The 115,343-nt window shown below is 35.9% G+C and carries 110 protein-coding genes, 7 pseudogenes and 1 riboswitch (1 of these 118 only partly in view); of the genes and pseudogenes, 31 read left to right on the forward strand and 86 right to left on the reverse strand.

The features are described 5' to 3' along the window. The 8 genes from WAX74_RS10235 to WAX74_RS10270 form a co-directional block, all read right to left on the reverse strand. Positions 1-109, reverse strand: partial view of a cupin domain-containing protein gene (locus tag WAX74_RS10235; RefSeq protein WP_336497703.1) — the beginning only. Its footprint begins 458 nt before the window's first position; the window shows 109 of its 567 coding nt (coding positions 1-109); its start codon is at positions 107-109; the stop codon falls past the left edge of the window. Between the two features lie 496 nt (positions 110-605). Continuing rightward, complete coding sequence (locus tag WAX74_RS10240) at positions 606-1,565, reverse strand: ABC transporter permease (protein WP_336497567.1); 960 nt, start codon at positions 1,563-1,565, stop codon at positions 606-608. Continuing rightward, positions 1,566-2,717, reverse strand: a complete 1,152-nt coding sequence (locus WAX74_RS10245; RefSeq protein ID WP_336497568.1) for an ABC transporter permease — start codon at positions 2,715-2,717, stop codon at positions 1,566-1,568. It abuts the gene before it with no gap. After that, positions 2,710-4,242: an ABC transporter ATP-binding protein gene (locus tag WAX74_RS10250; RefSeq protein ID WP_336497569.1), complete on the reverse strand. Its 1,533-nt coding sequence runs from the start codon at positions 4,240-4,242 to the stop codon at positions 2,710-2,712. Before WAX74_RS10250 ends, WAX74_RS10245 begins: the two co-directional genes overlap by 8 nt. Before the next feature lie 117 nt (positions 4,243-4,359). Continuing rightward, positions 4,360-5,511 (reverse strand): BMP family lipoprotein, encoded by a 1,152-nt coding sequence (locus tag WAX74_RS10255; RefSeq protein ID WP_336497570.1) that lies wholly within the window; start codon positions 5,509-5,511, stop codon positions 4,360-4,362. A gap of 123 nt (positions 5,512-5,634) precedes the next feature. Further along, positions 5,635-5,736, reverse strand: a riboswitch (purine riboswitch). 397 nt (positions 5,737-6,133) lie between these two features. Next, a complete protein-coding gene (locus WAX74_RS10260; protein WP_336497571.1) occupies positions 6,134-7,405 on the reverse strand; it encodes a RidA family protein in 1,272 nt (423 codons plus the stop codon). A 1,249-nt stretch (positions 7,406-8,654) separates the two neighbouring features. Further along, entirely contained in the window at positions 8,655-9,620 is a 966-nt protein-coding gene (locus WAX74_RS10265; RefSeq protein ID WP_336497572.1) for an aromatic acid exporter family protein, read from the reverse strand. 152 nt (positions 9,621-9,772) lie between these two features. Continuing rightward, positions 9,773-10,342: an SF0329 family protein gene (locus WAX74_RS10270; protein WP_336497573.1), complete on the reverse strand. Its 570-nt coding sequence runs from the start codon at positions 10,340-10,342 to the stop codon at positions 9,773-9,775. A gap of 367 nt (positions 10,343-10,709) precedes the next feature. Here WAX74_RS10270 and WAX74_RS10275 point away from each other — a divergent pair, with 367 nt between their 5' ends. After that, on the forward strand, positions 10,710-10,937 hold the full coding sequence (locus tag WAX74_RS10275; protein WP_336497574.1) for a tyrosine-type recombinase/integrase: 228 nt from the start codon (positions 10,710-10,712) through the stop codon (positions 10,935-10,937). Positions 10,938-11,202: 265 nt separating this feature from the next. Continuing rightward, positions 11,203-12,072: an alpha/beta hydrolase gene (locus WAX74_RS10280; protein WP_336497575.1), complete on the forward strand. Its 870-nt coding sequence runs from the start codon at positions 11,203-11,205 to the stop codon at positions 12,070-12,072. Positions 12,073-12,182: 110 nt separating this feature from the next. Here the strand turns inward: WAX74_RS10280 and WAX74_RS10285 are convergent. After that, positions 12,183-13,188, reverse strand: a pseudogene (locus WAX74_RS10285) (IS1595 family transposase). 90 nt (positions 13,189-13,278) lie between these two features. Between WAX74_RS10285 and WAX74_RS10290 the strand changes: the two are divergent. The 5 genes and pseudogenes from WAX74_RS10290 to uvsE all read left to right on the forward strand — a co-directional run. After that, positions 13,279-13,656: pseudogene (locus tag WAX74_RS10290) on the forward strand (tyrosine-type recombinase/integrase); the annotation flags it as partial. 268 nt (positions 13,657-13,924) lie between these two features. Continuing rightward, positions 13,925-15,715 (forward strand): sigma 54-interacting transcriptional regulator, encoded by a 1,791-nt coding sequence (locus tag WAX74_RS10295; protein ID WP_336497577.1) that lies wholly within the window; start codon positions 13,925-13,927, stop codon positions 15,713-15,715. A 148-nt stretch (positions 15,716-15,863) separates the two neighbouring features. After that, a complete protein-coding gene (locus WAX74_RS10300) occupies positions 15,864-17,063 on the forward strand; it encodes an iron-containing alcohol dehydrogenase (protein WP_336497578.1) in 1,200 nt (399 codons plus the stop codon). A gap of 54 nt (positions 17,064-17,117) precedes the next feature. After that, a complete protein-coding gene (locus tag WAX74_RS10305; RefSeq protein WP_336497579.1) occupies positions 17,118-18,578 on the forward strand; it encodes a CoA-acylating methylmalonate-semialdehyde dehydrogenase in 1,461 nt (486 codons plus the stop codon). Positions 18,579-18,854: 276 nt separating this feature from the next. Further along, on the forward strand, positions 18,855-19,808 hold the full coding sequence (uvsE, locus tag WAX74_RS10310) for a UV DNA damage repair endonuclease UvsE (protein WP_336497580.1): 954 nt from the start codon (positions 18,855-18,857) through the stop codon (positions 19,806-19,808). Between the two features lie 169 nt (positions 19,809-19,977). Here the strand turns inward: uvsE and groL are convergent, their stop codons facing one another. Both groL and groES read right to left on the reverse strand, forming a co-directional pair. Further along, positions 19,978-21,609 carry a chaperonin GroEL gene (gene groL, locus WAX74_RS10315; protein WP_336497581.1) on the reverse strand — a complete coding sequence of 544 codons (1,632 nt, stop codon included), beginning with the start codon at positions 21,607-21,609 and terminating at the stop codon, positions 19,978-19,980. Between the two features lie 43 nt (positions 21,610-21,652). Further along, positions 21,653-21,937, reverse strand: coding sequence for a co-chaperone GroES (gene groES, locus WAX74_RS10320; protein WP_336497582.1), 285 nt, complete (start codon positions 21,935-21,937; stop codon positions 21,653-21,655). 187 nt (positions 21,938-22,124) lie between these two features. Between groES and WAX74_RS10325 the strand changes: the two genes are divergently transcribed. Continuing rightward, a complete protein-coding gene (locus WAX74_RS10325) occupies positions 22,125-22,838 on the forward strand; it encodes a CPBP family intramembrane glutamic endopeptidase (RefSeq protein WP_336497583.1) in 714 nt (237 codons plus the stop codon). A 271-nt stretch (positions 22,839-23,109) separates the two neighbouring features. Here WAX74_RS10325 and WAX74_RS10330 read toward each other — a convergent pair whose 3' ends face one another. After that, positions 23,110-23,751, reverse strand: a complete 642-nt coding sequence (locus WAX74_RS10330) for a redox-sensing transcriptional repressor Rex (RefSeq protein ID WP_336497584.1) — start codon at positions 23,749-23,751, stop codon at positions 23,110-23,112. A 109-nt stretch (positions 23,752-23,860) separates the two neighbouring features. Here WAX74_RS10330 and WAX74_RS10335 point away from each other — a divergent pair, with 109 nt between their 5' ends. Beyond that, positions 23,861-25,795 carry an ABC-F family ATP-binding cassette domain-containing protein gene (locus WAX74_RS10335; RefSeq protein ID WP_336497585.1) on the forward strand — a complete coding sequence of 645 codons (1,935 nt, stop codon included), beginning with the start codon at positions 23,861-23,863 and terminating at the stop codon, positions 25,793-25,795. A gap of 175 nt (positions 25,796-25,970) precedes the next feature. Here the strand turns inward: WAX74_RS10335 and WAX74_RS10340 are convergent, their stop codons facing one another. From WAX74_RS10340 to WAX74_RS10370, 7 genes are all read right to left on the reverse strand, one after another. Beyond that, the gene (locus WAX74_RS10340; protein WP_336497704.1) at positions 25,971-26,297 is read right to left on the reverse strand and encodes a YnfA family protein; all 327 of its coding nucleotides are present in this window, start codon (positions 26,295-26,297) and stop codon (positions 25,971-25,973) included. A gap of 537 nt (positions 26,298-26,834) precedes the next feature. Next, positions 26,835-27,854 carry a tRNA (adenosine(37)-N6)-threonylcarbamoyltransferase complex transferase subunit TsaD gene (gene tsaD / locus WAX74_RS10345; RefSeq protein ID WP_336497586.1) on the reverse strand — a complete coding sequence of 340 codons (1,020 nt, stop codon included), beginning with the start codon at positions 27,852-27,854 and terminating at the stop codon, positions 26,835-26,837. Beyond that, complete coding sequence (gene rimI / locus WAX74_RS10350) at positions 27,851-28,300, reverse strand: ribosomal protein S18-alanine N-acetyltransferase (RefSeq protein ID WP_336497587.1); 450 nt, start codon at positions 28,298-28,300, stop codon at positions 27,851-27,853. The genes tsaD and rimI overlap by 4 nt, the downstream gene beginning before the upstream one ends. Next, positions 28,290-28,976 (reverse strand): tRNA (adenosine(37)-N6)-threonylcarbamoyltransferase complex dimerization subunit type 1 TsaB, encoded by a 687-nt coding sequence (gene tsaB, locus WAX74_RS10355; RefSeq protein WP_336497588.1) that lies wholly within the window; start codon positions 28,974-28,976, stop codon positions 28,290-28,292. The genes rimI and tsaB overlap by 11 nt, the downstream gene beginning before the upstream one ends. Continuing rightward, complete coding sequence (tsaE, locus tag WAX74_RS10360) at positions 28,973-29,425, reverse strand: tRNA (adenosine(37)-N6)-threonylcarbamoyltransferase complex ATPase subunit type 1 TsaE (RefSeq protein WP_336497705.1); 453 nt, start codon at positions 29,423-29,425, stop codon at positions 28,973-28,975. The genes tsaB and tsaE overlap by 4 nt, the downstream gene beginning before the upstream one ends. Before the next feature lie 142 nt (positions 29,426-29,567). Next, positions 29,568-29,978 carry a YugN family protein gene (locus WAX74_RS10365; RefSeq protein WP_336497589.1) on the reverse strand — a complete coding sequence of 137 codons (411 nt, stop codon included), beginning with the start codon at positions 29,976-29,978 and terminating at the stop codon, positions 29,568-29,570. An 80-nt stretch (positions 29,979-30,058) separates the two neighbouring features. Then, positions 30,059-30,679 carry an SGNH/GDSL hydrolase family protein gene (locus tag WAX74_RS10370; RefSeq protein WP_336497590.1) on the reverse strand — a complete coding sequence of 207 codons (621 nt, stop codon included), beginning with the start codon at positions 30,677-30,679 and terminating at the stop codon, positions 30,059-30,061. A gap of 110 nt (positions 30,680-30,789) precedes the next feature. On the opposite strand from WAX74_RS10370, the gene WAX74_RS10375 reads away from it, so the two are divergent. Beyond that, positions 30,790-31,836, forward strand: coding sequence for an acyltransferase family protein (locus WAX74_RS10375; RefSeq protein ID WP_336497591.1), 1,047 nt, complete (start codon positions 30,790-30,792; stop codon positions 31,834-31,836). A gap of 353 nt (positions 31,837-32,189) precedes the next feature. On the opposite strand, the gene WAX74_RS10380 is transcribed toward WAX74_RS10375, so the two are convergent. The 6 genes from WAX74_RS10380 to WAX74_RS10410 form a co-directional block, all read right to left on the reverse strand. Continuing rightward, positions 32,190-32,594: a DUF4181 domain-containing protein gene (locus WAX74_RS10380; RefSeq protein WP_336497592.1), complete on the reverse strand. Its 405-nt coding sequence runs from the start codon at positions 32,592-32,594 to the stop codon at positions 32,190-32,192. An 831-nt stretch (positions 32,595-33,425) separates the two neighbouring features. After that, positions 33,426-34,328, reverse strand: coding sequence for a formyltetrahydrofolate deformylase (gene purU, locus WAX74_RS10385; protein ID WP_336497593.1), 903 nt, complete (start codon positions 34,326-34,328; stop codon positions 33,426-33,428). Positions 34,329-34,460: 132 nt separating this feature from the next. Further along, the gene (locus WAX74_RS20990) at positions 34,461-35,237 is read right to left on the reverse strand and encodes a 3D domain-containing protein (protein WP_413788949.1); all 777 of its coding nucleotides are present in this window, start codon (positions 35,235-35,237) and stop codon (positions 34,461-34,463) included. 239 nt (positions 35,238-35,476) lie between these two features. After that, entirely contained in the window at positions 35,477-36,592 is a 1,116-nt protein-coding gene (locus WAX74_RS10400) for a muconate cycloisomerase family protein (protein ID WP_336497594.1), read from the reverse strand. Positions 36,593-36,643: 51 nt separating this feature from the next. Beyond that, a complete protein-coding gene (locus WAX74_RS10405; protein ID WP_336497595.1) occupies positions 36,644-38,302 on the reverse strand; it encodes an SLC13 family permease in 1,659 nt (552 codons plus the stop codon). Between the two features lie 94 nt (positions 38,303-38,396). Further along, positions 38,397-39,164, reverse strand: a complete 768-nt coding sequence (locus WAX74_RS10410; RefSeq protein ID WP_336497596.1) for a dioxygenase family protein — start codon at positions 39,162-39,164, stop codon at positions 38,397-38,399. A 208-nt stretch (positions 39,165-39,372) separates the two neighbouring features. On the opposite strand from WAX74_RS10410, the gene WAX74_RS10415 reads away from it, so the two are divergent. Then, positions 39,373-40,179, forward strand: a complete 807-nt coding sequence (locus WAX74_RS10415; protein WP_336497597.1) for an IclR family transcriptional regulator domain-containing protein — start codon at positions 39,373-39,375, stop codon at positions 40,177-40,179. A 10-nt stretch (positions 40,180-40,189) separates the two neighbouring features. On the opposite strand, the gene WAX74_RS10420 is transcribed toward WAX74_RS10415, so the two are convergent. The 6 genes from WAX74_RS10420 to WAX74_RS10445 all read right to left on the reverse strand — a co-directional run bounded on the left by WAX74_RS10420 (position 40,190) and on the right by WAX74_RS10445 (position 47,226). Next, positions 40,190-40,819, reverse strand: coding sequence for a LysE family translocator (locus WAX74_RS10420; RefSeq protein WP_336497598.1), 630 nt, complete (start codon positions 40,817-40,819; stop codon positions 40,190-40,192). Between the two features lie 5 nt (positions 40,820-40,824). Continuing rightward, positions 40,825-41,265, reverse strand: coding sequence for an Lrp/AsnC family transcriptional regulator (locus WAX74_RS10425; protein WP_336497599.1), 441 nt, complete (start codon positions 41,263-41,265; stop codon positions 40,825-40,827). A 582-nt stretch (positions 41,266-41,847) separates the two neighbouring features. Continuing rightward, the gene (locus tag WAX74_RS10430) at positions 41,848-42,492 is read right to left on the reverse strand and encodes a 3D domain-containing protein (RefSeq protein WP_336497600.1); all 645 of its coding nucleotides are present in this window, start codon (positions 42,490-42,492) and stop codon (positions 41,848-41,850) included. A 435-nt stretch (positions 42,493-42,927) separates the two neighbouring features. Continuing rightward, positions 42,928-44,205: an imidazolonepropionase gene (hutI, locus tag WAX74_RS10435; RefSeq protein ID WP_336497601.1), complete on the reverse strand. Its 1,278-nt coding sequence runs from the start codon at positions 44,203-44,205 to the stop codon at positions 42,928-42,930. Positions 44,206-44,211: 6 nt separating this feature from the next. Then, a complete protein-coding gene (gene hutU / locus WAX74_RS10440; protein ID WP_336497602.1) occupies positions 44,212-45,882 on the reverse strand; it encodes a urocanate hydratase in 1,671 nt (556 codons plus the stop codon). 15 nt (positions 45,883-45,897) lie between these two features. Next, a complete protein-coding gene (locus tag WAX74_RS10445; RefSeq protein WP_336497603.1) occupies positions 45,898-47,226 on the reverse strand; it encodes a YjiH family protein in 1,329 nt (442 codons plus the stop codon). A 177-nt stretch (positions 47,227-47,403) separates the two neighbouring features. On the opposite strand from WAX74_RS10445, the gene WAX74_RS10450 reads away from it, so the two are divergent. After that, positions 47,404-48,876, forward strand: a complete 1,473-nt coding sequence (locus WAX74_RS10450) for a helix-turn-helix domain-containing protein (RefSeq protein ID WP_336497604.1) — start codon at positions 47,404-47,406, stop codon at positions 48,874-48,876. A 446-nt stretch (positions 48,877-49,322) separates the two neighbouring features. Here WAX74_RS10450 and WAX74_RS10455 read toward each other — a convergent pair whose 3' ends face one another. The 4 genes from WAX74_RS10455 to WAX74_RS10470 all read right to left on the reverse strand — a co-directional run bounded on the left by WAX74_RS10455 (position 49,323) and on the right by WAX74_RS10470 (position 51,789). Beyond that, positions 49,323-50,309 (reverse strand): alpha/beta fold hydrolase, encoded by a 987-nt coding sequence (locus tag WAX74_RS10455; RefSeq protein ID WP_336497605.1) that lies wholly within the window; start codon positions 50,307-50,309, stop codon positions 49,323-49,325. Positions 50,310-50,605: 296 nt separating this feature from the next. After that, a complete protein-coding gene (locus tag WAX74_RS10460) occupies positions 50,606-50,995 on the reverse strand; it encodes a carboxymuconolactone decarboxylase family protein (protein WP_336497606.1) in 390 nt (129 codons plus the stop codon). Positions 50,996-51,053: 58 nt separating this feature from the next. Next, positions 51,054-51,392, reverse strand: coding sequence for a DUF3147 family protein (locus WAX74_RS10465; protein ID WP_336497607.1), 339 nt, complete (start codon positions 51,390-51,392; stop codon positions 51,054-51,056). Continuing rightward, a complete protein-coding gene (locus WAX74_RS10470) occupies positions 51,376-51,789 on the reverse strand; it encodes a MarR family winged helix-turn-helix transcriptional regulator (protein WP_336497608.1) in 414 nt (137 codons plus the stop codon). The genes WAX74_RS10465 and WAX74_RS10470 overlap by 17 nt, the downstream gene beginning before the upstream one ends. A gap of 227 nt (positions 51,790-52,016) precedes the next feature. Between WAX74_RS10470 and WAX74_RS10475 the strand changes: the two genes are divergently transcribed. After that, positions 52,017-52,781, forward strand: a complete 765-nt coding sequence (locus tag WAX74_RS10475) for a DUF3891 family protein (protein ID WP_336497609.1) — start codon at positions 52,017-52,019, stop codon at positions 52,779-52,781. Between the two features lie 282 nt (positions 52,782-53,063). Here WAX74_RS10475 and WAX74_RS10480 read toward each other — a convergent pair whose 3' ends face one another. The 11 genes from WAX74_RS10480 to WAX74_RS10530 form a co-directional block, all read right to left on the reverse strand. Then, a complete protein-coding gene (locus WAX74_RS10480; RefSeq protein ID WP_336497610.1) occupies positions 53,064-53,987 on the reverse strand; it encodes an aminoglycoside phosphotransferase family protein in 924 nt (307 codons plus the stop codon). Positions 53,988-54,344: 357 nt separating this feature from the next. Further along, complete coding sequence (locus tag WAX74_RS10485) at positions 54,345-55,073, reverse strand: NAD(P)H-dependent oxidoreductase (protein WP_336497611.1); 729 nt, start codon at positions 55,071-55,073, stop codon at positions 54,345-54,347. A gap of 63 nt (positions 55,074-55,136) precedes the next feature. Further along, positions 55,137-56,414 carry a TRAP transporter large permease gene (locus WAX74_RS10490; RefSeq protein ID WP_336497612.1) on the reverse strand — a complete coding sequence of 426 codons (1,278 nt, stop codon included), beginning with the start codon at positions 56,412-56,414 and terminating at the stop codon, positions 55,137-55,139. After that, the gene (locus WAX74_RS10495) at positions 56,411-56,899 is read right to left on the reverse strand and encodes a TRAP transporter small permease (protein ID WP_336497613.1); all 489 of its coding nucleotides are present in this window, start codon (positions 56,897-56,899) and stop codon (positions 56,411-56,413) included. Before WAX74_RS10495 ends, WAX74_RS10490 begins: the two co-directional genes overlap by 4 nt. A 101-nt stretch (positions 56,900-57,000) precedes the next feature. Further along, positions 57,001-58,026 (reverse strand): TRAP transporter substrate-binding protein, encoded by a 1,026-nt coding sequence (locus tag WAX74_RS10500; RefSeq protein ID WP_336497614.1) that lies wholly within the window; start codon positions 58,024-58,026, stop codon positions 57,001-57,003. Continuing rightward, entirely contained in the window at positions 58,023-58,673 is a 651-nt protein-coding gene (locus tag WAX74_RS10505; RefSeq protein WP_336497615.1) for a GntR family transcriptional regulator, read from the reverse strand. The genes WAX74_RS10500 and WAX74_RS10505 overlap by 4 nt, the downstream gene beginning before the upstream one ends. An 11-nt stretch (positions 58,674-58,684) precedes the next feature. Further along, positions 58,685-59,569: a DUF6282 family protein gene (locus WAX74_RS10510; protein ID WP_336497616.1), complete on the reverse strand. Its 885-nt coding sequence runs from the start codon at positions 59,567-59,569 to the stop codon at positions 58,685-58,687. After that, on the reverse strand, positions 59,562-60,473 hold the full coding sequence (locus WAX74_RS10515; RefSeq protein WP_336497617.1) for a cupin domain-containing protein: 912 nt from the start codon (positions 60,471-60,473) through the stop codon (positions 59,562-59,564). Before WAX74_RS10515 ends, WAX74_RS10510 begins: the two co-directional genes overlap by 8 nt. A gap of 90 nt (positions 60,474-60,563) precedes the next feature. Next, the gene (locus tag WAX74_RS10520; protein ID WP_336497618.1) at positions 60,564-61,307 is read right to left on the reverse strand and encodes an HpcH/HpaI aldolase family protein; all 744 of its coding nucleotides are present in this window, start codon (positions 61,305-61,307) and stop codon (positions 60,564-60,566) included. A 511-nt stretch (positions 61,308-61,818) separates the two neighbouring features. Continuing rightward, entirely contained in the window at positions 61,819-62,004 is a 186-nt protein-coding gene (locus WAX74_RS10525; RefSeq protein ID WP_336497619.1) for a hypothetical protein, read from the reverse strand. A 55-nt stretch (positions 62,005-62,059) separates the two neighbouring features. Continuing rightward, on the reverse strand, positions 62,060-62,386 hold the full coding sequence (locus WAX74_RS10530; RefSeq protein WP_336497620.1) for a hypothetical protein: 327 nt from the start codon (positions 62,384-62,386) through the stop codon (positions 62,060-62,062). A 127-nt stretch (positions 62,387-62,513) separates the two neighbouring features. On the opposite strand from WAX74_RS10530, the gene WAX74_RS10535 reads away from it, so the two are divergent. Continuing rightward, complete coding sequence (locus WAX74_RS10535; protein WP_336497621.1) at positions 62,514-62,687, forward strand: hypothetical protein; 174 nt, start codon at positions 62,514-62,516, stop codon at positions 62,685-62,687. A 46-nt stretch (positions 62,688-62,733) separates the two neighbouring features. On the opposite strand, the gene WAX74_RS10540 is transcribed toward WAX74_RS10535, so the two are convergent. Then, positions 62,734-62,979, reverse strand: a complete 246-nt coding sequence (locus tag WAX74_RS10540; protein ID WP_336497622.1) for a hypothetical protein — start codon at positions 62,977-62,979, stop codon at positions 62,734-62,736. A gap of 150 nt (positions 62,980-63,129) precedes the next feature. Between WAX74_RS10540 and WAX74_RS10545 the strand changes: the two genes are divergently transcribed. Then, on the forward strand, positions 63,130-63,642 hold the full coding sequence (locus WAX74_RS10545; protein WP_336497623.1) for a cysteine hydrolase family protein: 513 nt from the start codon (positions 63,130-63,132) through the stop codon (positions 63,640-63,642). 522 nt (positions 63,643-64,164) lie between these two features. Here the strand turns inward: WAX74_RS10545 and WAX74_RS10550 are convergent. The 4 genes from WAX74_RS10550 to WAX74_RS10565 form a co-directional block, all read right to left on the reverse strand. Then, on the reverse strand, positions 64,165-65,427 hold the full coding sequence (locus WAX74_RS10550) for an McrC family protein (protein WP_336497624.1): 1,263 nt from the start codon (positions 65,425-65,427) through the stop codon (positions 64,165-64,167). A 12-nt stretch (positions 65,428-65,439) separates the two neighbouring features. Beyond that, entirely contained in the window at positions 65,440-67,845 is a 2,406-nt protein-coding gene (locus WAX74_RS10555) for an AAA family ATPase (protein WP_336497625.1), read from the reverse strand. A gap of 3 nt (positions 67,846-67,848) precedes the next feature. Further along, on the reverse strand, positions 67,849-68,016 hold the full coding sequence (locus WAX74_RS10560) for a hypothetical protein (RefSeq protein ID WP_336497626.1): 168 nt from the start codon (positions 68,014-68,016) through the stop codon (positions 67,849-67,851). A 451-nt stretch (positions 68,017-68,467) separates the two neighbouring features. Further along, positions 68,468-72,232 carry an AAA domain-containing protein gene (locus WAX74_RS10565; protein WP_336497627.1) on the reverse strand — a complete coding sequence of 1,255 codons (3,765 nt, stop codon included), beginning with the start codon at positions 72,230-72,232 and terminating at the stop codon, positions 68,468-68,470. Positions 72,233-72,570: 338 nt separating this feature from the next. Between WAX74_RS10565 and WAX74_RS10570 the strand changes: the two genes are divergently transcribed. The 3 genes from WAX74_RS10570 (at position 72,571) to WAX74_RS10580 (ending at position 73,971) form a co-directional block, all read left to right on the forward strand. Beyond that, positions 72,571-72,897, forward strand: a complete 327-nt coding sequence (locus WAX74_RS10570) for a nucleoside triphosphate pyrophosphohydrolase (RefSeq protein WP_336497628.1) — start codon at positions 72,571-72,573, stop codon at positions 72,895-72,897. Further along, positions 72,890-73,072, forward strand: a complete 183-nt coding sequence (locus WAX74_RS10575; protein ID WP_336497629.1) for a phospholipase D-like domain-containing protein — start codon at positions 72,890-72,892, stop codon at positions 73,070-73,072. Before WAX74_RS10570 ends, WAX74_RS10575 begins: the two co-directional genes overlap by 8 nt. Positions 73,073-73,200: 128 nt before the next feature. After that, on the forward strand, positions 73,201-73,971 hold the full coding sequence (locus tag WAX74_RS10580) for an NRDE family protein (protein ID WP_336497630.1): 771 nt from the start codon (positions 73,201-73,203) through the stop codon (positions 73,969-73,971). A gap of 27 nt (positions 73,972-73,998) precedes the next feature. Here the strand turns inward: WAX74_RS10580 and WAX74_RS10585 are convergent, their stop codons facing one another. From WAX74_RS10585 to WAX74_RS10615, 7 genes are all read right to left on the reverse strand, one after another. Continuing rightward, on the reverse strand, positions 73,999-74,424 hold the full coding sequence (locus WAX74_RS10585; protein ID WP_336497631.1) for a GatB/YqeY domain-containing protein: 426 nt from the start codon (positions 74,422-74,424) through the stop codon (positions 73,999-74,001). 379 nt (positions 74,425-74,803) lie between these two features. Continuing rightward, positions 74,804-76,060, reverse strand: a complete 1,257-nt coding sequence (locus tag WAX74_RS10590) for a pyridoxal-phosphate-dependent aminotransferase family protein (protein ID WP_336497632.1) — start codon at positions 76,058-76,060, stop codon at positions 74,804-74,806. Between the two features lie 582 nt (positions 76,061-76,642). Then, on the reverse strand, positions 76,643-77,677 hold the full coding sequence (locus WAX74_RS10595; RefSeq protein WP_336497633.1) for a Gfo/Idh/MocA family protein: 1,035 nt from the start codon (positions 77,675-77,677) through the stop codon (positions 76,643-76,645). Between the two features lie 10 nt (positions 77,678-77,687). After that, a complete protein-coding gene (locus tag WAX74_RS10600; RefSeq protein ID WP_053591744.1) occupies positions 77,688-78,662 on the reverse strand; it encodes an ABC transporter permease in 975 nt (324 codons plus the stop codon). After that, positions 78,655-80,169: a sugar ABC transporter ATP-binding protein gene (locus tag WAX74_RS10605; protein ID WP_336497634.1), complete on the reverse strand. Its 1,515-nt coding sequence runs from the start codon at positions 80,167-80,169 to the stop codon at positions 78,655-78,657. The genes WAX74_RS10600 and WAX74_RS10605 overlap by 8 nt, the downstream gene beginning before the upstream one ends. A 78-nt stretch (positions 80,170-80,247) precedes the next feature. After that, a complete protein-coding gene (locus WAX74_RS10610; protein WP_336497635.1) occupies positions 80,248-81,213 on the reverse strand; it encodes a substrate-binding domain-containing protein in 966 nt (321 codons plus the stop codon). Between the two features lie 123 nt (positions 81,214-81,336). After that, positions 81,337-82,320 carry a LacI family DNA-binding transcriptional regulator gene (locus WAX74_RS10615; RefSeq protein ID WP_336497636.1) on the reverse strand — a complete coding sequence of 328 codons (984 nt, stop codon included), beginning with the start codon at positions 82,318-82,320 and terminating at the stop codon, positions 81,337-81,339. 199 nt (positions 82,321-82,519) lie between these two features. On the opposite strand from WAX74_RS10615, the gene WAX74_RS10620 reads away from it, so the two are divergent. Then, entirely contained in the window at positions 82,520-83,488 is a 969-nt protein-coding gene (locus WAX74_RS10620; protein ID WP_336497637.1) for a sugar phosphate isomerase/epimerase family protein, read from the forward strand. A 53-nt stretch (positions 83,489-83,541) separates the two neighbouring features. Here WAX74_RS10620 and WAX74_RS21095 read toward each other — a convergent pair. Further along, a pseudogene (locus WAX74_RS21095) lies at positions 83,542-83,688 on the reverse strand (PAQR family membrane homeostasis protein TrhA); the annotation flags it as partial. A gap of 711 nt (positions 83,689-84,399) precedes the next feature. On the opposite strand from WAX74_RS21095, the gene WAX74_RS10625 reads away from it, so the two are divergent. The 3 genes from WAX74_RS10625 to WAX74_RS10635 are packed head-to-tail and all read left to right on the forward strand — an operon-like array spanning position 84,400 to position 87,082. Then, a complete protein-coding gene (locus WAX74_RS10625; protein WP_336497638.1) occupies positions 84,400-85,536 on the forward strand; it encodes a betaine/proline/choline family ABC transporter ATP-binding protein in 1,137 nt (378 codons plus the stop codon). Then, a complete protein-coding gene (locus WAX74_RS10630) occupies positions 85,529-86,182 on the forward strand; it encodes an ABC transporter permease (protein ID WP_336497639.1) in 654 nt (217 codons plus the stop codon). The genes WAX74_RS10625 and WAX74_RS10630 overlap by 8 nt, the downstream gene beginning before the upstream one ends. Before the next feature lie 9 nt (positions 86,183-86,191). Next, positions 86,192-87,082, forward strand: a complete 891-nt coding sequence (locus tag WAX74_RS10635) for a glycine betaine ABC transporter substrate-binding protein (protein WP_336497640.1) — start codon at positions 86,192-86,194, stop codon at positions 87,080-87,082. A 208-nt stretch (positions 87,083-87,290) separates the two neighbouring features. On the opposite strand, the gene trhA is transcribed toward WAX74_RS10635, so the two are convergent. From trhA to WAX74_RS10655, 4 genes are all read right to left on the reverse strand, one after another. Continuing rightward, complete coding sequence (trhA, locus tag WAX74_RS10640) at positions 87,291-87,929, reverse strand: PAQR family membrane homeostasis protein TrhA (protein ID WP_336497641.1); 639 nt, start codon at positions 87,927-87,929, stop codon at positions 87,291-87,293. A 261-nt stretch (positions 87,930-88,190) separates the two neighbouring features. Then, on the reverse strand, positions 88,191-88,391 hold the full coding sequence (locus tag WAX74_RS10645; RefSeq protein ID WP_142539751.1) for a cold-shock protein: 201 nt from the start codon (positions 88,389-88,391) through the stop codon (positions 88,191-88,193). A 178-nt stretch (positions 88,392-88,569) separates the two neighbouring features. Then, positions 88,570-89,085: a hypothetical protein gene (locus WAX74_RS10650; RefSeq protein ID WP_336497642.1), complete on the reverse strand. Its 516-nt coding sequence runs from the start codon at positions 89,083-89,085 to the stop codon at positions 88,570-88,572. Between the two features lie 235 nt (positions 89,086-89,320). Beyond that, positions 89,321-90,427, reverse strand: coding sequence for an HD-GYP domain-containing protein (locus WAX74_RS10655; protein WP_336497643.1), 1,107 nt, complete (start codon positions 90,425-90,427; stop codon positions 89,321-89,323). 251 nt (positions 90,428-90,678) lie between these two features. Between WAX74_RS10655 and WAX74_RS10660 the strand changes: the two genes are divergently transcribed. Then, on the forward strand, positions 90,679-91,095 hold the full coding sequence (locus WAX74_RS10660; RefSeq protein WP_336497644.1) for a helix-turn-helix domain-containing protein: 417 nt from the start codon (positions 90,679-90,681) through the stop codon (positions 91,093-91,095). A gap of 99 nt (positions 91,096-91,194) precedes the next feature. Here WAX74_RS10660 and WAX74_RS10665 read toward each other — a convergent pair whose 3' ends face one another. Together WAX74_RS10665 and WAX74_RS10670 are read right to left on the reverse strand one after the other, a co-directional pair. Beyond that, positions 91,195-91,416 (reverse strand): helix-turn-helix domain-containing protein, encoded by a 222-nt coding sequence (locus tag WAX74_RS10665; RefSeq protein ID WP_336497645.1) that lies wholly within the window; start codon positions 91,414-91,416, stop codon positions 91,195-91,197. Between the two features lie 10 nt (positions 91,417-91,426). Continuing rightward, positions 91,427-91,528: pseudogene (locus WAX74_RS10670) on the reverse strand (DUF2975 domain-containing protein); the annotation flags it as partial. Between the two features lie 224 nt (positions 91,529-91,752). On the opposite strand from WAX74_RS10670, the gene WAX74_RS10675 reads away from it, so the two are divergent. The 4 genes from WAX74_RS10675 (at position 91,753) to WAX74_RS10690 (ending at position 93,934) form a co-directional block, all read left to right on the forward strand. After that, on the forward strand, positions 91,753-92,133 hold the full coding sequence (locus WAX74_RS10675; RefSeq protein WP_336497646.1) for a YmaF family protein: 381 nt from the start codon (positions 91,753-91,755) through the stop codon (positions 92,131-92,133). A gap of 290 nt (positions 92,134-92,423) precedes the next feature. After that, complete coding sequence (locus WAX74_RS10680) at positions 92,424-92,693, forward strand: translation initiation factor 2 (RefSeq protein WP_336497647.1); 270 nt, start codon at positions 92,424-92,426, stop codon at positions 92,691-92,693. 319 nt (positions 92,694-93,012) lie between these two features. Continuing rightward, positions 93,013-93,468 (forward strand): DUF3888 domain-containing protein, encoded by a 456-nt coding sequence (locus WAX74_RS10685; protein ID WP_336497648.1) that lies wholly within the window; start codon positions 93,013-93,015, stop codon positions 93,466-93,468. A 277-nt stretch (positions 93,469-93,745) separates the two neighbouring features. Further along, entirely contained in the window at positions 93,746-93,934 is a 189-nt protein-coding gene (locus WAX74_RS10690; RefSeq protein WP_336497649.1) for a hypothetical protein, read from the forward strand. Between the two features lie 69 nt (positions 93,935-94,003). Here the strand turns inward: WAX74_RS10690 and WAX74_RS10695 are convergent, their stop codons facing one another. Beyond that, positions 94,004-95,293, reverse strand: coding sequence for a hypothetical protein (locus WAX74_RS10695; protein ID WP_336497650.1), 1,290 nt, complete (start codon positions 95,291-95,293; stop codon positions 94,004-94,006). Between the two features lie 749 nt (positions 95,294-96,042). Here WAX74_RS10695 and WAX74_RS10700 point away from each other — a divergent pair. Next, a complete protein-coding gene (locus tag WAX74_RS10700) occupies positions 96,043-96,819 on the forward strand; it encodes a hypothetical protein (RefSeq protein ID WP_336497651.1) in 777 nt (258 codons plus the stop codon). A 379-nt stretch (positions 96,820-97,198) separates the two neighbouring features. Here the strand turns inward: WAX74_RS10700 and WAX74_RS10705 are convergent, their stop codons facing one another. The 6 genes and pseudogenes from WAX74_RS10705 to WAX74_RS10730 all read right to left on the reverse strand — a co-directional run. After that, complete coding sequence (locus WAX74_RS10705; RefSeq protein WP_336497652.1) at positions 97,199-97,468, reverse strand: CPCC family cysteine-rich protein; 270 nt, start codon at positions 97,466-97,468, stop codon at positions 97,199-97,201. Between the two features lie 181 nt (positions 97,469-97,649). Next, a complete protein-coding gene (locus WAX74_RS10710) occupies positions 97,650-98,237 on the reverse strand; it encodes a histidine phosphatase family protein (protein WP_336497653.1) in 588 nt (195 codons plus the stop codon). 812 nt (positions 98,238-99,049) lie between these two features. After that, positions 99,050-99,619 carry a dienelactone hydrolase family protein gene (locus tag WAX74_RS10715; RefSeq protein WP_336497654.1) on the reverse strand — a complete coding sequence of 190 codons (570 nt, stop codon included), beginning with the start codon at positions 99,617-99,619 and terminating at the stop codon, positions 99,050-99,052. 617 nt (positions 99,620-100,236) lie between these two features. After that, positions 100,237-101,085 carry a zf-HC2 domain-containing protein gene (locus WAX74_RS10720; protein WP_336497655.1) on the reverse strand — a complete coding sequence of 283 codons (849 nt, stop codon included), beginning with the start codon at positions 101,083-101,085 and terminating at the stop codon, positions 100,237-100,239. Continuing rightward, the gene (locus WAX74_RS10725) at positions 101,075-101,557 is read right to left on the reverse strand and encodes an RNA polymerase sigma factor (RefSeq protein ID WP_336497656.1); all 483 of its coding nucleotides are present in this window, start codon (positions 101,555-101,557) and stop codon (positions 101,075-101,077) included. The genes WAX74_RS10720 and WAX74_RS10725 overlap by 11 nt, the downstream gene beginning before the upstream one ends. Positions 101,558-101,787: 230 nt before the next feature. Next, positions 101,788-102,150, reverse strand: a pseudogene (locus WAX74_RS10730) (DUF2441 domain-containing protein); the annotation flags it as partial. A gap of 10 nt (positions 102,151-102,160) precedes the next feature. Between WAX74_RS10730 and WAX74_RS10735 the strand changes: the two are divergent. Next, positions 102,161-102,283 (forward strand): annotated as a pseudogene (locus WAX74_RS10735) (DUF2441 domain-containing protein); the annotation flags it as partial. Between the two features lie 2 nt (positions 102,284-102,285). Here WAX74_RS10735 and WAX74_RS20995 read toward each other — a convergent pair. Continuing rightward, positions 102,286-102,382: pseudogene (locus WAX74_RS20995) on the reverse strand (DUF2441 domain-containing protein); the annotation flags it as partial. Between the two features lie 310 nt (positions 102,383-102,692). Here WAX74_RS20995 and hpaB point away from each other — a divergent pair. After that, positions 102,693-104,144, forward strand: coding sequence for a 4-hydroxyphenylacetate 3-monooxygenase, oxygenase component (hpaB, locus tag WAX74_RS10740; RefSeq protein WP_336497657.1), 1,452 nt, complete (start codon positions 102,693-102,695; stop codon positions 104,142-104,144). Positions 104,145-104,318: 174 nt separating this feature from the next. Here the strand turns inward: hpaB and WAX74_RS10745 are convergent, their stop codons facing one another. The 6 genes from WAX74_RS10745 to WAX74_RS10770 form a co-directional block, all read right to left on the reverse strand. Then, positions 104,319-104,717, reverse strand: coding sequence for an ABC transporter permease (locus WAX74_RS10745; RefSeq protein ID WP_336497658.1), 399 nt, complete (start codon positions 104,715-104,717; stop codon positions 104,319-104,321). A gap of 296 nt (positions 104,718-105,013) precedes the next feature. Then, positions 105,014-106,240 carry a transglycosylase SLT domain-containing protein gene (locus tag WAX74_RS10750; RefSeq protein WP_336497659.1) on the reverse strand — a complete coding sequence of 409 codons (1,227 nt, stop codon included), beginning with the start codon at positions 106,238-106,240 and terminating at the stop codon, positions 105,014-105,016. Positions 106,241-106,672: 432 nt separating this feature from the next. Beyond that, the gene (locus WAX74_RS10755) at positions 106,673-107,266 is read right to left on the reverse strand and encodes a YdeI/OmpD-associated family protein (RefSeq protein WP_336497707.1); all 594 of its coding nucleotides are present in this window, start codon (positions 107,264-107,266) and stop codon (positions 106,673-106,675) included. Between the two features lie 188 nt (positions 107,267-107,454). Next, positions 107,455-107,682, reverse strand: coding sequence for a hypothetical protein (locus WAX74_RS10760; protein ID WP_336497660.1), 228 nt, complete (start codon positions 107,680-107,682; stop codon positions 107,455-107,457). A gap of 96 nt (positions 107,683-107,778) precedes the next feature. Further along, positions 107,779-107,991 (reverse strand): DUF6366 family protein, encoded by a 213-nt coding sequence (locus tag WAX74_RS10765; RefSeq protein ID WP_336497661.1) that lies wholly within the window; start codon positions 107,989-107,991, stop codon positions 107,779-107,781. Between the two features lie 31 nt (positions 107,992-108,022). After that, complete coding sequence (locus tag WAX74_RS10770) at positions 108,023-108,250, reverse strand: hypothetical protein (protein ID WP_336497662.1); 228 nt, start codon at positions 108,248-108,250, stop codon at positions 108,023-108,025. A gap of 129 nt (positions 108,251-108,379) precedes the next feature. Between WAX74_RS10770 and WAX74_RS10775 the strand changes: the two genes are divergently transcribed. Beyond that, a complete protein-coding gene (locus tag WAX74_RS10775; protein ID WP_336497663.1) occupies positions 108,380-108,757 on the forward strand; it encodes an SET domain-containing protein in 378 nt (125 codons plus the stop codon). A gap of 199 nt (positions 108,758-108,956) precedes the next feature. On the opposite strand, the gene WAX74_RS10780 is transcribed toward WAX74_RS10775, so the two are convergent. The 7 genes from WAX74_RS10780 to WAX74_RS10810 all read right to left on the reverse strand — a co-directional run bounded on the left by WAX74_RS10780 (position 108,957) and on the right by WAX74_RS10810 (position 115,044). Beyond that, positions 108,957-109,628: an AlkZ-related protein gene (locus tag WAX74_RS10780; protein WP_336497664.1), complete on the reverse strand. Its 672-nt coding sequence runs from the start codon at positions 109,626-109,628 to the stop codon at positions 108,957-108,959. Between the two features lie 346 nt (positions 109,629-109,974). Then, positions 109,975-110,904, reverse strand: a complete 930-nt coding sequence (locus tag WAX74_RS10785) for a GNAT family N-acetyltransferase (protein ID WP_336497665.1) — start codon at positions 110,902-110,904, stop codon at positions 109,975-109,977. A 143-nt stretch (positions 110,905-111,047) separates the two neighbouring features. Next, positions 111,048-111,431, reverse strand: coding sequence for a VOC family protein (locus WAX74_RS10790; RefSeq protein ID WP_336497666.1), 384 nt, complete (start codon positions 111,429-111,431; stop codon positions 111,048-111,050). Between the two features lie 109 nt (positions 111,432-111,540). Then, positions 111,541-112,155, reverse strand: a complete 615-nt coding sequence (gene pcp / locus WAX74_RS10795; protein ID WP_336497667.1) for a pyroglutamyl-peptidase I — start codon at positions 112,153-112,155, stop codon at positions 111,541-111,543. Positions 112,156-112,360: 205 nt separating this feature from the next. Continuing rightward, positions 112,361-112,945, reverse strand: a complete 585-nt coding sequence (locus WAX74_RS10800; protein WP_336497668.1) for a TetR/AcrR family transcriptional regulator — start codon at positions 112,943-112,945, stop codon at positions 112,361-112,363. A gap of 159 nt (positions 112,946-113,104) precedes the next feature. Beyond that, a complete protein-coding gene (locus WAX74_RS10805; RefSeq protein ID WP_336497669.1) occupies positions 113,105-113,851 on the reverse strand; it encodes an SDR family NAD(P)-dependent oxidoreductase in 747 nt (248 codons plus the stop codon). A gap of 371 nt (positions 113,852-114,222) precedes the next feature. Continuing rightward, positions 114,223-115,044, reverse strand: coding sequence for an alpha/beta fold hydrolase (locus WAX74_RS10810; RefSeq protein ID WP_336497670.1), 822 nt, complete (start codon positions 115,042-115,044; stop codon positions 114,223-114,225). Positions 115,045-115,343: the final 299 nt, after the last annotated feature.

Genomic DNA, 115,343 nt, shown 5'->3' on the forward strand with positions numbered 1-115,343 from the left:
TTGTCCCATTAGGATACGTCCAGTAATTCGGATTATCAAGATAATTATACATAGCCGCATTACCATAATAAGGGTTTTGATATGGATCCCCATAAGGAGGATAATACATTTTCTTCATTCCCTTCACCGATTCATCGTATTATCATATGCAATTGTATTAGAAACGTCCTCAAACAAAATTCTTATTATGGAACTTAGATTTATGCTTTATACGAAAAAATAAAAAGCCGAATACAAAAAATTTCGGCTTTAATAAATTTTAATTTCGTTGTTGTTCGGACAATAGTTGGGTTCTTAATTGTTGAACAACCTCTTCCGAAGCTGTAGCAGCAGGTTTAAAGTGAAAGCCATTGACATTTCCAGTTTAACTGATCTATCATTTCGTTTTGGTTGGATTAAAAAGAAGGAAAAAAAGAGGCTTTTCAAAAGTTTATTCAACTTTTAAAAAGCCTTCATTTAAATAAATCAAAGGAAGCAAAATGATAGCATTACACTCAAAACAGTATATCAAGGGGTTGAGGGCTATCACACCATGCCGCCCGTGAAATAAATCAAGGTTTCTGGCAAACAGCATTGTAACACCTTTAATGGAAGTTTCACTTTATCTATCTCTTTCCTTTGTCATAAATTTCACCTAATGCTCTCGGAGCGCGATTTGATTTAGAGAAAAAGATTAATAACAATAATGTTAATACATACGGTAAAATCATGAATAAATCAGTGAAACTACTTGGTAATGCCATTGACTGCGCAATAAACACTCCCCCAGATTTCGCAAAACCAAATAAAAGACAAGCGGCTAAAGTAGGTAGAATCCTCCAATTACCAAAGATTAATGCAGCAATGGCTAAGAATCCATATCCCATATAAATATTTGAAGAAAAGTTAGCTGAAATGGAATAGGCAAAACACATACCAGCTAAACCTGATAATAAACCTGATATGAGAACCGCAGAAAACCTAACTTTCAATACATTTACACCTGCTGCATCAACCGAATGAGGATTTTCCCCACTCGCTCTTAGGCGCATACCGAATTTAGTTTTATATAAAAGATACCAAGCAAAAATGGCAATCACAATGATAATCACTTCGAACGGATATACATTCTTAAAGACCGCACCAATGAATGGTATATTGGCTAAACCTTCAATCGTAAACCGCTCCGATACACCTAATCGAAACTTGTCCGAAGCCGCTCCAAATACAAGTGCATTTATTTGTGTTGTTAAGAAAGTCGTTAGTGCTAACGCCAAAATATTAATCACAACGCCACTGATAACTTGATTTGCCTTAAACTTAATACATAGAACAGCATGAATAACGGAAAAACCCATCCCGCCAATCATCGCAAATATTAACGACACATAAAATAGATTTTGAACATCTGTGCCAAAAGCATTCGCGATTAAAACAGCTGACAGCGCTCCAACGAATGCCCCAAAACCTTGAAAGCCTTCAAGTGCTAAATTGGTGATACCACTCTTTTCACTATATATTCCGCCTATTGCCATGATAAAAAGAGGCAGAGCAAAGGATAATCCATCAATAATAATCGTGTCCATTTATGATTCACTGTCCTTTCGATCCACTTCTTTTTCCTTTAAGCGGCTGACTTTATGCTTCACATATGCACCACATGCACTAAACAATAGGATTAACCCGATGATCACAGAAGCAATTTCTTGTCTAATTCCAGCCTGCGAACTCATATACGTACTTCCCTGATCAATGATTGATACTAAAAATGATGAAAATATAATCCCGATCGGATGAGAGTTACCTAATAGTGCTACCGCAATGGAATCAAAACCGATACTTGTTAATACTTTTGGTTGTATGGAAGAAAAATAACCTAAATAATACGTAACACCTGCAAGACCAGCCAAACCTCCTGAAATAATCATGGCTAAGACTGTATTTCTTCCGACATTTATTCCTGTATATTTTGCTGCATTCCGATTGGAACCAACTGCTTTAATTTCAAAACCAACCACTGTTTTGTCCATGAGAAACTTGATTAAAATCGCGATAATGATGGCTAACATAAAGCCCAATGGAATATCCATTTTCAAATTTGCGATCTCGACATTTACTAACGTCAATCTTGCTGCTTCTGAAATATATTTGGATTGTCTTGAAATCGGATCAATATAATACATTTGAATAAAAAAGCTTATGACATATTGGGCAATATAATTTAACATGATCGTAGATACTACTTCATGAATGTTAAATCTATATTTTAACCACCCCACTAATCCACCCATCAAGCCTCCAGCAACAAGTCCGACCAACAACACAAGCGGCTTTGCAATTATGGCATCTAACCCACTGTAACCAACGATTATCGTCGCTAAAAAACCAGAGACGAGCATTTGACCGGAAACTCCAATATTAAATAGACCCGCTCTGAGAGCGACCGCAACCGCCAAGCTGGCAAATACAAGCGGTGTCATGGCGTTTAGCAAACTCAAAAAATCAGTCAGAATGCTCTTATAGCCAGCATAAGAAGACTTAGGCAAGATTCCTGCCCCTTGGAACAGGTTGTAAAACGCTTGAAATGGATTTTTGCCCAGTAAAAGTATGACAATAGCCGCAGCAATAAAACTGATTAGTATAGAGGCTACTGGAATTGTGATTGGTTGCCATTTCTCATTACGTATTGGCCAAAAAAGACGATAACTTAAACTTTTTTTCTTTTTATCCTTACTCATGCTTTGCCCCCATCATATATTCGCCGACTTCATTCGTCGTTAATGATTCACTGCTTGCAATTTTTTGAAGTTGGCCATTATATATAACTCCTATCGTATCCGCTACATTCATAATTTCGTCTAACTCCAATGAAATCAGTAAAATCGCTTTTCCTTGATCCCGTTGTTCAATGATCATTTTATGGATATTTTCAATCGCGCCAATATCTACTCCCCGTGTTGGCTGAACGAAAATCATGAGCGGTGATTGTAATTCGATTTCTCGAGCTATAATGGCTTTTTGCTGATTACCGCCACTCATCGAGCGAACTTGCGTCTTAATGCCTTGTCCACTTCGAATATCAAATTGATCAATCAACTGACTGCCAAATTGCTCAAATTCCTGTTTATTCAAGATTCCTTTACTAGAAAAGGGCTCCTTGTAGTACTGCTTTAATGCTAAATTCGTTGATAAATCAAAATCCAAAAATAGTCCAAAGCTATGTCGATCTTCAGGTATATAAGAGATTCCAGTTTCAGTTCTGTTTCTTATACTGTCATTCGTAATGTCCTTACCTTCGAGAGATATTTTTCCGCCACTAACCTTTGTTAATCCGGTAATGGCATCCGCTATTTCAACTTGACCATTATCTGCAACACCAGCAATCGCAAATATTTCGCCACTGTGTATCGTAAAGGAAACGTCTTTGACTACTTCAAATCCGTCCTCATTTTTCACGGTTAAATGTTCTACCTTCAATACTTCCTCTTTAAATTGCGCAGGTACTTTTTCTGATTTAAAACTCACTTCTCTACCAACCATTAATTGAGCCATAAGATTCACCGATGTTGTCTTTACATCCAACACATCCACTAACTTACCTTTGTTCAATACCGCACATCGATCGGCCACTTTCTTAATTTCTTCTAACTTATGTGTAATCAATATGATTGTTTTTCCACTGTTTCGCAGACCTTCGATAATACCGAGCAAGAAATCGATTTCTTGTGGCGTTAAGACTGCCGTTGGTTCATCAAAAATAAGGATTTCGGCTTCACGATAAAGCACCTTTAAAATTTCCACCCGTTGCTGCATGGAAACAGTTAGATCCGTTATTTTTTTCGTAGGATCCACTTCTAAGCCAAAGTTCTTAGAGAGTTCTTCAATTTTACGATTGGCATTTCGAATATCTACGTATGGAAAGACACCGGCAAATTTGCTGATGGGCTCAACTCCTAAAATAATATTCTCTGTAATCGTATAATCAGGGACTAACTTAAAATGCTGATGGACCATTCCGATGTTAAGGTTTGCTGCATGGTTAGGCGAACTAATTTGAACTTTCTCCCCCCGAATATAAATGTCTCCTTCATCCGGTTCGTACAATCCACTCAGCATACTCATCAATGTTGATTTGCCTGCACCATTTTCTCCAAGTAAAGCAAAAATTTCTCCTTTTTTAATGCCAATGGATACGTCATCATTCGCTACTATTCCAGGGAAACGTTTGGTTATATGTTTCATTTCTACGATATAATCAGACATCGTTGTTCTCCTTTATCACAATAATAGGAAAAATAATAGAAGTTCATCATTCCCTAATAGTTACTCTAATATTAGGGATATGATAAACTTCTAATTTTATTGTGTTTATAATTTACCTTATAATCCCGGAAACTTTTCTGGGGAATGTTCATTAAAATTAGATGCAGGTACGATTGTGCCATCTTTCACTAACTCATAAGCTTCATTCATTTTGTTTAGCGTATCCTCAGATAATTGATGACGACCTTCTTCTTTAATAAAACCAGTCGAATCTGTATCCGCATAAAGAACAACGTTTCCGCCTTTAAAGCTGCCATCCACAACAGAATTCAATGCCTTTTCAATGTTCATAGCCATGAATTTAACAGCAGATGTTAACACGATATTTTCAGAACCATTTGTACCGTCGTCATATTGGTCAACGTCCACACCAATCACTTTTACATCGTCCTTAGCTTCTTTTACTGCTGTGAATACACCATTACCAGTGCCACCTGCAGCGGGGAAGATGATATCTACACCTTGTTTGATTAGCGCATTTCCGATGACTTTACCAGTTGCTTCATCTGCAAAGGATCCTGCATAGTTACCACCAACATCAGCACCCGTTACATCTGTCCCTGCATAACCAGACAATTCAACAAGTTCAACATTTTTTCCAAAGACCTTGTTAGCATAGTTTACGCCTGATTCAAATCCAAATTGATAGTTTACGTTTGAAGGATAAGCAATCCCATTTACAACCGCTACTTTGTTTGTCTTTGTTTCAAGTGCCGCGGCCATTCCTGCAAAGAAACCACTTTCTTGTTCAGCGAAATTCATCGCATAGATATTATCAAAATCAGTTTGGCCATCTACAGGCGCGGGCTCAGAGTCATTTAAAATAAAGATTTTATCAGGATTTTCTACAGCGATGCTAGAAACTCCAGCAAATTGGAACCCAGGTGTTACAATTACATCATAATCTGCCACAATATCAGCAACTGCTTGTACAGCCGCAGCAGGATCACCAGTTTCTTCTTTAACAGCCTTTACTGTTGCTGTTGGATTTTTATCAATAAAGCTCAAAATACCGTTATAGTTATCTTCATTAAAGCTGCCATCATCAACGCCTGAAGGGCTTGTTACAATGGCAATTTTTAATCCTTCTTCACCTGTTCCAGACTTAGCTTCATTTTCATTAGCTGAGTCATTTCCGCAAGCTGCCAAAACAGCAGTCATTAAAGCAATAAATAATATCATTGCTATTTTCTTTGTACTTTTTTTCATTGAAATTATACTCCTCTGTTAATCATGTTGTTTGTGAAAAAAGAAAAAAGCACCGAGTTAAACCGGTGCTTGACTTTAGGTAGGTAAATAATGGAGTGGAAATAAAGTAAAAGTTTATTTCCAGATTTATATACACAACCTCGTAGTCAAGCTATTTATGGTAGCTTGGTAGAAACTTTCGGGCCATATCCCCAATATTATACGAGAATAATATTTAATTTTCACAAACTCATATTAACATCAGAAATTCTAACTGTCAATAAAACACGAACATTATTCAAAAAATTAACAAAAACATTCGTTAATTGAATGATTATTTATAATAAAAATAATATTATGAATAAATTCTCGAGGGAAATTGACTCATTTCTTATTATAGAAATACGCCTGATTGCTGAATATTAAAAATGCAAATGTGATGTAAAAATAACTTCACAGTAATTTTATTATAATAAAATAATAATAAAAACTAAGAGAAATCAAGATTCCCACCATAATCGGCTAAAATTTCGATGCTTTTTCATCTATTCTGTTAAAAAAGGAAGCTGTCTCAATTTTTATTTGAGACAGCCTCTTTTAGCATTAACGAGTAAATTTGATAGTTCCTGTATTTAAATGCCTGTTATGCTTTTGGAGGTGTTCCTTCAGCATTTGATACAACTACATCGATTTGAATTAAAGCATCTTCAGGTAATGCTGATACGCCAACTGTTCTTCGTGCAGGAACTCCGCCCGGGAAGAATGTTTTGTATACTTCGTCTACAGCATCCATATCCGCGATATTTTTAACGAAGATATTTACTTTAACTACATCGTCCATAACGTGGTCGATACTTTCTACAATTGCCTTAATATTTTTCAAGCACTGTTCAGCTTGCTCTTTTACACCACCTGCTACCAATTGGTCAGTTTTTGGATCCAAAGGTAATTGACCTGAAAGGTGATTGTAATGAGAGAATGCTACAGTTTGTGTAGATAAAGAACTCTTTGGTGCATTTTCAGTGTTGTTTGCCCAAATAACGATTCCATGTCTGTCTTCAACAGCTTGTGGAGGTGTACCATCTCCGTGTGACACCACTGCTTCCATTTGTACCAAAGCATCCATAGGTAAAGCTGAAGCTGCAACTATTGTCCGTGCAGGGACATAGGCTACGGCCCTAGCGATAGCGGAGTCTGGGAAAAATGTTGAATAAACTTCGTTTACCGCTTCAATATCCGAAAGGTCTTTAAGGAAGATAGTAATTTTAACAATATCGTCAAAAGGAACATCGATACTTTCTAAAATTGCCTTGATATTTTTCAAGCACTGTCCAGCCTGCTCTTGTACACCGCCAGCTACAAATCTACCCGTTTTTGGATCGATAGGCAATTGAGCTGAAAGATAATTGTAATGAGAGAAAGCCACGGTTTGTGTAGATAGAGGACTTGTAGGTGCATTTGCTGTGTTATTTGTAAGTTTGATGAGGTCGCCTGCTTGTGGTGCGTTTGGAATTGTACCTTCACCGTGTGATAGAAGTGCTTCAATTTGTACCATAGCATCCAGAGGCAAAGCTGCAACTGCAACTGTTGTCCGTGCAGGAACATAAGTTGGGAAGAATGTTTTATAAACTTCGTCTACAGCGTCAACATCTTTGATATCCTTAACGAATACCGTGATTCTAACAATATCGCTCATAACATGATCGATGCTGTCTACAATTGCCTTGATATTTTTAAAGCACTGTTCAGCTTGCTCTTTTATACCACCAGCTACCAATTGACCTGTTTTTGGATCGACAGGCAATTGAGCGGAAAGATTATTGTAATGAGAGAAAGCAACAGTTTGTGAATATAGACTGTTACCTTTTGGAGCATTTTCCGTATTTTTTGCTGATACTGCGTTATAGCCGCTCATGATGTATTCTCCTTTTAGATAAAAATTTATTAACTCAAGTATGTACCGAAAAAACTGGTCTAAACCATGGTTCCGTGATTGCAAAAAAAAATCGGATTCGCCATGAGAATCGTGTTAGTACAATACCGCAACAAGCGAAGTGAATGGCTGGCTGCGCTCAGTACCGATACGACCCTTTGCGATGCTGAAATCATCCGAATGAAGTCAGTGATATGGATTTGAAGACTATTTTGGCTCAACCGATGGCGTTATTCACTCAGTTGAAAAAAACAATTCTCACTAGACACAGACTCGTTTTTGAGCAAGTGTCAATTATAGCAGGCTATCTTCGTGTTGACTACATGTTTCTTGTGAATTGTTTTTTCGTTGAGTTTTTTTCTGGACAACAACATTTAAGGGCTGCATCAAAAAGATAGAATTTTTTCGACGCAGCCCTAAAGAAGCTTCCCAAAAGTTTGCACAACTAATGAGAAGCTTCAGGTTTAACCCTCTATGTTAGCATTTCACTTTCACCTTACATACAAACCCATACATATCAAGGGTTGAAGCGGCTTATTACATCAATCATGCCGCCCGTAAGGTGAAAGTGTGTAATTCCTTTAATAATGTGTGCAAAAAGTGCGGTAAATCAGGGTTTCTGCAAATCAGCAGTGTAACATCTTCAACAGGTTTTTACCGTCTTTCACTTGATTGCGTTAGCAAAATGTTAGCACCTAGTAATGCACACCACCTGTTTGGAGTGCTGACCGTAGACAAATAACATTGCGTGCGTGTATTCATCTACATTTTTTATGCACATAATTGTTTGAAGACCCCAACATTTATTGTAGAGCCTAAAAAAGCTGATTGTCTCTTATTCAGAAACAGCCAGTTACACTTTCACAACATTATGATGAAGCCATTGATTCTAAAAGCTCTTGAACGCTGTAACCTTTCGTATAAGGAGCAAACTCGCCGTATACTCTGATAACTGATTGCAAATCTGCCCCTCCCAATACACCTATCTGAAAATCAATTCCACGATTCAACTTTAGATTAATGTAAAATGGAAGTTTTTTATCCTCCTAAAATATAAATAATGTCGTTCAGAGGAATCTCTCAAACCCATTGCTCCTCATGCACCCCAAAACCAGAAAATATATTAAAAATCGAGAGGATATCGACAGATTGTTATACAATCGATATCCGCTGTTTATTTTATGGAATCGTGATGAATCATCTGAATATCCTCTCTCACAAGCTCCTTCCACTATCGACTTCTTTTGGCAAAAAGTTTTTTCTTTATGTTTAGGTAGTTTTTCATTTCATAAATCAAATAAAATAGATTCGCCCGTACTTCAAATTCTTCTCTTGTCTTTGGCAACTCCATCTTGCTGATCAAAGCATTTAATTCCTCTAACTCATTTAATGAAATGTCCGTTGTATCTCCCGAATGAACGTTCCGACTTAAATTCTCCAAGAACTCTGCAAACATTTCTTTCTGTTTGACGTCTAGGCTGGATGAAGAGAAAATAGCAACGATTTTCATCATATGTTTTAGGAGTTCCAGTTGATCCTCTCGCATTTCCAGATAATAATAATCTTTATTTTGTTTTCGCAACAGATGATTTTCTACATCTTGAATGGCAATGCTTTTGGATTGATTAATTAAATCTTCTACCTCAAGTATTTCTTTCCCATCCCAATTTCGCATATTATCCCTTAAATGGGCAGAGAGTTCAAAGAGAAGAATTTCAAACTTTTGTTCAATCTCCTTCTTAAAGTTTTCAATATCTCGCTTGAAATTTGGCATGAAACTATTGACGAGAAGAGCAATTCCCATACCGATTAAAATAATATAGAGCTCGTTCAGAAACATAGCCCAGTTAGCATCCTTTACCGTATAAACATGTAATACGACAACCATACTTGTGACAAAACCACCCTGGATGTGAGCTCTTACGAGGATTGGAACAAATAATAAAATAAATAAGGAAAAGACAATGGGATTATAACCTAATACTTCAAAGAACAAACCACCAAGAATCAAAGATAAAAGAGAGGCAAAGAATTTATCCTTAATTGTAATTAATGTCTTTTTCTTCGTTCTCTCGATACACATAATAACAATAATTGCTGCAAATGTTGCAAATTCCAAATCCAATAAACTCGCAATCCAAATTGCCAGCCCTGCTCCTACAGCAGTCTTTATCGTCCGATAGCCCATACCAATCATAGAAGCACCATCCTATTATTTTCTATGTAAATCCTTGCAGGTTACCTGGTTTACAAACATTCGTGTTAATTCATATATATATATATATATATATATATATATATGTACAATCATACACACCATAACCGGTTGGCATCTAATACTTTTATTTATCATAACGTACTAAGCCGAAGTTCATAAAAATACTGCACAATTGGATGCTTTAACTTCATCTTCTCACTCATGTTTAAAATTCGTTTTTTCCCAACCCGTCTGTCAACCAAAGCTAGAATATTCAATAGGATATCATTGCTCTCTATGCTTTCCTCTATAGAAGTGGATAAAAACTTATTAGCTACAACGATAAAATTTGATTTACTTAATGATGACTGCGCTGACAAAAGCTCCTTTGCATATTCTGATAATTTTCTACTCCTTGCAATTACTTGTAGACGATCCTCCGGAACTATCCCCTTGGTTTCTTTTCTTACCGCTTCAATTTCTTCATTATTGATAGGAATTTGGATATCTGAATCATTCTTAATTTCCAGCTCCGTCTGATACCATCTGATTAAGGTAGTTATATCACTCATATTAAGTACATTCTTTTTATCTACCGCAATATAACAAAGTCCTGCTTTATCAGGTAAATAACGGTAGCTGGTTGCAAGGTATTCAACTCTTCCATATAATGCAGGACAGAGAAAGCTCTCCAGATTTTGCTTCAATTTGCTCCAGGCCATGTAATTCTCCTTAATTTTTATTTTTTAAATATTTATTGAGACAGTCGTTCTAATATCTATAATACAATAACCAACATATCGATCATACTAAATACAAGATTTAAGAGTGACTTGTATTTTTTGATGTATCATTAATAGTGAGCTAGAAAAATTACCAGACTGATTATACAATAACTATAAGTAATATGGTCATTCGGCTTATGACAACAACATTATTTAAATATATCGAGCATATCCCATCAATAATAATCGTCCCTACCACAAAGAATGTCTATCTCCACGTGACAAAAGAAATGAAAAAAGAAGCTTTCCAAAAGTTTGCACGACTAATGAGAAGCCTCAAAAGGATAAGAAAACAATCGAGCAATTGGAGGAAGAAGAAGTCCCAAAATATTTGGAAAAGGAAGAGCTAGCACTCTTTTTAAAAACTGCTAAGGAGCGGGGTCTGGAGTTAGACTACTTAATATTTCTTATCCTATCCTACACAGGAATTAGGGTTGGAGAACTCGTAGCGCTCAAGTGGAAAGATATTGATTTTGTGAATCAGACAATCAGTATTACAAAACGTATTATAATCCCAACAATAATACGGTAAAATTTCTATTAGTAACGCCTAAAACGAAAAAATCCCGACGAAAAGTTGTTGTGGATGAAGATATGATTGGCTATGTTAAAGGAAAAGGTTGATTTATCGTAAAATGCTATGGTCACTTCTACCCTACATTTGGCGTTTAATAATTTCCACCTAAACTGGATATTTATGTTAAAATGAGGATAGGTTTATGAAGGTGACATTTAAACTAATGAAGGGATTAGCTGAAGAAGAGGTAAATCAGCATTCGTTAAAAAGGAGGGATTTTTTGAAAGATATAGAGTTGGAATATAAGGTAGTTGGCAGTGGGAAGTCTATTCTTATCCTAGAAACAGGGATAGGTGGTTCTTTTTATAATTGGTATCCTTTTATTCAAAAAATCAAAGAAGACTTTACGATTGTTATGTACCATAGGGCTGGATATGGAAATAGTCCAGTTTCAAAAGAACTTCGAACAACTAAAAATATTGCTGAGGAACTTTATGAACTTATTGAAAGAATAGGTATCACTGAAAAATTTGTTCTAATTGGTCATTCTTTTGGAGGCTTGTGTGTACAGCAGTTTTCAAAAATGTACCCTAACAAAATAAAGGGACTAATCCTTATAGATTCTACTTCATATAATTTTAACAAATTATACAATCTTGATATACCTGTAATGAATTCCTTAATTTCAATAGATAAGATGATAGAAAACAATATGGAGAACTCTAACAAATCAAAAGAGGAACTGAATATTAAATTCAAGAATATGATTGTTGAATACGAAAAAACTTTACCTTACAGCGAAGCAAAAGATTATGAGGAATTGATAACAAATCCCCTCTTCTCTAAGACAATTGCCAAAGAATTTGAAAACTGGGGAATTAGTAGCAAGAATATATTAGAAATGGGTGATTTTCCTAACATTCCACTAATAGTAATCGCAAGAGATAAAGGAGTATCAGTAAAGGCTTTTGTTGAACATGACATACCTGTGGAAGAAGCAGTTTTATATGAAGATACTTGGCGTGAGTTGCAGATAGAATTATCTCATTCGTCTAAAAAAGGCGAGATAGTTATTGCTGAAGGAAGTGACCATGACGTTCACTTAGACAGACCTGATATTATAATTCAGTGTTTAAAAAGATTTTTATAACAATGAACTTCTAATAGGATAGGTATTAAATGAGCTTGGAGATACATTTCCCCCAGCTCATTTTTATGTATATTCTTATTTGCTATGAAATAACATGTATAATCTTGTCCTCAGAATGCGATGTTTCTCAACCTTAACTTATCTGCGGTTTCCCAAGTCCCGTGAACACTCGCCAAGATAAGCATTTGCTTTTTCTTTCTCAAATCGCTTTCCATTTTCCTATTGTCGAGGAATTGAAACCACACTAAATAAAGTTGTAAATACTTCGTAGAAACCCCATTAAACCGACTTATCCATTTCTTTAAACGGGAATGGTAATTATTAATATTATTGAGGTGGTAGATGCCTTTCTTTACATATTCTTTCTTACTACCGTTTATGATGATGTGCTCCACATCGTTAGTAGAGGTGTAAGATTTGTAAGAATTGTGAGCATCGGAAATAAGCACCGTATCATTCTTAAAATGCGATGTAAGGGTGTTATCAATTTGTTCCATTAGAATTCTACCTGAACCGACTCGCTTTGAAAGGGTCGTTTTGTTTCGGTCTCTAGCTACTAATACACAGACTTGTTCATTGGAAATACCTCTTTTGGTAGCAGAACCGCCACGTTTTCTTGGTTTGCGATTCGGAATAACTCTTCGTCCTTTATGGCTTTCTAAGAAGTATGTTTCATCTACTTCTACTAGTCCTTCAAATATACCGATACTTTCTTTTGCGAGAGCAGTCAGCACTTTATGTTACGTGAGTGATGTCAATTTGTGAAGCTGTTTCACGAAGTGATAGACCATTCAACATACACTCTATAAATGGAATCCATTTATCTGCCTTTTTCGAACGATACATAGGGGAATTGGTCAAATCACAGCTTAATTTATAACAGTCTTTGCACTTATAACGTTGGCGACCATCTCGTTTCCCGTAACGAACCACTGATGTACTTCCACAATGCCGACAATGAAAACCATGAGAAAACTTTCTCTCTCTCAATTCACCGATTAAAGCTCCTTGTTGTGAGGCTGACGGCGAGAAATGGCGAGTTAGATAATCTAAAATGTATTCTTTGTCCTTATCATTCAAGGAAGAAATATTATCTATTATGTTCGTTAAAGTCATTTGAATTGCCCCTTTTGTATTGTATACAGTCAGGATACTACAAAAGAGGACGATTTATTCAAAATCAACCAATAACTTTAACATAGCCATATGATTCAAGCTTTAAAAATTCACAAAGAAAAGCAAGAGAAAATCATTCAACAATTGGGTGATGATTACTATAATCAGGACTTCATCTTTGCAAAAACAGAGCGGCAAGCTGGATATCCGATTGTTATCAAAATGGTACAACTTAGAATGGCAAGACTACTGACACTCGCAGATTTAAATACTGAATTAACCCCACACTCTTTACGACATACACATACATCACTTCTTGCAGAGGCTGGTGTAGCACTTGAACAAATTATGGATAGACTTGGTCATTCAGATGATCAAATCACCAAAAATGTCTATCTCCACGTAACAAAAGAAATGAAAAAAGAAGCTTCCCAAAAGTTTTCACAACTAATGAGAAGCCTCAATTAAAATCCTCTATGTTAGCAAAATATTAGCATTTCACTTCCACCTTACATATAAACACTTATCATTCAAAGGTTCATACTGCTTATTATATCATGCCGCCCGTAAGGTGAAAGTGTGTAATATCTTTCACGAAGTGTTGGAAAAAGTGCGATATATCAAGGTTTTTGAGAATCTAAGTGAACATCTTGTATTAACTATCCGTTAGTTAATCAAACTATTCTAAATTGGTAAATAAAAAGGTATACTAATAGATATTTAATCCAACGAAAAAGTGAAACGAGGTGAGAATATGCTGCAAGGAGAATTACATGAGTTAAAAGTAGAAAATTGGATGTTAAAACTTCCGAATACCGCCAGATTAAGTGATTCAGTTAGAGATACAGCAATAGCACTAACAAAAATGAATGTTGATTGTCTTCCTGTTTTAGGAAATTCCATGAACCCTATTGGAATTATAACGAACAGAATGTTATTGGATGCATTTATTAATGATGGACGCGACGAACCTATTTTAAAATATATGTCTAGAGAAGATTTCTATATTATTTGTCCTCATGATTCCCTTTTGGATATCTATAAATTACCTTATCAGTATTTTTTTGTTGTGAATGAAAAACATATATTGGTTGGAATGTTAACAAGAAATGAAATTATGAAGGGTCTTTCTACTTATATAGAACGAAAAACTCAAGATTTACATACTACTGACATATTGGATATTATCTTAAATAGTGCCTATGAAGGCGTAGCAGTTGTTGATAAGGAAGGAATTATTGTTGAGTTTAATGAAGCTTACAGCCGGTTTATAGGTGTAGATAAAAAAGACGCTATTGGTCGTCCTGTTTCGGAGATTATCGACAATACTAACCTTCATCATACGGTAAAGTCCGGAATTCCTGAACGGGGTGTAATTCAATATATTCAAGGCCAACCAATGGTGGTGCACCGTATTCCATTGTGGAGGGAAGGAGAATTGGTTGGAGCAGTGGGAATGTTGATTTTTGAAGGTGTGACAGAGCTTTATCGTATTTATGAACGTTTTCTGGAAAAAACTCTACAGATCGGAACGATTAAAAGTCAAAAGCTTTTTTCAAATAGAATAGGAAGTAATTCGACCATCGAACAAATTATTGGTACGAATGATTCTATTGCAAGTCTCAAACGTATGACAAGAAAGGTAGCTAAAACGGAAGCTACAGTTTTAATTACAGGAGAAAGCGGTACAGGGAAGGAAATGTTTGCACATAGCATTCATGATCTTAGTCATCATAATCAAGGACCATTTATAAGTGTAAATTGTGGTGCCATTCCTGAACATCTATTTGAGTCAGAGTTATTTGGATATGAAGAAGGTGCTTTTACTGGTGCCAAAAGAGGTGGGAAACCTGGTAAATTTGAATTGGCTGAATCTGGCACGATATTTCTAGATGAGATTGGTGAAATGCCCCAAATGATGCAAACAAAATTACTTCGGGTCTTACAGGAAAAGATGTTTGAACGCGTTGGAGGTATTAAACAAATCCAATTAAAGGCAAGAGTTGTTACAGCAACGAATCGGGATTTAAAGGAAATGGTTCAGTCGGGCACATTTCGGGAGGATTTATATTATCGAATAAATGTGATTGAACTTGCTATCCCACCGCTGAGAAAGAGACAGGAGGATATCCCTATCCTAATATCTCATTACTTAACAGAAATATGTAAGAAATATGAAATGGCGGAGAAAGAAATCACAGATGAGGCAATTTACTCTTTAATGGGTTATGAATGGTATGGAAACATACGGGAACTTGCAAATATCATTGAAAAGTTAGTTATCTTAACAGAGGGAAATACAATTGATTTACGCCATCTTCCTAATTATATAAAGCGTCAGCATTTTTCTCATACCCCTTCCCTATCCCCAATTAATCAAATGAAAAAGGAAGAGGATAATAAAGAAAAAGAAATGATTATTCAACTATTAGAGGAGTCAGCAGGAAATAAATCAAAAGCAGCCGATAAACTGGGAATTCACCGTACGACATTATACAAAAAGTTAAAAAAATACGGATTGCTTTAATCAATCAGTGTAGATTAAAAGCAACATTTTCTACAAAAGTGTAGCTTATTAACTACACTTTTTTATATGAGCGCTTACTATACAGGATTCTATAACTTGGCATCGTTTTTGCATAGTATTCTATGAAGGAGAAAGGGAGGTAATTTAATTGGAAAAACATGCTGTTTTTCGTACACCACAAACAATTCATTATGGTCGAAAAGCGTTTGAAAAAGTGGGTTTGGAAACGTTAGACAGAGGAAAAAAAGCATTAATCATCAGTGATAAAGTGATGGAAAGACTAGGCTATATTGAGGAATGTAGAAATTTACTTTTGAATCTGAATGTTGAAAGCGTTTTCTACACTGGGGTTGATTCCGAACCAACAGATGTTTATGTAGCGGAATCACTGGAAATATTTCAAAAGGAAAACTGCGATGTAATCATTTCGCTTGGTGGCGGAAGCTGTATTGACACAGCAAAGGCAATTTCAGTGTTAGCAACCAATGGTGGTTACATTGGGGATTACATGGGCGGCAAAAAACTTGCTGATAAACAGCCCATCCCCCATATTTCCATTCCGACAACTGCTGGAACTGGTTCAGAGGCAACAGATGCCACCATTATTACGAATACAACCGATGACGTAAAAATGATGATTAAACAACCCGCATTTATGCCGGAAGTTGCCATTGTCGATCCATTATTGACGCTTTCTTCTCCAAAGGGTGTTACAGCAGCTACAGGAGTTGATGCGCTAAGCCATGCAATAGAAGCCTATTTATCAATAAAGGCACAGCCAATGACAGATATGCTTGCACTCTCCGCTATTGAGAAAATAGTAAAAAACTTAAAGATTACCTATGAAGATGGGAAAAACATCGATGCAAGAGAAGCAATGTCTCTAGGGTCCCTACAAGCTGGAATGGCTTTTAGCAATGCATCTGTTTGTCTTGTTCATGGAATGTCCAGACCAATTGGTGCGTTATTTCATGTCCCACATGGTATATCCAACGCCATGCTACTCCCTGCCGTTCTTGACTTTAGTAAAGATGCGTGTATCGCACGCTTAGCCGATTTAGCAAGAATATTTAAATCTGATAGCGGTAATCTTTCCAATGAAGAGGCTGCTGAGCTAACTGTATATGAAGTGAAAAAACTTTGTCAGGAATTAGAGATTCCTAATTTAAAAGGCTGGGGAATCCAACCGGAGGCTTTCAAAAATGCAATTAGTAAAATGGCTGAAGACGCACTGGCAAGTGGCAGTCCCAATAACAATCCAAAAATACCTACCAAACAAGAAATAGAGGCACTTTATGAAGTGTGTTTTGAATATCAATTCAGCTCAGAAAGTATGGTAGCAAAATAAAAAAGTACCTTTATATCGAAAAATAAATCCAAAATTTATTAGGAGGTTTTTCCATTGACACAAACTAAGATAAAAACACTAAAAAACTATGTAGGCGGTAAATGGATAGAAGCAGATACAGATCAATCACTTGAAGTCTATAATCCTGCAACAGGTGAAGTGATTGCCCATGTCCCAATTTCGACGACAAAAGATACAGATCATGCTATTGAGGTTGCCGCAAAAACATTCAAAACTTGGAAAGACGTCCCTGTTCCAAAACGGGCCCGTATTCTATTTAAATTTCAGCAACTATTAGTAGACAATCATGATGAACTTGCTAGATTGATCACAATTGAGAACGGTAAAAATTTGGCGGAAGCATACGGTGAAGTGCAGCGCGGAATTGAAAACGTGGAATTTGCTGCCGGTGCCCCTACATTAATGATGGGTGAATCGCTTCCATCAATTGCTACAGAGTTGGAATCTGGAATATATCGCTATCCAATTGGAGTTATTGCTGGGATTACACCATTTAACTTTCCAATGATGGTGCCTTGCTGGATGTTCCCAATGGCTATTGCTACTGGAAATACATTTGTTATGAAGCCATCAGAGCGCACACCATTACTTGCAAATCGCTTGGCAGAGCTATTTGAAGAAGCAGGTTTACCAGCAGGCGTATTTAATATTGTTCATGGAGCACATGATGTAGTAAATAGTTTATTGGACCATAAGCAAACAGCAGCAATATCTTTTGTTGGATCTCAACCCGTTGCCGAGTATGTCTACAAACGAGGAACAAGTAATTTGAAACGTGTTCAGGCCCTAGCAGGAGCAAAAAATCATTCCATCGTTTTACGTGATGCGAATTTGGAAAATGCTACAACACAAATTATGAATGCTGCATTTGGCTCTGCTGGAGAACGTTGTATGGCAGCTTCTGTAGTAGCTGTAGAAGATTCAATAGCGGATGAGTTTATTGAATTACTTACAGAGAAAGCGAACCAAATTCAAATTGGAAACGGATTGGATGAAGGGATATTCCTTGGACCTGTCATTCGTGACAATCATAAAGCGCGTACACTGGACTATATCGAAAGTGGCGAAAAAGAAGGAGCTAAACTTGTCCGTGATGGTCGTCTGGATGAAGCGGCAAAACAAGAAGGATATTTTGTAGGGCCTACTATCTTTGATAATGTAACTTCAGAAATGAAGATATGGCAGGAGGAAATTTTTGCGCCAGTGTTGTCGATTTCAAGAGTGCAGAACCTCGAAGATGCAATTCATTTAACCAATCAATCACGTTTTGCGAATGGTGCTTGTATCTTTACAAATGATGGTGGAAGTGTTCGGAAGTTCCGGGAAACAATCGATGCAGGTATGTTAGGAGTAAATATTGGTGTCCCCGCACCAATGGCTTTCTTCCCATTCTCTGGGTGGAAAGATTCCTTCTATGGAGATCTACATGCAAATGGAAAAGATGGAGTGCAATTTTATACACGAAAAAAAGTGATCACTACAAAGTGGGTATAATATTTTCACAGCAAAGAAGCTATGGCATTCAGTCATAGCTTCTTTGTTGTCCCAACATTTACTGGCAAGATTATAGTCGTTTATAGGTCAGGCATAAGGAGAAAAATGGAAATACAAGAAATGCAGCAATGATAATTTTCCTATTCTCATTTTGTGTATACATAAATGCATTTCTGCAGAAAATAAACTAGAATATACTGCTTTTGCCTTAATGTTTAAAGTCTCTCTATCAGATTAGAGCTCAATATCAAAGGATTAAATAAAGGGGAAAAGTAGATGAAGATTCGGTTCGGTTATGTAGCAAATGCATTAGGCTTATGGGATGCAAGCCCCTCAAAAACATTAACATTTACACGGTATTCAACGCTTCCTAAAAACGGAAGAATGGAAAAATTGAAGTTTGTAACAGCACAAAATTTACATCATACAAAAAGAATTTTGTATTATAATATCGCCCATGAAATAGAACTATACCGATTTTCAAGCTCACTTGTCCCATTAGCAACCCATCCGGAAGTGATGTGGGATTTCCTAACTCCATTCAAAAAGGAATGGGAAGAAATTGGTGATATTATCCGACATTTTAATCTTAGAGTAAGCTTTCATCCAAATCAATTTACACTTTTCACTAGCCCAAGAGAAGAAGTAACCATAAATGCAGTAAAAGATATGGAATATCATTTTAGAATGCTCCAAGCAATGAATGCCCTCGATTACGGATTAATTAATATTCATATTGGTGGAGCCTATGGGGATAAAAGTAATGCCATAAACCGTTTCCATCAAAATCTAAAAAAATTACCAAAGGAAATCAAGAAGCATATGACCCTAGAAAATGATGATAAAACGTACGATATTAAGGAAACACTCATTACTTGTGAAAAGGAAAACATACCAATGGTACTGGATTATCATCACTATATGGCGAATAACATGGAGGGTGAGCTCCCTCTTTACTTACCCCATATATTTGAAACTTGGAATAACGTTAGTATTGTACCGAAAGTCCACATTTCTTCACCAAAATCTGATCAAGCCTATCGTTCCCATGCTGATTTTGTTTCCTTAAACTTTATCCTCCCCTTCTTAAAGATGGCAAAGGAGCTTAATCAGGACTTTGACATAATGATAGAAGCAAAACAAAAGAACCTTGCCATGCAAAGACTTGTAGAGGAAATAGCTGCAATTCGTGGAGTCAAACGTATTTCGAGCTCTTCTGTGGAATGGTAACCATTGAGGACTGCATAAAAGTGAAACTCAATATAAAAAAAGAAGCCCCCCAAAAGTTTAGTCAACTTTTGAGAAGCCTCCGGTAATTTAAATATTTATTAGCAAAATGTTAGTATTTCACTCTCATCTTACTTATAAACCCATACATATCAAGGGTTGAAGCGGCTTATTACATCATGCCGCCCATTCCGCCCATGTCAGGCATACCCATGCCGCCGCCTGCTGGTTCAGGGATGTCTGCTACTACTGCTTCTGTAGTTAAGAATAGAGAAGCTACAGATGCAGCGTTTTGAAGAGCTGAACGAGTTACTTTAGTTGGATCTACGATACCAGCATCCATCATGTTTACCCATTCGCCTGTTGCTGCGTTGAAACCAGTACCGATTTCTTCGCGTTTTAGACGATCCACAACGATTGATCCTTCTAGACCAGCGTTGTTTGCGATTTGACGAACTGGTTCTTCTAATGCACGAAGTACGATTCTTAGACCCGTTGCTACGTCGCCTTCTTTTGTTTCAGCTAGTTCAGCTACTTTGTTGTATACGTTCACTAGTGCTGTACCACCACCAGATACGATACCTTCTTCAACAGCTGCACGAGTTGCGTTTAGAGCATCTTCAATACGAAGTTTGCGTTCTTTTAGTTCTGTTTCTGTTGCTGCTCCGACTTTAACAACTGCTACACCACCAGCAAGTTTAGCAAGGCGTTCTTGTAGTTTTTCTTTATCGAATTCAGAAGTAGTTTCTTCTAATTGAACACGGATTTGAGCTACGCGACTAGCAATGCGTTCTGATTCCCCGTTACCTTCAACGATTGTTGTGTTGTCTTTTGTTACAACAACTTTAGAAGCGCGTCCAAGTTGCGTAATGTTTGTAGATTTTAAATCTAATCCTAAGTCTTCTGTAATTACTTCAGCGCCAGTTAGGATAGCGATATCCTCAAGCATTGCTTTACGACGGTCACCGAATCCTGGAGCTTTTACTGCTACAGCATTGAATGTTCCACGAAGTTTGTTAACAACTAGAGTAGCCAAAGCTTCTCCTTCAATATCTTCTGAGATTAATAAAAGAGGTTTACCTTGTTGTACTACTTGCTCAAGTACAGGAAGAATTTCTTGGATGCTTGAGATTTTTTTATCTGTAATTAAGATATATGGATTATCAAGCACTGCTTCCATTTTATCTGTGTTTGTTGCCATATACGCAGAAGTATATCCGCGGTCGAATTGCATACCTTCTACCACGTCAAGCTCTGTAGTAAATCCTTTAGATTCTTCGATTGTAATAACACCATCGTTCCCAACGCGTTCCATTGCTTCTGCGATTAATTCGCCTACTTCATTATCACCAGAAGAAATTGCAGCAACTTGAGCGATAGACTCTTTGCCTTCGATTTCTTTAGAGATTGCTTTTAACTCAGTAACTGCAGCTGCAACTGCTAGGTCAATCCCTTTACGGATTCCTACTGGATTTGCTCCTGCTGTTACGTTTTTCAATCCTTCACGGATCATAGATTGTGCCAAAACAGTAGCAGTTGTAGTACCGTCACCAGCGATATCATTAGTTTTAGAAGCAACTTCTGCAACTAATTTTGCACCCATGTTTTCAAATGCATCTTCTAATTCGATATCTTTTGCAATTGTTACACCATCATTTGTAATAAGTGGTGAGCCAAATTTTTTCTCAAGAACAACATTACGTCCTTTTGGTCCAAGTGTTACTTTTACAGCATCTGCAAGTTTATCTACCCCACGTAGCATTGCACTACGAGCGTCTTCACTGAATTTAATTTCTTTTGCCATGATTTAATAACCTCCTAATGATTAATTATTAATTCGTTTTTTATTAGCCAATTACAGCTAGTACATCGCTTTCGCGTAATATTAAATATTCGGTATTTTCATATTTCACTTCTGTGCCTGAGTATTTAGAGAAGATGATACGGTCTCCTTCATTCACGTCTAACTCGACGCGAGTCCCGTTTTCAAGTACTCGTCCAGTACCTACAGCAACAACTTTTCCTTCTTGTGGCTTCTCTTTAGCAGAGTCTGGAAGTACGATGCCAGATGCTGTTTTTTCTTCAGCTTCGATTAATTCGATTACGATACGATCTCCTAATGGTCTTAACAAGTGAAACTACCTCCCTAAAATAGTAAAATTTAATATTATTAGCACTCTATCTCTTTGAGTGCTAACACACTTATAATAATAATTAAACACAGAACATTTTGCAAGTGAGAAGGTGTTAATTTTTTCTTTTATTGCTTTTTTCCTTTACAATAAAAAGAGAATTGTGATCTAGAAAGGAACTAAATGAATGAAACAACAAAAAACAGGCTTGTATATTTTAATTGTTTACTGCGTGATGCAACTTTCTGGAGCAATCTTTGCACCACTTTTACTTATACTATTTAAGTCTATGGACGTAAAAAATCCTCCATTGGTTGCTTCTGGATGGTGGGTATTCCTAAGTATGGGAATTGCTACACTGATAACACTCCTTTTAATTAGAAAAAATAATAACTTTTTACGTCCCTTTAAAGGAAAACCGTCTCCTCTTTGGAAAACAATCGGCTGGGGAATCATCGGGTTCTTTCTCGTTTTCTTAGGGCAAGGTGTCGCAGCTACGATTGAACTCAAATTAGGTGTTGAACCTGGATCCGAAAATACAGCGCAATTTATAGAAATAGCACACGCTGTTCCATGGGCAATCTTTTCAATTGTAATTTTCGCTCCTATATTAGAGGAACTCATTTTCCGCCGTATCATTTTCGGCTCTTTATATCCAAAGACAAATTTCTTCGTCGCCGCATCTGTCAGTGCGATTGTCTTTGCAATCATTCACTTTGACTTTACGCACATCCTACTATATGCGGTTTCTGGGTTTATATTCGCTTTTATTTATCACAAGACAAAGCGAATAGTGGCATCGATTATTTCCCACATGTTATTAAATGGGTTTGTTGTCCTCTTCCAGTTTTACGGAGAAACAATCCAAAAGTTTTTAGAAACATACTCTCAAATGCCATAAAGAAAAGCGCAAGCGCCTATGAAGGGGAATACAGTCTAAGTTCGCGACATCGTGGTGCTCCTGCGCAAGCTCGTCGCAAAATAAAAGAACATTTCGCAACGACTGTATGACCCACTTCGTGTGGGCCTCCGACAAGCAAATGTTCTTCCCACAAAGAAGTCGTTCTTTGACTTCGTTGGGGGAAGGTTATTTGACCTCGAGGGGCTAGGCGCTGGAGCTGGACATAAATAAAAGCCTTCGACCCATCAGTATTGGGTAGAAGGCTTTCGTTTTATTCGCTATATTCATTTCTAATTAAATAAATAAGGGTTTGCACTTCGACAGACAAATCAATCGTATGAACCCGAATTGTATCTGGTACTGTCAAACGAATAGGGGTAAAGTTAAGAATCCCTTTAATATTCGTTTTTGCTAATCGATCCGCTACTTCTTGAGCAGAACGGCTTGGAACGGTACATATAACCAACTCAATACCATGTTCCTCGAGCTTCGTCTCCATAACACTCGGATGATAAACTGGAATATCACTTACCATCATTCCTTCAATAGGTGCTTTTGTATCAAAAGCTACAACAATCTTAGTATTATGGTTTTTTTGAAAGTTATATTTTAGAAAAGCAGTTCCTAAACTACCAACTCCAATAAGAGCCACATTTGCAGCTTCATCTTGGTCGAGCGTTTTTCGAAAAAATTGGAGTAAATTAGCGACATCGTAACCATAGCCTTTTTTGCCAAGTGCTCCAAAGTGCGAGAAATCTCTTCGAATTGTTGCTGAATCTATTTTCATTGCATCGCTTAATTCTTGTGACGATACTCTTTTATGTCCAGCATTATGAAAACTTTGTAAAAATCTATAATATAATGGAAGCCTCTTCGTTGTTGCTTGAGGAATTCTCGGTAGTTCAGGTTTCATCAAAAACCCTCCAATTTCTTACTTAACATTCATCTCATTATAAAGCTATAGCGTTGCAACGACAAGACCTATCTATTACACTTAATATAGAATTGAGGTGCGAATCATCGTGATTGTTTTACAAGTAAATCAAGTAACAAAATCCTTTAATGGAGAAGATATATTAACAAACGTAAAGTTAGAGGTTCAGGATCGGGATCGAGTAGCTCTCGTTGGTCGAAACGGTGCCGGAAAATCTACATTACTTAAAATAATTGCTGGAGAAATGTCGTATGATTCCGGCGATATTATTATGCCAAAGAACATTCGATTAGGATACTTAGAACAACATGCCGGACTGGAATCCAAGCTTTCCATCTGGGAAGAAATGAAGTCTATCTTTAATCATCTAATCGAATCTGAAAAAGAGCTTCGATCATTAGAAACGCAAATGGCGGATCCTTCTGTTTATGAAGACGCCGATGCCTATGCACGAGTTGCTGCTGCATACGATGAACTACAGCTAGCTTTCAATGAAGCTGGTGGTTATCGATACGAATCAGACATTCGTTCTATTTTACACGGAATGCGGTTTTTTCCTGATGATTATGATAAGCCTGTAACAGCATTATCTGGTGGTCAAAAGACTAGATTGGCACTAGCTAAGATGCTGCTGAGCAAACCAGATTTACTCATATTGGATGAGCCGACCAACCACTTAGACATTGAAACACTAAACTTTTTGGAAAACTACTTAAAAAACTATAGCGGTGCAATCTTGATTGTATCCCATGATCGTTACTTTTTAGATCAAGTAGTGAACTTTGTATATGAAGTGTCTCGTCATAATGTCACTAGATATGTCGGCAACTATAGTAACTATCTAGACCAAAAAGCAAAGAATTATGAACTTGATAAAAAAATGTACGAAAAACAGCAAGAGGAAAAAGCTAAACTAGAAGACTTCGTAAATCGAAATTTAGCTCGTGCTTCCACAACAAAAATGGCACAGTCCAGACGTAAGGTAATTGAAAAAACGGACTGGATGGATTCACCGGACGGCGATGAAAAATCTGCTTCTTTCGGCTTTACGATTGATCGACCAAGCGGAAACGACGTTCTTCGACTAGAAGAGGTTTCTGTTGGATACCCAGGAAAAACGGTTTCTTCCAACATATCCTTTTCGGTTTATAAACAGGACCGTATAGCACTTGTTGGACCTAATGGTGTCGGTAAGTCTACCCTACTGAAAACCATTATGAAACAATTAGAGGATGCAGGCGGTAAAATTCAGTACGGCACAAACGTCCAATTTGGATACTACGATCAAGAACAAGCAGCGCTTACTGGCAATAAAACAGCTCTTCTTGAATTGTGGGATGAATGGCCGCTCATGAATGAAAAGGATGTACGCACTGTTTTGGGCCGCTTCCTATTTAGTGGTGACGATGTTCAAAAAACCGTGTCAACCTTATCTGGTGGAGAGAAAGCTAGACTTGCACTAGCCAAGCTAATGCTGTTAAAAGCAAATACGTTAGTATTGGATGAGCCGACCAACCATTTAGATTTAGACAGTAAAGAAGTACTCGAGAATGCATTACTCGATTTTCCAGGAACAATTCTTTTCGTCTCGCATGACCGTTACTTCATTAATAGAATAGCTACGAAAGTTATTGAATTATCTAATGATAACGCTGCGCTTTTCTTAGGCGATTACGATTACTATTTAGAAAAGAAACTCGAATTAGAAGAGTTGGCACTGGAGAGTGCAGGCGCAATTGAAAAAGCGGTTGTCGTGAAGCCAAGCACGTCTACAATTGATAAAGAAGCGAAGAAAAAAGAACGTCAGCTTCGAAGACAACTGGAAGAACTAGAATCACAAATACCATTAGTGGATACAGAGATTGCTTCTATTGAAGAAAAACTCTGTGACCCGGAGATCTTCCAAGACCACGAAGCTGTACAGCAATTGCAAAAAGAGTTGGATCAATTAAAAGAAAAACAAGACGATTTGTCCAATGAATGGTTAGAATTACAGGAGCAATTAGAGGAAATCGTTTCATAAGAATGAGTAGTGTAAACCACGCGGATGGTTTACACTACTTTTTTATTATGTATTAAGGAACCATCCGATTATTATGGTTAGCCATCCGATTATTGCTTATAACCATCCGATTATTTTGATAAACCATCCGATTATCGCTCTGAACCATCCGATTGCTTGTTTTACACCCCATATTTTAATGGCGTGGAGCAAAAAGAATTACTAACACACCAACCAAGCATATACCTGCACCAACCCAGTCATAAAAATCTGGTGTTTTTTTATCAATTCCCCAGCCCCATAATATAGAAAGAACAATAAACACACCACCATAAGCAGCATAAACTCTGCCAAACGATGGGAAGGTTTGAAATGTAGCAATGACTCCATATAAAGCTAATGCTACTCCTCCAAAGACACCCCAATAATACGGCTTACCTTCTCTTAACCAAAGCCATATGAGATAACCACCACCAATTTCAGCCAATCCTGCAAGTATAAATAATGCAATTGCATAAAAAATTGAAATCACGTCCTTAAATCAAATTATATTTTTCATCACTTCACAATAACAAAATTTTAAAGTACTCACCGAAACACTAGTTCTATGTAAAGACTAATTAAGCGTTTGTTCTCTACTCTTCAATAAATTATTTATAATATCTCACTAATTGTCGAGTCATTAAACTTTGCCAATTACTTTTTGTCGATTCATGCCCATATATGTTGGTCAAGTACAAATTTTTATTAATTTTTTTCCACAAATTTATTCACATAAAAAACCAAGTAATACCAACATATCAACAGACTTATACACATTGTCCACAGATTTCAAATACAGTTTTCCACAACAGTGTGTATAAATGTGACACTATATATTGAAATCCTCCAACTTATGCACATCTTATCCACAAATTGTGCATAAGTACGAATGTTCTCTATTGACATATGGGAAAAAAACTGTTAAAAAAATCCCCTTTTCTTGTCGAAGAAAAGAGGATATTTGAATAAACTTCACATTAGAGGCACGCCTTACAAGCGAAGTGCTAACAGTCTGAAATCAGTTCCAACTATTCAATTCCATTCCTGGTCGGCCATTCATCGACATATCCCCAAGTTGACCTGCCGCAAACTTCGAGTTTCCTGCTGCCGCAATCATTGCTGCATTATCTGTGCACAATGAGATTGGTGGCACGTTAAACGGAATGTTCTCTTTCGCAAATGTTTCTTCTAATGATTTTCGAAGTCCTTTATTTGCTGCTACTCCACCTGCTGCAATGACTTGTTTTACATTAAACTCACGTGCTGCTCTTAGTGTTTTTGCAGTCAACACTTCAATTACACTCTCTTGGAAGCCTGCTGCTAGATGGTTTGGATTAATTTCCTCCCCACGCTGCTCCGCATTATGCTGATAGTTAATAACTGCAGATTTCAATCCACTAAAGCTAAAATCGTATGACCCTTCTTCCAGCCAAGCCCTAGGAAACGGTACTGCCCCGTCACTTTCATTCGCAAGTCGATCGATATGTGGTCCTCCTGGATAAGGAAGATTTAAAACACGAGCAACCTTATCGTAAGCTTCCCCTGCTGCATCGTCTCGTGTTTCACCAATTAACTCGAACTGACCGTCTTCCTTCATTAATACAAGCTCGGTATGTCCACCTGATACAACTAATGCTAGAAGCGGAAACTCCATCGGCTGAACGAGTGCATTGGCATAAATATGACCGGCGATATGATGCACGCCCACTAGTGGAAGTCCATTTGCAAAGGCAAAAGCTTTTGCCGCATTTATTCCAATTAAGAGCGCACCTACTAGTCCTGGCCCTTCCGTTACTGCTACGGCATCCAAATCTTTTGGTGTCATATTTGCTTTCTTCAACGCTTCTTCGATGACAATGGTGATTTGCTCCACATGGTGTCTTGAAGCGATTTCTGGAACCACTCCACCAAAACGTTTATGGCTTTCGATTTGGGAAGCGACTACATTTGAAATAATTTCATGGCCGTTTTTCACTATGGAAGCTGCTGTTTCGTCGCAGCTCGTTTCTATTCCTAATATATATTGATCTTTTGTCATTTAAATTCCACCCACATCACAAGAGCATCCTCCTGTGTATCTGTATAATAATTTTTTCGGATACCGCCATCTTGGAAACCTAATTTATAATATAAGTTTTTAGCAACATCATTCGAAACACGGACTTCCAACGTCATAAGAACTACCTCATGTTCAAGAACCACACGAATAGCTTCTCGCATCAGGCCTTCTCCAATTTTCCTACCACGCATCTTTTCAGTGACTGCTACATTCGTAATATGGCTCTCATCCATGACGATCCACATTCCGCAGTAGCCGACAATTTCTTTTTCTTCTGTCTCTGCCACAATATAATACGAGTACAAATTAGTCGTCATTTCATGTGCGAACGCTTCTCTTGTCCAAGGAAGCGTGAAAGCTTCTTGCTCTATTCGTAAGATTTGATCGATATCCTCTATAGTCATTCTTCGATAATTAATTTCCATTTTTCTTCTGCTCTTTCATCCAATTAGCCTCAGCTTCTGTTACACGCAAATACTCCGGTACAGTCGTGTGCACATCAGATGCTTCTTGATTTTTCGCAAGTTCAACTAAAACGGCTGCACTCGGCAAATTAAATGCTGCATTCACCCGTTGCACCTTATCTCCAAGTACTTCTTTAATTTGTTCCCAGTGAATCACTACATCCATTCCTACAAATAAAACCGGTTGCCCCATCTCATCCACTGTTTGAAGTAGCTCCGCTAGCGACATATGCGCCTCCTTCACTACTTCTCCACTCACATAAATGCCCGCAAACACATTACCGCGTCTTGCATCCATAATGGAACAAACTACGCCGGAAAAGAACGGTACATTTCCAGCTATCACTTGTAAACTCGATATTGAAACTATCGGGATATTCAACGTCCATGCAAGTGTCTTTCCAATCGTTACTCCAATTCGCACGCCTGTATAAGACCCTGGACCGTTCGCTACAGCAATTGCATCAATTTCATTTGGCTTAATATCTGCCTTTTTTAATAATTCTTCAATTGCTGGCATCGTTCCGATTGAATGAGTAATTTTAAGCGACGACTTGTACTCTGCAAGCACTTGATCGTCCTTCACTATAGCAATCGCAAGTGGGGTATGTGATGTATCTATTCCTAACCAAATCATTCAAAAAGCTCCTCGCATAATTGTTCATAACGTTTTCCAAACGGAGTAAACGTAAACTTTCTCTTCTCGTCTTCCAAACGCAGAATCTGAATCGCCAATCGCTCTGGCGGTAAATCTGCTTCTATTAAATTGGCCCACTCGATAATACTTACCGCGTCCCCGTAAAACAACTCGTCCCATCCTAAATCCTCATCACTATCAGCCAATCGATAGACATCCAAATGATTCAAAGGAAGTCGACCTTCATATTGCTTCAATATCGTAAACGTCGGAGAATTCACATTCCGTGTGATGCCAAGTCCTTTAGCAACACTTTTCGTAAAGGTCGTTTTGCCTGCTCCCAAATCGCCTTCTAACGTGAGCACATCTGCCGGTTCTAGAATAGCAGATAGCTGATGCGCAAGTTCCTCTGTTTCTTGCTCCGAATTAATTATACGCTCATACATCATCAGTAGCTGTCCTTTCAAGTACATAACTATTTGACTCCTATTATAAAGAAATATGAGCCGGAAGTTAAGTATACAGTCCTTTTAGTGATTTACTGCATATAAAAAGACCATTTCAGCAAAATAGCGAAATGGTCTATGTTCATTAGTTTAAAAACTGTACTACCTGTTGTACAGCCTGCTCTCCAGCATGTGCCCATCTATTTTTATTCACAATCTGACCGTCTTTATCTAGCGGATCTTGAAATTGATCAAAACCAGTAGAAGTCATCAAGGAATTTACGTCTGTGTCCAATCCCATATTTACCACATGTTTAATGACATAGGGCGTTTGAAAACGGATATATGCTTCATGATGATCTAGGTCACCCTCTAATACCTCAAAAGGTAGTCGCAAATAAATCGTCTCTCCACCATCTCGATGTAAAACATTGTCAAAGCTTCCTTTATGATAGTCCCAATTTCCACCAATTGAATAACCGAGATTTTGAATTCGACTTTTCAAATCACCAAAATACGCCTTCTTACCTTCAAGTTCCGTATGCAACTGTAACATGCCTACCACTCCTTTTTCAGATTCACAGTCCTATCTTTTCCATTACTTATTGAAAAAATACAAACCGAAAAAGAAGCTTCTTATTTGTTGAACAATCTTTGAAATAGTCTTCGAAAATATCCGACTTTATTATTACTACCATTAATCTCTTCTAGCTTTTGAACAATCAAATCCGACAAAATTTCATAACCCGCTTCACCAAAATGTAGACCGTCATTCTTTTCGCCTATTAATAGCTCTTTGTAGTTTGGTTTTGAATAAAGTACGGTAAAAAAATCAATCATATGACTCCCAGTTTCTTCTGCTACTTCTTTTACCGCTTTGGCATACTGCTTCAATCGTTCATTGGATCGATTTGGTTGAAGTGCTTCGTCTATTGGTGCCGGAGTAATTAAAATCGTTTTTTCTGGTCCAATCCTTTTTGTGAATTCCGTAATATTTTGCTTAAATGTATCAAGCTCCACAAACTTATGTATGGAAGAATCATTTGCGCCAAACAAAACAGTAACTATGTCAGGCTTTCTAGCGAGTACATCTTTTTCAAATCGTTGCATCGCCTGCTCGGTTGTATTTCCGGAAATACCTGCATTTATGAAATGATAGTTTTTTAGCTTAGTAGTAAGTTTGAAAGTAAGGATAGGGGAAGGAAAACCTTCTTTTCTAGCGGTGATACTATCCCCAAAACATACAACATCCAACATTTTACAGTCCCCATTCTATAATATTGTAATATAATTGAAACACAATATAAGTTTATATTCACCTTATAATGGATAAATAAACATGGAGATCAAAGCTTGGAGGATGCTGTATGTCTAAAAAGAGATTAACATGGGTAGATGTGACAAAAGGTTTTTTGATGATTCTAGTTGTAATCGGTCATTATCCTGGAGAATTAGAATTTCCACTCGGAAAATATATATACTGGTTCCATATGCCAGCATTTTTCTTATTAAGTGGCCTATTTTTCAAAGAAATTAAAGAAAATGAAAGCTCAAATAAAACGATTAAAAAGAGATTTATGCAACTGATGGTCCCTTATTTATTCTTCCTAGCGATCATAACAGCTGTTCGATATGGTATGGAGCTATCATTAGGAAACTTTGATTTGTCTTGGTATTTACAAGATATTTGGACACTAGTTATCGGAGGTCGCTTTGCTCGTGGAGCTTATGGCGTTATCTGGTTTGTAACTACTTTATTTTTCACGTATTTGCTGTTCATTTGGATGACCAAATACTTAAGCCGTGTAAAACAAATAGTTTTACTAGCAACATTCTACCTCGTAGCACATTTGGAAAGCATTTTCGCAATGCGTGTTATTAGTGGAGCACCAGATGAGGCTTCACAAACTATACCGATGCTTTGGAATTTGGATGTTGTCTTAATGGCTATTGTTTACTTTGCCTTAGGCTATTATGCAAAATCCATTTGGATGAACATTACACGTCCTTGGCTCATTGGGGCAAGCGTCGTGGCAATAGGTGCGGTTATTGCGGACAGGGTCGGATACATTGACTATCATTTAAGTATGAAGTTTTTAAGATATGATCACCTATTACTAGATTTAGTCATTCCAATCGCTTTTATTATTGTGATTCTCGGACTTTTCCAACGAATCACAAAAATTTTACCATTAACTTGGCTAGCCAAAATTGAAAAACACTCCATATCCATTATGTACTTGCATATATTAACAGATATTATTTTGAATGACTATTTCCAATATGGCATCATCGGCTTCACAGCCCTCGGACTGGTTGTTCCGATTATTATTTCCATAGCCATTCAAAAAATTATTCCATACGGCAAGTTCTTCCTCGGCGATATCCGAGCGAAAAAGCCAATCGAAATCTAATCAAAACGCCTCTTCTCTACTTTAGAAGGGGCGTTTTGCATTTTACAATTAGTGGCACTTCGAGACCGAATTCATTCTGGAAGCAACCAAATCCACCCAAGAGCGACCAATCTCACACTATCAGCAACCATTCTAGCTATAACCGCAACCATTTCTCACAATATCAAGTTATCTTCAGTTGAAACGGTTCATATATATCCCGCGTGATGTAATTTTTATCCAATAAATGTTACCAAGTGGTACTTCGAGACCAATTCCTCAATAACCGAGATTAAATTTCCCGAAACCGAGACTAACCAACTCAGAACCGAGACCCGTTTTCCCATTACCGAGACCATTTCTCAAAGTAAGAGTTATACAAAACTAAGCAAATCAAAATCGATTATTATAGCTATTGCGAGCGCTAAGATAACACCTTCACTAATAGTAAGAATATATCGTTTAGAGCCCTCCAAATACCTCCATTCAAAAAAGGCACTTACTCCATATTCAATCACTACATTGAAAAAGTATATAAATAGTAAAAGGTTTATTGAAAAATCCTCATTCAACATATAGAAAGTGGCCCAGATCGTTGCAATAAATAAAGCTATTCTTATAACCCAATCAATTTTTCTATGTAATTCATTTATATGGTTGTAAGAAAAGAATTCCTTCTTCTCTTTTTCTATATTAAATACTTTTCTCAAAATTAGCTTAACTACTGATATTAAAGCAAAAATAATCAACATAAAAAATATGAAGCTTATCCATATCATATAATCACTCCTACATCTAAATAAATTCGGAACACCATAAATAGTAAGACATCACCTTAGATACAGTTTATACGTGTTTAATGACATATAAGATTCATTAATTGGAATATTTTTCTTCCACTCTCTTCAATAAACATCATTAAGTTAACTTTCAATAAGCAGCTATGTATTTTTTATCCAGTAAAAGACACAAAATGTCTAAGCGAGACCAAATCACCTGTATAAGCAACCAATTCTAGCCGAACCGCGACCAATTCCCTCCCTTGAGCAACCAATTTTAGCCCAAAAGCGACCATTTCTCACAATAAGAAGTTGACTCTATGAGATTCACAACAAATAAAAAAAGCTCTTTGCATTTTTGCAAAGAGCCATCTAACCAAACAAGCTATTTATACAATAATTATCGAAATTCTATTAAAAAATAGAACACTTATTCGTATTTATGTTATAATACAAATACAATTGCATGGGCAGAGTGGGCGGTTGGTCACTTCCTTCTAAGGAGGTGATGCCAGTGAACACATACGAAACGATTAATTTGTTGATTCAGCTAAGTGCTGTTATGTTAGCAGCATTTTCAATCGTTGTGACATTGATTATTTTCTTTGTAAAAAAGAAATAACCGTCCCTCAGCAAAGGTTTGACGGTTATTTCTGACCTCGGACCAGCCGCTCTTTCTGCGGTTTGCGGTTGTGGGGCTGGATATTCGCGTATCCAGTCTTTTTAGTATATGTTTCTACTTATATTATATACAGAATCGTGAACCCATTCAACCTATATGAGTATTTCCATCTATTACAAATTTCACATATTTGTGTCATTACAGGTTACTTAATGAAACACAATTGTTTTATTATCTTGCACGATAATTCGATTTTCTAAATGCCATTTTACTGCTTTAGCAAGAACACGCCGTTCGATTTTGCGACCAATTTTCTTTAAATCTGTTACATCGTCTCGATGATTCACTCGTTCTACGTCTTGTTCAATAATTGGCCCTTCATCTAGATTATTCGTTACATAATGAGAAGTTGCACCAATTAGTTTCACACCTCGTTCAAAAGCACGTTCATATGGGCCTGCGCCGATAAATGCTGGCAAGAAGGAATGGTGAATATTGATGATGCGATTTTCAAAATGACGTACAAAATCAGGCGTTAATATTTGCATATAACGCGCAAGGATTAATAGATCTACTTTATATTCTTCCATGAGACGAATTTGCTCTGCTTCAACTTGCTTTCGAATATCTTTGTTCGCTGGAATATAATAATATGGAATACCTAATGCTTCCACAAATGGGCGTGCATCTTCATGATTACTAATGACAACAACAATATCCGTATCTAAATCGCCATTTTGCCATTCCCACAAAAGCTCCATCAAACAGTGCGGCTCTTTCGAAACAAATATAGCAGAACGCTTCCGCTCATTTGGATAGGCAAATTCATAATCCATGGAATGCGTTGTAGCAATTTCCTCAAAATCTTTCTCCATGTTCGCAGACTTCTCTGCCAAATGATCACAGTGATACTCGATCCTAATAAAAAAAGTACCGTTCTCTGGGTCACTGGAGTACTGACTTGATTCAATAATATTGGAATCGTAGTTATGCAAAAATGTCGAAAGAACAGATACAATACCTGGTTTATCTGGACATTTCACTAACAAGCGTCCTCTATTTTCAAGTTGCTTATTATGTTTTTCTAACTTCACTTTGACTTCTGTTTCCATAATGTGTATGACCCTCTCCCAATATATTAATTTTATCATTATCCATCATAATACATTTCTTCTCAAGCTTTTTTAATTTTCCAAATAAAAAAACCTGTATGATAAACAATCGTTTATCACACAGGCACTCTGTTAATTGATTACTTTGATCTTTACTTTTTTAACTCCCCATTGCATAGCACTTTCATATGTCGGGATAAATACATCGATTTTATTCCCTTTAATAGCCCCGCCAGTGTCACCAGCGATCGCTTCGCCGTATCCTTCCACCCATACCTTTGAACCAAGTGGAATGATTCGAGGATCAACTGCAATTACTTTTTGATCGGGATTGGCACGTAAGTCAATTCCATAAGCGGTCGTTCCCGAACAGCCCTCACAGTATGCTGTATAGGCGGTCGCTGTAACGACCATCTCTGCCCCCTCCCCTATTGGAGGGGCAGAAACAATTGGTTGAGAAACCTCGATGGTTGGAGTCTCCACGTTTGATGATGAAGCGACCCGCTTCACTGGCTCGAATTCAGCAAGCTCCACCACGTCCTCCTCATTACCACTTACGATTAGTACATCATCAGGATGAATTAAATCAGTCGTAAGACCATTCCAACTGATAAGAGCTGCCAAGGTAATATTATTCGCCTCTGCAATCCTATACAGGTTATCGCCCTTCACAACGGTATACGTTTTAGGCTCAGGTTCAGGTTCCACTTCTATTTCTGCCCGTAAATTTAATGCATCCTGGAAATGTACGTAAAATGCCTCTTCTATGATTGCTCTCTCTTCTATTAAATCAGGAGAGATCGATAATTCCTCTTCATTAGTGGCGACATTAAAAAGCTCAGATGCATGCGCGACAGAATTCGTCACAAATACGAATAGCAGTACAAACAATATACTTCTAACTTTCAATACTAGTTCCTCCTAACAAGTAATCTTTCAATTACTTAAATTTGAACTCAGTATTGCCCAATATCTTTGAAAAACATACATTCTAATAAAAAACAAAGAAACCACCCTCCAAAACAACTAAAATCTGTTTTGAAAAGTGGCTTCCTTTTAGCAATCTAAATCACACTTAAATTCGGATAAAACGAATACCATGAACTAATTAAACTTGCATATTTTCTACTATTTTTGTGCAACCAAAGTTAAAGCTTTCTAGCATAATGCTTCACTTTTTCGCGGTCGATTTCCATCCCAAAGCCTGGTCCATTCGGAATCACCACTTCAAAGTTTTCATATTGCATTTCATTCACTGTGATATTGTCTTTGAACAATAAAGGACCGAAAATCTCTGTACCAAATTTCATTTCAGGAATAGTTGCATATAAGTGTGCACAAATAGCAGTACCTAAGCTAGATTCAATCATTGTACCGCCGTATAAACCGAGGCCAGCTGCTTCTGCAATACTAGCTACCTTCTTCGTTTGTGTTAATCCTCCAGCTTTACAAGGTTTCAACGCGATGCTATTTCCTGCACGATGCTTCGCGATTTGGAATACTTCTTGTACACTGTTTGCGGCTTCATCCGCCATAATCGGTACCTTGAATCGTGAAGTGAGCCTTGCCATCCCTTCATAATTCCACGTTGGAAGTGGCTGCTCAACCATCGATACGCCTCCATCTTCTAATGCGGCGATACAATAATTCGCTGTGTCCTCATCCCATGCTTGATTTACATCGACTGTAATACGAGCTTGGTCACCAACTGCTTCCTTTATCTTCCGAACATGTTCCACATTTTTAAAAGGATCGCCCTTACCTATTTTCAATTTGAAGATGTTATGACGTTTTTGATGTAAAAACTCTTTCGCTTCTTCAATGTCGGTTTCCGTTTTCCCGCTCGCTAGTGTCCAAGCTATCGGCAATGAAGTATGGATCTGTCCTCCGAATAATTCGTAAGCTGGAACACCTTTACTTCTTGCAGCCAGGTCGACGATCGCTGCTTCCACAACCGTTTTCGCAAAATTATTCCCTCTAACTTGCTTCGACACTTCATACATAATTTTATCGAAGTGAATAGGGTCTTTCCCGATTACAAGTGGCGCAATATACGTATCAATATTTGCTTTAATTGCTTCTGGAGTTGACTCTCCGTATGAAGCACCACCAATGGTCGCAACTTCGGACCAGCCTTCGTTTCCTTCTTCGTCCGTTACGCAACCAACTACAATTGTTTGTGAAACAATCGTATGCATCGCTAATTGATGGGGGCGTATAGTAGGTAAATCTAAAATATATACATCAAATGATTTTATTTTCATATTCAACCAACTTTCTTTTTTACTCTATTTTCGACGACGTAATAGCACTACTTATTTTAAAGCCTCTGGATATTCAAATTGATTGATACCGAATACGATTGGAAGCACGAAATACACAAACAGGAGAATTAGAATAAATGCCAGTACCGTTAACCCAGTACCTTTTCTCAGCATATCCATCATTGTAATTTTGCCAGTCGCAAAGATTATTGCGTTGGATGGAGTTCCAATTGGCAACATGAACGCGAAACCGGCTCCCATCGCAACTGCTGTCATAAGCGGAAGTGGGTGGACGTCCATAGCTAGTGCAAGCGCTGCAGTAATCGGAACAAGAATCGTTACTGTAGCAGTATTTGGTGTCATTTGTGTCATACCAATACCTAGCAGTGTAGTTACAGCTAGAAGCATAAGGTAGGACGTACCTTCAAGTAATAATAACTGGTTCCCGATCCAGCTTGCCAAATCCGTTCCATTAAAGCCAGCAGCAAGTGCAAGACCACCGCCAACTAAGAGAAGAACGTCCCAAGGCATATTCTTCAGTGAATCCTTTCCGAGAATGCGTTCGCCTGGTTTGTTAGTAGATGGAATAAGGTGCAACAGAACTGCCGCTACCATAGCAATCATCGTATCACTTATACCCGGGATGATATCGCTCCATAGGAACGTTCTAGTCATCCACATAAAGCCAGTTAAACAGAAAATGGTCAATACGATTTTTTCTTCATACGACATTTTACCGAGTTCTATTTTCCGATCGAGCACGAATTGCTTGCCATTCTTGATTTTTTTAACTTTCATTGGATAGGCAATTTTTGTAATATAAAAAATTGAAAACAACATCAGCAATCCAGTAAGCGGGAAAGCGAAAAGGAAAAATTGCGCAAAGGAAATTTCAAACCCTAATAGTTCACTGGCAAGCCCTGCAAGCACAAGGTTTGTCGGTGTTCCAATCAAGGTTGCGCTTCCTCCAATTGTTCCTCCAAAGCCGATTGCAAAGACAATGGATTTAGTGAATTTCATTTCTTCTTCTACTGAATGCACATTGTCTTCTTTCATAAGGGTCACAACTTTCGCAATGATAGCTGTACCGATTGGAATCATTAACATAACTGTGGCCATATTCGAAACCCACATAGATATTAAGCCTGTTGCCAGCATGAATCCTAGAACGAGCCCTGGTGTACTGGCGCCCACGGCACTAATAATCGTAATCGCAATTCTTTCATGGAGATTCCAACGTTCAAGAGCCAAGGCGAGCGCAAAACCTCCGATGAATAAGAAAATTAGAGGATTCCCGTAACTTGCGGCTGCCACGCCTTCTCCTACTGCCCCTAACAGTGGCAATAAAACCAATGGCATAAGCGATGTAATTCCTAGTGGAATAGATTCTAAAATCCACCATACTGCGATCCATGCTGTAATGGCGAGGACAGATCTTCCTTCATCACTTAGTCCTGGTAGAGGCATGAAAAACAATATTAGTAGAAATAGTAGTGGCCCTAAAAAAAGACCGACCATTTGTGTCGTACTATAGGAATTGCTAGGTTTTGTCTCTACGTTCCTCGTAGACTTCATTTTTACGCCCTGCAAATTAGCAGTTGTTACCCCAGAACTACTTTGATTTCTAAGCTCAGCCATAGTCACCATATCTATTGTATTACGATGTGATTTCCACAGACTTTGATTGATTTCTTTGAAAGAAAACTTCATTTATCTCTCCCCTTTACCCCTATGTATTTTGTTAAGTTATTTCTAGATAGAATATAGCTGTCAAGTTTTTCTCGACAGCTATGGAAAGAGTTACTTATATAGTTCGCATAACAAAGTTCAAAGATGCTTCTTTATAGTCAACTTTATCGATAAGTTTTGTTGTAAGAGTTGAGCGAACACCACTAGCAACATCTGTTTCTAACCATTTGTCCCCTTCAAAAAACACTTGAGTTATCAATGTTTCATGACCTTCATGCTCAAACTTAATATGGATATGGGCTGGACGGTATGCATGGTATCCAGCGGCGAAGGTAAATTCACCAGTAGGCCCATTCGTTGGAATTTGATATGGTATCGGAACGATTGATTCTACTTCAAAATTCCCGTTCTCATCTGTATAAAACTGTCCTCTTAAATTGAAATCTGGCGCAGTAGAATCATAGTTTGAATACAATCCATCTGCATCATCTTGCCACCACTCTACTTTTGTTTTTCCGATTGGACCATTTACTGAGCTCACATTACCAAAGAATCTCAACTTATCTCCTGGCTCGTCAGGTCTCTGCGGAATAACTACCTTAGAACCTTCAAGTAATGGTGAATTCTCTTCATAATAAGGTCCAAGCAGAGATGGCTCTGTACCTGGTAAATCTTTATATTTTGCTTCTAATACATATGTTTCTACGAAAACGTCTAAGAATAAAGGAATTTCTCCACTTCTACCTAAACGATCTGCCCATTTTACAAAATTCGTATACTCTTCATGGTTAAATTGTTGCTCATCTAAGAAAGCTTTCATGTGTTTTACAAAACCTTCGTAAGCTTCCAATACCCGCGTATTTTTAACTGCTGTTTCTCCCATTGCGATTTCCCCCTCGATTGTAGTCTAATTTTTTCTTATTTTGCCTTCAACATTCTGATAAAATGGTAAATGTAACCGCATTCATTTATTACTAAAAATAATTTAAATCTACAAACAAGTACTTGCTTTTCCAATACCATTATTGTACGCTATACGTACAATAATATTCTATTCGTACAAGTTAATCTTATCATAGGGGGTCATATCTTTGTCAACAGAAAAATTAGACAATTTCAAACAGTCAGGAGACTATATACAATCCTTAGATCGAGGTCTACAAGTAATTCAAGCATTCTCTCAACAAAACTCAGCTCTAACGGTTAGTAATGCGGCTAAACTAACAGGTCTTAGTAGACCAACTGTTCGAAGAATATTACTAACACTAGAACATTTGGGCTTTGCCGAATCAACAAATGGCGTTTTTTCATTAACTGCGCGTACACTTACACTTGGCTATGCTTATCTTTCTTCCAATAACACATGGAGCATCGCCCATCCGTTCATGAGAGACTTTGTCAATCAAACCGGAGAATCCTGCTCCATTTCAATTCTAGACGGACCTGAAATTATATACGTAGCACGTGTTTCTACAAAAAGAATTATGTCTATTAATATTGATGTAGGAACAAGGTTACCAGCGTATGCAACCTCCATGGGTCATGTTCTACTTGCAGGACTGCCAGAAGAGGAATTGAAGAACTACTTTGATTCAAATGATTTCACTAAATTCACAGACAATACAATTCAAAGTAAAGAACATCTATTAGAAGTATTAAAAGGGGTGCGTGAAAATAATTGGGGAGGTGTAGATCAACAGCTAGAAGAGGGGCTTCGTTCGATTGCAGTTCCAATCCGAAACTTGCACGGTAAAGTAATTGCTGCCATCAACTGCTCTGTTCACGCAGGTCGTATCTCCAGAGATGTGCTTCAAGATAGGTTTTTACCCCAACTGCAAGAAACTGCAGAAAAAATAAGCAAAGCAATGTCCACAACAAATAACTCGAGATTCATATAAAACATCCAGGTCATGCTTTATGACCTGGATGTTTTTTTACGCTATTTTTTGATACCAAATTTTTCACGCCGAATAACAAAAGCACAATACCAACGAATAAGTTTAAGCCCATAATAACATTCGGTTCCAAAAGTATAGTTAAATATGACCCTAGCATTGATATAATCGTTAGAAATACAAAAGCCGACAATACCGCTCCAAAACCAAAAAAATATAAATCCTTTTGCTTTATATTTTCCTCCCCTATTTTCGTAGAGAAAACACCAGCCCAAAACAAGATAGTCAATGGATTTGAAAGAGTAAGTAGAAGTGCTTTCCAAAGAGTATTCCCTGCACTTTGTTCCAAGATTGTAATCGGAGAACTACTAAAAAATTCTATTATATTGCTTATACCAAAAATAATGAGCACAGCAGCGCCAAAATAATGAATAAAACTTTTTAACTTTTTAAATTTATTAAGTAGTGCTCCAATACCAAAAATAGCTGCAATTATATAAAAAACATCCACAATCGTAACACCTAATACTCCAATTTCCGCTATATAAAAGCCCGAAGTCGCAGCAGTCTGAAAGATAAATAAACAGACAGGACCTACTGCTATCTGCAAAAACAATCCAAATTGAAATCCTTTCCAAATCATCCCATTCACCTATTTATTACTTCTTTCAAAGTAGATAAAACAATTAATGTATTGGATTTCTGAACCCCTTGAATGGTTTTTAATTGCTCACTTAGAAAAAACTCTAATCGAGACGTATCTTCAATCAGAACTTTTAGCATGTAATCGTACTCGCCTGCCATATGGTGACATTCAATCACCTCGGGAAATTGAATAATCGCATCTCGGAAATGTTGAATATTAGCTGCATGGTCTATATTCACAAAAATAACTGCGAGTAATTTATAGCCCATCTCCTCACGATTAACTTTAACCGTATATTGTTCAATAATATTTGCTTCATCCAGCTTTCTAATTCTTTCAGACACAGCAGGTACAGAAAGATTCACTTGCTTACTAATTTCAGATGCAGTAGATCGTCCATTTTGCTTTAAAGCATCTAAAATCTTCACATCGATTATATCCATTTTTCTGACTTCCTTTTTTAAAGTAATTATAAGCATTATATTAAAAACAATAAATAGTTAAAAGTAATTTCAATAATTATTAAATAAAATACATTAAAAATCTTAATTTTATTTAATTAATAGAATTATTTTAAACCGTTTTCTTAACAAATTTAAGCAATAAAAAAACCAGACCAGACACCAATAATGGGTTCTGACCTGGCTTTAAACACAAGGGACAATCGTTCTGATTATGGTATAATACATTAACAATTGCATAGCAGGGTGGGCGGTTGGTCACTTCCTTTAGAAGGAGGTGATGCCTTTGACCACATACGAGACATTTAGTTTGTTAATACAGCTAAGCGCTGTACTCATAGCAGCTTTTTCAATCGTTGTGTCACTGATTATTTTCTTTGTAAAAAAGAAATAACCGTCCCCCACTGGTAAGGCGCGGACGATTATTTCAGCGTTCAACCGGACCAACCGCTCTTTCTGCGGTTTGCAGTTGTAGGACTGGATATTCGCGTATCCAGTCTTTTTTTATTGTATGTGTATAAGCTCATTATATACAGAATTACTATCGCATTCAAGCATACGCTTTTAATCTATAATTTTAAGCTTAATCTCTTTGACTCCCCATTCGATTGCATGGTCGTAGGATGGAATGAAAACATCTATTCGATTTCCTTTAATTGCGCCTCCTGTATCACCAGCAATCGCTTCACCGTAACCTTCTACCCACACCTTTGTGCCAAGTGGAATAATACTTGGATCAACAGCAATTACTTTCTCTTCCGGATTGGAACGCAAATCTATCCCATAAGCGGTTGTCCCGGAACAACCATAACAGTAAGCTGTGTAAGCAGTTGCTATGACAAGCATCTCATCCTCCGCTAGTGGTGACTTCGTAAAGTTCGCTGATTGTTTGTTGTTAATGATGAGCTCATCCCTCGGGTGAATCGTATGGTCCGTGAGATTATTCCATTCCTTTAGTGCATTTAACGGAACACTGTGTTCTATAGCAATCTCGTAAAGATTGTCTCCTGCCTCCACTATGTATACTATCGGTTCAGGTATGTCTTTTGAATCTCCATACGTATCATAATCAACTTTAAAATGCTCTTTCATTATTTCAAAACGGTCTATAGCATTTTTGGTTCCAATACCAAAAGGCTCCGATGCATACGACACCGAAACGAATGAAAAAATTAATATTAATGTAAATAAAATGACTTTCAATTTCAAATCTAATCCCTCCATGGCATGTTATCAATAATCACCCTATATGTATTGCCCTAAAAATACATAAAGCAAACATTTTATCTGATAATTTACCTTGGAGATTACGAAAAACAGACTCAGCATCTATACTGAGTCTGCATTTTTTATTCGGTCAGAAATTAGTTTATCCGGTCATATTTCTCTCTATCCGGACGGAAATTAATTTATCCGGTCGTATTTTTATTTATACGGACAGAAATTAGTTTATCCGGTCACATTTCTATTTATCTGGAAGGAAATTTTTCTATCCGGACGTATTTTTATTTATCAGGTCAGAAACTTTTTATCCGAACGTATTTTTATTTATCCGGACAGAAACTTTTCTATCCGGTCGTATTTTTTTCTATACGGAAAGAAATTAATCTATCCGGTCACAAATTTCTATATCCAATCGTTATTCTATTTTCTATCAGTAATCACTCCGCCATCCACAACAACTACTCCATTTTTAATAACTGTTTGCGTGTGATTCATACCGTAGAAATATTGCATTTGCTGATAGTTTGCCACATTCAATATAAGCACATCGGCCTTTTTACCAGCCTCCAGTGTTCCTATTTCATGACCTCGATTAATTGCATACGCCGCATTTATCGTTGTGGCAGTCAACACTTCCTCCATGGTCATCCCCATGTTCATACAAGCTAAATTCATAATAAATGGCAATGAGATCGTTGGTGATGAACCTGGATTAAAATCTGTAGAAATTGCTACCGGTACCCCTTCGTCCACCATCAGACGGCCTCTTGCAGATGCGGCTTTTAAGAAGAATGCTGTTCCAGGTAATAAAACTGCAACTGTTCCCGAGCGAGCCATATCACCTATCCCTTGATCAGATGCGACTAACAAATGCTCTGCAGAAATGGCTCCCACTTCTGCAGCTAGCTCTGCTCCTTCATAAGGTTCAATTTCATCTGCATGAATTTTAGGAGTCAAGCCATGTTCCTTACCAGCCAATAAAATCTTACGAGACTGCTCTGGTGTGAAAACACCTTTTTCACAAAAGACATCATTGAACTCTGCAAGCTTTCTTTCCGCAACTTTTGGGATCATTTCATTAATAACTAAATCCACATACGCATCAGGATTTTCTTTATATTCAGCTGGAATGGCATGAGCTCCCATAAATGTGCTGACCACATCGATGACATGATTTTCTTGTAGTTTTTTCGCTACTAATAGCTGCTTTTCTTCAGTCTCCCAATCTAAGCCATAGCCACTTTTCGCTTCCACTGTTGTAATACCATACTTCAAGAAGTCATTTAAATGTTCATATGACTTTTCATATAAGTGATCAAATGATGCTTCACGCGTTTTTTTCGTCGTTGCATGAATGCCACCACCTGCATTCATAATCTCCATATAAGTTGCACCGTTTAAGCGCATTTGGAATTCATTTTCACGAGTACCACCAAACACTAAATGTGTGTGTGCATCGACTAAGCCAGGCATAACGACTTTGCCAGTAGCATCAATTACTTCTGCTTGTGCTACTAATTCTGAAAATTGATTTTGAAGCTCTTCCTTCGAACCTACTGCTACAATACGGTTTTCTTCTATTAATACACTACCGTTTTCGATAATATTGAGCTCGCTCATTTCTTTTCCTGTGCGTGCATTCTGATTATTTGAATTAAGTGTAATCACTTGATTAGCATTTGATATAAGTAAAGTCATGTATCATCATCCTTTTGTTTTTAACATTGGCATATGAACATTCTTTTCCTGTGCCGTTTTAATCGCTATATCATAGCCTGCATCTGCATGACGTACGATCCCCATACCTGGGTCTGATATTAATACTCGATTAATTTTTTCTGCAGCCATTTCTGTTCCATCTGCGACAAGTACTTGACCAGCATGCTGGGAGTAACCCATTCCAACACCACCACCATGATGCACGCTTACCCAGCTTGCGCCACCTGCTGTATTCACTAATGCATTTAAAATTGGCCAATCGGAAACTGCATCCGAACCGTCCTTCATCCCTTCCGTTTCACGGTTAGGAGAGGCAACAGAGCCTGAGTCTAAATGATCGCGTCCAAATACAATTGGCGCTTTTAATTCACCTGAAGCGACCATTTCATTTACTTTTAAAGCAAAACGGTGACGATCACCATATCCAAGCCAGCAAATACGTGCAGGAAGCCCTTGCCATTTCACCATTTTTTGCGCCATATTAATCCAGTTCACAAGTCCTTCATCATCCGCAAACATTTCTTTTGCCAGTGCGTCTGTTTTATAAATATCCTCTGGATCTCCTGATAGTGCAGCCCAGCGGAATGGTCCTTTTCCTTCACAGAATAATGGACGTATATAAGCAGGTACAAATCCTGGGAAATCAAAAGCATTTTTAACACCCATTTCTTGTGCATACTTACGAATATTGTTTCCATAATCAAATACCTCTGCACCTGCTGTTTGGAAATCAAGCATTGCCTGCACATGGTCTGCCATTGCTTGTTTTGATTTTTGCTCATATAGTTTCGGGTCAGCTTTACGTAATTGTAGTGCTTCCTCTAATGACATATGGTTCGGTACATAACCGTTCAATGGATCATGTGCACTTGTTTGATCCGTTACGAAATCTGGTACAATGCCCCGTTCATAAATTTCTCGATACACATCTGCACAGTTACCAACAAGCCCAATAGAGGCAGGTTCCAATTTGTCTTGAAGAGTCTTAGCCAACTCCAATGCCTCATCTAAACTCTCCACTAAGTAATCGCAATAGCCTTCTTTTATTTTCCGTTCGATTCTTTTTTTATCTACTTCTATTACTAAAATGACTGCTCCAGCCATTTTACCTGCCAATGGTTGAGCACCACTCATGCCGCCCATACCGCCGGTCAAAATCAATTTACCACGTAAATCTGCATTGCCAAACACTTTCTTACCTGCTTCCACAAAGCTCAAGTAAGTACCCTGTAATATCCCTTGAGCTCCAATATAAATCCAGCTCCCCGCTGTCATTTGTCCATACATCATTAAATCCTTATCTTCTAATTCATAGAAATGCTCCCAGTTTGCCCATGCAGGCACTAGATTAGAGTTCGCAATTAGCACTCGAGGTGAATGCTCATAGGTGCGGAATACTGCGACTGGCTTGCCTGATTGCACAATTAATGTTTCATCATTTTCTAGCACTTTCAATGACTCGATAATTTGTGCATAGCTCTCCCAATTACGCGCTGCCTTTCCAATGCCACCATAGACAACGAGCTCATCCGGGTTTTCAGCTACCTCTGGATCCAAGTTGTTCATAAGCATGCGCATTGCAGCCTCTTGTGTCCATCCCTTACATGATAACTGACTTCCAGTTGGTGCTTTAATATTCTGTAATACGTTTTCCATAATGACACGCCCCTTTTAAAATAGTAAAAATGCTATCGGTGTTACTAGAATTAAAGTCAAAACAACACGTTGGAACCAAATGATAATCATTTGACGAATGGTTAACGGAATATCTGTTGAAAGAATGACAGGTATTACCGCCGAGAAAAATAAAATCGCTGAAATAGATACAACCGCAACGATGAACTTCGTCATAATCGCCGCGTTTGCCACTAATAAGGATGGTAAAAATATTTCTGCGATAGACACTGCTAAAGCCTTTGCTGTCAGCATTGGTTCTGGTGTTTGTAATGCCCATGTGAATGGTAAGAATATATACGCTACCCAATCGAAGATCGGTGTGTACATCGCTAATATCAAACCAAGTAAGCCTATTGAAAGAATGGAAGGCAGTACGCCCATTGTCATGATTAGGCCTTCTTTTAAATGCTGCAAGAGATTTTTCCAAAGAGGAGGATTGAGTTTTACTGCGTTCATCGCTTCAGCCCAAGCAGTTTGTAATCTTTTTTCGGTTACAATCACTTCTGGATCACCATGCTCTACGATATACTCATCTTTTAACTTAGCTATTGGCCAAATACGGGAAGTAATAGCTGTCACTATAAATGTAATGACAAGTGATACCCAGAAGAACCAACCCCAATAAGCCATTAAATCTAATGTATTCGCAATAACGACCATAAATGTAACAGAAACTGTAGAGAATCCTGTTGCGATGATTGCTGCTTCACGAATTGTATATTTTCCTTGATTGAACACACGATTTGTCAGCAATAAACCAACGGAATAGCTTCCAACAAATGATGCAACCGCATCTACCGCTGAACGGCCTGGAGTTCTAAAAATCGGTCGCATAACCGGCTGCATGAATACCCCTATAAACTCAAGCAGACCATAGCTGACTAATAAAGCTAAGAAAATCGCGCCAATCGGTATTAGAACCCCTACAGGTTTTATTAACTTATCCATTAGAAACGGCCCTACACTTGGATCGAATAACCATGCTGGCCCTACTCCGAAAATCAGTAAGAGTCCTACGCCTAAGCCAATTACTTTAAATAAAGACATAATGACACTCACTATATCTTTATTCCATGACTTAGTGACAAATGGATACGCCGCTCCGCAAATTAGCATAATCACAATGTAAGCGGTAACAAAAGTAGGTACATTCATCGACAACCAACTAACAATATGATCGAGCAGAATGGAAGACTTACCATTGTATGTAAAAGTAACAAAGAAGCTAAATATTCCAATTAAGCTACAGACAACAAATTTGAAAACAGACATTACATCTGCTCTCTCCCCCTTGATCAATTCCTTTTCTTGAACATTTTCCATATCATCACTCCCTTTTTATTATTGTAAAATTCTAAAGATAGAAAGTATATGGAATATTATTATAAAAAAGAGGATTTATTTTGTTTCACGTGGAATAATATTAAATAAAATAGGTAATTTTTTATATCATTCATTCATTTATTAAAAAATCATAAGAAATAACAGGTGAGGATAAGAATGAAGTTATTAATAATCGATCGAGATCAAACCGAACGAATGGGAATTCATTGGTTTATCAAGCGATATCAATTAGATATACTATCTGTAATGGAGGCAGGTACTGTTGCAGAGGCTGTGACGTGTATTGAAAAAGAAAATCCGGAAATTATTTTATTGGAGATAGAGTTACTAGCTCAGGATAAGGCAAGTGAATTGAAGAAAGTACTATCTCTACATTCTCATCATGTCATTACCATGACAGCCGAGCCGCTATTTAAAAATGCACTTGAATCACTCTCTTTACGTGCGCTTACACTACTCGTTAAACCGCTAGATTTGAATATGTTGAAGCAATATTTAACACATGCAACGAGGCACGTTTTAAACAACACCGGAGAAATGCTTCCTCTTGTGGAGAAGCATTCCGTATATCCATCTTTATTTTTAGAGGAAACATCTGCGCAAATGGAGGAATTTAATTTCTGTTTTATGATTGAAACTGAATTTTTGGAGCATAATGAGTTGCTTTTTCATTGGTTACAATCGCAGAAACACTTTACCTTTTATGCCTTATCCAAACGAGTCGTGGGTTTTTCGAATGATGAGTCGATGGAAGAGCTATTAAAAAAAGCAAAATCGATTATTCGAGAATGGGCAAATACATACAACGCAAATTTAAATATCGCCATTTATGATTTGCCGAATCAGTCTGTTAAAACGATGTATAACGCATTGAAAGAAGCGTTACATTTACGTTTTCATAATGGCTTCTCTCAATTTTTTTTAGTAAGCCAACTTCCATCCTATAAAAATTTCGATCCCTTTTTAACGATTGACCAGCAACGCCTTTGGATCAATAGCCTAGAGCAAAATGATGTGCAAATGATTAAACAATTTTTATATAACATTTCAACTATAGATACGTATTATCAACCAGACAGCATTCGCATCCATCTAACAAGCATTCTCGCTCAAGTGAGACGCTTCATGCTCAAATACCAAATGGAAAAAAAGATAGAACTGGAGCAAAAATATAATCGATTATTTGATATCATTTTAAATCACCCTGTTCTTTACACGATTATCCAAGAATTCGTTCTCTTCTGTCAGGATGCGATGAATCAGGCAATCCAACAAAAAGAAAAAGGGCATTTTGACTATGTAAATGCAGCATTGGACTATATAGATATCTACTATACAGACAGTAAGTTAAATTTAGAAACACTCACTGATTTTTTAGGTATTAGTCCCAGCTATTTAAGTATGTTATTTTCTAAAACGAAAGGCATAACTTTTAAACAATATGTAAATAAAAAACGGCTTTCACATGCACAGCAACTATTATTGGAAACTAACTTATCTATTAGTGAAATAGCCTTCACTACAGGTTTTAATGATTCTAATTATTTTTCCAAAGTATTTAAATTAAATAATGAAATGAGCCCATTATCCTTTCGCCAACAAATGAAATCTGAAATGGATGTAATATAAGAAAAGCGTAAGCACACTTTAAATACCTGGTTTCAAACGTTTCCAGAGAACTTTGGACAGACTTTGGCTACATCATTACCGTGTGAATTTTGGAGGGGAGGGTTATGACTAGCGTCACGACCCTCCCCTCTTTTTTCGGTAATCTTGTAGCGTTCGTCAGTCCGCCGCCCTCCTGCAACTTTTGGAAACTGGTTAATTACTTTTTGGAAAATTAGAGATTAGATACTGTCCTATTCATATTGTAAGCTCCTGAAGATGAAATTTCAGTCGCCATCCATCTACTTTATAAGGATAATGCTTACTATTTCTCTGTATCTTCAACCTGATAATAATATCCTTCGTCAAGGTATTATTAGCGACCGATCAACTCAATAACTGCTTCAATAGCTATGTTAAAGTTAATGGTTGATTTTTTCCTCTTTTATTACTAAAGCACCCGTTCAATCTCACTTAAATCTTTCTGTGAATTCATCAACGTGTTCGCTCATTTTCATATAATTAGTCCAATGTAAATAATGGTGTCCTTCTATAGTTACTAGTTTATTAACATCTATATTTTGTTTTTGTGCTTTATAAAAACTTATATTTGATTTACCTTCTTCATTTCCCTTTTCTTCTTTCGTAGTAAAGATCATAACAGGTAGATCAGACGGGAATGTCATATCTATTGTTTTATCAATGTTACTATTTATCTCGTTGGTTTCATTAACGACATTTTTGTTGTAGCCTTTCCAAGCAGAGATAGCTTTTGTCATTCTTAGATTTTCTTCCGTATAAGTGCCTTTCTCAGAAATAGGTAGAAAATTATCTGGAGTTAAGTATAATGCTAACCTTGCTAATCCAGTTGGTGCCACATAACTCAAATATTTAGGCATATTAGGAACAGACTCACCGAAATATTCAAATGCCTGTGGTAGGGTAGGATCTATACCTATAATTGCTTTAACCTCTTCGGGATATCTGTTGGCATAATATATACTATAGATTCCCGAAATTGAATGAGGCATCAATATATATGGGCCGTTTATGTTTAATTTTTTTAGAGCGGTCCTTGTTTCCTCTACTATGTTCTCCACTGTTCGTTCCTTGTCGGTTATATCGCTCCATCCATATCCGAACGACTCTACCACTACTACCTTATTATTCTTTGCCAATTCATTTATCAAAGGCTCAAAATCCAGTGTCGGTGCTGCGGTTCCAAGGCCACTTAATAAAACTATCGTATTATTCCCTTCACCCTTTGTATAGACGTGCATACTCTTACCATCTACTTCGACTAAATTCCCTATTGCTGGATATTTATTTTGTTCGTATATAGTCATAACGTTACTCAAAATGAACCAGATAACAAGTGCTGCAACTATGGCTAATAAAATGTTCCTTAAAACAATCCAAAATCTAAACTTCTTTTTGGTTTTAATTATTTTCACCACTCCTATAGCCTTCTTCTTGATTCCATCTTACTGTGCGAGGGAATTCCTAGTAATGAACCTAAGAATTATTTTAAGCTAGGTCTTGGGGCGTATTAAACTAAACTACACCGTTAGTTTAATTGCATTTTTTTTCAATCTTTATAGTTAATTTAATATAAATATCCAGTTAAGATGATATAGGGCAACGTCTTCATACCATTTTTGATAAATCAACCTTTTCCTTTAACATAGCTATTTATTAAAGGTGATTTAAAAAGTTGAAGCCAACTTTTATAAATCACCTCGTCTAAAGCCTATTATTCTACTGTTAAATCGCGTGCTCGAAAAACTTTTTGTGCAATCGTAAGCGCATTTTGCACTCGTGGGAAACCGATATATGGCACTAATTGCAATAGAGCCTCCACTATTTCTTTTGGTGATAAGCCACCTGTTAACCCTCGCTTTATATGCGTTTCTATTTGTGGTTCTGCCCCTTGTGTGACAACTGATGTAATAACGACTAACGCTCTACTTTTCGCATCAAGACCTTCGCGGCTGTAAATATCTCCATATGCAAATTCCATTATAAACTTTCGTAGATCTGGTGCTATATCTGCAAGAGCATCATTCTTAATCATCCAGTTTGCTTCTTCTTCCGTTACATATTGTTTAATAGTTTCAAATCCCTTTTGAAAACGATCAGACATTGCCTTCCCTCCTATCCCTTTAATCTTAATTTTATATTAATGGAAGAATAATACTATATTAATTCAGAAATTCCTGTACTTTATTTTGCAAAACTAAAGACAAACTCCAACAGACAAGCCCTATCGATATAGCAAATACAAAATTTAAATTATTTTTCAATGCAATATAAACACCTACAAGCATTACAATTGTAGCGGGTAAACCAATAATTACTCCCCAAGTAAATTGTTGAATTTGTTCCTTCGTTTGCCCTTCAACTGTTAGCCATAAAACACTCAACAAACTTATTAATGGCATGGCCGCTAGTATGCCCCCGTATGTTGGAAATCGCTTTGCTATCTCTGTTACAACTCCAATAATCGCAGCTGAACTTAGAATTTTAATGATTATAAACATGTTTCGCTGCCTCACTTAGTATATGGAATGCACTCTCTATTTCTATTTTTTGCTCACTTGTTAAAGTTGCCCATACCTTGGACAATTTTTCAGAGTCTAACTCCGTATTAACTTTAACAATTTTCAGCCCTTCTTCTGTTAGGTTAATATTAACGATACGTTGATCATCCTTTAATCGATTTTTTGTAACCCAGCCGTTACGCTCTAATTTTTTTATATGTTCAGATGCAGTGTTAGGAGAAATTTGAAGTGTTTTTGCTACATCTTGAACAGTGGCTCCTTCTTCCTTTTGAATAAACTGTAAGATTCGTACACTTTGATGTGAAATGTTCACTTGGTTTTCGGGATGTAAATAATAATAAATTGCAGTGAAGTCATTATTTATATTGTTCATCATTATTATCCTCTCTACATTAATATCGCATATAACGATTATATCGTATAATACGATATAATATAAACAAAATTTACAGGATTCCTTATTATGAATAAAAGTTTATTAAATAATATCGGTAACAAAAGGAAACAATAATAGAATGTCCTTAGTATTATTAGTTTAAATTTGTTCGATAAGTGGGTATTTATATTATAAGAAACTCGATAGTTTAGAAAGGATTTATGAAAATGATTATATTGGAACGGGAACAAAGCTATCTTATGGTGACTCAAAATGAGCATGGCAAAATTGCAGGGGAAATCGTCCAACATTGCAAAGAGGATTATTTTTATGATCTTGAGCGAAGTGAAGAAGTAATACTGGCTGTCCATGAGCATGACCGAGGCTGGATAGAGTTAGACACTTCTCCCGTATGGAATGATCAAACAGATAAGCCTTATTCTTTTATAGACTATCCAGAATCGCTCAAAATTACTTTTTATAAAAAGGGATTAGAAGAAGTTGCAGAAATGAGCGAATACGCAGCGCTTTTATGTAGCTTGCACTATTCCTCATTTATTCAGGATGCGGAGGAATTAGCAGTTAGAGAATTCTGGAATGAAGAAAAGCAAAAACAGGAGCAGCTTTCAAAGGAATTAGGAATAACGGGTAATGAAGAAAAGGAAAAAACCTTAATGTACCATTTAGACCTCTTAAAGTTTGGTGATTTTCTGTCCCTGTTTATTTCTTTAAATGAACCGGGTAATAATGACAATACACATCCCTTTTTCGAAAACGGATTTCCACAAATGTTCCTTTTTGCAACGGACAAACCTATTGTCGCACACTGGGAAAATGAAGAGACTGTCTCACTTTCCTTCTCCCCACTGAAAAGTGAGTTGGAACTTAGAATGCCATATAAGGAAGTAATGAAAGACCAAATCGAAAAGCATGGAATCTTGCAAGCATACAGGGATGCTCCTGTATCTGAAAGAAAGATCGTGTTTAAATAATTTGTGAAAGTGCGATTAGTTTTTTTAAAACTGATCGCCCTTTCGTTAAGATATTCATTTTATTTATTTTTATCCCTATGCTGGCTATCCTTTATCGTTTTGGCCATAGCTAAAAGTACAATAATAATAACGATGCTAATAAAAGATATGAATACAATGATAGTAGACACATTGATCATTCCTTTCGAGATAATTTAAAGAATCTCAAGTTTCTCAGGCAGTGGCTTTCTTGCGAAGTAAATCACTATATATGTATAAAATTTTCACGATACGTTTTCATAATTACATTTTTGATTTATACCAAGTTGGTGTTAATAGCTCAAAATTCTTATGATCTTCCAGCATGACATATATACGTTCTATCATTTTATCTAGTTGTTCAGGGGATTTCTTGATGGACCAAACGACACTAGAAAACACAACCATTGCGACATAGATTGAATACAGTCTCCAAAATTCTTCTGGTATTTGATGATCGAAATAACCATGTATTTGCCCAACAGAAAAAGGAATACTGTCTACTCTGCTAGACATAGCAACTTTTACAAAGTCGTGAAATGGGTCTCCCCAATCATAGTTATTAAAATCTATTACTCCAACATACTTTTTGTCCTTCAAAATAATATTTTCTATATGAAAGTCATCATGTTGAAATTGATTTGGACGATTTTTTAAATAATGAGCATTACTCTCGATAAAATCCATAATTTTATCGTCATGTTCAATCTTTATACCACAATTTTTATATGCATCTAGGTATCTATAATGTTTTTGCACGGCTCTTTCATACCACGGTTTAATAGTAGAAGGTGCTGGATGTAAATGAATTCTAGCTAAGTCTCTACCTGCCTCTATTCCAATTTCATATTGTTCTTGCTCTGTTAGGGAAGGAATTGACTCCTTTACATCTTTTCCTTCCATATAAGAATATATGTTATAACAAATGCCTAAATCCTCTAATACTCCAATATCAACTGGTTTAGGAGCTTGCACCTTATACTCTTCTATATCCCTTAAGATTTGAAACTCTTCTTTTTTTCTTTCGTACCCATCTAATACAATAATTCGTAATACATACTTCTTGCCATAGTTATCAACAACAACATACTTCTTATCAGGTGAGTAACCTTTTGATAGCGGCTCTACTCTCGTAGCATTGTGAAGTAGCTTTATTCTATCTTCCAGTATTGGAATAATATCTTTCATAATGCACCCCTTTCTTTTCACACTCTTGTTTCAACCTAATTCTCTAAGATCTCGTTTTTAACTACTTACTACTTCCACATAACTAAAATAAAACCTCCTTACCTTACTGGTTTTCTGTTGTTTTGAAAATGAAAGAAAAGATATTGTCTATATACAAAAAGCAGCCGAAAATAAAATTTCGGCTGCCCGTTCCTTTTAATGAACATTTCTCAATAGTTGTTACATTAGCAGACAATGTTTTCTCTTAATTTTTTGATATTCTTGTACAAACTCTCGGCACTAATCTTCTCACTTTTTTTAAGGTAAGGAAATTTTATTTATTTACACTTCCTAATAAAAAATACTGCATAAATGATTTTATTGATTCCAATTACTGTTATTAAATTTTTGAGATAATTCTTTTAGTGTAGGAACAATTTTTAATTCCTCGTGCCAAGCAACATCATTAGCAATGTTTGTTATTTGATGCTCCCATTGTTTTAAGTAGTTTAATCTCTCTTCTAAGCTGACTCTAGGAGATGCATATGCTATAAAAGGATCATATACATCTAGTCCCATATATTCCAACATACATCTGTTTATTGGATATAAAATTTTATCGATTGAACCATATACATCATCTGTTGAAAATCTTTGTTTTGTACCACCAGTCGTTAAAGCGATAATTCCTCTACGCTTTTTAAAATAGCCTTTAGAGAAACGTTGTCCATCCGAGTATGCTACCCCATAGGCAAGCACTCGATCAAACCAGCCTTTTAAAATGGCGGGCATTCCTCCCCACCATAAAGGAAAAACCAAAATACATAAGTCGAGATTTAGTAGTTTTTCTTGTTCACGGGCAATATCATCCGAAAAATGATCATGCTCACTAGCATATAATTGCTCGGATTGATAATGGAATTTACTCGGATCTCCCTGTAATTTAAAATCATGTCTACCTGCAACAGGATTAAAATGGTCAAAATACAAATCTGATACTTCTACTTTATGACCAGCTTTTAGCAAAGTCTGTACTGCTTTTTCTTTCAATGCATGAGTAAAAGATTGCGGCTCAGGATGAGCGTACACAATTAAAACATTTACCATTACATTTCCTCACTTTCATCTAGCTCTACCAAGCTAATATCTTTTCATGACTTTTATAACACTCTATTCATATCCTAGTAAGTTAGGAAGCCACATCGATAAATCTGGTACATATGTTAGAACAAATAAAATGATTATTAATCCTATTAAAAATGGCATACTTGCTTTTACTAAAGAAGGCAACTTTACTTTTGTCATATTACTAACAATGAATAACACTATTCCTACAGGTGGTGTAACCAAACCTAAAGTTAAGTTAAAGCACACTATAATGCCAAAATGAATAGGGTCAACGCCTAAACTTACTACTACCGGCATTAAAATTGGTACCAATATTAGAATTGCTGCTGTTGTTTCCATAAACATACCTACAAAAAGCAAGAAAATATTTATTATCAACAAAATAATAAGAACATTATCCGTCAACCCCAATAAGAAGGAAGAAATTTGTTGTGGTATTTGTTCAAGTGATAATGACCATCCTAATATATTTGCTGATGCAATAATAAACGTCACGGAAGCAGTAATGATACCTGTGCTTAAAAAGATTGAAGACAAATCTTTCATTCTCAAAGTTTTATAATAAAACTTTCCAATAATAATAGCTGCTACGCATGCAATTGCTCCAGATTCTGTTGGTGTAAACCAGCCCGAATAAATTCCCCCTAAGATAATAACTGGAATAAGCAATGCGGGTGCTGCATCTAAAAAGGATATAGTAAACTCTTTAACGTTTGGCTTAGCGTGCTTAGCAAAATTACGTTTACGTACATAAAAGTAAATAATAATAAAATGAACTATGGCAATTAAAAATGCTGGCACGATACCTGCCATAAATAAACCACCAATAGATGTACTTGCAACTACACCATAAATAATGAATGTCATACTTGGTGGATGAATCGGACCAATGGTTGAAGATGTTGCTGTTAATGCTGCTGCGAATGAACGATCAAAACCATCCTTCTCCATTTCTGGAACTACCATCTTACTACGGATTGCTGCTTCAGCATTTGCAGAGCCGACAATAGAACCAAGTAATAGCCCGATGATTACATTTACATATGCCAATCCACCTTTAAAATGTCCCATTAGTGATTTTGAAAATTTCAATAATTTATCTGTTATGCCACCTGCATTCATCAATTCTCCTGCAAGCACAAAAAAAGGTATAGCTAATAAAGAAAAATTATTTACACTTGAAAGCATTCGTTGTGACGTTACATCCAAAAGACCTGTACCATCTATCGAAAAAAGGTGTAAAAAAGCAGTAATTGATAATACAAATGCAATAGGAATTCCAGAAAACAATAGTAACAAGAAAATTATTACTAAAATCATTCGTATTCACCCTCTTTGTCGAATAATTCTTTAGGGTCTAGTAAGAAAGCAATCTCATGAATCAACATTATGAACAAGCCTAAGGGAATGGAAAGATAAGGTATTGCCATCGATATATTTAAACCAGGTGAAAATTGGTTCATTGTAGACGGTGATAAAGTTGCATGTATTGAAAAATATATTAATAAAATTGTAAAGAAAATTGTAATCACTTGTGTAATATAAAATATGATTTTTCTTTTCTTCTCATTTAACTTTGTAAATGCATTTAATGCTATTAATTCACCCTTTTTATAGACTACACTCGCACCAATAAAAGTAGTCCAAACTAACGTGAATCGTGATAATTCCTCACTCCAATGAATAGAAGAATTTAATACATTTCGAAAAAACACTTCAATTGTTGTCACTGTTAATAAAACCGCCACTAAAATCACAACTAAATACCCTGTATAGAGATTAAGCTTTTCGCTGAATGCTCTCATAGAAATTCACCTCTTTACTGAAAATTCGGACAATTATTTTTAAAAAGGATGGTATCTAGAGCTATATATAAGCTCAGCTCTAGATACTCTGTTTAAGTTTATTACTTGAGAGTCTCTACTTTTTCAACAAAATCCTTAATTAATGGATCTTTAGCTTCATATTTCTCGTACAATGGATTTAGGAGTTCAATAAATGCTTTTGGATTTTCAATTTCATTGACTTGAATACCTTTTTCTTTAATAGCAGCTAAAGCTGTTGCATCCAAATCCTTGATCTGCTCAAAAAGGTAAGCGACTGCTTCATCAGATGCTTCTTGAATAAGTGCTTTGTCCCCCTCAGAGAAACTATTATATAAATCGTTATTAATAAGTAAAACTGCTGGGTAAGGGAATTGACCAGATATTGTTAAGTAATCTAGTACTTCAAGATGCTTCTCTGCATAAATTGTAGATAGGTTTACTTCTTCACCATCAATAACCCCAGTTTGCAATGCACTGTAAACTTCTCCATAAGCCATTGGCGTTGGTGAAGCTCCTAATGTATTAAAAATATCAACAATTAAATCTGATTGGGCAACACGTAATTTTATACCCTTCAAGTCTTCCGGCGTTTGTACAACTTTTTCATTATTCGCGATATGCCTCATACCGCCTTCATATAAACCAATTCCCGTAGCTCCTAATTTCGTTTCTAAAGCAGCTAATATATCTTTAAATTCTTGCGTTTTCAAAGCCTCTTCTTCAATCTCATAATTATTTAATAAAAATGGGAGTTGAACGGATTCTAATAATGGCGTATACGAACTAGTTACGGATGTCGAAACACCACCTAAATCGACACTTCCGTTCATGATATTTTGTAGCATCTCTAAGTCATCGCCTAATTGTCTATTTGGGTAAATTGTAATCTTAATTCTTCCATCGGACTTTTCATCTACTAACTCAGCAAATTTTGTAAAACCTATATGCATTGGATGTTTTTCATTCGCTGCATGGCCAAATTTTAAATCATATGTTTTTCCTTCCGATTGATCACCACTTGATTCATTCGCTTCTGTATCCCCACAAGCTGCTATTAATACCATGCTTAAAACAAGTAACACTGCCCATAAAAATTTATTTTTCATCCCTTATTCCCCTCTTTCTCTGCTCTTAATTTTTTAATCATATCAGTTGTACTGTTTATCTTTTGCACTCTAATAGTGTTTTCTGCTAGCTTTTCATCTTTTTCGATCAGCGCTTTCAATATTTCTTTATGCTCCTCATTTGAATTTTTCAAGCGCTCAGGAAATAAATTAAAAAATGATTTTGTATATTTTGTTCTAGCAAAAAGATTGCTTAATGTTTCCATTAATATTTGTGAGTTACATAGTCCATATATGTGTTGATGAAAATTTGAGTTGATTAATTCGTATTCCGCTACCTTGTTTGTTGAAATACAATAATCCATCTTCATTATATATTCATTTAAAATTTTTATATCATGCTCTCCTATATTTGGAACAGCCCATCTAGTAGCTAGTGCTTCGATTTCAATTCTGAATTTACAGAGCTTATCAAATTCATCTAAGTCAAATTCTTTTACCTTTGCACCCTTATTTTTTTCGAATTCTACAAAGCCCTCTGTTTCTAACATTTTAAGCGCTTCTCGAATTGGTATATCGCTCATATTAGTTTCTCTACTAATCTCGCGTATATTTAATTTGTGACCAGGTTTATATTTAAAACTTAATATATTTTGTTTCATTAACTCATAGACTTCATTAGATTTCATTTCGTTTTAATTTACCCTCCTAATAGTTTCAATTGATTTTCTCTTGTTATATTTTTAACAAACTGTTTACTAAACCCCTGTTCAAGTAATTTGTTAATAAAATCAAGTAATCCATCATGAGGAAATGGATTTTCGATTTGCCCTAAATCAGATGAGATGATTACATTTTTATCACCCGTACGTTTAAAAATTTCATACATACCATCCCAACTAATACCATAGTGCTCTTGAACGACACCATAACATTGTTCTAAAGTTGCACCATATTCTAATAGCTCCAATTGTTCCTCGATTGAAAATGCAATGGAGGAGAAAGTTGGATGTGTTATCACTAGTTTTTTATACTGTTCATTTCTAGCATACTTTGCTAGTTCAAGAGTTTCCGTTTTTGATAAATGACCACTTGCTAATATCAAATCTTGTTCCTTACAAATTGCCACAATTTCTTTTACTTCTTCTTTTATTTGTTTGTCTTCTAAAATAGTAATCCCAGGAACTTCTTGCTTTTTATCATTATTCTTTTGTACTTGTGCCCATGGTGGTAATACACCATAACTATTTTTTAACAAATACTCTCTTTCATTCTTCGCATCAAATGTAGGCATCCATATAACCTTTGCACCGCTCTTTGCTGCCATTAAAACCGCTTCTGGATTTAAACCACCTACAGAATTGTTTAAAGCTAAAGCACCAATTGCTTCGATCGATGGGTGTGATTTTTTTACCAATTTCGCTCGCTCAGCCGTGTTAAAATAGTGTGATTTAATACAAAATCCTGCCATGTTATATTGTTCCATGATTTTCGCGTAATCTATATCATCTAATTTTCGTTCACTAATATCTGGCGCAGTATGAACATGTAGATCATAAATACCTTCTAACATTTCTTCATTCATCTTTATCATCCCCCTCTGGCAATGGATATTCATCCGCATTCAAAACCCAACCATTCTTCTTTGAAAAATCAATACGTGGAGGACAAAATATATCAATCAATCTATTTAAACGTTCTCCCACCGCTTCTGTCGTATGAATAACTCCTGGTGGAATAACTGTAATAGAAGGTGAATGAACTAATTCGTGTTGATCTTCTTGCCAATTATTTTTATTCTCAGTCCATGGCCAACGTAAATGATGTAAAAATTCACCTTCAACCGCCAGTGAGCACTGTTGGAAATCCTCATGAGAATGCGGGGAAAGTTTTTTTGGATCTCTCGGACCTTCTAATGGGTCTAATGCGTTAATCATAAATGTAGTACCTCTATAAATTGTGCCAAATCTATTACCATCAGGTGCAACATTTAAGTCATATACTCTTACTTTGTATCCATCTACCGGGTCTGGCCAAGATTGAAATGGTGGTATATGATGATGAGCTGTGTTATAGGATTGATTATTAACCGTCACTTCATTTAAGTCTTTATTGATTGTTGTAATTAAACGAACAATGTTTGAATCATCCAAAAAATTGATAACGCTTTCACCAGGAGGGACAAAAATGACTTTTTCTCCTCTAACCTCAGTAATTGTTTGCTGCCACTCAATTGTAAAATGGGCATTCTTGTTTGGAGATATTATTGCATACTCATCAAGTTGTTCACTTCTAGTAATTGTCACTCCATTTTTACACTCGGAGTAGAGCACATAAAAGTTTTGTCCCCTATGCACCCATGTTTTTTCTTCCCCATCACTTAATGTTGGTGTCTCTTCATAAAACTTACCGAGATGCGCTTCATTAAAAATCGAGAGTTCCGATTTGTTTTTTAATAAATCTTTTCTTGGATCACTTGTATTAAACATTCAATCACTCCATTTTTCAGCTATTTATATTTTATTTATCATAATTAATAAACTAAAATTTTTTTATCTTCAGATAATATGAAACGTAATCTAACTCCGCTTCACTTCTGCAATTAAACTTTTCGCACTATTTTTAAGTAATGTAATATCTCCACTTAATGCAATATACTGATACCCTTTCTCTAAATAATGTTTACATTCATTCATGTTGCCAGCAAATGCCCCTAACAATGTATCTGTCTTCCTTGCAGCATCTTCAATTTCTTTTAACTTTTCCAGGAAAGCTGAGTTATTGTAATCACCTGGACATCCTAAATCAATCGTTAGATCTACTGGTCCAATAAAAGCTACATCTATAAATTCCATATAGTCTTCGATGGATCCTTCGATATCTTTACTTTCAAATTGTGCAATACTAATTAATCGTTGATTTTCATTTTCTATATGTTGTTGAATGGATACTTCACCATATTTCGCATTAAAATTTGCATTACCAAAGGATCGTTTTCCTTTTGGAGGAAAGTACATCATATTGTAGAATTCCCTCACTTGGCCAATGGTACTAACTCGTGGCCTTTGAATTCCCGTTACACCCATTTCCAAAAATCTATTCAGTGTACCTGGATTAGGATCTGGATAGCGAATTATAAGAGGGATATTAGAAATTCTGCTTGCATCAACAATACTCCTCATATCATTTTCTGTAATTTGTGCATGCTCCATATCACAAATAATAAAATCAAACCCAGCTTGAGCCAATATATGAACAACATCACTATTAGGAATTTTCATAAATGTACCGATCATTGGATCTTTTTTCAGACTAGCCTTCACTTGTTTATCCCTCCTATGTTTAAAATTACGATAAAAAATTACTTTTTAACGTTTTTGACAACGCTTTCATATTACAGTAAAGCGAAGTTCAATTTTTTACATTCCTCCTTATTATTTCGTCACCTCAGTAGCCTCGTTTTTTAAAAAAGTTTGAAGCCAAACCTTAATTTTCTTCAACCACAAAATATTATATTATATATAATCTAATATTATCCCATATTATATATAATATAATTTATTGTTGTAAAGTGTTTTTTTGTTCTATTCTGTATTTTCTGCATATTTATTTTTAACCTTTCAGTGAAATTTAGAAGAGCGTTAAAAGAGACAGAATTACAACTCCTTTTTTCCTCATGAGTTCTTTTAAGCGATCTTTGACCGCCTCTCACCTGCACCTTTAATCAAATAGCCCTAAAGGTTAGTAAATGAAATTAAAATACTTTCCCTATATAAAAAAGCAGCCGAATATAAAAATTCGACTGCAGTTTCCCTATGTATTTAATTCTGCTATTCATCCCAACGATAGCGATACTACTTTTAAACGTTCCATGTATAATGGACTTACAAATGCATAGCAGAGTGGGCGGTTGTTCACTACCTTCAAAGGAGGTGATCCCAATAACCACATACGAATCGTTAAGTGTGTTAATACAGCTATGTGCTGTACTGTTAGTAGCTTTCTCAATCGTTGTGACATTGATCATTTTCTTTGTAAAAAAGAAATAACCTTCTTCCCCTGAGCTAAAAATCCTCTATTTCACTAAAACACTTAAAATTGCTGGTAGTATCAAGAGAAAAACTGCACTAACTAAAAGTATTTGAGACACTATTTTCGGCAACTTTTTTCTACCTACTCCTTTATACCATCCACTAAATTGCAATTTATTTCGATAAAGCACGAAAATCAGAAGAAAAATAGCAAAAAAGACCAACCAACCATAGTTTTCAGTATCAATACCCATCTCAACATAAACAAATTCAAGAAAATAGCCTAGAATGCCACCGATGATAAAAAATATGAAAATAATTCGTACTAGCTCTAATAATGTCCTAATGCCATTCCTCTCCTTCCCCTTCATTATGTAAACTTTACCACTTTTTACACTTGAGTACCAAGTTGAAAATGTTTCTGCCTAATCTATACATTATATATATTTTACAGAGCAAAATAAGGCATAGGTCGAATCAAATTGGAGGGAAAGTAGCTTGAAACATGATGTAAGCCCGAAAAATGAAAAACAGTTCAATGATCAAGGTGCAATGAATAATAATTTAGATGCTGCAACGATACAAATGAATCCTGATATCGCTAAACAACATATTAAACCTAAAGTAGAAAATCCAAGGACGGAAAAAAACGATTATACAAAAATGCTTTGATCCAAAAAGGCAACAACCACCCAAAGTGGTGTTGCCTTTACTATAATTATTCCTCTTGTATAAACTTCACCACGTCGTATCCACAATCATTACAGACCATTAAATGAGGACAAATATGATCCCTCGCAGTATTCGGATAACCATCACCCATTTTTACAGTTTCTTCATCGTTATAATGTCCATACGGATCTAAAAAATCGGATACCTTCCCTGAGTCATCTAACCGAGTATTACATTCTGGGCAATAAACTTCTAATTCTTTTAATGAGTTACATAAAGGACACATCGCCATAAGTATCACTCCTTTTTGCTTACAACTATAGTATCCATTTTTATGAGTACTATGTAGAATAGAAAAGGATAATTAATATTATTACACTCATTGTTATTCTCAATGCTACCAATCTATAATTAATATAAAAGATGCTAGGAGGAGAACGATATGAAAAATACTGCCCTTTTATTGATTGATGTACAAAACGGTATGTTTCTAGATGAAAATCCTGTATTTAATTCAACCAAGCTTATTATCAAACTCAAGCACCTTATAGAAAATGCTCGCGATCATCACATTCCCATCTTTTATATCCAACACAACAACACTTACCTGGAAAACGGTTCTGAGATATGGGATATACACCCAGAAATAAAACCTAACCCCACAGACATCATTATTCAAAAGACAACACCTGATTCCTTTTACAAAACGAATTTAAAGGAAGAACTTCAAAAACAACAGATCGAACACCTAGTCCTTGCCGGAATTCAATCGGAAATATGCGTAGACACCACTTGCAGAAATGCCTATAGCTTAGGCTACGATAATACGCTAGTAACGGATGCGCACAGCACATGGGACTCCGAGGAATTGACGGCACAACAAATTATTAATCACCACAATCAAGTATTACGGTGGTTTGCTGATACGCAGGAAACAAAAGAAATTATATTTTAAATAGAATCATAAAATAGAAACTGGTTTATATATGAAATAAACAGCCGAAGATGCAATTTCGGCTGCAATGCCCTTTTCTATCTAATTTACCAGTATGTACTTTTGAGAATAAGAAAAAAACCTATTGTAAAATAATACAAAGGTTTTTTGGCAGTATATTTAACTATTAGAGTGATTTTTTGGGTGACTCTAATACGAGTCTGCATCGATCGGAGTCTTCTTCAGATGCTACAAATTTATATCTTGCCCCATTAAAATCCCACAACTCATGATAACAATAACCTCTTTCAATTTAGTGAACCGTAAAAACTTATCACCTGTATGACTCTTTAACCAATGTCCTGCCTCTTTAATAGACCGGCAATCTTGGATGAGTTTTCCTTTTTTACACTTGGATTTTAAACATTTCCACAACTCTTCTCAACTTTAATCCTCTTTTCAGGAAAATAATGGGCTGTATCTTAGAAATAAGTTTGTTCAAAAGTTACTCTTGAACATCTAAATAGTATTATAGAAACAATTTTAGTTCAGATGGAATGCTACAATCTCTTTTAGGTTGGCAATCGTTTCTGCACGATCTTGGAGTGCCACCATATGTACTGCCACCTTTTTAGACTGTTCCCCCTCAATTGACCAGTACTCAATTGGAAATTGATCGTTACTTATCTCCCTTGTATAAGGATACAGCAAAATTGCTGCCTTTGCTTTTTTATAGCGTGTCACATAAGCGTACATTTGATATAAATCATCCCGTTGTACGCCTTTACGATTAATATTTTTTAATCTTTTCCACTTCGTATCGATTACTATTTGAGAATTGTCATTCTCAATAACTAAATCTGGTCTTAGCTGAAAAATCCCACGTTTTGTTCGTTCATTTATTAATAAACGATGACCTATATGTTGTTCATACACATTAGAGTCAATTGCAAAACTCATTAATTGTGCAATATATTTTTCAAAAAGATCATTCATTTCAAATAAAATCGAAAATGATGCGCTAGTATTCTGTGAAAATGTGCTTACTTGTCGTTGTAAAAACAATTTCGCTAATTCTAATGGAATCTCATATCGATTATTTGTTCGATCAAGTATTACTGATTGCGCATCATTAGAAGTAATTGCTCGATTTGAAACATCATCTAACAAATACATGACTTGTTGCAAAATGATTTGTGTTTCAACTCGTGTTACTATTTTTAAAAGCAGCTTAGTCGTCGTTTTAAATAATTGATTTAGTTTATTATCTACAGTCCGTTCTTCATATTCGCAATATGCTTGATAAGGTTTATTACGACCTACGTTTTCACGTATATGTTGGTGTACAAGCAGTGAACCTTTTAACGTTAATAAATTCTGTTCTACTTGTACGTAGCAACTTGTGATTCCACGATGTAATTCTTCTATTAATGTATGTGCATAATATGCAGCGAATAATTCAAGTAAATCATCCTCAGAAGTTAACACATATGCATTATTGATAATATTTGTATTAATATAGCCAACTTCATTTAGCATCCTATACAATACTTCACGGCAAGAAGCATTTCCTCCAACTGTCACTTTAGGAAGCAGCTCGATTGAAAAATCGCTACACTGAATAAAACCTACATAATTTAAAAATAACACTGATTGGCTTCCCCATATAATATACTTTTCATTTAGTTGTTGGTCATTTATATACTCAGCTAATTCCTCTGCTTGATTACGTGTAATTGTTAGGGGTTCATCAATATTACAAATTTTTAGGGAATCATATCCCTCTATTAATGTAATACGTTTCATTCCATTCACTCCTTAGTAGATACGGTGTATAGCCTCTTTTGAAGGAGTTGGATTAACCACATAATTAGTTCGCTCTTTTAGTCGTAATGTTGTTTCTTTAAATAAATCACTTGGATTAATAGTATAAGATTGAATAAATCCATCCGGTTGATCTACTTCCACTGAGCCGCCTAAAACAAGTGCAACCTTTTCCCAGTCATCATAAAAGTACTCATGTAGGAGTGGTATCACTTTCTTTTGAATCGTTTGGATAATGAAATTCACCGATAATTCTTTCCCTAAGAAAAACGCATGTCCTATTTGATGATCTCGATCATATAAATACTCTATTCTTGTATTCATCACTTCTAAAAGTTTACGAACGTTTATTCCATCCACATCTTCGGATAAAAGCGAAGAGTCGGGCATCATTTCGATAAAATCAAAACGACGACGAAGTGCCGTATCCATTAATGTAATCGAACGGTCCGCTGTATTCATTGTTCCAATGATATAGAGGTTAGATGGCACACCAAAGAAGTCTTTTGAATAAGGAAGTTTCACGACGATTTCATTTGCTTCACCTAATCTTTTATCATCTTCAATTAAAGTAATCAGCTCACCAAAAATTCGTGAAATATTGCCTCGGTTAATTTCATCAATAATGAGTACATAGTTTTGTGCCATCCCTTCAGTATCATCATTGCTAAGTAGCTGTTTAATGAAATCTATATTTAAATTGTCCATTTTTAATTCGTAAATCGTTTGTTGTGAAAAAATTTTCGTCGATAGTTGAGTTACAGAAATAAGTTCACCAGTATACAACCACTCCACTTTTCGGAAATGATTATAGGCAATATCCGTTTTGTCATCAAAATAGTATTCACCTGCTACTTTTCCAATTGCTTTAATATAGTGATTTCCATCCGAAACAATTACAATATCATCCACGGATAAACGATTTTTAAAACGATGTACAGCCTCTGCTACAAACTTACTTTGCCCTTCGCTATCAACCTGTTGTTCCAATTCATAACGGATTTCATTCAAATCCTCACAATTCTGATAATCTATTTCACCACCATAACCAAGTGCAATTACATCATTGTCTATACAATAGTCATAAATTTCTTCATCGTAACTACTATCACCTAATGACATTTTAAAGAAATTGATTTCATTTTCATCAAACACATAAGAAGTGGATGGCTTCATTGCAGAAAGCTTTGCAGCTTCACAAATTTCTTTGAAAATCCCATCTGTCGGAACAAAGGAGCCCTGGTCATCACTTCTCAATCCTTCAACAAAATCTTCATAAGAGTATGACTGATGGAACGTACAAAATTGAATTTGCTTTTGCTCAATATATTGTTTGTATGCTTCTACCCATTGCTCACGATTCGTTTCACCTGTTTCAGACTCTGCATTAACGAATTTTTCCGCTAACGATGGATTTACAATTTCTATTGCTTTTCGGACAACAGAATATGTTTTTCCTGTTCCAGGCGGCCCATAAAAAATTTGATTTTTTGCATGTTGCACTTGATTTCCACTTCCTTTTACCGAATTCACAAATCGCTTCGTTCTTGCCGTTTCTTCAATTAAATCGACTAAATCATTGCCACTATTTTGTGATATATAACGAACTGAAATTCCTTGTGGAAGCCCTTGAGGGTAATGAATTGGAATATATAATTCCTCTTCAATTTCAATCACTGAATATGAATTAAAAATTCCAGTAGACATGTGTTCAAGTAAAAATTCCGTATTTAAGCCAGCTGCAGAATAAGCTTGTTGAATATGCTGAAACGAAGCGAAAGTAGGATAATATTTTTCTTTTCGTAGCTTTTGAATTTCCACAATTTCCGCTTTATCAACATACGGAAAATCCATACTAACATGTCGTAATTTTCTTTCTTCATCATATATGTAACAAAGTTTTTTTTCTTCATTCTCGTGCCCAATTGCAAATTCTAATGCACCTTCTTCGTACAAGCGATTGAGTATTTCACCTGCTTGTACATACTGATTAATATGTTCACGATTGGTTTCAGAAAACGGCTCATCGTTAAACGTATCAAGGTGTTGAAGCTCCTTAAAATATTCAAATGGTAAAGTCATTCTATTGCGACGAGAATTCTTTTTCCCGTGAAAATAATAGAATTGAATCGTAGGTCTGTCCACAATCTCCTTCACACGACATTGCCACGCTAACATTGGTGATGAAGTAACTTTGTCCTTCAAATGTGAAACACAATTATTGCGAATTGCCGCACCAGACACTAAATAAATGACATCTCCTATTTGCTCTAAATCTATATGTGAGTTTTTTTGATTTGGGGCAGGGACTGCCATACCACGTGCCCAAAAGAATATTTTCGTTCTCTCAAAATATTCAAATTCCCAAATTCGATTGGATAACAACACAAAACTATTCATATTTTAATAACCTCTCATTTCCATGTATAAAGAAAGTCTACTATCTACCGCTGCACCAAAATTAACACTGAAAAATATAATTATTAGTTCTAGAACTCCTAACAAAGCTCCTAAACCCATCAATCCTTTTAATCTGGATGAAAAGGGGCGAAACATTTGTACAAAATGCATTTGGTTATTAATAAAGTTATCAGAGTTTCTCTGCGTTTCAGTACTCACTTTCTCTTTTATGAAGCTTAATATTCACTTCGACAAACTTCATTGTATACCCTTCCTTTCTTCTAATCACAAAATTTTTAAATAATATTGAAAAGAGCCAATATGTATTTTACCGTAGAAGTACATTAATCAATTAAACGAAAAAGACCCAAAAGTATGAAAACTCGTACTTCTGGGTCAATTTGTCTTTATAAACATATATTATTTATAATTTAAATATTGCCTACTAGATTGATTAATATGCCCTACTTAAGCTATGAAGTGCAGTTTGGATAAATATAAAATCCACCCCTATTTAAGAAAATAGATGTAATAAAATACTCATTTTTTCAATAATAAATAGGCAGCACTGAACAGACACGACTTTTGGAAACAAGTTTCTTCAGGGAGTCTCTGGCACTTATCACATTTCTAACATATCCCGAACTTCATCATCCCGAACTAGTTCTTTAATACGATGATCAATACGCTCTATTTCATTTACAGGATTCTTCCACCAATTTCTGCTCCAGATTCGTTCAATTGTCCAGCCTCGTGATTCCAAATACCTTTGACGATAAACATCTCGTTCTCTAGCGCTTGGGGAACTGTGATACATTGCCCCGTCACATTCTATACCAAGGATGTATCTGGAACGATCGTTTGGATGGACGACTGCCATGTCGATTCGATAGCCGGACATTCCTACTTGTGTGGTAATTTCATATCCTAAATTTAGAAGTTGTTGGTACACTTGCTCTTCAAATGGCGAGTCGAAATGAAGAGTTTGATGGACAACGTGCGTGTTTACTGCTTCATTAATTTCTTGGATCACTGTATGGATTTCTTCTAATTTTCCACCAGAAACGGCTCTTGCATATTTCAAGTATGACTTTAATAGCTTTGGCCCGCGTTCGGACGTGTTGGCTATATTTAGGTCTTCCGGTTCGATACTGGAAACTACGATGATTTCTTCTTTTGCACGGGTAACCGCTACGTTTAATCGATTTTCTCCGCCTCTTTGGTTAAGAGACCCAAAACGGTTGTATACTTTGCCTTCTTCATTTTTTGCATATCCAATTGAGAAAATAATGATATCTCGCTCGTCACCTTGTACATTTTCAATGTTTTTGACAAATAATCGTTCATCTAGATCACGCGCCATTACTTCATTATACAGGGTTCTAAATTCTTCATCTTCTACCGCTATAGCTTCAATTACATCTTGTACTTTTGACTGTTGTTTGGCATTAAAAGTAATAATCCCGACAGTCTTGCCAGGTTGTTGTTGCAGCGTACACTTTAATTGCGCAACAACTTCCATTGCTTCCACTTCGTTTGATTGGTTAAGCCATCTACCCTCAATTCGTTTCCAAATTATTCCGGGTGGATCTCTAAATGGCGTAACATTCGGTGCAATTTGGACATAGCCGTTATAGAAGGCATGGTTAGAAAAATTAATAAGCTCTTCATATTTAGAACGATAATGCCACTGCAAAATCTTCGCCGGAAAACGTCGTTTCGCTAAGTTAAGTAAGCTAATGGACTCATCGGTATCGAACTTTGCTTCTTCCTCTTCATCTTCATCCGCGTATCCCGCACGGAACAAATTGGATGGTTGGAGTTGCTTTTCATCCCCCGCTACGATAATTTGTTTTCCACGATATACAGATGGCATACCGCTTTCTACTGTTAACTGGGAAGCTTCATCAAATATTACAATGTCAAACAGTCCCTCTGTTAATGGAAAAATAGACGACACCATTTCTGGTGAAGCTAGCCACACTGGTAAAACATCCACTAGTCCTTTGTCTGCAAAGTCGTTTACTAGTTTACGAAGTGGCCAGATCATTCTCTTTTTACCTGTTTGATGTTTCAGTTCTTTCGTCGACTTTCTTTGTACTTGTTGAACGGACTTTACCACATTTTTCAATTCGTGGACCAAATACTCTGCTGCTACTTTTCGCTTTTCTTCCAAAAGATTAGCGAACGATTCGCGTATTCTACCAAACTCGTTTGTAGATATCTTCTGCACATCTGGATACTTTTCTTCCAGCTGATCAATCCAGTGAATATATGCTGAATTTTTCAATATGTCTACCCAAAATTCTGATAGAGATTGTTCTGTGCTATGCTCTTTTTCCTGCAGGGCAGTAACAACACTCTTTGTATCGTCACTTGCCTGTCGCCAGAATGTATCCATTAATTTAAGGTCATCAAAGTCGCGATGAATATACTCTAATAACAAGTCTAACTCTTTTAACGGAATATCACCTTCTGCCACACGATTCTGTAATTTCTTCACTTGTTCCTCTTGCATGAAAGTAGACAGTGCCTTCATGTCATCTGCCATAGCTTTCGTTACTTCTCCTAAATCGTGCATAATCTTTAGCGACTGTTTTACATTGATCCACTCTGTAGAATTTGTTCCTTTAAACTTCTCTCCATTTATAATCTCTTCAATAATGGATTTTCCTGTAATCGTTGTCCACCAGAAAATGCGCAAACCTTGAAGGGTACGTTTTTGGCTATCATCTAGATCTGGATAGATTTTTTCTAAACGGTGTTGTACTTCCCATGTATAAGCTGGCGTAATCTTTTCAATATCCAGCGCTTCGATATAGTCTGTTGCTTTTTTCGCTTTCTGGATTAATGCCTCTAACGTTTCAATCGCTTCTAACTTCGCTTTCATGTCAAATGCAGCAAAGCTGTTTCGGTACCGTAATGGATACGACTTTTGTCCAAACTGCTCGTACCACTCTCCATACGTATATACTGCTTCCGCCATTTCTCGTAAAGACTCTCTCGTAAATCGATGTATTACATTGTTTAAAGAGATAATCTTGTTTGAATCACTTATCGGTTTAGATGCACCATAAAGCTCGTATAATTTGTACCCATGCTGCTGAGTTTCATAGAGCGCTTTGGCAATTGTGTTTAGTAGCTGTTCTTGATTATCTAACCGAGAAGTCACATTAATCAGCTTTTCAACTGCTTCGGCAAACCGCAGCTCATTATGTTCTAAAACTGTTGAAATCTTTTGGTAAAGTACTTTTCTGTCCACTTTCTCATCATGCACAAGGGCAACATGATCACTAAGTCCCAAACTATTAATACGTTGATACACAACATCTAACGCGGCACGTTTCTGACAGACAACAAGTATCTTTTTCTTTCGGTGAAGTCCGTCCGTTATGAGGTTCACAATTACTTGCGATTTCCCCGTACCTGGAGGTCCATGTATGACTAATCCCTTTTGATGACGAGCCTCCCTCAAAATTTCTTCTTGAGAACCATCTGTTTGTAATAGATTCAGGATATCTTCTTTTTCCATGGTTTTCTCGTCTTCCTCGGTACCACTAGGTAACACACCTGCTTCTATTGATTGATCATCTTCAGAATTAATCATCTCTCCAACTAACGAAAGAGAGCTGGTTTCTGAAAGGTTAATCAACTCGTCATAATCTCGAACAATAGAAGAACCACCTTGCGGAAAATCACCAATAACCGCATTTTCAAGTAATGTCATATTAGCAACCTCTGGAATATCACTTACCTTATACTCCTTTAATCGAGTGAGACCTGTTTCTGTAAATTGAACCTTCAACTGGTGCTTCTCCAAAAAAGCAATAATTTTCGTAAAGTCCATGGAACTTGCAATTGAAACAGCCTCTTCAAAAATCTCCTCTGAGTAACCAAACTTATTTAATTTCTTCATCGCCAAAAAGAGCGTCCGATTTAACTGTGGACCACCTTCCTCCACATGTAACACCCATTTTTGCATTGCAATATTATCTTTTTCCAACCGAATTGGGTACAAGAAAAGAGGGGCTTGAATAAAGGTTCCATCGAGGAGAACACCAGATAAAAAAGGATAACCTAAGTAAAGGTCATGTACACCTGTTTCATCTTCAATTGCTTTAATTTGACGATAGAGATCAGTAAGTTTTTTTGATAGAATCATTGATTTCTCATCATCAAGGGAGGGATACAATAACGTAATCTTTTCTTTCCTTTTCTGCTCTACTATTTTCTTTATAATCGACTGTGCGTCTTCTTTTCCTTCAATTGAATTTATATTTGCAAGGTCAAAGCTCCATTTCTGATAGATTTTCAATAGACGAATGGAACGATTTCGTTTGTTGATGTTGTTAAGCTTATCACGCATATGTATTAAATGAGCTTTCATTAGTATCACTTCTTTCATTAAAACGACAGTTTTATAGTATTAATTTGTTACGATAAATTATACTTTAAATTGTGATTAAATGGTAACAATACTTGGATTTTAATATGATTATGGCATTTTCAATCAGTTTGATGCCATATCTTTGATACAACATAGTTCTATTCATTCTTCTTATTTATGTTCAAACTTGTAGTTGTTCATTTTCAAAAAATCTGACCTTCCAATATCTAACTTACTTTTAATTCTAACACCTAAAGGTAATATTAATGATTGGTTATTACTTCCTTTGAAAATGTTATCATTTTATAATGAAGTTAATAAGAAATGGAGGAATACCAATGCCAGTATACAACAAGCTAGTCCGAGACTTAATACCAAAAGTCATTGAAAAATCCGGAAGCAAGTTCACCACGCGGACACTAGATCCATCTGAACACCTAACTGAAATAAAGAAAAAACTATATGAAGAAGTAAGAGAATTTCAAGAAACTATGAATCGCCAAGACGCCCTAGAGGAACTTGCTGACATTTTAGAACTTATTCATGCAGCCCTTCCTATCCATGAAGCAACATATGAAGAACTAGAGGAAATTCGCATTGCGAAGAAAGAAAAACGTGGTGGATTTAAAGATGGGATTTATTTAATAGAGGTTGAGGATGAATAACCTTCGACTGATTACATCGAACCTCATTCAAGACTTAACAAAGCTTTCAAATGAGGCTTCAAGCATTTATTGGGTTACAGCTTTTGCCATGAAATCAGGCGTAAAACTAGTTCTTCCCACGCTAAAAGAAGCACTTAGTCGAGATGCTGAACTAAAATTACTATCGTTCACTTGAGTTCCAGACTACTCACCCTCATTTTTATAGGCGACCTCATACCCATAGGTACTAACACAAATCTGATATATTTTTATTTACACATGTTATGATAAAGGAAAAATTACTTTTTCAAGGGGTAGTTAGATATGTGTTTGGTGAATTTTCATTTTCAGAAGCATCCGGTTTATAAATTAATAGTGGTTGCAAATCGAGATGAGTTTTATGAGAGACCTACTGCGGCAGCCGGGTTTTGGAAGGATTATCCGCATATTTTGGGTGGGCGTGATTTAGTGCATATGGGGACTTGGCTTGGTGTAACGAGAGATGGGCGTTTTGCGGCGTTGACGAATTATCGGGACCCTAATGAAGCACAGGGACGTTTTTCACGTGGAGATATTGTGCGTGATTTTTTAGCTAACGGTGATGCTCCAGTTGATTTTATTGAAACGCTTTCGAACAATAAAAGTAATTATGGTGGTTATAATGTCATTGTTGGCGATAAAAATCAGTTGTTTCACTACAATAATATATTAGATGAAATGAATGAGATTAATCCCGGCACGCATAGTTTAAGTAATCATACATTGAATACTCCTTGGCCTAAGGTTGCAAAGGGCAAGAAGAGATTAGGTGATTATGTTCAATCCTGTCTTGGTGAAGTAGCTGTAGATTCTCTATTTGATATCATTTCAGATCAAACAATGGTGGAGGATGCCGAATTACCTGAAACCGGAGTTGGTTTAGAGATGGAAAGATTACTGTCTCCTTTGTTTATTAAGAGTCCTAACTATGGCACTCGTTCATCGACTGTTTTACTTATTGATAAAGAAAATCATGTTAATTTTGTGGAGCGAACTTTTCAGGATGGAGAGTTCCAAACAGAAAACCGCTTTACGTTTAAGATTGGTGAAATATAAAAAGGAGAGCGCTAGGCACTCCCCTTTTTATATCAAACTTTTCACTACTTTGGACATAGTCGAACCATCTGCTTTTCCAGTAAGTAATGGTTTTGCGATTTTCATCGCATCGCCCATATTCATACCTTTTACAATTCCAGCCTCTGTTAATATCGCTGCAATTTCTTCTTCGCTTAATTGTTTTGGTAAGAAACTTTTTAGTAATACTAGTTTTGCTTCTTCTTTTTCTATTAAGTCTTCTCGATTTGCTGTTTGAGCTCCTTCTAACGCTTGGTTCGTTTGTTTCACTTCGCGATTCACAATAGCAATTTCTTCTTCTGGTGAAAGGCTTGAACCTTTTTCCTTTTCCGCGCTATCCAGTGCTGATTTTAATAGTGTTAGTACTCCTTTTGCTAGTACGTCCTTCTCTTTCATCGCACGTTTTAATTCTTCAAATACAGTCGTTTTTAACATAGTAGTTACTCTCCTTCAGTTTATATGCTCAAATTCATACCTGTTTAATATTTATTAGCTTTGCTACTCTATTGTTTTAGTTTACGGCATTACTGACATCACTGTAAAGAAATGCAGTATGGAGGCCGCAAGCACAAATAGAACAATACTAATGATTACTCCGCACGAATCTGAACGAATATACTCAATTTTTAGTTGCTTTCTAAGATATTAAGAGTAGGCTTTGTGACTTTAGAGTTCTATATTAAATGAAACACGTCGTGCGATTCCCATATGATTCGCACGACGTGTTATTTGTTTTATATAAAATCGCGAACGGTTTGATGTTGTTCAGGAGATTGTTCTATTTTATCCAGTTTCCAATCGTTAAATGGATATTTTAATTTGCTTCGACCATTTCAATATTCCTCTTTTTATGTTCATCATATACGTTTAATGCGACCTGTAAACTTTCGCCTTTATTAACATTAAAGCCTTTCCGAATAAGCGTTGCTTCTAATGCTGCAAGAACATGAAGAATATTTTTCTTGCGGGAACTATATCCCATTGTCCCAATCCTCCAAATCTTACCTTGAAGCGGTCCAAAAGAACTGGCAATTTCAACTTCAAAATCTTCTAACATCATGGAACGTATCTCTTCGCCGTCAATACCTGCAGGAATCTCTATTGCGGTAACAACAGGGAGCTTATGCTTTTCATCACCAAATATTTCTAAGCCCATCGCTTTAATTCCTGCAACTAATGCTCTTTCATTTAACTTATGTCGAGCAAATCGGTTTTCAAGTCCTTCTTCAAGAATAATACGAAGCCCTTCTCTTAAAGCATATTGCATACTTGTCGCTTCAGTATGATGATTAAGACGGACAGGACTCCAATAATCCTGAAGCTGCGCTAAATCAAAATAATTACTGATAATTCGATTGTTAGATGACTCGCTCTGAGATGTTCTTAAGCCCAATTCAATACTTTTTCTTTTATTTATAACTTCTTCAATTCGATTGTTATAAGTAATCGGAGCTAATCCGGATGGAACAGATAAGCATTTTTGCGTACCGCCAATAACTGCATCAAGCTTGAGTTCATCCACCTTGAGGTCGACTCCGCCCAATGATGCTACAGCATCGACAACTAACAGAACATCTGCATTTCGGCAGGCTTCTCCAATTTCCTTTAACGGCTGCATGCAGCTAGTTGAAGTTTCAGCATGAACGATGGCAACTATTTTTGGAGAAACCTCATGAATCTTATTGATCACATCTTCCGGGTCAAAAACCTCTCCCCAAGGAACCTCCATTGTCGTCACCTCTGCCCCATAACGCTGGCAGATTTCAGTTAAAAGATAGCCAAAACGGCCGTATATCGGAACTAGAACCTTGTCTCCAGGCTCAATAATACTGCATAGGACTGCTTCGATGCCTGCTCTGGAAGTTCCGTCAACCGGGAATGCCCAGCGATTATCTGTTTGAAATACATCTCGAAGCATTTCCATTGTTTCATTCATGATATTCGTAAATGCAGGATCAAATTGTCCTAAAATCGGGGTAGCCATCGCTCTCAATACTCTCGGATCGACTTCTACCGGTCCTGGTGTCATAATTGTTCTAAGTGGGACATTTAAATCTCTGTACTTGGTCATATATCTTAGCTCCTATTATGAATATATTTAAAATCAAATGAATAATTATAAAAAAATATTATCGTTTAAACAATGCTATTTTTTAAAATAATAATTAATTTTAGCAGGATAAAGAGCTGGAATCAACCGACAATTTTAATAAATCATTAATAAAACATTTCCAATTTCAATAAGGTTTTATACACAAATTATTAATACATAAAGACCTTTCGTTATGTCATGGTTCGTATTCGCTAAATGAGTAACCCCTTGTCCAAGAGAAAGATTCATGACTTCATCAATCGTCAATCAGAAATATTAATATGGCAATGTAACTCTATTTTCATTCGAGCACTTTTTCTACTTTACCTTAAGCATAAATTGGTGCAAGTTAGTAGTGTTCATTGCGAGTAAATTATGTAAGAATGACATGGTTACTGTTCTTTTTAGGGGACAATGGGTAGCTTTTGAAGTAAAAAGACCCAACTAGTGAGTATTCCCTAGTTGGGCCTTACTTTTATAATCTCAAGCTGGGTCCATTTTTATTTAGGAAAAACTTCATTTACTTATGGTACGGTTCTCAGTGGTGTATCTATATGTGCTTCATAATGTAACAACCGTATTCGTTTCTGCTGCTTCTATAATACCTAAAATAACTTTTAGAGAAGATAGTGCATCATCCCCTGTTACGAGCGGAGTCTGATCAAGTTGAATACATTCGATAAAGGCATCAATCACACCACTATTTGTTTGATTGTTATTTGTTTGGATGTTCTCTAGTTGATATTGTACCTTCTCCCCATCCTTTGTAATCACTTCTAATTGATATTCATCACTATGGTAGATTTTCAAAATACCTTTTTCACAATAGACGATGGTGCTATTATCTTCTTCTCCATAATACGTCCAAGAGAATGCAGCAGTTCCTAACCGCCCCTTTTTTGTTTTTAAACTACAGACGATGTTATCGCATACTTCTATCGGTTCATTGTTTTCATTTACTTTGTCGAGTGATCCTTGAAAAGCACTTACCTGATCGATTTCGTCATCTAATAAGTAATGCAATAAATCCACTTTATGGACACCTAAATCGCCTGCTACGCCAAGACCAGAGCGTTCCTTTTGAAAGAACCATGTGGAGTTTGATTTATTTATACCCCATTGTTCTGGGCCAGAATGTCCAAACGTCGTTCTAAAAGTCAGCACTTTCCCAAGTTCTTCACTTTTTATGATTTCTTTCGCCTTTTGATGTGCGCGAGTAAATCGTTGATTGTGATCTACCATAAATTTTTTCCCGGATTGCTTTTGGGCATCAACTATTTCTTTTGCATGCTCAATCGTAAGCGCTATCGGCTTTTCACATAAAACATGCTTTCCATTTAGTAATGCTTTTGTAGAAAAGATATGATGGTATTCATTCGAAGAACAATCGCTAATTACTTGTATAGTGGGATCTGTTAGCAATTCATCCACACTTTGAACTACTGTCCCATCAAACAGACTTGCTAAAGCCTCTGCACGTTCAGGATTTCGATCATAAAAAACGATTTCGTCCACAAAAGGATTCGCTTTATATTCAGGCGCATGACGCAATTTTGTAATCGACCCACATCCAATAATGCCTACTTTTAACCCCATATGATCACTCCTACTCTCTCTTTTGGAATACTACTGCAATAATAATTATTAAACCTTTTACAAACCCTTGTAGGTATGGGGAAACATTCATTAAATTCATCATGTTATTCAGAATACCTAAAATAAGTACTCCGAATAGTGTTCCAATAATTTTACCACGGCCACCTGTCATTCTTGTACCACCAATAATAACGGCAGCGATAGCATCTAGTTCATATTGAACTCCTGAACTTGAAGATGAAATAGAGTTTAAGCGGGATGTTTCAATGATCGCTGCAACACTTACTAATAAGCCTGCTAAACTATAGACACCGATTTTAATACGGTCCACACGAATCGCTGAAAGTAATGCTGCTTTTTCATTACTTCCAAGTGCGTACACATATCTTCCGAAGCGCGTCTTATGCATTAACATATAAACCAGTGCGGTCATGACGAAGAAAATAATAACAGGATAATCAAATATCCATAAATCATTATTCGCAATTGCAGTAAATCCTTGCACTTCTCCTGAAACGCTTCCACCTTCAGCAATATACAAGGCAATGGATCGCGCTGATGCCATCATTCCTAATGTGGCGATAAATGAGGCAATCCTTCCTTTTGCAACCATTAACCCGTTCAAGAATCCTGCAAAGGAACCTACGACTAATGCAGTGAAAATACCAACTAGTATACTACCCGAGGCATTTAATGCTAAAACCGTAATAACACCAACTAGTGCTAGGACAGATCCAACCGACAAGTCAATCCCACCTGAAAGCATAACGACTGTCATCCCTAAAGCGACTATACCTATAATAGAAACTTGCATGAGTATATTGAGTTGGTTGTTCATATCTAAAAATCTAGGACTCATAATAGAAGATGCGATAAAAATAATAATGAAAGCTATAATGACGCTATATTCTGACCATAGCCATGTGAGACGACTTTTGGCATTTGAAACTTGCGGACGATATTCTTTAACATTTATATTAGCCACTTGTTGCGACCTCCCTTTTCGAGCCAGTTGCATAATGCATAATTTCTTCTTCCGTTGCTTCTTCACCGTTAAACCTTGCTGTTATTTCTCCTTGGTACATCACATGTATCGTATGACATAGCCTCATTACTTCAGGAGCCTCCGAAGACAATATGATCACCGATTTTCCTTGTTCGGCCAATGCCACAATTTGCTGATAAATCTCTTGCTTCGCTCCAACGTCAATCCCTTGAGTCGGGTTATCAAATATGAGTATATCTGCCCCTACTTCAAGCCATTTGGCGATGATTACTTTTTGTTGGTTACCACCACTTAACTTATCGATTGTGATACGAGGGTTGTGTACTTTGATATTCAGCAGTTCCTTATAATATTGAAATTTATCCCGTTCGTCATTATCTTGGATAAAGCCAGATTTCTCAAAATTTCCTATGGAAGATAAACTCATGTTATGAATCACACTTAAATCTTTTATGATTGCATTTTCTTTTCGATCTTTTGGAACAAGACCTATACCTGCCTTTACGGCTTTTCGGGGATGATCTATTTTTACCAACTGATTATGGATCTTTATCTCACCAGTGTATTTTTTTCGATATCCGAATATGCTTTCAAACAGCTCTGTCCTACCGTCTCCAGCTAGGCCAGTAAAACCTACAATTTCCCCTTTTTTCACCTGAAAATGAATGTCCTTAAACAATTCTTGACTTGTTAAATTGTTCACTTCTAGTAATACTGGGCCAAATGAATGTTCATGTACAAAACGATTTTGAGAGATAGATTTTCCAACCATTAGCTTGGTAATTGTATCTAAGTCCTCCTGTTCAATGTCGCCAGTCTTAATCATTTCTCCGTCACGTAATACGGTATAACGGTCACATACTTCCTTAATTTCCTTTAGTTTATGGGATATATAAATAATTGAGATGCCCGATTTCTTTAAGCTCTTCATTAATTCAAATAAACGATTTACTTCATGTTCTGCTAATGAGGTTGTAGGTTCATCCATAATGATAAGCGTGGATTTATGAAGAAGCGCCTTGGATATTTCTATCAATTGTTTATAGGAAGTTGCTAAATTTCTTACGTATTCTTTCGGATCGATGTCTACTCCAAGCTTTGATAAGATTTCATGAGTTTGCTGACACATCTCTTCCACTTTTAAAAAGCCGACTTTGTTTCGAAGTTCTGATCCTAAAAACATATTCTCATAGACTTTGAGGTCAGAAACCATGTTTAGTTCTTGATGGATAAAGCTAATCCCTTGCTCTTGAGATACTCTAGGATTGGCCATCCGGACTTCTTGATCGTTTATGTAAATAGTGCCACTATTAGGTTGATGGACTCCACCTAAAATATTCATCAAAGTGGATTTTCCGGCACCATTTTCACCTAACAATGCATGAATCTCACCTTTTTCAATCAGAAGAGACACATTCTTTAATACGGGTACACCATTAAATGACTTGTTCATGTTCTCCATTTTTATAAAAGGATTTTCAGCCATAGTATTTATCCCTCCTTATATAGGAAAAGAGGAAATACAACAACTGTTTACACAACCATTGTATTTCCTGTTATTCATTTAGAATTTAGATTCCGGATCATAGAACTCATCCACGTTTTCTTTTGTTACTTGAGTAGCTTCTTTTACGACCATCGACTCTTTTGGTTCATTCCCTTTTGCAATATCCGCTGCAATTTTCACTGCATCTTCCACCATCGTTGGAGAGTAAAGGAAAGTAGCTTTCATAAGACCGTCTGCCTTGATATCTTCAAATACCGCTTTACCGCCACCAGCACCAGTTACAAATTGAATGTCTGTACGTTTTGCTTCTTTAATAGCTTGAAGTACACCAAGCGCCATTCCATCATCTTGTGTAAATACAGCATCTATTTGCGGATGAGCTTGTAAAATGTTTTGCATCACTTCTAACGATTTTTCAGTTGAGAAGTCACCACTCTGTGAAGCAATAATTTCCATTCCTTCTGCACTTTCCATCGCTTCTTTAAAACCTGACCCGCGTTGTTCTGTAACTGAACTTGGTGGACCTGAAATTTCTACAACTTTTCCTTTGCCGTTTAATTTCTCTACAAAGTACTTACCAGCATTTACGCCGATTCCTTCATTGTCACCTTTAACAACAACTGTAGCCGCATCATTTTCAAGCTCACGGTCCACAATTACTAAAGGAATTCCAGCATCTTTTATTTTTTGTCCTACAGGAGAAAGTGCTGCTGACTCAATTGGAAGCATAACGATAACGTCCACACCTTGTGCAATCAAATCGTCTACATCGTTTGCTTGTTTGTTTGGATCAGCGGCATTTGTCATCACATATTCAATGCCATCGCTATCTTTAAGTGCTTTTGCTTGCTTTTCTGCACTATCAATTAGTGCTCCCATCCATCCATGTGTTGCTGAAGGTAATGAAATACCGATTTTTAGCGTTTCATCTTCTTTTCCATCTGCAGTATTCGTATCATCACTACAAGCTGACATAATAAAGACTGTTACTAAAGATAAACATAAAATTAGAAATTTCTTCAACACTATTCCCCCTTGAATTTAGTGAACTGTTCCCCTTTTGTAATCGATTACATTAGCAACTAAGGGCAACGCTCTATTATTAATCCCTTTTAATAACAGAGCGCTGAACTTAGTTGTTTATCCTCATGTAGATTCTCGAATTACTAATTCATGGTTCAATATGACATTATCCACATCATTCCCTCTGATTTTATCGATTAACATTTCCGCCGCCACCGTACCCATCTTATACATAGGCTGAGCAATCGTTGTGAGCGTAGGATTTGTCATATTTGAAAAATCAATTTTGTCAAAACCTACTACTGCAATATCATTTGGTACATGTAATCCAGAAGCATTTATTTCTTTGAGTGCCCCAATTGCCAAAAGGTCCGATACAGCGAATATCGCTGTTGGGCGATCGTGTAAACCGAGTATCTTTTTCATCGCCTGTTGTCCATGCTCAAATCCTAGATGCTTTGTATAAAGGATATAATCGTTGTTCAAAGGTATACCATGTTCTTCTAATGCTCGTTGATACCCCATTTCCCTCTGTCTCGAATATAAAAATCTTTCATCTGAATTCATAAGGGCAATTTTTTTATGACCGATTTGAATCAAGTGCTTTACCGCCCGATAAGAGGCTTCTTCATTATCTATCGTCACGTATGGAATCCCACTATCGACGTTATACTCACTACATTGAATAATAGAATACTTTTCTGCTAGCTCTTTTAATGTTTCGATATTTACCGCAGGATCCATAGAAATAATTCCATCCGCCATCTTTTTCCTCACAAGGTCAAAGTAAATATTCTCTTTTTCAGGATTGGAATCTGTTTCACATAACAAGATATTGTAATTCTGACTAAGAGCAACATTTTCGATTCCTTTTATAATTTCCAAATAGAACGGATTGGATATGCTCGGGATTAATATTAAAAGAATTCGACTTTCTGAATTCCTTAGATTTCTCCCTAACATACTAGGTTCATAATTTAAATTTTTTATAGCGTCTTCTACTTTTATTCGCGTTTTTGAAGATACTGTATTCTGTCCGTTTAGTACCCTCGATACTGTCGCTACAGATACACCTGCTTGTTTAGCCACCTGCTGGATGTTTGTCATCTTCGAAGTCTCACTTTCTATGATTTCATTGAAAGAAAAAATGAAATCGTTTACATTTACATGTTATTATATTCCGAATTATGCGTCAATATAAATTTTTTATTAGAAATAACTATTGATTTACTTGAATATTTTATATATGTTAATAATGTAATGGTTTACATTACTGTATATTCTGACAAATGAAGGAGGTATTTCTTTGAAATTAGGTGTTTTTACCGTACTCTTCTCCGATAAAAACTTTGAAGACATGTTAAGTTATGTTTCTTCTAAAGGTATAGAAGCAATTGAATTAGGTACTGGAGGCTATCCTGGTGATGCTCATTGTAAAGTAGATGAACTTCTAAACGATGACACGAAATTGCAAAGCTTCAAGCAAAAGATCAGCGACTATGGATTAATCATCAGTGCCCTAAGCTGCCATGCAAACCCACTCCATCCACAGAAAAAAATCGCAGAGCCCGCGGATGAATTATTTGTAAAAACCATACATTTAGCATCCAAGCTAGGCGTTCCAGTAGTTAATACATTTTCAGGATGTCCAGGAGATCATGAAAATGCCCTTTATCCTAACTGGCCAGTAGCTCCTTGGCCACATGATTTCCAAGAGATATTAAAATGGCAATGGGAAGAAAAACTAATTCCTTACTGGAAAGAAAAAAATGATTTAGCACAATCACTTAACGTAAAGATCGGTTTAGAACTACATGGAGGATTCTCTGTACATACTCCTGCTACACTATTGCGATTAAGAGAAGCCTGCGGTCCTATGATCGGCGCTAATCTTGACCCTAGCCATATGTGGTGGCAAGGTATTGACCCAATTGAAGCCATTAAAATACTTGGACGTGAGAACGCCATCCATCATTTCCATGCAAAAGATACAATTATCGATCAGCAAAACATGAACCGAAATGGTCTTACAGATATGACCGACTACGCCAATATGCGTGACCGTGCATGGTATTTTAGATCTGTTGGTTTTGGACACGATCAAAAAACATGGGCAGACATCATTAGTATTCTACGACTTTATGGTTATGATTATGTCGTAAGTATCGAACATGAGGATGGGTTAATGTCGATTGAAGAGGGATTCACAAAAGCAGTCGAAAATTTAAAACCGATAATTGTGAAAGATTCTATCAGTCAGATGTGGTGGACTTAAGCGGAGAGATATATTAAACTCCTCTCTTGTACGTAACAGAGAGGAGTTTTAATTTATGGTAATAATGTCATCACTGCAAAGAAATGCAATATGGATGCAGCAAGCACAAAAATATGCCAGACAGCATGATGATACGTAAATCCGCGTCATACATAGAAAACTGCACCAACTGTATAGAGCAAACCACCTACAGCCAGATAAATTATGTATAAATAAACTCATATAGCGCAAACACTGTTGCTCATAGTTTCATCGAATCAGGATTATTTAACAAAGACGTTATAAATGATTTCTATGATGGTTTAGCAGCAAACATAGCGAAATAATTAGTTACACAAAAAAAATATTTTCAACATTTTTAAGCCACTTTCTGTTTGCTCAGAAACAGATTTTTTAGTGTGAATTTTATATTATTGCTATCTCAAGTGATACCTTCAGAATGCTGCCATGTATGGTTTTATACCTCCTCTACCTCTAAATACTATCCAAGTCCCATTTCAACGATTTATTCCGGCATCCCCTACACCTCTTTTACCTAAAAAATGGTATATATTTGGAAGTCTCTTTGCGTGAACAGGTAAATAGTGTTACTATTAAAGATGAAATCATTTAAATATTGATTTTATTTCAAAAAACCAGACGATTTCCTCCTACTTTCTTTCCTATTCACTACTAGGTGAATCCTTTCTAAGCTGATTTCAAAATCAGCACCAATTGCTATTAATAACTCTCGTCATAGGTAGTTACCATTTTGATAAAATCACACTTTCGAAACATTAGCTGTATGTCCTAGCAATGGCATAGAGGCGACTTACTTTTCCCATACTGGAATTGTAGGTAGTCCTTTTTTTTATGCGTAAAAAAGACTGTATTTATTTCGACATGAACAACTATCAACTAAGGAGGTACTTATGATCAAATTTGAAAATGTAAGTAAAATATACACAGATGGCTTTAAAGCGGTTGATTCCGTTAATTTTGACATTCCGGAGGGTGAATTTTTAGTCCTTATAGGTCCTAGTGGTTCTGGAAAATCAACAACAATGAAAATGATTAATAGAATGATCCCAAACACAAACGGAACTATATCAATCGATGGGAATGATATTACCAAGTTAAATCCATCGGAACTACGCCGAAATATCGGTTATGTTATTCAACAAATCGGACTTTTCCCTCACTACACAATAGAAAAAAACATCGCAATCGTTCCAGAGCTAAAAGGTTGGGACAAAGAGAAAATCAAAGCTCGAGTTAAAGAGTTACTTATAATGGTTGACCTTGATCCAGAAGTTTACGCAAGTCGTTATCCGAAAGAACTTTCTGGTGGACAACAGCAGCGTGTAGGAGTGGCAAGAGCTTTGGCATCTGACCCTCGTGTCCTTCTCATGGATGAACCCTTTGGTGCCTTAGATCCAATTACGCGTGATCAACTACAAGATCAATTAATTTCTTTACAAAGAAGACTAAAGAAAACAATTGTCTTTGTGACACATGATATGGATGAAGCATTAAAACTTGGTGACCGTATTGCGATTATGAAAGATGGTAATTTACTACAAATCAATACACCAGAAAAGTTATTACAAGAACCTGCTTCCGTTTTTGTAGAGGAGTTTATCGGCAAGGATAGAATTATACAAAATCCTGAACTTATGCCAGTTGTCAGTGTGATGACAACAAAAGTAGTTACCTCTCAGCTAGGTCGCTCTCCCGAAAAAGCGTTATTAAAGATGCGACAACAAAAAATTACTTCCCTAATCATTGTAGATGAAAATGACGATACATTTATCGGACTTATTTCTGCCTATGAGTTGATAAAAAAAGTAAATACGATTAAGTCCATCGAGGAAATTATGATTGTTCCTGAATACATCCTGTCTGAAACAGCTACTGCTAAAGATGCGATTATGATGATGCCAAATGTTAAGTACGGGGTTATTCCTGTTTTAAATGTTGCAAAAAAAGTAGTTGGATTAGTGACTCGTGGGACATTACTCACTGCTTTGTCCAGCCAATGGACAGAATTGGAGGGTATAAATGAATAATTTAAATATATGGGAGCAATTTACCCAACAAGCACAACTGCGTTGGTCTGAGGTAATTGAAGCAACTTCCGTTCATATACAATTAGTATTCTTTTCTATGTTAATAGCAATTGTTCTTGGAATTGGATTAGGTATTTTAATAACACGAGTTCCGAAACTCTCGACAGTTGTATTGGGTGGTGCAGGTATTTTACAAACCATTCCGAGTTTAGCACTTTTAGGTTTCATGATTCCTATTTTCGGTATAGGTGTAAACACAGCAATCGCTGCTCTATTTTTGTATTCACTTCTTCCTATTATTCGAAACACATATACAGGTATTAAAGATGTAAATAAAGCAACTGTAGAAGCTGCTAAAGGTATGGGGATGACTAGTCTTCAAGTATTGTTAAAAGTTGAACTTCCTCTTGCAATTCCAATGATTATGGCCGGTGTACGAACTGCAGCCGTTATTAATGTCGGAACCGCTACACTTGCGGCGTTTATCGGTGCTGGTGGTCTTGGAGATTTCATCTTTTTAGGAATTACTCGCGGTATTGATGGTTTGATCTTATTAGGTGCTATTCCAGCTGCGTTGTTGGCAATTATTTTAGAGATATTCTTCACTTATCTTGAACGTTGGACAACGCCGGAAGGGTTAAAATAAGGTGATCATATGACGAGAAAAATTATTATTAAATGCTTAACACTACTCCTGTTAGTTACTACACTGACAGGGTGTATATTCAAGGAAGAGGATGCTTTAATAATTGGCTCCCGTAACAATACGGAAAGTATTATTTTGTCTAATCTTATGGGGCAATTAATTGAAGATAAAACGGGAATTAACGTAACCTATAAAGAAAATCTTGGCGGATCGAATGTTGTTTGGACTGCCATGGTTAATGGAAAAATTGACGTTATACCAGATTATACTGGAACAATTGTTATTAACTATTATCATGAGACTGCAGGTAATGCAGATGAAACGTTAGCTAAAACAAGAGAGTTGGTTGCAGCTGATGGCATTACCGCTTTAGATTCATTTGGTTTTAACAATACGTATACATTGGCTCTTGATGAAGATGAAGCTGAGTCGTTGGGAGTAAAGACTTTTAGTGATTTTGCGAAGGTTTCAGATGATTTTATTCTAGGCGCAGTATTTGAATTTATTGATCGTCCCGATGGATTACCGGGGTTTCAAAAGGCCTATGGTATTAAGTTTAAAGAAGTAAAAGGAATGGATCATGGAATTATGTATCGCTCCATCAATGCTAAAGAGGTAGACGTTATTAACTCTTATACAACAGATGGTCAGCTACAAATGTATAACTTACGTGTTCTAGAAGATGATAAGAGCTATTTCCCACCTTATCATGCTCTTCCTCTAGTTCGCACAGAAATATTAGAACAGTACCCTGAAATTGGGGAAGTACTTCTAGAATTAGCAGGTAAAATAGATGAAACCGCGATGCAAGAGATGAATGCAAAAGTGGATAATGAGGGACAAATGGTTGAACTTGTGGCTAAAGAATTCCTTCAAGAAGCTGGATTAATCAGTAAATAATAAAAGAGCTTCCTAGTTTGAAAAGTAATTTACAAAAGTCGGTTCCCTTTTGGGAGATCGGCTTTTGTTTTTACTTCCCCTAAAGATTATCTAAAAAAGTAAGAGTTGGAGTAATCATTTACTCCAACTAATTAGCGAATGCAGTTCAGTGCACCTCACATACCGTAGTATACACCGTCCAGTACTTATACAACTCTAAATTCATTTTTTACGCCAATAATGTCATTACTGCAAAGAAATGCAATATGGATGCAGCAAGCACAAAAATATGCCAGACTGCATGATGATACGTAAATCCGCGCCATACATAAAATACTGCACCAACTGTATAAAGAACACCGCCTACAGCCAGATAAATCAGACCTTGAGTCGATACGTTTGCAATAAGTGGTTTCCATGCAAATACCATCAGCCAGCCCATTACTACGTACAATAACGTCGACGTATGCAAAAAGCGCTTCACAAAATATGCTTTAAACACCGTACCAGCTATCGCAAGCCCCCACACAACCCCAAACAACGTCCAGCCAAGTGTCCCTTTTACTGCAAGGAATAAAAAAGGAGTGTATGTCCCAGCAATAAAAAAGTAAATGGACGAGTGATCCATTATCTCAAACACATCTTTCGCTCTGCCAGCTGGAAACCCATGAACGAGTGTGGATGACGCATATAATAGCACCATCGTTGCTCCAAACAACGTAAAACTCACCACATGCCACGCCGTTCCTTGTGTTACAGAAGACACAATCAATATGACGAGTGCCGCTATACTTAAAAGAGCTCCTATTCCGTGAATGATTGCATTCGCAATCTCTTCACGCTTCGAAAATATATGTGTATTACTCATCTTAGTTCATTCCCATCTGATGGATCTCTATATCTTTATGCTATCACTTTGTTTGAATAGTTCAAAATAAGTACCTTCGGCAGATGAACGGTCACAAATATTTTTATCCGGACATATTTCTTTTTATACGGACACAAAAAATTCTATACGGACGCATTTCTTTTTATACGGTAAGAAACAATTCTATCCGGTCGTATTTGAATATAAACAAAAAAAGAGACACTCATAAAGAGTGTCCCTGATTTACTTAATTCCAAAGAATTAAAGTTTTACGATGTTAACTGCTTGTGGTCCACGTTGACCATCTTCGATATCAAATTCCACTTTTTGACCTTCGTCAAGTGATTTGAAACCTTCGCCTTGGATCGCTGAGAAGTGAGCGAATACGTCGTTTCCGCCTTCAACTTCGATAAATCCAAAACCTTTTTCTGCGTTAAACCATTTTACTGTACCTTGTGTCATTTAAAAGACCTCCAAAAATTGTATTGAATAAAAAATTCACATATTACAAAAAGTACCGAACAAACACGATTACTTTTTGTAATATGTGAATTCATTGTTTCTGTTAAGCAATTTAATTATTGTCCTTACTATATAACAGTTTTATACATTTGTCCACCAATAACTCTTAAAAGCAAATTTAAATACTATGCAGCTCTTCCAAAGTTTCTAACACATGCTCAAGAAATTCTTCAATCTCCCCCATGTGCTCTTCATTAATTTTACGTGTAAATTCCACTTCAATCGTATCAAGATATCCTGGTTCTTCCTGATTGTATAGGAAACTCAGTGTTTGAGTTAGCTTGCTATCGTCTTCCCATATCTCTTTGATTGTTTGTTCGATAATATTACATTGTATAGGAAAATTTTGAACGCGCTTGTAGAATCGCAATAGTAACGTGCACCCAATATTTTTTACGGGTAGCTCTAATATCTCCCCAGCTAGTTCGTCTAAAGTAGCCTTTAATACTATTTCCGCCGTTACATCTTGTGGATCGACTAATGAAAATTGTACAGAAAACTCCCTCGCTAGAATAGATAAGTCAATTTGGTCTTCTCGGTTTGTAATATGGATTTTGCGTTCTATATTATCTAAATCATACACTTGGTTTTCAAAGGCTACTTTTAAATTCTCAAAAATGGTTGGATCAAACATATATAAATTCCTCCAAAGAAATTCCGTTGAGCTTTTCTTTATACTAGCCACTTTTTATAGAAATTATATCAAATGATACTTGCATTATGATAAAAAGAGACATACTTCAGTATAAATACCATACTCATCGCTTAACAAAACTTGTTTAAACAATCCTATGACTAAAAATTAATCGTACTGTCTTTTATCGTTCCACTGTTTTGCTTACATGGTTTATTACTATCTTAACATCGTCTTACATTAATGCGTCAGCCATTACAATTTCAAGCGTTAGGTTTTCCTTTGCTCCTAAATTAATTTCATATGGAGTCACATTTTCATTTTCTTCATTTTTAATAATGCGGATTTCAGGACGCCCCGCCGCCTGGTAGTTATATTGCGTGACGATTCCTGTCCGACCATCGTTTAGTGTTACGGTTAAGCCTGGTGGATAGATGGCAATACACTCTTTAAATAAGCTGACTTGATGAGTATCGAACTGAGTACCACTTCCAGCATATAGAATTTCGAGTCCTTGATGAGGCATTACGGCCGGCCTGAATGCTCTTGGATTTGTCACCGCATCGAACACATCGGCAACACTTATGATTTTCGCATATTTATGAATTTCATCTCCCTTTAATCCTCTTGGATAGCCCATCCCATCGATTCTTTCGTGATGCTGCAACGCACAATGAGCAACCGGCAAAGGGATTTCATGTATTTTTCGTAGTATATCGAAGCCCTTTGCACAATGTTGTTTGACTAGAGCATATTCCTCTTTTGTTAACTCTCCCGGTTTATTTAATAAATTTTGCGGAATATGTAATTTTCCTAAATCGTGTAACATGGCTCCCAATCCGATTTCTTCAATATTCTTAAGAGGTAATCCATTTTCGATAGCAAGCTGACAAGCATATATAGAAACGTTCAGCGAATGATTGAACACATAATTTTCATGAACTTTTGTCGCAGCTAGTAAATTCAATGCATTTTCATTATCCGTTAGAGACGACAATATATCCTTAAAAACTTTTTGAAAGCTCCGTATCGCTCTACCTGATTTCATCATCCCTTGAAGATTTGTGTTTGAATGACTTAAATCCATTAATGTTTGAAACCCTTCAGTAATCGTATTTAAAGCTTCCATACGTAACGCTTCAGGAATGGACTCAACAATCTCTATTCCTTCAGAAACTTCATCTTCTATATAAATAGTTGTAACATTATATTTTTGCAACTTAGGGATGATTCGATCTATTAGTTCTGCTCCCTTTGCTAACAAAATTTTACCTTTGTCATTATATATCGGTTTACCCAACCTCATTCCGGGCCGACATTGATCAATTTTAACTAAACGCATTCTGCGAGCTCCCTATTCTAAGCACAATGAGTCGATTGTACTTACGTTTGATATTATATTCATACTAAAGGTAATAATTTGATATAGTTCTATTATATTATGAAAATAGGTAAAAGAGAATAGTTAATCAGACGATAGTTGTTGTTAATCCCGATATCCAGAAAAGAATTCAAAAAAAATTGACAAACTATGACCCATGCATTTAACATGTATCACGGAATAGCGAAATCATTTTTAGGAGATAGATACTGATGAAAAAAATAAAGGTTAAAGATTTACTAGGACAAGGACACAGCCTGATGAATAATATCGTAATGGATACAGCTGGTTTACTCGAAGAAGCATACTTTGTTATTAAGATAGATGACTTGCTGAAAGAACGAGGGATCACTCAAAAAGACTTAGCTCAGATGACAGGAATGCGAGTTGGTACGGTATCAGAGATCATCAATGGTAAAGGTATTAGCCTAAATAAAGTACAGCTCTTTGCTATTATGGCGGCTTTAAGAGTTAAAAGCATAGATGACCTTTATGAGATGAAATTACCTGAGGGCTTAGAGGAGACTTTTTATACAGAACAGGCCGAATGGAAATCAACAAAAGAAATGCCAATAGCAGTTAAAGAGTTGTACAAAGAGAATGTACTAAAAGCGTCAGGATTAAAATAAGACACAACTTTACATACAAAAAGAAGCGTCAGGATAAGAAGTTCAGGAAAGATAGTACTAAAAAAATGCTTGGAGATTTCCAAGCATTTTTTAATTAAATTATTCTTGAGCGTCTTCATCACTCTTGTATTCTAAAGTATCTCCAGGTTGGCAATCCAATGGCTTACAAATTGCCTCTAATGTGGATAATCGAATGGCTTTTGCCTTTCCATTTTTCAATATAGAAAGATTAGCCATCGTGATTCCAACCCTCTCCGAAAGTTCTGTTACGCTCATTTTCCTTTTAGCCAACATCACATCAATATTAATTATAATTGCCATGTCATTCACCTCAGACTACTAAGTCATTTTCTGATTTTATATCGATGGCCTCTTGTAAAAGCCTTTGAAGAACAGCAGCAAAGACGGCAATCACCATGGGAGAAAAAATCATGAAAAAGCATTCCTCATTACAAAAAAATGCTCTATAGCTTTAACCTATTCAATTTAAAACTTGTTCAATCTTTTCTGTTGCCTTTATGTCTGATTCATCAATGCCACCATACTTGTGATCATATCCTAAGAGAAGATTGTACTACACTCATTTTTAATACAATTTGTATCCTTATTTATCTCAATTACATACATTATTGAAAATGGCAAAAAGGAGTTGTACATTTGGAAATCCCTGTTTCTGGATTCATGTATCATTCAGACGATTCGGATCCTCAGCATTCCCACCAACTTTTTATCACTTCATGGGATGGCAGACCTGTCCCTGCCCATGTCCACGAATTTAGAGGAGTAACTTCTTTTGATGCGGGACATAATCACAGATACGCTGGAATTACTGAACCAGCACCAAGTGGAGTCCCACACACTCATCGATACTTTACCTTTACATCAGTGGACGATCAACATCAACATGAAATTCGTGGTGTTACTGGTCCAGCTATTCCGCTTCCTAACGGCGGTCATTATCATGAGTTTAGTGGGGTTACTACTATAGAAGGAATGAATCCTCATAGGCACAATTATAGCGGGAGAACTAGTTTATAATCTTTATAGATTTTGAGAGTGTTTTAATTCATGGGAGTTCAATAAGTTTAACAACAATGGCATCAATCCTTTGTTGGATCAACGCCATTTTTTTATTATTTATCTGAGTTCTTTTTCAAATATAAGTTGTATTTGTAATGCTTGCCCACCTGCCCTGACTGGCAATGGTCCACACGCCCTTGTTCATTTGTTAATCATGAATAATATGTAAACAAATGAGTAGACCTCTTTGCTGCCTTTATCTCGACTTAGAGCATATTGGTAGATATATAGAAAAGGGATGTTGAAAGATGAAAAACGAAAATAATTATCCAATCGATCAAAGTCCAGATTCAACAGAAATTTATGCTGCTAAACTATCGTTAATTGGAGCTGTACTCTCTACGTTAGGTGATGGAATATCAGCAATAGCTGCAGGAATTAATCTACAAAATTTAGAAAGGACAAATAATCAAAACTCTCAAGAGCAATTAAATCAATCAAAGCAATTAGAACAAATGCAGAAACAAATTGACCAATTAACAAGTAAGTTAGATAAAATGGAGCGTAGTAAGAGGTAAGGACTTTCCTCTTACTTTTTTTGTTTTTATTAGTAACTACTTCTTTCGCAATTTGGTTTAAATGCGACACCCATTCTCCGCTTCTTTTATTCAACTAAACTGACCCGTTGGCTGAATAAGAAACTGGAATCCAAAATCAAATCGACTTGATCATTGAACTGGATTGAATAGGGCATGTACCTTATATTGATATAACATCAGGATTAGAATGTATTTATCTTCGAATCTATTAGTATATTCATCTTATTTTCCAAAAAACATTTGGCTTACATAGTCCTTTTTTTTCTGAGCAAAATAAATATTGAAGGTGGTCATAAACATGAAAAAAATTGTTATTGTTCCCTCTTTTTTAGTGTTATTTTTAATGACGTCAATACCATCACATGCCGAACCAAATTATTATCAGCCTGCTGAAGAATCTAAAGAAGAACTAATGATGGATTTGTTTTTATCATTACTTTTGCCGGATATCCAAAAGGCCGTTTCTAATTATTACTCTGATTTTCTTACTGAAAGTCCAATGGTGTACCCGTACCAAATAAAAATTTTAAAGATGGAAAGAACTAATGGATATCGGGGGTTCATATTTTCAGTAACCGTTGAAGTCACACCAGTTGTCGGCCCACACAATCCTGTTGGAAAAGATCAATTAACATTTTCTATTAGTGCAGGTAGTGGAGTCAGTCTTAAAAATTATAAGCATATTGAAACTTATGAACTTCCTCCTAATTGGCAGGACATCAAAAAGAAAAATGAGCTGCATGTATGGTTTTGAAACACCTTTTGAATCAGCCCCGGTTTTTTGGGGGCTTTTTTATTTATAGAAAGCCACAAAAACAGCTTTCATACAGTTTCTGTCTTTGAAGCTTTAACCAACTAAAAAGACAGTCTATAACGATCTAGCTCATCATCGAAAGAACTCGATAGTTGAACTACCACCTTCTCTTTTGTTACATAATAAGGTCGGCTTGTGTCATTTAGTAGTATTAAACTATAAAAGTATTTTTTTAGCCTTTTAAACCACACTAATGTGGTTAAGGAGGTGAACAGTCATGATGAATAACAACGATGAATTCGGTGATGATTACAACTATGAAAATTTAAATTTGGAATATCTAAACTTAGATAGAAATGAGCGAAACAATATTCGCAACAACAATAACAAAAATGACAGCAATAACGAAAATAAAAATAAAAATAACAATAATAACAACACCAACAACAAAAACTTGAAATACTAATTTAGTAAATACAGTCATTCCTAAATATAACTTTAGGGATGACTGTTCCTTTGGAGAGTATCATAAAAACTACTGCTTATTAGTAAAATAATTTATATATCCATCTGATACTTGGTCGGTTGATCCATACACTTTTTCAATTGCTCTAGTTGTTCTCTCAGAAGTTATTTGAAGTTTATGCTCGACTCTACTGTCAATGTATGGTTCATTCATTAATTCTTTTACCATAGTCATAAATTTATCAAAGCCATGAGATTTGATTAAGTAATCGGTAAGTAAAAAACCTAAGCCATAAATCTCAAACGTTTTGGTGTAATCCAATTTGTTTAATTCATCTATCGAGTAAAAGACCAAATCCCTATTTGATAATAACTTATGCTCTCTATAAGGTAAATTATTTAAGTTAATTAATAGTTTACCTTCTCCATCTTTTTCTACTACATGTTGAAGTAAGGTTGCGAAACCCTCTTGAATATATAGTGATGCGTTATCGTTGGAGAAATCAGAAAGCATTTGGTGGGCTAACTCATGTGCAAGTATTGTAAGGGTACTTAAGGATGTAGACGGTCCAGACGGTTCAATCATGAGTTTAAGCGACTCACCTGTCTCATTCCAACCAGTTGATCCAGTCCAAGGTATAGTGGCAGATATTTGTTCCCTGGAATCATAAAGTTTTATTGTCATATCCTTTGGAGTCCAACCAAATTCATTATTATATAAATGAACAATATCACTCGCCTCTCTTAATACAGTCAAAGCTTCTTCTTCTAATTCTGAAACATATAACACAGCAATATTTCCTTCAGATATTGTCTTGAAAGGCACATCATCAATTACCCACTTGTTATTTAATTTTACAATGGAGTAAATAACTTTATTTTGAGTTTCTTTGTCTTGATATTTCATGTTTACAATTAATTCCACATCTCCTTTTTCTGAAGACATTAGATTCACTTCTCCTATGTTCACGGTAAAAGTATAGCCTTGTTCCTTTTTAAATATCGCTTCTTCCATCCATCTCTTTTGTTCTTTATAAAACAAGGAATTTGCACTGTTTTGAAACTCTAGAAATCCTTCTTCATCATTATTGTCTATAGCTTCAAGCATTGGAACAAGTTGAGATTTGACTAATTCACTTTCATCGGTCTTTATTTCCTGTTTTTCAACAGTTTCGAGTTCAACTATTGATTCGAAATTTTCTACTTCTATTTTGTCTGGATCTAGAGCACATCCATAAAGAATAATTACAAGGAAACCTATTAATTTCACAAATTTACGCAATACACTACCCCCAGTTTCAACAAGTTTGATGTTTCTTTTATTTGACTCTCCTGTATTCCAATTAGTGGAATTTCTCATAAAATAACTACTTCGACATCCTTCCAATAATACCTCCTTGCTTAACTAAAATGCTGCTTTAGTTCAATAAGAAAAAAGGCTTTACTCCTTCTTGAAGTAAAGCACCCGTTAGTTTAAGTGTATAATTTCACAAACATTCTCATTTAATTGATTTTATTTTATGATGAATAAATCTGGATGTTCTTTTAACAATTTTGAAAGAAATAATAGTTGAGGAAAAGGTGTTAAAAATAAATCTCTATTTATATGTCCTTTTAATATCGCTTTTCCATTTTGTTCAATAAAATCATTTAAAGTAATTTTATTATTACAGATAAAATGAACATCTTCTGGAGTTAGTAGTAGAAGTCCATTAGTTTCTGAAGAGGATTTGGTTCATTTTCAGAGTAGGAAAGATACATTATTGATAAAGATTCCTGCTCATTTCCTTTAACTAAAATTGGAGCTATTTTCTCGTCTAACCGTATTATGGAAGCGTGATATTTTCCATACAAGTACATTTTGAAATTTATCCTTCTCAACATCCGATATCGATGTTTTCTTTTGCTTTCATCTTTTTGTGTATATGTCCCCCTGTATTGTACTTTGAACATTACCGAACATAAAATAAATCATTTTTGGTAGAAAGAAATTAAGGTTCATGGTAAAATCACATTAGGAAAATAAAGGCAATGTAACCTTTGGGTTCAACCTCGCTGAAAAGTAGGTTGGACCCTTTTTGCATTCTTAAACCTAAAGGAGGACTTTTAATGTTGAGAACAGAAATGCTGTTGCATCGGCTGGACGAGATCGGCAAATCGCTCGAAAGAAGAGGGGGTGCACTATTATTGTTAGGTGTCGGTTCTGTTGGAATCGAGACTGCTCGGCTGGACGATTATTCAGATTTGGATTTCTTTGTCATTGTAAGGCATGACCAGAAAAGCAGATATATCGACCATTTGGATTGGCTAGAAGAAGTTCACCCTTTAGCTTATTCTTTTAAGAATTCGGAGATTGGCTATAAAATTTTGTTCGAAGACGGCATTTTTGGTGAATATTCGGTATTTGAGGAATCGGAGCTGATTAATGGTTCTTATACGGAAGGGAGAGTCGTTTGGAAGGATTCCTCCTACAACAATACGGGAATTTCAAAACCTCCCAACCCGATACCTAGCCCCAAAAAAGACTCCTTAGACCATCCTTTGAACGAAGCTTTAACTAATCTCTATGTGGGACTCGGCCGCTTTGCCAGGGGAGAGCGCCTATCAGCGACGAGGTTCGTACAAGTTTATGCTGTGGACAGGATTTTATCCGTACTTCATTTGATAGAGCAAGAGGTGGATTACTTTCCCGATCCTTTCGGAAACGAGAGGCGCATGGAAAAAAGATACCCTCGTTTCGCGGAAATGATTGCAGACATGATACAGGGATATGATCATGTACCTGAATCTGCACTTCGTATTTTAAGCTTCATAGAAGAAGTGTATCCAGTTAATCGAAAACTAAGCGATGAAATACGACGTTTAGCCAAAATATCCTGCCGTTAACAAAGGAGTTGAATCTTATCATAAAAAAATAGCTATCTATTGTCCCATTTCTGCCTTTACTTGTTTTGCATAAGCAGAATAGATCAAAAATAGAGTTAACCTCTCAAAAAGAGCCAAATTTCTCTATCAGGAAATTTGGCTTATTAGTTATACCTCGAAAGTCCGTTAAACAAATTGCTGACTAGGCTGTTTACAAAAAAACTCACCACGTTGTACTGGGCTTCCAATGTTTGTTTTGTATCTAATAATGAGGTCCAGTGCATTAAGAATGCTCTCTAATACATTCTTCACCGCTGAAGTATTTCCTCTAATTAAACTAAACTGCCCCGTTAGTTCAATAAGAAAAAAGGCTTTACTCCTTCTTGAGGTAAAGCACCCGTTAGTTGAATAACGGTTTCCAATTCGGGTCTTTTGCATCCGTTTTATTTAGCTTTCTTACAAATTCAATGCAATCTTCTTGGCATGCACCAAACACTATGTAATTTTTTTGCGCTTGCCTTAAAGAAACTACGTTTGCCCCTCCCTCATAATCTGGGTCTCCAAATTGAACCCCATCATCTTCCCAAAAACATATTTTGCAAATTTCATATGTATCAGTTGGTTCTTCATTTAGAGTTTTATATCCACAGCAAGGACAAGTATATTTCATAAAATCACCACTATTCCTTTTTAACATATTTTTTCTTATTGAACTAACCTATCGCTTAAGTTTAATGTTTCACAATGCATATCTGAGATCAACTTAATGTTTTGGACATAAAAATAGATCATTTGCAATGATGGTCATATTTTGCTAAAGCACCCGTTAGTTCAATAACAAAAAATATTTTTTATTGGTTAACGCCAATATTTACACCCCATAGTCTTTGAACATTCACAAATTCCTGTTCATTGAATTCCATTCTATAAATATCGGGTTTTGATGTGCTATGTAAAAAATTCAAGTCATAAGTGCTATCGAAATAACCCATCATCAAGGTCATAACAGCTCCGTGAGTACCTATCACTATTTTTTTATCTCTAAAAGTTTCTAATAGTTCTTTTAAGACCTTTATAGCTCTTTTTTGACAATCAGAATTTGATTCTCCTCCCTCTAAAGAGAATTTTGATTCAGAAAATGACTTCTCCAAAAGTGGGACCAGTTCTTTATCTGATACTCGATTGTTTCCAGAAGAGAATATCCTCTCTTTTAAATCTTCAAAAACTAAAACTTCCTCTCCTATTTGTTGAGCTAACTGTTCTACAGTTAAAATTGAGCGTATATATGGACTTGAAACAACTATATCAATTTCTTTATCTTTCAAAATGTCAGTCACTCGTTTAGCATCTAAATAACCTTTTTCGGTTAATCCCCTGGTTCTATCATTTCCTTCTTTTGGCGATTCACCGTGTCTCACCATATAAACAAATGTACTCATAATATAAAATTTCTCCCTCCATTGAACTAACCTGCCCCGTTAATTCAATAAGAAAAAAGAGCTGTTTTAACAGCTCAATGTTCTTTAACTAAAGCATTTGTTAGTTTAATAAGCATTTTTAACTCTTTTATAACCTCAGACAAAAATTAGTATAAGTAAGAATGTAAGAACAAGAGTAATTAATATAGAAATAATTAATTCTGGCTTTAATAAATTATATGATTCTCTTAAGGAAATTAATGATTCGGTATTCTGCAATTACAGGAATAGTATTCTCTCTCCACCTTTTTCATATCGTTTAACAGCCTCTAATTTTTGTTCACTCGTTACTTGCATAAAAAATACACCTCCAATTGTTAGGTTTTGTGTCTAACAATTGGGGTGCAGTCCATTAAGTTACTCTTTTACATTTAGCATCATTCTTGATATGGATTTATTACAATATATCAAGATATTCTAGATGATGGCTAGTAGTTCTGCGAAAATCAATTGACTTTGAGTAGACAGGTTTGATTAGTAGCGATATGGAATTGGCAAAAACAAAATTATTATTTTCTAAAGAAATTAGGGGGTAATATGAAGCTGCCCTTTTTTGATAAGAAAGTATAAAAAGTGGGGCTTCCTGATCGAGCTCCAAGCGCTAAAAACTATGCGACTTCATAACTCGCCCTACGTTAGTTCGCAAGCTCACCGTGATTCCATTATCTCAGTTGATTTGCTCCAGTCGCTACGTTTTTAAACGGGCGTTCTGCGCTTTTCTTACTATTTTGGTTTAGTTATGTCCCAGCTGCTGAAATTTTTTTCGTTAACAATTATGCGAGAAAGTCGAGAACCCGCTTGATTACAAGTTTCGTCGCGTCAGCATCGTAAGAGGGTAAACTGCTGTCGGTGAAGAGATGTTCCTTGCCTTCATACAGAAAAAGTTCAGCGTGATTGGCCGACGCCACAAGCTCACGAGCCGCGTTGATGTCGCCGTCTTCAACGAAAAAAGGATCTGCACTCATGGCGTGAACTTGCACAGGCAAGTCGGCCGGCCACTGAGATTCGAATGCAGAGGTCGGGAGGCAGGCATGAAAAAACAGTGCGCCTCTGGCGCCTTCACGAGTTTGGGCGAGCTGCTGTGCTGCCGGGACACCGAGTGAAAAACCAGCATAGACGACATCGCGTGAAAGCTCGCTGGCTGCCCGAACGCCGCGCGCCGTCACTTCTTCAAAGCCGATTTCCTTAACAAATACCAAGCCTTCCTCCAGCGAGGAAAACATGCGGCCGTCAAATAAATCTGGCACGTGCACAGTATGCCCCGCATCTCTCAGTTGATCGGCGATTTCTTCAATCCCCTTCGTTCTGCCTAAAACATGGTGTAACAACAAAACTTCGGCCATCGTTTTTCCTCCAATTTAATGAATTTCATATGTCTAAGTTTCGACAAGAAAGCCTGTTTGACCTGCCAGAACTTTACGATTTAGAAATATTTTTTATGCGTATCAGTATCAATTACAAAATCGACTTTTATATCGCAGTCATAAGAAATTTATTCAAAATTGTTTAGCCTGTAAAATACATCAGGGAGATCTACTATGTGACAAGTAAGGCTTTTCGAAATTCATATAAACTTTATTAAACTATTGCACTCTGATATACAGTATGATTATTGATCGGATTCAACGTAAATAACAAAACAACCATCACTTACTATATAACTCTTTAGTTCGGATTTTTCGTGTTATATACTCCGGTTTTTATCTACCCTTCTTCAACTAGCCTGCGTTAGCACAAGTAGCGACTGTTCTTATTTGAAAAATCTCTCCCGATTGCTGAAGATCTTAATATAAATGAATCAATGCTTCACCACTATTTCTTCTTGTGCTAACGCCCCCGATAGCTTATATGGAATCTTTCACAATTTCTACCGTAATTAACATATTCAATTTACGAAATATCAAAATAAAAACAGAGTTAATTCTACCCATTTTGTAAGTTAACTCTGTTTTTGTTTGAGTTAGTCTAATATGTTTTCCACTGGTTTTGTAATACGCTTTTGAATTATCCAGCCTCCTAAAATAAACGCAGTAATGATGATAAACACAATAGGTAACTGAAAGACTATCCAATTAGAAGGTGCATAATGTTTAATTTGATGTGCATTTTCAATCGTTTCAAGATAGGAATTCTGATATTCATATTGCACAGTCCATTGATCATTGGCCATTGCTACAGTTCCTATGTCATAATCATTCGGAATGATTGTCTCTGTAATCTTTCCATTTTCACCGATGACAAGTATTGCTTGTGAATAATCAATAGGAAAAGTATAAGTTGGATTTCCTTGTAAATGTGTTACATCATCTATATTTTCAGTAGAAAATACAGCCAAATGCTCCAGTTGCCCACTATATTCTTGGAAAACGGCTTGGAGTGCTATTTCATCTATATTAGCTTGTGTCGATAATACTGCGAATGTCTTTTCCATAATATCCTGCTTTTGCTGTTCAATTCCCTGTGCTTCTTCTCGTTCATCGTTAAGTTCGGACAACACGTTCAAAGAGTATATAAAAAATCCAACCGTTACGATGAGTGCAACCCAAAAGGAAATACTTAAAAATTTCGTGAAATTTTTCTGTGCATTGAAAAAATGTGCGATTTTTTGAAAAGGTTTTTTTTGTTCTATGCGAGTTGGAATTTCCGGTTGCTCTTGAATATCAAATTCTACACGCATTTGATTCAGAAGCTCGGCACATTGTTCGCAAGTGGCGATGTGCTGCTCTATAAATCTTGAACTTTCCTCACTGCATATTTGATCTATGTATGATGGTAATAAATCACGCACAATATAACATTCATTCTTCATTCATATTCCCTCTCTCTCTTAATTTTAATTTGGCTCGGTAAAAGGTTACCCTTGCCCAATTTTCATTTTTCAGGTGTATTTCTCCAATTTCTTTAAAGGTTAAGCCGCCCAGTATGCGAAGTAACACAATTTCTTTATACGGTTCCTCTAACAAATGAATCATCCGATAAAGTGCAATTTTATTTTCACTTTCGATGAGGTTGTTTTCTACTGAAGGTAATTGGTTCAGTAGATGTGGTGATTGCGGTTGTTTGACTTGTTTATCCACGTACTTATAATATGTATACTTTGCAATTTGACAAAGCCAAACCGACATTTTGCATTCGCCATTATAAGTGTCGATTGAACGAACAGCCTGATAAAAAGTCTCTTGTGTTAGTTCCTCTGCTATGTCTACATTACGACAAAGGATCATTAAATATTTAAAGACTTGATCGGCATATTGTTCATAGACTTCTGTAAGCTCTCCCAATGTTCTACCTCCTTTCAACCTATATATCTAAAAAATCATCGTTTCGTTACAAACTTATTATTATTTTTATCATTCGCTACATTTTAACATTTTTATATGTAACTATTAGAAAGAGTAAAAGCTTTGTTATTAAGCCAATAGAACAATAAAAAACCCGGACTGTTGGTTTATCAACTTTTCGGGTTTAATCTTTTATTAAATCTCATATCATTACGACTTCCCTTGAATTTTTAAGATGAGAAATCATCAATAATTTCTACCACTTCAATATTTCCGCTTATCAAAAGTTCAGGAAGCTCATTTTTTACATTACCCTTCCAGTATTCTTTAGCTTGTTCAATTTTTTGAGAGAAAGGAACCCCGTCTTCCTTTGGTAAAAGGTTTCCATCCCCCTCAAAATAATTCCCAATAACTCGAAGTTTAACAATCTGCAAAACTTTACGATTGTAAGAATCAAATAATTCTTTCCACTTCAAAGCGTCTTCATAGTTTTTTGCAGCGTATAAGCAAGACAATCTTGAAGGATATTCAGGATATTCTTGTAGTCTAACCATTTCTACTATCACTTCTCTTACAGCTCTGATTGTTTGACCTACACACTCAATAGCGGTATATAACTTCTTTTTTGAGAGGGAACAATTGAACTCTAAAGGTGAAGACTTTATCCAGATTTTATACGGTCATTATACAAATGAAGGCTTGAACATTAGTAAAGAGAACGCCAAAGAAAGTATTTTTTTGGTTCTTGTCAAAGTTAAATATCTGCCCTAGACTCATTTTATTCCTAGTAACGATATGAAAAACATACAATTCGTTCTCTTTCATGGTATGCCTCCTCTTGACCTTCAATATTAACTCTTATTTTACCAGAATAAGGGAGAACATGTTCAACCCTACCCTTTAGCCATTCATGCAGCACAAAATCAATGCTGCACCAAATAGCTGCTTCTGATTTCAAATTGTCATTTTCTTTAAAACGAAAATTTAATTTTCATGGGAGATAAAGAAGTAATATTAGCATGCTCGAGTTACATAAATTAATTTTAGTAGTAATAAAATATTGAACGACCTAACTTGGAAAACAGCTATAATCGAATATTTTTAAAAAATATCGATTTTAATTGGAGGGTGAAACATGGGTGCTATTAATGGAAAAGATTATATTAAGCGATTAAATCAGCTAAATAATGAAATTTGGTACGACGGTGAAAAAATTGAGGGGTTACTCTCTGAACACCCCGCCTTCAAAGGGCTAATTCAGTCAAAAGCGGCTCTTTATGATTTGCAACATGACCCAAAAATAAAAGATGAGATGACTTTTATTTCCCCAGTATCAGGAGAACTAATTGGCCTTTCCTATTTGCAACCAAAAACGAAAGAGGACTTACTCAGAAGAAGAAAGATGAGTGAACATTGGGCTAGGTATTCAGGGGGTATCATGGGAAGAAGCCCAGATTATTTGAACACAGTTTTAATGAGCTTTGCCTCTTCTGTATCCTTGTTAAAAAATAAGGACAAATGCTTTCCAAATAATCTGCATGCATTTTATGAATTGGCAAGGGAAAATGACCTGTCGTTTACACATACCTTTATTTCTCCACAGGTGAATCGTTCTTATATCTACATAGAAAATTCAGATGAGCCAATCGCCGCAAAAGTTATTGATAAAAATGAAGAAGGAATCATCATTAAAGGTGCCCGTCTTCTTGCTACACAAGGCGGATTAACAGATGAAGTATTAGTATTTAGCGTTGGTAAATTTCTATTTAATGAGGATGAAGCTTTTGCTTTTTCGATCCCTTCTAACACTAAAGGAATAAAGTTTATTTGTAGGGATACATTCATTGGGGGACAATCTTCTTTTAATCATCCATTAAGCTCTCGGTTCGAAGAAATGGATTCTATCGTTGTCTTTGACAATGTATTAGTACCTTGGAATAGGGTATTTTATTACAATAATGCGGAAATAGCCGAAGAATTCCCAATTCAAAGCTCTTTCCACCCCTTTGCTAAGCACCAAGTATTGACTAGACAAATTGTAAAGACAGAGTTCGTCTTAGGTATTGCTGAGCTTCTTATCGAAACGATTAATATTAGTGGATATCAACATATTCAAGAAAAAATGTCAGAAATCATCATTGGTCTAGAAACGATGAAAGCCTTGTTAGAAAAATCTGAGAATAACGCAAAATTAGATGAATGGGGATATATGCGGCCAGAACTTTTCCCGCTTCAAGTCGCTGGTAACATTTTCCCTAAGATTTATCCTCGTTTCACGGAAATTATCCAGTTAATCGGAGCTAGTGGAATGATTACATTGCCAACCGAAAAAGCATTTCATTCTATTATTAGAAATGACTTAGATCTTTATCTTCAAGGATCAACTAAGACCGCAGAGGAACGTGTAAAAATATTTCGTTTAGCTTGGGATTTAACAATGAGTTCATTTGGAACAAGACAAACCCAATATGAGCGATACTTTTTTGGTGATCCGATTCGATTATCAAGCGATTTATATATAAAATATCCAAAAAATGAATTTGTAGATGCAATTAGTAAATTTTTAAATCTAAAAAAAGAAGAGTAACAGAAGTTCAATTATTTACTTAAATGAATATGGGTTTGATAATTCCAGCCTATTTAAAGATCACTCCAACGTTTATAGATGTGAATTACCAAACTAATTCTTCACAAACTATTTGAATTCATCGAACATCCATCGAACAAATTAAGAACTACCCATTTTATTTATCTCTAATTATTATTTTTGAAATTTAAATTTAGCAGAGAAAAGAAATATTAATAAAATAATAAATGCGACAATACAAGGGTAACCTATTTGCACAACTGGATTCATATGTTCAACTAAGCTAAATTCTCCCCATTCAAGCCATAAACGCCATCCCATTCCTAAAGCACTAAAGATTAAGCTGACTATAAAAACCAGTGATTGTTTTTCTTTAAATAATCCTACAAATATATTCGCAACTACAAAATAGAATAATAGTGCAATAAATAAGAAAAACATTTTGAATCCTTTTAAACCAGGTATTACAAAAGTAAATGTGATACCTGTAATAAAAACAATCCCTATAATACTTATCATCAAAAAAGATAATTGTTTCTTTTGTACTTGCTCATAAAAATCTTCACCAAACATTGCTCAAGCCTCCTTTAACTTCTATACCCCTAATTTTACCATTAACCTTATTGAACTAACCTTCCTGCCCAGCTTTTTACCAATGGCGGGCTTCACCCAAATAAAAATATCCTATTAAACTAACCCAGAAAAAAAGAGTTGTCTAAGCAACTCTTTTAGTGACTTCTTATAATTCATATCTCCAATTAAAACAGTACAGGAGAACATTAAGCCGTTCGGATAGACTTTATGCATTTCGGTGCAATTGCAAATCCATTTTCACGGTATCTGAAGTTGAATTTACTATTGGTGCTTTGTTATTGTGCAAGTAATGCTAGCTTGCTTTTAGATGGTGTTTCGTATTTTACTTTTGTGGACTTTTGAACGTAACTTCCACCCCCCACACCATATAATCCGCCATGATTACTCTTATAACTATAAACTCGGTATTCTTCGCCTTTTTTCAAAGGACGGACAGTAGTCAATGAACCGTTGCTCTCCATTTTGACTAAGTTTGTATTAGATAGAATAGTAACTTTACCTATTTGCCCTAATCTTAGTTCTGTTTTTCCCCACATAACTTTTACAGCGGGTACATTTTTCGTAATGTAAGCAGAGGAAACATAACCTGCTAACTTTTGATCCTCCGTTTTAACTGGGTACCATACAAATTGGTTTACACTTGTCAAAGATTCGTCATAAACAAAATTTCCTTCAATAATCAATGTAGTATTTTTGGATAAGGATTTTTTAACTGAAGAAGCACTAGGTTTTGACCTTAAATTTACAGCGTCTCCTGTTATCAATACCTTGTCTCCTTTTTGAAAATTATACGCAGAGGTATGGAGCTTATCAGTTAATGTATATTCCATCTTTTTGAATACAATATTCTCACTGCTGTTAGGGTCATATTCAAAGTCTGCTGTATTGAAAGGAAACTGCCCTAATTTCGTTCCGTTCATGTAACTATCTTTTTCAATAAACGCAAAGACTTTTTCTTGATAGGCCACTGTATTCTTCAATCCATTGGACTGGTATAGAGGACTGTTAACAGGCTTTGTACCATTATAAGCCATGACAGGGAAGTACCAATTTTCGATTACTTCGGGTCCTTTCCCTTTTATTTTAGGCAGATCTGTACGATTTTGATACATACTGCTAAGGATTTCGACGCCTGCCTTAATATTGTAGTTGATATCGTATTTCAATTTCTCTTGATCATAGTCTGGTTGATTGGTAATTTGCATAAGGCCGATCCCATTATCTTTTGAGATTATAGGTTGGCCATTCTCATCAAACTGTTTCCAAGCCCCATTTTCTCTAGAAGCGACAGCTTTTACAACTTCGGGAGGGATTTTTGCTTCTAAAGCCGCATTCGTAAGTAAGCAGTTCATATTCTGAAAAGTGGGATTTTGGTTTGGCTTAATTTCACCATATGATAAACATTTAGATGCCCATGTTGACTCAGCAAAAGCTTCTTCATTAGACCATCCCAAGAGCATTAAACAAGTTAAGAATCCTGCTATCATTTTGATTGATTTCATTCATTCATTCTCCATCCATTAAATTTTTTACATTTATATAGTATATTTTACCATGATTGATAGATTAATGTTTTATATATTCTGAGGAGCAGCAATTCTCTTCGCAAAATCATATTTTACGATAAACAAAAAGAAGCCATTTTGAAAAAGCTTGTTCAAAATGCCTTCTTAATTTGGAATTCGTTCGTTTTTTTAAAGTTTAAACACTTTTTAGTGGTCCATCTTCAACTAATACTCCCCAATGACAACTGGTGCATTTATTTTAGCCGAAAGCAATGGAAAAAGGTCTACGAAAAGGTACAATTACGGAACATTTTTTTCCATTTTAATTTATTTTCTTGAGTGTTACCTGCGATCCAAAAAGAAGTTCGAATGAACGCAAAGTGAGGGAATATCTTAAAATTTCATTAAATTATTTTCTTATCGAATATACTAATCATTTAATCCCTTTCCATTGAGAATTTTCTGTATGCACTTTTCAACCCTTGACTGTCGAGTTTTGGATTGTTTTGGCCCCGAAAAGTAAAGAATATATGCTCTTTGTCTTCCCGGTGTCAACGCTTCAAAAGCAGTTTTCAAGGCAGAGTTTTCATCGAATTTATTTTGAAGTTCTTCAGGAATTATGAATTCAGTGTTCTTTTTAAAATTCACTTCCAAACCGGTTTTTTCAACTTCAATGGCTTCATAAATATAGGTTTTCAAGATGTTTTCCATTTCAACTATTTCTTCAACATTGGTAAACCGAATCTGGCGCGCCGCCTGTACATTCTCCGTTTGTTGGATTAGAATCCCGTGGACATCCTTTATCAAGACACCTTTGTGAAACAGAAGCGCACAATATTCTTTAAATCCATGTATTAAAACTATGTTTTTTTTCTCAAACGTGTAACAAGGATGCATCCACTTAAATTCTTCGGTCAGCTCACAGTCAAGAACGATATTTCTCAACTTCTCATATTCTGCCTTCCACTTTTTAGCTTTACTTAAAAATTCATCAACCTTAGGATTCATTTTACTATTTGTCATCAAGGAACACTCCTCTTCAAATTTTCGATCAGCAGACAAGGTTTGACAACAACAGACATAGGGTTGCGTTTTTAATTTATCGTAGTACTCAACGAAGTGATTTCCACCAAATTGTCGCTTTTTAATCATGTTTTGAACGACTAATTGTAAGAAAGAGCCTTCCAATCAGCTCAACTTTACTAAAGTAATTAAGATTTTTCCTTCTTAAAAGCAATGACTAACAACGCAATTCCAATTACAAAAAAGAGTCCAGTAAATAAATTATCAAACAATGGTATTTCTGGAACCGTTGGATACTCCCCCGTATTCGTTTGTGCAAACCAATAAACATATGCAGTTAACCTTTCGATTGTAAAAATTATACCACTTGTCAATATGAACGTAGAACCTAAAATTAAACTTATGTTTCTGTTCAAAAGAATCCCCCTTTTAAAACTATGTATTCTATATTTACCTCAATGTTCTTTCTTCAACTTACCTGCTCCTTTAGTTGAAAATAGTTAAGTAAAATTTTAAAAAAACAGTTTATATAAAACATATCCAACTATTAAAATAACAATTAATATCCCAGTACCTTTCCATCCCATACCACCTGATAAATCAGTTAAATTCCCATTATTTCCTCTATTGAATGCATCGTTTATAGAACCAGTGGGATTATTTTTTAATTCATTTTGTCTTAATCGTTCTCTTTTTTCTTCAGGCGTTTCATTGTAATTATTCAAACTAAGCACCCCCGACGTTGAAAATAGTCTTTTACCTCAATTTTTTCTTACTTATGAACCAAATTAATATCGTTAGAACAAACAGTATAATTGGAGTCAAACCAACATATTTCCAAGCATTATTTGTCCCTGAAAAATAATAAGCTATCGGTATGAATGTAATCGTGCTAATTAATAAGAATACCCACGACTTTTTTAAAATACCAACTATTAAAGCAAGGATGGAAACAAATAATGAAAGTTGCCATAATAATAACATTTTTTGACCTCCATTTATTTTTAAAATTGGAAATTCGTTATTAAACAGACAAATATAAAAAGAGCATAATGTTCAAATTAATGTTACAGTTAGAAAGAAAATTTTTAAAAAGTGAGTAGGCGAACAAACATGATTGAAGTAAAAACATCTCCATTAAGTGATGGAGAATTCAATAGAGGAGTATTTGCTACATGTGATATCAAAAAAGGAGAGCTTTTACATGAAGCACCTGTCATTTCTTATCCAAACGAACAGCATCAATACATTGAGCAAACCTTACTCGGTGATTACGCTTTTGAGTATGGGATAGGTCGATCTGCTATCCTTCTTGGTTATGGAATGTTGTTTAACCATTCTTATGAACCTAATGCAACTTATGAGATAAATTTTAAGAACCACACATTTGACTTTTATGCATACACAGATATAAAAGCAGGAGATGAAATTCTAATCAATTATAATGGCGACGTTGATGACAAAGATCAACTGTGGTTTAATCAAGAATAAATGGATATGGAGGCGATTCTTGACGATCCGCCTTCCGAAATGCAACAACTTTATTATTCCTGAAACACGTAGAATTTAAGAAAAACAATTTTTTTACATCTATAATGACCATCTATCAAAAAAGATAGATGGTTATTTTGTTACTAGGAACAAATTGAAAAAATAGCTCCAAACTAATTCACTACAGTTCTTTACTTTACTATGCAAATATTTTTTCAAGTTTCTTTAGCGATTCAATGCTGCAAACATTTGAAAAAAAGGATATAAGATATTTCCTTGATTCTTCTTTGTCCGTATTTATAATGTCTATTTTATTTCTAAAAGCCCAAGAATCATAAGTCTCAAAAGCTGTACTGCTCCACCCGTTCTTGCCACCGTCTTCATTTCTTTTCTCCTGTATGCCTGAAATTACAATATCCATTGATCCTTGCAATTCTAATAACGCGTTCTCAAATATCTTTTTTTTATTACTTTCTTTTAGTCCTGCTTTTATTCTTAACGCCCTAGTGTCTATCCCTTCTAGTTCGTTAATTATTTTGTATATTTCAACTGCTTCTTTTGATATGTTCCCATTAAAATAGCGCTGCTCAACAGACTCATCATAACCTAAGACCCTTTTTACATATGGAAGAAGATGACGTGAAACTAATATCGATTTTTTCTTAATAAATTTACCGTATCCCGCAACCCCGTCAGTTGAGAATTTTGTCCTCCAAATCCAAGGATCAAACTCTGTTTCGGAATGCCAATACTCTGGTAAAGTTATGGTATTTAAAGAAGGGAAATCAGGTATTAAAGGGGCAAGAGGGAGTATACCAATCTCTTCTATTACTTCTATGGCATCTCCATAAGTTTTCACTTTATATTCCATCTTTTTTATCTCCTCTTTTTCAATATAGACATATACCTAATTTCTATATAAAACAAGATTTTCCTTCTTGGACTACTTGCCCTTAAGTTGAATAAGTTCCGTAAAATTAGCATTCGCTAGTTTAATAAGAGGTGCCAGTTCAAAATTAACCGTCCACGTTTTTTAATGACTCATTACACTATTGTTTGATTGCTTGTGACTTTCCAAGGATTACACCGTTTGCAATAATTCCAATTAACCCAGTAATAGCAAAAATAAGTAAACTACATACAAGTGCAATAATTATTCGGTTTTTATTTTTGCTCTTTCATAATGTAGCTTCCTTTGATAAAGGAACTCTATTTTATTATTTTTTATTTAATTGATAGTACGCTTCAAGTAGTTCTTCTACTGGAATATTATCAATTTTCATACCAGTCATATCGCTCTTTTGTATCACTACATTTCTAAGATTACTGTTACTGATTTTACTTCCTTCAAGATCACATCTTTCAAATGAAATTGGCTTACTTTCTTCTCCAAGATTTGTATCTATGAAACTAACCCCTCCTAAAGTTACTAATACCATTTCACTATTAGAAAGATTTAAATCGGCATATAGTGAATTTCTAAGATTTATATTTTGGAACTTGGAGTGACTAAGATTACAATTGCTAATATGAATATTCATTAGATTACTGTTACTGTATGAACTTCCTTCTAAATTTACTCGATAACATTCCATTTTTGCCATATCGCAATTCTCGTATTGGACACTAGAAATGTTTTTATTTTCAACTAGGTTTTCTTTTTCTGATGAAGAGTCTATCCTCTTCAGATAAGCATATTCGTCTTCAGTTTCATAGGTTGTTCTATAACCCATCTTTTCATAAAAATAATGATTATTAATTTGTCTACTAGATGTCTCAAGATCCCAATTTCTCACATTAGGAAACTCAAATTCTATTAAATTTAATACTTTAGAACCTATTCCTTTTCCTTGATAGTTAGGGTCAACGAAAATACGGTCTATTCTTCCATATGTTTTGCCAGAAATAGTTACTATAATTCCACCGACAACTTCTTTATCATTTAAAACTTTAAAATAATCCAATTCTCTAATCATGTACTTAGTCATCTCAATTGAGGCATATCCTGGTGGCTGGATATTGTAATCAATTACACTATCTTGATTTGGAAGCCACTTTTTCGCTTCTTCATCAAAAGTCCTTTTCTTAATTTCAGTTAGTTTTTCAGCATCAGCAATGGTTGCCTTTTCAATAGTTATAATTGACATTTAAGTGTTCCCCTTTAATATTTTTCCAGTATTTTTCTTCGGCTGTAAATCTAGCCATAAAAAACACCCCGCAAATGTTAGTTTAGTGTCTAACATTTACGGGGCAGTTCAATAGAGTTAGGTGCTCCTATTTTTGTACGATATTACTTTTTCTCCAATATCGCAAAGTAATTGTCTTCATCGTCCGCAAAGTTAAATACTCTCCCAGAAGGAATTGTTATAAGTTCCCCTACGGTTATTTGTTTTTCCTTAAAGTCATTATATAAATGTTCAAGATTTTCTTCTGTGTAGAACATTAAGGAAGGTGTTCCTAGGTTTATTCCTGGCGACATTTTCGCAACTTGTTCCTTATCGTGAAGTACGATGCTTGTTTCTGCGTTAGTACTTGGTGCTACTTCAATCCATCGCATTCCTTGGCCATCGCCTTCTTCTGAAATGACACTGAATCCTACTTTTTCTGTCCAGAATTTAATTGATTCCTCTTGGTTATTTACATAAAGCATAATTTGGCCTACTTTAGAAATCATTTTCTACACTCCCCTGTATTTATTAATTAATAAATTTTACTTTCAATTTCAGTGAAAAATTATTTTCATTGCATATTCATCATAGATAACAATTAAGTATTCTGTCAATTTAGAGTTTCGTTTCTCCAAGAACTTGGATACAAATCTCCACACTTCTTTTCAAATCTGCATGGGACCAGCTCGGGATTTTCCCATGTTGAATTGCAAGTTCATGAGATGCAGGTATGTGAATAAACCCTGCGGGCATGTTGAACTTATGAGTATTTGCATAATGTAGTGCTTCGTACATAACATTGTTGCAAAGATATGTGCCTGCTGTGTTGGATATGGATGCAGGAAACCCTTCTTCGATCAGCTTGTTAACCATTTGGCGAATAGGCAACGTTGAAAAGTAGCCGGGTTCTCCTTCTGTATGAATAGATTCGTCGATTGGAATATGCCCTTCGTTGTCGGCTGCTCCATCCTTCACATTGATAGCGATTCGTTCCGGAGTGATTTTGTATCTTCCCCCAGCTAGTCCCAATGAAATGACTGCATCTGGCTTGATATCTTCTATATGCGAAAGTAGCTCTTTTCCTGAAGAAGCAAAATCCACAGTTAGCACTCTGCCGAAAACCTCGTAGACTCCAATTTGCTGTCCACTTAATTCTTCAACTATTTTCATAGTTGGATTTACTGTAAAAGATAAAAATGGTTCAAAGCCTGTTAATAGAAGTTTCTTCATTCCACTGCCCCCTTGTTCTTTATCCATAGTTTGTGTCTCTTCTACTTTGAAGTCAATAAAATATTGTGAATAGAGGTGAACGGTCAGAAAATTTTTTATCCGGACAGAAATATTTTTATGCGGTCAGAATTTCGTTTATACGGTCACAATTTTTTCTATCCGGTCATATTTGCATTTGTACGGTCAGAAACTAAAATTACAAAAACTACTTATTTTTACGTACACCATGTGTATAAGAATTAAGAATAACAATCAGTTCTTTGGAAAGTTCCTCAGGTGATTGTATGTATCCGGATTTTATCCACGTTAAAATAATTCCAAAAATACCATGCGTTCGATAAGTCGCAAAGTTTTCTGTATTAGCTTCTGAATTTTGATCACTTAAAAAAGTTATTTCATCTTTAAATAGGTTAAAAATCATGTCGATAACTTTATTTTGGAGATTGGGAATAGTATCATCTTTCAATAACAAATTAAAGAAACTAGAATTTTCAATAATATATTCAAAAAGCCTCAACGAAGAGGGTTTAAGGGAGCCAAACTGTAATAAATTCTTCTCATTATATGGTATGAGTAGTGCTTCTTCCAGTCCAGCAACCATCTCGGTAACTAATACTTCTGTTAACTCTTCCTTACTACTAAAATGAGCATAAAAAGTAGTCCTATTATAATCTGCTTTATTAATTATATCTTTTACTGTCACACTCTTATATCCTTTAACAGTAATTAAAGATATAAATGCTTCTTTTATGAGTCTTCTGCTTCTTCTCACCCTTTTATCTTTTTCCATGTCAGTAATCACTTTACCCCTCATCCTATTCTGGTACTTGATTAAAACTATAATTAATTCGTACAGATACGGCAAGAAAATGAGCGCGAAAAAAAAGTCCTTCAAGGATTTTACTATCCTTGAATAGACTTTGTTTTTTGGTGATTAATATTATATTTATTAATGTGCCAGCATACCGGCGTCAACTAAATGTTCAGCACCTGTAATATAAGAAGATTCATCAGAAGCTAAGAATAAAACTAAATTAGACACTTCTCTTGCTTCAGCTAAACGACCTAATGGAATATCTCTTAATGCATCTCCACCAGACTCATCTGTTGCTTCTACCATCATTGGAGTATTGATAAATCCAGGGTGAACAGAATTGACACGAATATTATTTGCTCCATATTCAATTGCAGTTCCTTTTGTCATACCTCTTACTGCTGCTTTACTTGAAACGTAAGCAATACTTGGGAAACCATAATTCGCTACAATACCAGCAATAGATGAAATATTTACGATCGATCCTATTCCTGCTTCAAGCATAGAGGGGATTACTGTTTTCATACCAAGGAAAATACTATGTTGGTTAATGGAACATACTTTTAAATATTCTTGTTCATCTAATTCTGCAGTTTTTGCTATTGGTCCTAAAACGCCAGCGTTATTTACCAATATAGTTATATCTCCAAATGCAGCTTTCCCTTCTTCTAAAACCTTTTTCCAAGATTCTGCACTAGTTGCATCATGCTTTACAAACAATGCATTTGCTCCTAGTTCTTTCGCAAGGGCTGATCCAGCTTCTTCATTTATATCTGTTAAAATTACTTTTGCTCCTTCTTCAATAAAGACACGAGCGTGGGATTCTCCCATACCTCTTGCTGCACCTGTAATAATTGCTACTTTACTATTTAATCTTCCCATTTTCCTTAATCTCCCATTCTATTATTTTATTTAGAAAAAGGAAAAATAAGCGCTTACATTTCTCTTTGATTTGATTATATGGAACCTAAAAATGCTAAACAATCACTAATATTTTCTGAATTGTATCATTACTCAACACTTTAGAATAATGTGTATGTTTATTATAAATAAGTTGAACGGTCATAAATCCTCCTAAACGGTCGTTTTTTATCCCTTCACTGTTTGCATTATTCCACAATTACGATAGTTGCGTAATGTCTACTTTAATGCTATTGAGATTTCATAAATGCGTTAGCGAAGGTTAAGTAGGATAATTAATAACTTAAAAAAGCTTATCCATTAAACTGATAAGCTTTCTAATATATTCATTATTAGTTTTCAACAGACAAAAACTGTTCTACCAGTTTGTTAAATTTCTTACTATGCTCCCAGAACATTAGGTGACCACCTAGTACTTCAATGGAGGATTTTGGCGAAACCTTTTGCGTGAAGGTAGTCGCTGTATCAGCCCAATGATCTGCAACGATCGTCATTGTTGGTACAGTTTCACTCGCTTCCTTCGCTTCTTCTCGATAATCAGAGAACATTCCTGAAGCAAATAGATTCGCTGCAATATAATATGGTGTTTTTAAAGATTGCCCCACCAGCCAGTTCAACTCATCCTCTGTTACATCACGTTGCACCATAACACTTGTTGTATAAGCCTTGATAAATTCCCGTTGACCTGCCGGATTGCGTAAATAGGTGTTATAGATCGCTCCAATGTCATTGAGAGGACCTTCTACCCAATCTTCCTTATGGTTTGTCGACAACGCCTTTGGTGACATGTCAATGAAAATTAATGATTTTACTTTGTCATAGCCGTTCTGTTTAAGATACTCCCATACAGTTAAGCAACCAAACGACCAGCCTACCAACGTTACGTCCTTTAGTTCTAATAGATCAATTACCCTTGCCAAGTCCGTTCCATGTGTTATATAGTCATTTCCTTCTAGTGTAATAGATGAACGACCATGACTTCTTGGGTCGACACCAATTACTCTATTTGTTTTGGAGAAATGTTCGACTTGATGGGTAAACACTTCAGTTGTAAATGTAAAGCCAGGGATGAAAACAATCGAGTCCCCGCTTCCTACATCTTGAACAAATAATTCTACACCAGGATCTACTTCAACATACCTCTCAGTCATCATCCAACCCCATTATGATATAAGAGCAGACTGAATGAATTCCTGTCCGCTCCTCGTTATATAAACCATATTCGAAAACTCTCTTAAAAATTCCATTCCCCAGAAGCTCTTGAAATCTAATCTATTTACCTACAAAATTAAAAGTTAGAAAATTTCATGTTAGTTTAATCAATTGATTTGTTTCTGACAAAGGAATTTAATTATTTTTCACAAATCTTTTCTGTGAAAAATATGAAAATAATGATAGTTATATGTATTTATAAGATAAACGTTAATAAACTGTTCACATATTTGTAGGAATG

It is taken from the genome of Psychrobacillus mangrovi (assembly GCF_037104765.1).
Taxonomy (GTDB): Bacteria; Bacillota; Bacilli; order Bacillales_A; family Planococcaceae; genus Psychrobacillus; species Psychrobacillus mangrovi.

What these genes read in the sequence shown, in the direction of transcription:
- WAX74_RS10240 (WP_336497567.1), bottom strand. Translation starts at nt 1,565, where the DNA reads ATGGACACGATTATTATTGATGGATTATCCTTTGCTCTGCCTCTTTTT.
- WAX74_RS10245 (WP_336497568.1), bottom strand. Translation starts at nt 2,717, where the DNA reads ATGAGTAAGGATAAAAAGAAAAAAAGTTTAAGTTATCGTCTTTTTTGG.
- WAX74_RS10250 (WP_336497569.1), bottom strand. Translation starts at nt 4,242, where the DNA reads ATGTCTGATTATATCGTAGAAATGAAACATATAACCAAACGTTTCCCT.
- WAX74_RS10255 (WP_336497570.1), bottom strand. Translation starts at nt 5,511, where the DNA reads ATGAAAAAAAGTACAAAGAAAATAGCAATGATATTATTTATTGCTTTA.
- WAX74_RS10260 (WP_336497571.1), bottom strand. Translation starts at nt 7,405, where the DNA reads ATGAGCGGCTATAACGCAGTATCAGCAAAAAATACGGAAAATGCTCCA.
- WAX74_RS10265 (WP_336497572.1), bottom strand. Translation starts at nt 9,620, where the DNA reads ATGATTGGTATGGGCTATCGGACGATAAAGACTGCTGTAGGAGCAGGG.
- WAX74_RS10270 (WP_336497573.1), bottom strand. Translation starts at nt 10,342, where the DNA reads ATGGCCTGGAGCAAATTGAAGCAAAATCTGGAGAGCTTTCTCTGTCCT.
- uvsE (WP_336497580.1), top strand. Translation starts at nt 18,855, where the DNA reads ATGAAGATTCGGTTCGGTTATGTAGCAAATGCATTAGGCTTATGGGAT.
- groL (WP_336497581.1), bottom strand. Translation starts at nt 21,609, where the DNA reads ATGGCAAAAGAAATTAAATTCAGTGAAGACGCTCGTAGTGCAATGCTA.
- WAX74_RS10325 (WP_336497583.1), top strand. Translation starts at nt 22,125, where the DNA reads ATGAAACAACAAAAAACAGGCTTGTATATTTTAATTGTTTACTGCGTG.
- WAX74_RS10330 (WP_336497584.1), bottom strand. Translation starts at nt 23,751, where the DNA reads ATGAAACCTGAACTACCGAGAATTCCTCAAGCAACAACGAAGAGGCTT.
- tsaD (WP_336497586.1), bottom strand. Translation starts at nt 27,854, where the DNA reads ATGACAAAAGATCAATATATATTAGGAATAGAAACGAGCTGCGACGAA.
- rimI (WP_336497587.1), bottom strand. Translation starts at nt 28,300, where the DNA reads ATGGAAATTAATTATCGAAGAATGACTATAGAGGATATCGATCAAATC.
- tsaB (WP_336497588.1), bottom strand. Translation starts at nt 28,976, where the DNA reads ATGATTTGGTTAGGAATAGATACATCACATACCCCACTTGCGATTGCT.
- tsaE (WP_336497705.1), bottom strand. Translation starts at nt 29,425, where the DNA reads ATGATGTATGAGCGTATAATTAATTCGGAGCAAGAAACAGAGGAACTT.
- WAX74_RS10365 (WP_336497589.1), bottom strand. Translation starts at nt 29,978, where the DNA reads ATGTTACAGTTGCATACGGAACTTGAAGGTAAGAAGGCGTATTTTGGT.
- WAX74_RS10370 (WP_336497590.1), bottom strand. Translation starts at nt 30,679, where the DNA reads ATGTTGGATGTTGTATGTTTTGGGGATAGTATCACCGCTAGAAAAGAA.
- WAX74_RS10375 (WP_336497591.1), top strand. Translation starts at nt 30,790, where the DNA reads ATGTCTAAAAAGAGATTAACATGGGTAGATGTGACAAAAGGTTTTTTG.
- WAX74_RS10380 (WP_336497592.1), bottom strand. Translation starts at nt 32,594, where the DNA reads ATGATATGGATAAGCTTCATATTTTTTATGTTGATTATTTTTGCTTTA.
- purU (WP_336497593.1), bottom strand. Translation starts at nt 34,328, where the DNA reads ATGGAAACAGAAGTCAAAGTGAAGTTAGAAAAACATAATAAGCAACTT.
- WAX74_RS10400 (WP_336497594.1), bottom strand. Translation starts at nt 36,592, where the DNA reads ATGAAAATAAAATCATTTGATGTATATATTTTAGATTTACCTACTATA.
- WAX74_RS10405 (WP_336497595.1), bottom strand. Translation starts at nt 38,302, where the DNA reads ATGAAGTTTTCTTTCAAAGAAATCAATCAAAGTCTGTGGAAATCACAT.
- WAX74_RS10410 (WP_336497596.1), bottom strand. Translation starts at nt 39,164, where the DNA reads ATGGGAGAAACAGCAGTTAAAAATACGCGGGTATTGGAAGCTTACGAA.
- WAX74_RS10420 (WP_336497598.1), bottom strand. Translation starts at nt 40,819, where the DNA reads ATGATTTGGAAAGGATTTCAATTTGGATTGTTTTTGCAGATAGCAGTA.
- WAX74_RS10425 (WP_336497599.1), bottom strand. Translation starts at nt 41,265, where the DNA reads ATGGATATAATCGATGTGAAGATTTTAGATGCTTTAAAGCAAAATGGA.
- hutI (WP_336497601.1), bottom strand. Translation starts at nt 44,205, where the DNA reads ATGACTTTACTTATATCAAATGCTAATCAAGTGATTACACTTAATTCA.
- hutU (WP_336497602.1), bottom strand. Translation starts at nt 45,882, where the DNA reads ATGGAAAACGTATTACAGAATATTAAAGCACCAACTGGAAGTCAGTTA.
- WAX74_RS10445 (WP_336497603.1), bottom strand. Translation starts at nt 47,226, where the DNA reads ATGGAAAATGTTCAAGAAAAGGAATTGATCAAGGGGGAGAGAGCAGAT.
- WAX74_RS10450 (WP_336497604.1), top strand. Translation starts at nt 47,404, where the DNA reads ATGAAGTTATTAATAATCGATCGAGATCAAACCGAACGAATGGGAATT.
- WAX74_RS10460 (WP_336497606.1), bottom strand. Translation starts at nt 50,995, where the DNA reads ATGTCTGATCGTTTTCAAAAGGGATTTGAAACTATTAAACAATATGTA.
- WAX74_RS10465 (WP_336497607.1), bottom strand. Translation starts at nt 51,392, where the DNA reads ATGTTTATAATCATTAAAATTCTAAGTTCAGCTGCGATTATTGGAGTT.
- WAX74_RS10470 (WP_336497608.1), bottom strand. Translation starts at nt 51,789, where the DNA reads ATGATGAACAATATAAATAATGACTTCACTGCAATTTATTATTATTTA.
- WAX74_RS10475 (WP_336497609.1), top strand. Translation starts at nt 52,017, where the DNA reads ATGATTATATTGGAACGGGAACAAAGCTATCTTATGGTGACTCAAAAT.
- WAX74_RS10480 (WP_336497610.1), bottom strand. Translation starts at nt 53,987, where the DNA reads ATGAAAGATATTATTCCAATACTGGAAGATAGAATAAAGCTACTTCAC.
- WAX74_RS10485 (WP_336497611.1), bottom strand. Translation starts at nt 55,073, where the DNA reads ATGGTAAATGTTTTAATTGTGTACGCTCATCCTGAGCCGCAATCTTTT.
- WAX74_RS10490 (WP_336497612.1), bottom strand. Translation starts at nt 56,414, where the DNA reads ATGATTTTAGTAATAATTTTCTTGTTACTATTGTTTTCTGGAATTCCT.
- WAX74_RS10495 (WP_336497613.1), bottom strand. Translation starts at nt 56,899, where the DNA reads ATGAGAGCATTCAGCGAAAAGCTTAATCTCTATACAGGGTATTTAGTT.
- WAX74_RS10500 (WP_336497614.1), bottom strand. Translation starts at nt 58,026, where the DNA reads ATGAAAAATAAATTTTTATGGGCAGTGTTACTTGTTTTAAGCATGGTA.
- WAX74_RS10505 (WP_336497615.1), bottom strand. Translation starts at nt 58,673, where the DNA reads ATGAAATCTAATGAAGTCTATGAGTTAATGAAACAAAATATATTAAGT.
- WAX74_RS10510 (WP_336497616.1), bottom strand. Translation starts at nt 59,569, where the DNA reads ATGAATGAAGAAATGTTAGAAGGTATTTATGATCTACATGTTCATACT.
- WAX74_RS10515 (WP_336497617.1), bottom strand. Translation starts at nt 60,473, where the DNA reads ATGTTTAATACAAGTGATCCAAGAAAAGATTTATTAAAAAACAAATCG.
- WAX74_RS10525 (WP_336497619.1), bottom strand. Translation starts at nt 62,004, where the DNA reads ATGTCACAACGATTGAGAAAGCTACTAACAGTACAGCACATAGCTGTA.
- WAX74_RS10530 (WP_336497620.1), bottom strand. Translation starts at nt 62,386, where the DNA reads ATGAAGGGGAAGGAGAGGAATGGCATTAGGACATTATTAGAGCTAGTA.
- WAX74_RS10540 (WP_336497622.1), bottom strand. Translation starts at nt 62,979, where the DNA reads ATGGCGATGTGTCCTTTATGTAACTCATTAAAAGAATTAGAAGTTTAT.
- WAX74_RS10545 (WP_336497623.1), top strand. Translation starts at nt 63,130, where the DNA reads ATGAAAAATACTGCCCTTTTATTGATTGATGTACAAAACGGTATGTTT.
- WAX74_RS10550 (WP_336497624.1), bottom strand. Translation starts at nt 65,427, where the DNA reads ATGAAACGTATTACATTAATAGAGGGATATGATTCCCTAAAAATTTGT.
- WAX74_RS10555 (WP_336497625.1), bottom strand. Translation starts at nt 67,845, where the DNA reads ATGAATAGTTTTGTGTTGTTATCCAATCGAATTTGGGAATTTGAATAT.
- WAX74_RS10560 (WP_336497626.1), bottom strand. Translation starts at nt 68,016, where the DNA reads ATGCATTTTGTACAAATGTTTCGCCCCTTTTCATCCAGATTAAAAGGA.
- WAX74_RS10565 (WP_336497627.1), bottom strand. Translation starts at nt 72,232, where the DNA reads ATGAAAGCTCATTTAATACATATGCGTGATAAGCTTAACAACATCAAC.
- WAX74_RS10570 (WP_336497628.1), top strand. Translation starts at nt 72,571, where the DNA reads ATGCCAGTATACAACAAGCTAGTCCGAGACTTAATACCAAAAGTCATT.
- WAX74_RS10575 (WP_336497629.1), top strand. Translation starts at nt 72,890, where the DNA reads ATGAATAACCTTCGACTGATTACATCGAACCTCATTCAAGACTTAACA.
- WAX74_RS10580 (WP_336497630.1), top strand. Translation starts at nt 73,201, where the DNA reads ATGTGTTTGGTGAATTTTCATTTTCAGAAGCATCCGGTTTATAAATTA.
- WAX74_RS10585 (WP_336497631.1), bottom strand. Translation starts at nt 74,424, where the DNA reads ATGTTAAAAACGACTGTATTTGAAGAATTAAAACGTGCGATGAAAGAG.
- WAX74_RS10590 (WP_336497632.1), bottom strand. Translation starts at nt 76,060, where the DNA reads ATGACCAAGTACAGAGATTTAAATGTCCCACTTAGAACAATTATGACA.
- WAX74_RS10595 (WP_336497633.1), bottom strand. Translation starts at nt 77,677, where the DNA reads ATGGGGTTAAAAGTAGGCATTATTGGATGTGGGTCGATTACAAAATTG.
- WAX74_RS10605 (WP_336497634.1), bottom strand. Translation starts at nt 80,169, where the DNA reads ATGGCTGAAAATCCTTTTATAAAAATGGAGAACATGAACAAGTCATTT.
- WAX74_RS10615 (WP_336497636.1), bottom strand. Translation starts at nt 82,320, where the DNA reads ATGACAAACATCCAGCAGGTGGCTAAACAAGCAGGTGTATCTGTAGCG.
- WAX74_RS10625 (WP_336497638.1), top strand. Translation starts at nt 84,400, where the DNA reads ATGATCAAATTTGAAAATGTAAGTAAAATATACACAGATGGCTTTAAA.
- WAX74_RS10630 (WP_336497639.1), top strand. Translation starts at nt 85,529, where the DNA reads ATGAATAATTTAAATATATGGGAGCAATTTACCCAACAAGCACAACTG.
- WAX74_RS10635 (WP_336497640.1), top strand. Translation starts at nt 86,192, where the DNA reads ATGACGAGAAAAATTATTATTAAATGCTTAACACTACTCCTGTTAGTT.
- trhA (WP_336497641.1), bottom strand. Translation starts at nt 87,929, where the DNA reads ATGAGTAATACACATATATTTTCGAAGCGTGAAGAGATTGCGAATGCA.
- WAX74_RS10645 (WP_142539751.1), bottom strand. Translation starts at nt 88,391, where the DNA reads ATGACACAAGGTACAGTAAAATGGTTTAACGCAGAAAAAGGTTTTGGA.
- WAX74_RS10650 (WP_336497642.1), bottom strand. Translation starts at nt 89,085, where the DNA reads ATGTTTGATCCAACCATTTTTGAGAATTTAAAAGTAGCCTTTGAAAAC.
- WAX74_RS10655 (WP_336497643.1), bottom strand. Translation starts at nt 90,427, where the DNA reads ATGCGTTTAGTTAAAATTGATCAATGTCGGCCCGGAATGAGGTTGGGT.
- WAX74_RS10660 (WP_336497644.1), top strand. Translation starts at nt 90,679, where the DNA reads ATGAAAAAAATAAAGGTTAAAGATTTACTAGGACAAGGACACAGCCTG.
- WAX74_RS10665 (WP_336497645.1), bottom strand. Translation starts at nt 91,416, where the DNA reads ATGGCAATTATAATTAATATTGATGTGATGTTGGCTAAAAGGAAAATG.
- WAX74_RS10680 (WP_336497647.1), top strand. Translation starts at nt 92,424, where the DNA reads ATGAAAAACGAAAATAATTATCCAATCGATCAAAGTCCAGATTCAACA.
- WAX74_RS10685 (WP_336497648.1), top strand. Translation starts at nt 93,013, where the DNA reads ATGAAAAAAATTGTTATTGTTCCCTCTTTTTTAGTGTTATTTTTAATG.
- WAX74_RS10690 (WP_336497649.1), top strand. Translation starts at nt 93,746, where the DNA reads ATGATGAATAACAACGATGAATTCGGTGATGATTACAACTATGAAAAT.
- WAX74_RS10695 (WP_336497650.1), bottom strand. Translation starts at nt 95,293, where the DNA reads ATGAGAAATTCCACTAATTGGAATACAGGAGAGTCAAATAAAAGAAAC.
- WAX74_RS10700 (WP_336497651.1), top strand. Translation starts at nt 96,043, where the DNA reads ATGTTGAGAACAGAAATGCTGTTGCATCGGCTGGACGAGATCGGCAAA.
- WAX74_RS10705 (WP_336497652.1), bottom strand. Translation starts at nt 97,468, where the DNA reads ATGAAATATACTTGTCCTTGCTGTGGATATAAAACTCTAAATGAAGAA.
- WAX74_RS10710 (WP_336497653.1), bottom strand. Translation starts at nt 98,237, where the DNA reads ATGAGTACATTTGTTTATATGGTGAGACACGGTGAATCGCCAAAAGAA.
- WAX74_RS10715 (WP_336497654.1), bottom strand. Translation starts at nt 99,619, where the DNA reads ATGGCCGAAGTTTTGTTGTTACACCATGTTTTAGGCAGAACGAAGGGG.
- WAX74_RS10720 (WP_336497655.1), bottom strand. Translation starts at nt 101,085, where the DNA reads ATGAAGAATGAATGTTATATTGTGCGTGATTTATTACCATCATACATA.
- hpaB (WP_336497657.1), top strand. Translation starts at nt 102,693, where the DNA reads ATGGGTGCTATTAATGGAAAAGATTATATTAAGCGATTAAATCAGCTA.
- WAX74_RS10745 (WP_336497658.1), bottom strand. Translation starts at nt 104,717, where the DNA reads ATGTTTGGTGAAGATTTTTATGAGCAAGTACAAAAGAAACAATTATCT.
- WAX74_RS10750 (WP_336497659.1), bottom strand. Translation starts at nt 106,240, where the DNA reads ATGAAATCAATCAAAATGATAGCAGGATTCTTAACTTGTTTAATGCTC.
- WAX74_RS10755 (WP_336497707.1), bottom strand. Translation starts at nt 107,266, where the DNA reads ATGACAAATAGTAAAATGAATCCTAAGGTTGATGAATTTTTAAGTAAA.
- WAX74_RS10770 (WP_336497662.1), bottom strand. Translation starts at nt 108,250, where the DNA reads ATGTTATTATTATGGCAACTTTCATTATTTGTTTCCATCCTTGCTTTA.
- WAX74_RS10775 (WP_336497663.1), top strand. Translation starts at nt 108,380, where the DNA reads ATGATTGAAGTAAAAACATCTCCATTAAGTGATGGAGAATTCAATAGA.
- WAX74_RS10780 (WP_336497664.1), bottom strand. Translation starts at nt 109,628, where the DNA reads ATGGAATATAAAGTGAAAACTTATGGAGATGCCATAGAAGTAATAGAA.
- WAX74_RS10785 (WP_336497665.1), bottom strand. Translation starts at nt 110,904, where the DNA reads ATGTCAATTATAACTATTGAAAAGGCAACCATTGCTGATGCTGAAAAA.
- WAX74_RS10790 (WP_336497666.1), bottom strand. Translation starts at nt 111,431, where the DNA reads ATGATTTCTAAAGTAGGCCAAATTATGCTTTATGTAAATAACCAAGAG.
- pcp (WP_336497667.1), bottom strand. Translation starts at nt 112,155, where the DNA reads ATGAAGAAACTTCTATTAACAGGCTTTGAACCATTTTTATCTTTTACA.
- WAX74_RS10800 (WP_336497668.1), bottom strand. Translation starts at nt 112,945, where the DNA reads ATGGAAAAAGATAAAAGGGTGAGAAGAAGCAGAAGACTCATAAAAGAA.
- WAX74_RS10805 (WP_336497669.1), bottom strand. Translation starts at nt 113,851, where the DNA reads ATGGGAAGATTAAATAGTAAAGTAGCAATTATTACAGGTGCAGCAAGA.
- WAX74_RS10810 (WP_336497670.1), bottom strand. Translation starts at nt 115,044, where the DNA reads ATGATGACTGAGAGGTATGTTGAAGTAGATCCTGGTGTAGAATTATTT.